103 protein-coding genes and 1 tRNA gene (2 of these 104 cut by a window edge) are annotated in these 112,635 nt (G+C 61.5%); 45 read left to right on the top strand and 59 right to left on the bottom strand.

What is annotated here, in order from left to right; translation table 11 throughout:
- The 3 genes from AC0GNR_RS02630 to AC0GNR_RS02620 form a co-directional block, all read right to left on the bottom strand.
- Positions 1–872, bottom strand: partial view of a bile acid:sodium symporter family protein gene (locus AC0GNR_RS02630; protein ID WP_472899454.1) — the 5' portion only. 40 nt of this gene lie to the left of the window's left edge; the window shows 872 of its 912 coding nt (coding positions 1–872); the start codon lies at positions 870–872; the stop codon falls past the left edge of the window.
- Positions 873–907: 35 nt separating this feature from the next.
- Positions 908–2,656, bottom strand: a complete 1,749-nt coding sequence (locus tag AC0GNR_RS02625; protein ID WP_472899453.1) for an AMP-binding protein — start codon at positions 2,654–2,656, stop codon at positions 908–910.
- 381 nt (positions 2,657–3,037) lie between these two features.
- Positions 3,038–4,705: a 4-hydroxyphenylacetate 3-hydroxylase family protein gene (locus tag AC0GNR_RS02620; protein WP_472899452.1), complete on the bottom strand. Its 1,668-nt coding sequence runs from the start codon at positions 4,703–4,705 to the stop codon at positions 3,038–3,040.
- A 290-nt stretch (positions 4,706–4,995) separates the two neighbouring features.
- Here AC0GNR_RS02620 and AC0GNR_RS02615 point away from each other — a divergent pair, with 290 nt between their 5' ends.
- Both AC0GNR_RS02615 and AC0GNR_RS02610 read left to right on the top strand, forming a co-directional pair.
- Positions 4,996–6,195: a serine hydrolase domain-containing protein gene (locus tag AC0GNR_RS02615; RefSeq protein ID WP_472899451.1), complete on the top strand. Its 1,200-nt coding sequence runs from the start codon at positions 4,996–4,998 to the stop codon at positions 6,193–6,195.
- Positions 6,196–6,324: 129 nt separating this feature from the next.
- Positions 6,325–7,278 (top strand): chemotaxis protein, encoded by a 954-nt coding sequence (locus AC0GNR_RS02610; RefSeq protein ID WP_472899450.1) that lies wholly within the window; start codon positions 6,325–6,327, stop codon positions 7,276–7,278.
- Between the two features lie 12 nt (positions 7,279–7,290).
- Here AC0GNR_RS02610 and AC0GNR_RS02605 read toward each other — a convergent pair whose 3' ends face one another.
- On the bottom strand, positions 7,291–8,277 hold the full coding sequence (locus AC0GNR_RS02605) for an FG-GAP repeat domain-containing protein (protein WP_472899449.1): 987 nt from the start codon (positions 8,275–8,277) through the stop codon (positions 7,291–7,293).
- A gap of 166 nt (positions 8,278–8,443) precedes the next feature.
- Here AC0GNR_RS02605 and yghU point away from each other — a divergent pair, with 166 nt between their 5' ends.
- Positions 8,444–9,268, top strand: a complete 825-nt coding sequence (yghU, locus tag AC0GNR_RS02600) for a glutathione-dependent disulfide-bond oxidoreductase (RefSeq protein WP_472899448.1) — start codon at positions 8,444–8,446, stop codon at positions 9,266–9,268.
- A gap of 32 nt (positions 9,269–9,300) precedes the next feature.
- Here yghU and AC0GNR_RS02595 read toward each other — a convergent pair whose 3' ends face one another.
- From AC0GNR_RS02595 to AC0GNR_RS02585, 3 genes are all read right to left on the bottom strand, one after another.
- Positions 9,301–10,011, bottom strand: a complete 711-nt coding sequence (locus AC0GNR_RS02595; protein ID WP_472899447.1) for a nucleotidyl transferase AbiEii/AbiGii toxin family protein — start codon at positions 10,009–10,011, stop codon at positions 9,301–9,303.
- The gene (locus tag AC0GNR_RS02590; RefSeq protein ID WP_472899446.1) at positions 10,004–10,519 is read right to left on the bottom strand and encodes a helix-turn-helix domain-containing protein; all 516 of its coding nucleotides are present in this window, start codon (positions 10,517–10,519) and stop codon (positions 10,004–10,006) included. Before AC0GNR_RS02590 ends, AC0GNR_RS02595 begins: the two co-directional genes overlap by 8 nt.
- 97 nt (positions 10,520–10,616) lie before the next feature.
- A complete protein-coding gene (locus tag AC0GNR_RS02585; protein ID WP_472899445.1) occupies positions 10,617–11,024 on the bottom strand; it encodes a phage holin family protein in 408 nt (135 codons plus the stop codon).
- A gap of 174 nt (positions 11,025–11,198) precedes the next feature.
- Between AC0GNR_RS02585 and AC0GNR_RS02580 the strand changes: the two genes are divergently transcribed.
- Positions 11,199–11,693 carry a hypothetical protein gene (locus tag AC0GNR_RS02580; protein ID WP_472899444.1) on the top strand — a complete coding sequence of 165 codons (495 nt, stop codon included), beginning with the start codon at positions 11,199–11,201 and terminating at the stop codon, positions 11,691–11,693.
- A gap of 234 nt (positions 11,694–11,927) precedes the next feature.
- Here AC0GNR_RS02580 and AC0GNR_RS02575 read toward each other — a convergent pair whose 3' ends face one another.
- On the bottom strand, positions 11,928–12,254 hold the full coding sequence (locus AC0GNR_RS02575; protein ID WP_472899443.1) for a nucleotidyltransferase family protein: 327 nt from the start codon (positions 12,252–12,254) through the stop codon (positions 11,928–11,930).
- A gap of 97 nt (positions 12,255–12,351) precedes the next feature.
- On the opposite strand from AC0GNR_RS02575, the gene AC0GNR_RS02570 reads away from it, so the two are divergent.
- The gene (locus AC0GNR_RS02570) at positions 12,352–14,190 is read left to right on the top strand and encodes a 3'-5' exonuclease (RefSeq protein ID WP_472899442.1); all 1,839 of its coding nucleotides are present in this window, start codon (positions 12,352–12,354) and stop codon (positions 14,188–14,190) included.
- Between the two features lie 51 nt (positions 14,191–14,241).
- Here the strand turns inward: AC0GNR_RS02570 and AC0GNR_RS02565 are convergent, their stop codons facing one another.
- The 8 genes from AC0GNR_RS02565 to AC0GNR_RS02530 form a co-directional block, all read right to left on the bottom strand.
- Positions 14,242–14,592: a HepT-like ribonuclease domain-containing protein gene (locus tag AC0GNR_RS02565; protein WP_472899441.1), complete on the bottom strand. Its 351-nt coding sequence runs from the start codon at positions 14,590–14,592 to the stop codon at positions 14,242–14,244.
- Positions 14,592–14,882 carry a nucleotidyltransferase family protein gene (locus AC0GNR_RS02560; RefSeq protein ID WP_472899440.1) on the bottom strand — a complete coding sequence of 97 codons (291 nt, stop codon included), beginning with the start codon at positions 14,880–14,882 and terminating at the stop codon, positions 14,592–14,594. The genes AC0GNR_RS02565 and AC0GNR_RS02560 overlap by 1 nt, the downstream gene beginning before the upstream one ends.
- Positions 14,883–14,971: 89 nt before the next feature.
- Positions 14,972–15,259, bottom strand: coding sequence for a hypothetical protein (locus AC0GNR_RS02555; RefSeq protein WP_472899439.1), 288 nt, complete (start codon positions 15,257–15,259; stop codon positions 14,972–14,974).
- Positions 15,237–15,881 carry a nucleotidyltransferase domain-containing protein gene (locus tag AC0GNR_RS02550; RefSeq protein ID WP_472899438.1) on the bottom strand — a complete coding sequence of 215 codons (645 nt, stop codon included), beginning with the start codon at positions 15,879–15,881 and terminating at the stop codon, positions 15,237–15,239. Before AC0GNR_RS02550 ends, AC0GNR_RS02555 begins: the two co-directional genes overlap by 23 nt.
- Before the next feature lie 466 nt (positions 15,882–16,347).
- Positions 16,348–17,517 carry an HNH endonuclease family protein gene (locus tag AC0GNR_RS02545; RefSeq protein ID WP_472899437.1) on the bottom strand — a complete coding sequence of 390 codons (1,170 nt, stop codon included), beginning with the start codon at positions 17,515–17,517 and terminating at the stop codon, positions 16,348–16,350.
- A gap of 8 nt (positions 17,518–17,525) precedes the next feature.
- Positions 17,526–18,284 carry an adenine-specific methyltransferase EcoRI family protein gene (locus AC0GNR_RS02540; RefSeq protein WP_472899436.1) on the bottom strand — a complete coding sequence of 253 codons (759 nt, stop codon included), beginning with the start codon at positions 18,282–18,284 and terminating at the stop codon, positions 17,526–17,528.
- A complete protein-coding gene (locus AC0GNR_RS02535) occupies positions 18,272–18,703 on the bottom strand; it encodes an adenine-specific methyltransferase EcoRI family protein (RefSeq protein ID WP_472899435.1) in 432 nt (143 codons plus the stop codon). The genes AC0GNR_RS02540 and AC0GNR_RS02535 overlap by 13 nt, the downstream gene beginning before the upstream one ends.
- Before the next feature lie 112 nt (positions 18,704–18,815).
- Positions 18,816–20,666, bottom strand: coding sequence for a glutamine--tRNA ligase/YqeY domain fusion protein (locus tag AC0GNR_RS02530; protein ID WP_472899434.1), 1,851 nt, complete (start codon positions 20,664–20,666; stop codon positions 18,816–18,818).
- A 305-nt stretch (positions 20,667–20,971) separates the two neighbouring features.
- On the opposite strand from AC0GNR_RS02530, the gene AC0GNR_RS02525 reads away from it, so the two are divergent.
- The gene (locus AC0GNR_RS02525) at positions 20,972–22,243 is read left to right on the top strand and encodes a DUF2157 domain-containing protein (RefSeq protein ID WP_472899433.1); all 1,272 of its coding nucleotides are present in this window, start codon (positions 20,972–20,974) and stop codon (positions 22,241–22,243) included.
- Between the two features lie 495 nt (positions 22,244–22,738).
- Here AC0GNR_RS02525 and AC0GNR_RS02520 read toward each other — a convergent pair whose 3' ends face one another.
- Together AC0GNR_RS02520 and AC0GNR_RS02515 are read right to left on the bottom strand one after the other, a co-directional pair.
- Complete coding sequence (locus AC0GNR_RS02520) at positions 22,739–24,580, bottom strand: choice-of-anchor I family protein (protein ID WP_472899622.1); 1,842 nt, start codon at positions 24,578–24,580, stop codon at positions 22,739–22,741.
- A gap of 192 nt (positions 24,581–24,772) precedes the next feature.
- A complete protein-coding gene (locus tag AC0GNR_RS02515) occupies positions 24,773–25,405 on the bottom strand; it encodes a DUF924 family protein (protein ID WP_472899432.1) in 633 nt (210 codons plus the stop codon).
- Between the two features lie 166 nt (positions 25,406–25,571).
- Here AC0GNR_RS02515 and AC0GNR_RS02510 point away from each other — a divergent pair, with 166 nt between their 5' ends.
- The gene (locus AC0GNR_RS02510; protein ID WP_472899431.1) at positions 25,572–26,039 is read left to right on the top strand and encodes a hypothetical protein; all 468 of its coding nucleotides are present in this window, start codon (positions 25,572–25,574) and stop codon (positions 26,037–26,039) included.
- Between the two features lie 198 nt (positions 26,040–26,237).
- Here the strand turns inward: AC0GNR_RS02510 and yjjJ are convergent, their stop codons facing one another.
- The 7 genes from yjjJ to AC0GNR_RS02475 all read right to left on the bottom strand — a co-directional run bounded on the left by yjjJ (position 26,238) and on the right by AC0GNR_RS02475 (position 31,331).
- Positions 26,238–27,560: a type II toxin-antitoxin system HipA family toxin YjjJ gene (gene yjjJ / locus AC0GNR_RS02505; protein WP_472899430.1), complete on the bottom strand. Its 1,323-nt coding sequence runs from the start codon at positions 27,558–27,560 to the stop codon at positions 26,238–26,240.
- Positions 27,561–27,651: 91 nt separating this feature from the next.
- Positions 27,652–28,467 (bottom strand): LytR/AlgR family response regulator transcription factor, encoded by an 816-nt coding sequence (locus AC0GNR_RS02500; protein ID WP_472899429.1) that lies wholly within the window; start codon positions 28,465–28,467, stop codon positions 27,652–27,654.
- A 13-nt stretch (positions 28,468–28,480) separates the two neighbouring features.
- Complete coding sequence (locus tag AC0GNR_RS02495; protein ID WP_472899428.1) at positions 28,481–29,140, bottom strand: DUF2238 domain-containing protein; 660 nt, start codon at positions 29,138–29,140, stop codon at positions 28,481–28,483.
- Positions 29,137–30,237, bottom strand: coding sequence for a sensor histidine kinase (locus AC0GNR_RS02490; protein WP_472899427.1), 1,101 nt, complete (start codon positions 30,235–30,237; stop codon positions 29,137–29,139). Before AC0GNR_RS02490 ends, AC0GNR_RS02495 begins: the two co-directional genes overlap by 4 nt.
- A gap of 90 nt (positions 30,238–30,327) precedes the next feature.
- Entirely contained in the window at positions 30,328–30,642 is a 315-nt protein-coding gene (locus AC0GNR_RS02485; protein WP_472899426.1) for a 2TM domain-containing protein, read from the bottom strand.
- Between the two features lie 45 nt (positions 30,643–30,687).
- Positions 30,688–31,101 (bottom strand): DUF2306 domain-containing protein, encoded by a 414-nt coding sequence (locus AC0GNR_RS02480; RefSeq protein WP_472899425.1) that lies wholly within the window; start codon positions 31,099–31,101, stop codon positions 30,688–30,690.
- A 53-nt stretch (positions 31,102–31,154) separates the two neighbouring features.
- The gene (locus tag AC0GNR_RS02475) at positions 31,155–31,331 is read right to left on the bottom strand and encodes a hypothetical protein (RefSeq protein ID WP_472899424.1); all 177 of its coding nucleotides are present in this window, start codon (positions 31,329–31,331) and stop codon (positions 31,155–31,157) included.
- Here AC0GNR_RS02475 and AC0GNR_RS02470 point away from each other — a divergent pair.
- The 3 genes from AC0GNR_RS02470 to AC0GNR_RS02460 all read left to right on the top strand — a co-directional run bounded on the left by AC0GNR_RS02470 (position 31,330) and on the right by AC0GNR_RS02460 (position 34,158).
- Positions 31,330–31,908, top strand: a complete 579-nt coding sequence (locus AC0GNR_RS02470) for a DUF1439 domain-containing protein (RefSeq protein ID WP_472899423.1) — start codon at positions 31,330–31,332, stop codon at positions 31,906–31,908. The genes AC0GNR_RS02475 and AC0GNR_RS02470 overlap by 2 nt on opposite strands.
- Before the next feature lie 110 nt (positions 31,909–32,018).
- Positions 32,019–32,849, top strand: a complete 831-nt coding sequence (locus tag AC0GNR_RS02465; RefSeq protein ID WP_472899422.1) for an undecaprenyl-diphosphate phosphatase — start codon at positions 32,019–32,021, stop codon at positions 32,847–32,849.
- A 19-nt stretch (positions 32,850–32,868) separates the two neighbouring features.
- Positions 32,869–34,158 carry an MFS transporter gene (locus AC0GNR_RS02460; RefSeq protein WP_472899421.1) on the top strand — a complete coding sequence of 430 codons (1,290 nt, stop codon included), beginning with the start codon at positions 32,869–32,871 and terminating at the stop codon, positions 34,156–34,158.
- Positions 34,159–34,175: 17 nt separating this feature from the next.
- On the opposite strand, the gene AC0GNR_RS02455 is transcribed toward AC0GNR_RS02460, so the two are convergent.
- The 6 genes from AC0GNR_RS02455 to mutS all read right to left on the bottom strand — a co-directional run bounded on the left by AC0GNR_RS02455 (position 34,176) and on the right by mutS (position 41,608).
- Positions 34,176–36,116 (bottom strand): PAS domain S-box protein, encoded by a 1,941-nt coding sequence (locus AC0GNR_RS02455; RefSeq protein WP_472899420.1) that lies wholly within the window; start codon positions 36,114–36,116, stop codon positions 34,176–34,178.
- An 84-nt stretch (positions 36,117–36,200) separates the two neighbouring features.
- Positions 36,201–37,055 carry an alpha/beta hydrolase gene (locus AC0GNR_RS02450; protein ID WP_472899419.1) on the bottom strand — a complete coding sequence of 285 codons (855 nt, stop codon included), beginning with the start codon at positions 37,053–37,055 and terminating at the stop codon, positions 36,201–36,203.
- 127 nt (positions 37,056–37,182) lie between these two features.
- Positions 37,183–38,010, bottom strand: coding sequence for a proteasome-type protease (locus AC0GNR_RS02445; protein ID WP_472899418.1), 828 nt, complete (start codon positions 38,008–38,010; stop codon positions 37,183–37,185).
- A gap of 99 nt (positions 38,011–38,109) precedes the next feature.
- Positions 38,110–38,397, bottom strand: coding sequence for a hypothetical protein (locus AC0GNR_RS02440; RefSeq protein ID WP_472899417.1), 288 nt, complete (start codon positions 38,395–38,397; stop codon positions 38,110–38,112).
- A gap of 20 nt (positions 38,398–38,417) precedes the next feature.
- Positions 38,418–38,999 carry a histidine phosphatase family protein gene (locus tag AC0GNR_RS02435; protein ID WP_472899416.1) on the bottom strand — a complete coding sequence of 194 codons (582 nt, stop codon included), beginning with the start codon at positions 38,997–38,999 and terminating at the stop codon, positions 38,418–38,420.
- Positions 38,996–41,608, bottom strand: coding sequence for a DNA mismatch repair protein MutS (gene mutS, locus AC0GNR_RS02430; protein ID WP_472899415.1), 2,613 nt, complete (start codon positions 41,606–41,608; stop codon positions 38,996–38,998). Before mutS ends, AC0GNR_RS02435 begins: the two co-directional genes overlap by 4 nt.
- A 451-nt stretch (positions 41,609–42,059) precedes the next feature.
- Here mutS and AC0GNR_RS02425 point away from each other — a divergent pair, with 451 nt between their 5' ends.
- A complete protein-coding gene (locus AC0GNR_RS02425; protein ID WP_472899414.1) occupies positions 42,060–43,562 on the top strand; it encodes a tyrosine-type recombinase/integrase in 1,503 nt (500 codons plus the stop codon).
- Positions 43,563–43,601: 39 nt separating this feature from the next.
- Positions 43,602–44,237: a hypothetical protein gene (locus tag AC0GNR_RS02420; protein WP_472899413.1), complete on the top strand. Its 636-nt coding sequence runs from the start codon at positions 43,602–43,604 to the stop codon at positions 44,235–44,237.
- A 116-nt stretch (positions 44,238–44,353) separates the two neighbouring features.
- Here AC0GNR_RS02420 and AC0GNR_RS02415 read toward each other — a convergent pair whose 3' ends face one another.
- Positions 44,354–45,160 carry a hypothetical protein gene (locus tag AC0GNR_RS02415; protein WP_472899412.1) on the bottom strand — a complete coding sequence of 269 codons (807 nt, stop codon included), beginning with the start codon at positions 45,158–45,160 and terminating at the stop codon, positions 44,354–44,356.
- A 79-nt stretch (positions 45,161–45,239) separates the two neighbouring features.
- Entirely contained in the window at positions 45,240–46,301 is a 1,062-nt protein-coding gene (locus AC0GNR_RS02410; protein WP_472899411.1) for a site-specific integrase, read from the bottom strand.
- Positions 46,302–46,896: 595 nt separating this feature from the next.
- Between AC0GNR_RS02410 and AC0GNR_RS02405 the strand changes: the two genes are divergently transcribed.
- A complete protein-coding gene (locus AC0GNR_RS02405) occupies positions 46,897–47,475 on the top strand; it encodes a pilin (protein ID WP_472899410.1) in 579 nt (192 codons plus the stop codon).
- Positions 47,476–47,606: 131 nt separating this feature from the next.
- Here the strand turns inward: AC0GNR_RS02405 and AC0GNR_RS02400 are convergent, their stop codons facing one another.
- The 4 genes from AC0GNR_RS02400 to AC0GNR_RS02385 form a co-directional block, all read right to left on the bottom strand.
- A complete protein-coding gene (locus AC0GNR_RS02400) occupies positions 47,607–47,975 on the bottom strand; it encodes an H-NS histone family protein (protein ID WP_472899409.1) in 369 nt (122 codons plus the stop codon).
- A gap of 164 nt (positions 47,976–48,139) precedes the next feature.
- The gene (locus AC0GNR_RS02395; protein ID WP_472899408.1) at positions 48,140–50,638 is read right to left on the bottom strand and encodes an Hsp70 family protein; all 2,499 of its coding nucleotides are present in this window, start codon (positions 50,636–50,638) and stop codon (positions 48,140–48,142) included.
- On the bottom strand, positions 50,635–51,012 hold the full coding sequence (locus AC0GNR_RS02390; protein ID WP_472899407.1) for a hypothetical protein: 378 nt from the start codon (positions 51,010–51,012) through the stop codon (positions 50,635–50,637). Before AC0GNR_RS02390 ends, AC0GNR_RS02395 begins: the two co-directional genes overlap by 4 nt.
- 3 nt (positions 51,013–51,015) lie before the next feature.
- On the bottom strand, positions 51,016–53,127 hold the full coding sequence (locus AC0GNR_RS02385) for a tetratricopeptide repeat protein (protein WP_472899406.1): 2,112 nt from the start codon (positions 53,125–53,127) through the stop codon (positions 51,016–51,018).
- Between the two features lie 957 nt (positions 53,128–54,084).
- Between AC0GNR_RS02385 and AC0GNR_RS02380 the strand changes: the two genes are divergently transcribed.
- Positions 54,085–57,360, top strand: coding sequence for a PAS domain-containing protein (locus tag AC0GNR_RS02380; RefSeq protein WP_472899405.1), 3,276 nt, complete (start codon positions 54,085–54,087; stop codon positions 57,358–57,360).
- Between the two features lie 35 nt (positions 57,361–57,395).
- Here the strand turns inward: AC0GNR_RS02380 and AC0GNR_RS02375 are convergent, their stop codons facing one another.
- On the bottom strand, positions 57,396–58,346 hold the full coding sequence (locus tag AC0GNR_RS02375; RefSeq protein ID WP_472899404.1) for an inositol monophosphatase family protein: 951 nt from the start codon (positions 58,344–58,346) through the stop codon (positions 57,396–57,398).
- Positions 58,347–58,576: 230 nt separating this feature from the next.
- Between AC0GNR_RS02375 and AC0GNR_RS02370 the strand changes: the two genes are divergently transcribed.
- Entirely contained in the window at positions 58,577–59,338 is a 762-nt protein-coding gene (locus tag AC0GNR_RS02370) for an RNA methyltransferase (RefSeq protein ID WP_472899403.1), read from the top strand.
- A 9-nt stretch (positions 59,339–59,347) separates the two neighbouring features.
- On the top strand, positions 59,348–60,118 hold the full coding sequence (gene cysE, locus AC0GNR_RS02365; protein ID WP_472899402.1) for a serine O-acetyltransferase: 771 nt from the start codon (positions 59,348–59,350) through the stop codon (positions 60,116–60,118).
- Between the two features lie 292 nt (positions 60,119–60,410).
- On the opposite strand, the gene AC0GNR_RS02360 is transcribed toward cysE, so the two are convergent.
- The 4 genes from AC0GNR_RS02360 to yjgA are packed head-to-tail and all read right to left on the bottom strand — an operon-like array spanning position 60,411 to position 63,226.
- Positions 60,411–60,887, bottom strand: coding sequence for an FKBP-type peptidyl-prolyl cis-trans isomerase (locus AC0GNR_RS02360; RefSeq protein WP_472899401.1), 477 nt, complete (start codon positions 60,885–60,887; stop codon positions 60,411–60,413).
- Positions 60,888–60,908: 21 nt separating this feature from the next.
- Positions 60,909–61,901 carry a hypothetical protein gene (locus AC0GNR_RS02355; protein ID WP_472899400.1) on the bottom strand — a complete coding sequence of 331 codons (993 nt, stop codon included), beginning with the start codon at positions 61,899–61,901 and terminating at the stop codon, positions 60,909–60,911.
- A 60-nt stretch (positions 61,902–61,961) separates the two neighbouring features.
- The gene (gene mog, locus AC0GNR_RS02350) at positions 61,962–62,561 is read right to left on the bottom strand and encodes a molybdopterin adenylyltransferase (RefSeq protein ID WP_472899399.1); all 600 of its coding nucleotides are present in this window, start codon (positions 62,559–62,561) and stop codon (positions 61,962–61,964) included.
- A complete protein-coding gene (gene yjgA / locus AC0GNR_RS02345) occupies positions 62,558–63,226 on the bottom strand; it encodes a ribosome biogenesis factor YjgA (protein WP_472899398.1) in 669 nt (222 codons plus the stop codon). The genes mog and yjgA overlap by 4 nt, the downstream gene beginning before the upstream one ends.
- Positions 63,227–63,336: 110 nt before the next feature.
- On the opposite strand from yjgA, the gene pmbA reads away from it, so the two are divergent.
- Both pmbA and AC0GNR_RS02335 read left to right on the top strand, forming a co-directional pair.
- The gene (gene pmbA, locus AC0GNR_RS02340; RefSeq protein ID WP_472899397.1) at positions 63,337–64,803 is read left to right on the top strand and encodes a metalloprotease PmbA; all 1,467 of its coding nucleotides are present in this window, start codon (positions 63,337–63,339) and stop codon (positions 64,801–64,803) included.
- A gap of 22 nt (positions 64,804–64,825) precedes the next feature.
- The gene (locus AC0GNR_RS02335; RefSeq protein ID WP_472899396.1) at positions 64,826–65,710 is read left to right on the top strand and encodes an EamA family transporter; all 885 of its coding nucleotides are present in this window, start codon (positions 64,826–64,828) and stop codon (positions 65,708–65,710) included.
- Positions 65,711–65,727: 17 nt separating this feature from the next.
- Here the strand turns inward: AC0GNR_RS02335 and AC0GNR_RS02330 are convergent, their stop codons facing one another.
- The 12 genes from AC0GNR_RS02330 to AC0GNR_RS02275 form a co-directional block, all read right to left on the bottom strand.
- A complete protein-coding gene (locus AC0GNR_RS02330; RefSeq protein ID WP_472899395.1) occupies positions 65,728–66,189 on the bottom strand; it encodes a GatB/YqeY domain-containing protein in 462 nt (153 codons plus the stop codon).
- Positions 66,190–66,316: 127 nt separating this feature from the next.
- On the bottom strand, positions 66,317–66,529 hold the full coding sequence (gene rpsU / locus AC0GNR_RS02325; RefSeq protein ID WP_011484193.1) for a 30S ribosomal protein S21: 213 nt from the start codon (positions 66,527–66,529) through the stop codon (positions 66,317–66,319).
- A 150-nt stretch (positions 66,530–66,679) separates the two neighbouring features.
- The gene (locus AC0GNR_RS02320; RefSeq protein ID WP_472899394.1) at positions 66,680–67,897 is read right to left on the bottom strand and encodes a BaiN/RdsA family NAD(P)/FAD-dependent oxidoreductase; all 1,218 of its coding nucleotides are present in this window, start codon (positions 67,895–67,897) and stop codon (positions 66,680–66,682) included.
- 40 nt (positions 67,898–67,937) lie between these two features.
- Entirely contained in the window at positions 67,938–68,759 is an 822-nt protein-coding gene (cobA, locus tag AC0GNR_RS02315) for a uroporphyrinogen-III C-methyltransferase (protein ID WP_472899393.1), read from the bottom strand.
- Positions 68,760–68,761: 2 nt separating this feature from the next.
- Positions 68,762–69,718, bottom strand: coding sequence for a DNA-binding protein YbiB (ybiB, locus tag AC0GNR_RS02310; RefSeq protein ID WP_472899392.1), 957 nt, complete (start codon positions 69,716–69,718; stop codon positions 68,762–68,764).
- A 57-nt stretch (positions 69,719–69,775) separates the two neighbouring features.
- Positions 69,776–72,670 carry a nitrate reductase gene (locus tag AC0GNR_RS02305; RefSeq protein ID WP_472899621.1) on the bottom strand — a complete coding sequence of 965 codons (2,895 nt, stop codon included), beginning with the start codon at positions 72,668–72,670 and terminating at the stop codon, positions 69,776–69,778.
- A gap of 82 nt (positions 72,671–72,752) precedes the next feature.
- Entirely contained in the window at positions 72,753–73,160 is a 408-nt protein-coding gene (gene nirD / locus AC0GNR_RS02300) for a nitrite reductase small subunit NirD (RefSeq protein WP_472899391.1), read from the bottom strand.
- Positions 73,157–75,667 (bottom strand): nitrite reductase large subunit NirB, encoded by a 2,511-nt coding sequence (gene nirB / locus AC0GNR_RS02295; RefSeq protein ID WP_472899390.1) that lies wholly within the window; start codon positions 75,665–75,667, stop codon positions 73,157–73,159. The genes nirD and nirB overlap by 4 nt, the downstream gene beginning before the upstream one ends.
- A gap of 10 nt (positions 75,668–75,677) precedes the next feature.
- A complete protein-coding gene (locus AC0GNR_RS02290) occupies positions 75,678–76,481 on the bottom strand; it encodes an ABC transporter ATP-binding protein (RefSeq protein WP_472899389.1) in 804 nt (267 codons plus the stop codon).
- A gap of 149 nt (positions 76,482–76,630) precedes the next feature.
- Positions 76,631–77,539, bottom strand: coding sequence for a nitrate ABC transporter permease (ntrB, locus tag AC0GNR_RS02285; protein WP_472899388.1), 909 nt, complete (start codon positions 77,537–77,539; stop codon positions 76,631–76,633).
- A gap of 122 nt (positions 77,540–77,661) precedes the next feature.
- Entirely contained in the window at positions 77,662–78,864 is a 1,203-nt protein-coding gene (locus AC0GNR_RS02280; RefSeq protein WP_472899620.1) for a CmpA/NrtA family ABC transporter substrate-binding protein, read from the bottom strand.
- Positions 78,865–79,313: 449 nt separating this feature from the next.
- The gene (locus AC0GNR_RS02275; RefSeq protein ID WP_472899387.1) at positions 79,314–80,609 is read right to left on the bottom strand and encodes a nitrate- and nitrite sensing domain-containing protein; all 1,296 of its coding nucleotides are present in this window, start codon (positions 80,607–80,609) and stop codon (positions 79,314–79,316) included.
- Between the two features lie 108 nt (positions 80,610–80,717).
- Between AC0GNR_RS02275 and tsaD the strand changes: the two genes are divergently transcribed.
- The 26 genes from tsaD to AC0GNR_RS02145 all read left to right on the top strand — a co-directional run bounded on the left by tsaD (position 80,718) and on the right by AC0GNR_RS02145 (position 106,089).
- Complete coding sequence (gene tsaD / locus AC0GNR_RS02270; RefSeq protein WP_472899386.1) at positions 80,718–81,821, top strand: tRNA (adenosine(37)-N6)-threonylcarbamoyltransferase complex transferase subunit TsaD; 1,104 nt, start codon at positions 80,718–80,720, stop codon at positions 81,819–81,821.
- A 218-nt stretch (positions 81,822–82,039) separates the two neighbouring features.
- Positions 82,040–83,353 carry a branched-chain amino acid ABC transporter substrate-binding protein gene (locus AC0GNR_RS02265; protein ID WP_472899385.1) on the top strand — a complete coding sequence of 438 codons (1,314 nt, stop codon included), beginning with the start codon at positions 82,040–82,042 and terminating at the stop codon, positions 83,351–83,353.
- Positions 83,354–83,396: 43 nt separating this feature from the next.
- Positions 83,397–84,605 (top strand): pyridoxal phosphate-dependent aminotransferase, encoded by a 1,209-nt coding sequence (locus tag AC0GNR_RS02260; protein WP_472899384.1) that lies wholly within the window; start codon positions 83,397–83,399, stop codon positions 84,603–84,605.
- A 113-nt stretch (positions 84,606–84,718) separates the two neighbouring features.
- Positions 84,719–84,985: a 30S ribosomal protein S15 gene (gene rpsO, locus AC0GNR_RS02255; protein ID WP_472899383.1), complete on the top strand. Its 267-nt coding sequence runs from the start codon at positions 84,719–84,721 to the stop codon at positions 84,983–84,985.
- A gap of 265 nt (positions 84,986–85,250) precedes the next feature.
- Positions 85,251–87,380: a polyribonucleotide nucleotidyltransferase gene (pnp, locus tag AC0GNR_RS02250; RefSeq protein ID WP_472899382.1), complete on the top strand. Its 2,130-nt coding sequence runs from the start codon at positions 85,251–85,253 to the stop codon at positions 87,378–87,380.
- A gap of 17 nt (positions 87,381–87,397) precedes the next feature.
- The gene (locus AC0GNR_RS02245; RefSeq protein WP_472899381.1) at positions 87,398–88,387 is read left to right on the top strand and encodes an NAD(P)H-quinone oxidoreductase; all 990 of its coding nucleotides are present in this window, start codon (positions 87,398–87,400) and stop codon (positions 88,385–88,387) included.
- A 33-nt stretch (positions 88,388–88,420) separates the two neighbouring features.
- Complete coding sequence (gene tpiA, locus AC0GNR_RS02240; protein WP_472899380.1) at positions 88,421–89,167, top strand: triose-phosphate isomerase; 747 nt, start codon at positions 88,421–88,423, stop codon at positions 89,165–89,167.
- A 36-nt stretch (positions 89,168–89,203) separates the two neighbouring features.
- The gene (gene secG, locus AC0GNR_RS02235; protein WP_472899379.1) at positions 89,204–89,608 is read left to right on the top strand and encodes a preprotein translocase subunit SecG; all 405 of its coding nucleotides are present in this window, start codon (positions 89,204–89,206) and stop codon (positions 89,606–89,608) included.
- Between the two features lie 170 nt (positions 89,609–89,778).
- A tRNA-Leu gene (locus AC0GNR_RS02230) sits at positions 89,779–89,863 on the top strand.
- A gap of 48 nt (positions 89,864–89,911) precedes the next feature.
- Positions 89,912–90,271 carry an NADH-quinone oxidoreductase subunit A gene (locus AC0GNR_RS02225; RefSeq protein WP_439114644.1) on the top strand — a complete coding sequence of 120 codons (360 nt, stop codon included), beginning with the start codon at positions 89,912–89,914 and terminating at the stop codon, positions 90,269–90,271.
- 36 nt (positions 90,272–90,307) lie between these two features.
- On the top strand, positions 90,308–90,787 hold the full coding sequence (locus tag AC0GNR_RS02220; protein ID WP_068175390.1) for a NuoB/complex I 20 kDa subunit family protein: 480 nt from the start codon (positions 90,308–90,310) through the stop codon (positions 90,785–90,787).
- A gap of 44 nt (positions 90,788–90,831) precedes the next feature.
- Entirely contained in the window at positions 90,832–91,452 is a 621-nt protein-coding gene (locus AC0GNR_RS02215) for an NADH-quinone oxidoreductase subunit C (RefSeq protein ID WP_472899378.1), read from the top strand.
- A 23-nt stretch (positions 91,453–91,475) separates the two neighbouring features.
- Positions 91,476–92,729, top strand: coding sequence for an NADH-quinone oxidoreductase subunit D (locus AC0GNR_RS02210; RefSeq protein WP_472899377.1), 1,254 nt, complete (start codon positions 91,476–91,478; stop codon positions 92,727–92,729).
- Complete coding sequence (nuoE, locus tag AC0GNR_RS02205; RefSeq protein WP_472899376.1) at positions 92,726–93,247, top strand: NADH-quinone oxidoreductase subunit NuoE; 522 nt, start codon at positions 92,726–92,728, stop codon at positions 93,245–93,247. The genes AC0GNR_RS02210 and nuoE overlap by 4 nt, the downstream gene beginning before the upstream one ends.
- Before the next feature lies 1 nt (position 93,248).
- Positions 93,249–94,625 carry an NADH-quinone oxidoreductase subunit NuoF gene (nuoF, locus tag AC0GNR_RS02200; protein WP_472899375.1) on the top strand — a complete coding sequence of 459 codons (1,377 nt, stop codon included), beginning with the start codon at positions 93,249–93,251 and terminating at the stop codon, positions 94,623–94,625.
- A 14-nt stretch (positions 94,626–94,639) separates the two neighbouring features.
- Positions 94,640–96,775 (top strand): NADH-quinone oxidoreductase subunit NuoG, encoded by a 2,136-nt coding sequence (nuoG, locus tag AC0GNR_RS02195; RefSeq protein ID WP_472899374.1) that lies wholly within the window; start codon positions 94,640–94,642, stop codon positions 96,773–96,775.
- Complete coding sequence (nuoH, locus tag AC0GNR_RS02190; RefSeq protein WP_304825461.1) at positions 96,772–97,854, top strand: NADH-quinone oxidoreductase subunit NuoH; 1,083 nt, start codon at positions 96,772–96,774, stop codon at positions 97,852–97,854. The genes nuoG and nuoH overlap by 4 nt, the downstream gene beginning before the upstream one ends.
- 15 nt (positions 97,855–97,869) lie before the next feature.
- Positions 97,870–98,403 (top strand): NADH-quinone oxidoreductase subunit NuoI, encoded by a 534-nt coding sequence (gene nuoI, locus AC0GNR_RS02185; protein ID WP_472899373.1) that lies wholly within the window; start codon positions 97,870–97,872, stop codon positions 98,401–98,403.
- A 33-nt stretch (positions 98,404–98,436) separates the two neighbouring features.
- The gene (locus tag AC0GNR_RS02180; protein WP_472899372.1) at positions 98,437–99,093 is read left to right on the top strand and encodes an NADH-quinone oxidoreductase subunit J; all 657 of its coding nucleotides are present in this window, start codon (positions 98,437–98,439) and stop codon (positions 99,091–99,093) included.
- A complete protein-coding gene (nuoK, locus tag AC0GNR_RS02175; RefSeq protein WP_322304288.1) occupies positions 99,090–99,407 on the top strand; it encodes an NADH-quinone oxidoreductase subunit NuoK in 318 nt (105 codons plus the stop codon). Before AC0GNR_RS02180 ends, nuoK begins: the two co-directional genes overlap by 4 nt.
- 27 nt (positions 99,408–99,434) lie before the next feature.
- Positions 99,435–101,465, top strand: coding sequence for an NADH-quinone oxidoreductase subunit L (gene nuoL, locus AC0GNR_RS02170; RefSeq protein ID WP_472899371.1), 2,031 nt, complete (start codon positions 99,435–99,437; stop codon positions 101,463–101,465).
- A 13-nt stretch (positions 101,466–101,478) separates the two neighbouring features.
- A complete protein-coding gene (locus AC0GNR_RS02165) occupies positions 101,479–102,954 on the top strand; it encodes an NADH-quinone oxidoreductase subunit M (protein ID WP_472899370.1) in 1,476 nt (491 codons plus the stop codon).
- A 36-nt stretch (positions 102,955–102,990) separates the two neighbouring features.
- On the top strand, positions 102,991–104,487 hold the full coding sequence (gene nuoN, locus AC0GNR_RS02160) for an NADH-quinone oxidoreductase subunit NuoN (RefSeq protein WP_472899369.1): 1,497 nt from the start codon (positions 102,991–102,993) through the stop codon (positions 104,485–104,487).
- A 74-nt stretch (positions 104,488–104,561) separates the two neighbouring features.
- Entirely contained in the window at positions 104,562–104,864 is a 303-nt protein-coding gene (locus tag AC0GNR_RS02155) for a DUF2818 family protein (protein WP_472899368.1), read from the top strand.
- Positions 104,865–104,968: 104 nt separating this feature from the next.
- On the top strand, positions 104,969–105,604 hold the full coding sequence (locus AC0GNR_RS02150) for an NUDIX domain-containing protein (protein WP_472899367.1): 636 nt from the start codon (positions 104,969–104,971) through the stop codon (positions 105,602–105,604).
- Entirely contained in the window at positions 105,601–106,089 is a 489-nt protein-coding gene (locus AC0GNR_RS02145; RefSeq protein ID WP_472899366.1) for a DUF1178 family protein, read from the top strand. Before AC0GNR_RS02150 ends, AC0GNR_RS02145 begins: the two co-directional genes overlap by 4 nt.
- Before the next feature lie 61 nt (positions 106,090–106,150).
- On the opposite strand, the gene AC0GNR_RS02140 is transcribed toward AC0GNR_RS02145, so the two are convergent.
- The 3 genes from AC0GNR_RS02140 to AC0GNR_RS02130 all read right to left on the bottom strand — a co-directional run bounded on the left by AC0GNR_RS02140 (position 106,151) and on the right by AC0GNR_RS02130 (position 109,786).
- Positions 106,151–107,479 carry a Glu/Leu/Phe/Val family dehydrogenase gene (locus tag AC0GNR_RS02140; RefSeq protein ID WP_472899365.1) on the bottom strand — a complete coding sequence of 443 codons (1,329 nt, stop codon included), beginning with the start codon at positions 107,477–107,479 and terminating at the stop codon, positions 106,151–106,153.
- Positions 107,480–107,642: 163 nt separating this feature from the next.
- Complete coding sequence (locus AC0GNR_RS02135; protein ID WP_472899364.1) at positions 107,643–109,430, bottom strand: ABC transporter transmembrane domain-containing protein; 1,788 nt, start codon at positions 109,428–109,430, stop codon at positions 107,643–107,645.
- Positions 109,431–109,492: 62 nt separating this feature from the next.
- Positions 109,493–109,786: a hypothetical protein gene (locus tag AC0GNR_RS02130; protein WP_472899363.1), complete on the bottom strand. Its 294-nt coding sequence runs from the start codon at positions 109,784–109,786 to the stop codon at positions 109,493–109,495.
- 248 nt (positions 109,787–110,034) lie between these two features.
- Here AC0GNR_RS02130 and msrA point away from each other — a divergent pair, with 248 nt between their 5' ends.
- Positions 110,035–110,592 (top strand): peptide-methionine (S)-S-oxide reductase MsrA, encoded by a 558-nt coding sequence (gene msrA / locus AC0GNR_RS02125; protein WP_472899362.1) that lies wholly within the window; start codon positions 110,035–110,037, stop codon positions 110,590–110,592.
- 32 nt (positions 110,593–110,624) lie between these two features.
- Here the strand turns inward: msrA and AC0GNR_RS02120 are convergent, their stop codons facing one another.
- Both AC0GNR_RS02120 and AC0GNR_RS02115 read right to left on the bottom strand, forming a co-directional pair.
- Positions 110,625–111,497 (bottom strand): MipA/OmpV family protein, encoded by an 873-nt coding sequence (locus tag AC0GNR_RS02120; protein ID WP_472899361.1) that lies wholly within the window; start codon positions 111,495–111,497, stop codon positions 110,625–110,627.
- A 21-nt stretch (positions 111,498–111,518) separates the two neighbouring features.
- A protein-coding gene (locus AC0GNR_RS02115) for a lipocalin-like domain-containing protein (protein WP_472899360.1) crosses the window boundary here: on the bottom strand, positions 111,519–112,635 show its 3' portion. Its footprint extends 74 nt past the window's final position; only the last 1,117 of its 1,191 coding nucleotides appear in the window; its start codon lies beyond the right edge, outside the window; its stop codon occupies positions 111,519–111,521.

Raw genomic sequence — 112,635 nt, 5'->3', positions numbered from 1 at the left:
GCCAGTGCCTCGCGCACGCTCATGCGGCGGAAGAACACCGTCACGATGCTGGAGGTGATCACGATGAAGAGCGAGTACAGCACCGGAATCAGCAGCACCTCTTGCTGCATGGGGCCGGTAAAAGTCAGCGTCACGATCAGCACCGCCAGCGGGCCGTTCTGAATGCCCGTCTCCATCGCGATCGTGCGGCTGCGGTTCGGGTCCTGTTTGAGCAGGCGGGCCAGCCCGTAGCCCAAGCCCATGCCGAAAATGCCCAGCCCAATGGCCGCGAAGAACACGTACCAGGGCGTGATGGCCAGCAGCGTGTGGTTGCGCGGAATCCAGGTGAACACCAGGAACAGAATCACCGCCACGCCCAGCATGCCGCCCAGCAGTTCGATGGTGGCCCCGATGTTGGGGTTGAGCTTGCGCAGCACCATGCCGATGACGGTGGGTACCAGCAGCACAAACAGCACCTGCGCCACGTTGCCCGCCGGGATTTTGAAGTCGCCGCTCAGCCCGGCCAGTTGCGAGTAAAACTCCAGCAGCGCCGGCACCATGCCCAGGGCCACCAGCGACGACACCGACGTCATCATGATGGAGAGCGCCAGCACCGCCTTGCTGAAGTAGGTGAAGATGTTGGACGTGGTGCCGCCCGGCATGCAGGCCATCAGAATCAGGCCCACCGTGAGGCCCGGCGACAGGTCCAGCGCCTGCGCCAGCAAAAAGCCCAGCAGCGGCATGATGCCGTACTGGCACAGCAGACCCACCAGCACGCCTTTGGGCTTGCGAAAGGCGATGCGGAAGTCGCGCCAGGTGAGCGACGCGCCCATGCCGAGCATGATGACGATCATCATGATGCCCAGCAGCTTGGTCTCGAATTCGGAGATCATGTTGAAGTTCTCTCTTTAGGGTGAAGGGGTGGCGCTCAACCGCGGTTCAGTTCTTTGGTCACATCCTGGCGCAGGTCTTTGCGCAGCACCTTGCCAATGGGGCTCTTGGGCAGGTCGTCGCGCACCACCACCAGCCGGGGCACCTTGTAGGCGGCCAGGTGCTGCTTGCAGTGGGCGATCACGTCGGCCGGCATCACCTCTTTGGTGTGCTCGGGGTTTTGCACCACATAGGCCCGCACCGATTCGCCCGTCTTGTCATCGGGCACGCCAATCACCGCCACTTCCAGCACGTGGTCCATGTCAGCGATCACGTCCTCCACCTCGTTGGGGTACACGTTGAAACCCGACACCAGAATCATGTCCTTCTTGCGGTCCACGATGCGCATGAAACCGGTCTCGTCCATCACCGCCACGTCGCCGGTGGCAAACCAGCCGTCGTTCATCACCTGGGCGGTTTCTTCTTCGGCGTTCCAGTAACCCTGCATCACCTGCGGGCCGCGCACCCAGATCTCACCGGGCGTGCCGGGGGCCACGTCTTGTCCGTCGTCGTTTACCAGGCGCACGTCGGTGCCCGGCGCCGGAATGCCGATGCTGCCGTCGCGCGGCGTGCCGGTGAGCGGGTTGAAGCTCACCACCGGTGCGGTTTCGGTCAGCCCGTAGCCCTCGGCGATCGGGGTTTGGGTCAGCTCGCGCCAGCGCTGCGCCACGGCCGTGTGCAGCGCCGTGCCGCCCGAAATCGAGGCCTTCAGCGTTTTGGGCGGAAAGGCCACAAACCACTCTTCGTTCAGCAGGCCGTTGAAGAGTGTGTTGACGCCCGTCATCCAGGTGATGGGGAAGTTTTCCATGGCCCGCTGCAGGCTCTGCACCGGCCGCGGGTTGGGTATCAGCACGTTGTGTCCGCCAATGGCCAGGAAGCCCAGCAGGTTGGTTGTGAACGCGAAAATGTGGTAAAGCGGCAGGGCCGTGAGCACACACTCTTGCCCCGGTGCCATGTGGCTCTGGCCCATGGCGCGGGTCTGCTGGATGTTGCTCAGCAGGTTGCCGTGCGTCAGCATGGCGCCCTTGCTCACGCCGGTGGTGCCACCGGTGTATTGCAGCAAGGCCAGGTCGTTGCGGCCCACGTCTTTCCAATAGGTGCGCGCGGGTGTTTTGGCCAGCGTGGCGCGGCCCTGGGCCAGCGCGTCTTTCAGCCGCACATGCGGCACCGACACCGGCGGCAACACGCGGTTCCAGTAGCGCTGCACGCCCCGCACAATGGCGCCCGGAACGGCAGGGAAAAACTCCGACACCGCCGCCAGCACCACCTGTTTGATGCCGGTTTTGGCCAGCACGCCCGGCAGCTTGTCGGCAAACATGTCCACCATCACCAGCACCTGCGCGCCGGCGTTGTTGAACTGGTGCACCATTTCCGTTTCGGTGTAGAGCGGGTTGGTGTTCACCAGCACGCAGCCGGCCTTGAACACGCCCAGCGCCGCCACCGGGTAGCCCAGGCTGTTGGGCAGCTGCACCGCCACTCGCGCGCCGGCCTCCAGCTTCAGCACTCCCCGCAAGTAGCCAGCAAAGGCATCAGACGCTTCGTCCACCTGCGCAAAGCTCAGCCGGCCGTTCATGCCGTTGGGCACCACGCAGCTGAAAGCGGCCTTCATCTGGCTTTGCGTTTGCCACTTCTTGCAGCTCTCAAAGGCCAGCTCGGCCAGGTTGCTGTAGGGCAGTTGTTCCAGTTCCTGGGCAATGCCCACTTGCTGGTACGACGCATGCCAGGGGCTCGCAGTGGAATCGGTCATGGGCGGTTCCGAAAAGAGTTGAATAAAAGAACGGTCGTTCGATTTTTGCTGCGCCGATCTTAGTCGTTCAGGCGCGTGTTTCTTGGGGCCCACAGCCCGATTCGTGTTGGGGTATACCCTCAGAAGCGCTTGGCCGCCCGGGCGCTGTTGTGGCAGCCGCTCCCGCGCCTGAAACCCAGGCCTGCGGCAGGCCTGTGCTTGTTGTAGATCCGGTCCAGTGAAGTCTGAAAGTCCGTTCGGGTTGAGCTTGTCGAAACCTTACTCAGACATGGCACCAGCCCTTCGACAGGCTCAGGGCGAACGGTTGATACTTGATAGGGCCGAATCAACAGCCAGCTTGCGCTGCGGTGTGCTGGCTCGCGGGCCATGTTGCGGCCCGGGTCAACCGCCTTGTCGCGACGGCAGCGTGTCCAGCACCGTGGGCAGGTCAACCATCACCGGTTGGCCCGGCACCGTGCAGCCGGTGTCGCAGCATTTGCCGGGCTGCCGGTTTTTGGTGATGGCGCGCGTCGGGTCGTGCGGCGCGGCGGCGGGGCTGCCGTCGGCGGCAATGCCGCGTTCCAGCAAGCGTTCCACCAGCTCCACCTTGCTGCCCACCGGGTAGTTGCGCCATATCTCTTGCTTCATGGCCGCCGGCGAGCCACCGCCGTGCAGGCTGATCACGCTGTACCAGCCGCCCTGGTAGCCCGCGGTCAGGTCTTCAATGAAGCGTGCGGTTTGTATCCGCTGCTCATACGGCACATCGGGGTTGGCGCGCAGCACTTCGCTGAGCTTGGCGCCGGTTTCGGGGTTGTGGTCTTCGTCCGGGCCGGGCAGGGTGACGATGAGGCCCCCGCTCACGTAATGCGCAATGCGGTGCATGTCGTAAATTTTCGTGGCCAGCAGCAGCTTGCCAATGTTGGCAAACACCGGGTCGGGCATGAAAACTGGGCAGTGCGCGTCCGCCTTGCCATACACGCTGGCCGCCACCCCGCAGGCATAAAAGCCCTCGGTGATGGTGATCAGCTCCACCATCTGTTCGCGCAGGTGGGTTTCCTGCCCGGGGTCAAAGCCATTGGCTTCGCACATCAGTGCGCCCGCGCCAATCAGCAGGTCGCCAAAGCCGGCGCGCGCGCCGATGCAGGTCTGGCGGTGGTGGGTGGCGTAGCTGTAGGTCAGGTGCCCCGAGTGCTCCCATTCGCCGGCAAAAAACACGCTGTCCCACGGCACAAACACCCGGTCAAACAGGCACACCCCCGTGCTCTGGCCGTACTTGCGGCTGAACAGCGCGTCGCCGTGCTCCAGTTTTTCGCCAGGGCGCCCCGCCGGGCGTGCCACGATGGTCAGGCCCGGCGCGTCTATGGGCACCGCGCAGCAGACCGCAAAGTCGGCGTCTTCCTGGCCCATGTTGCGGCAAGGCATCACCAGCAGTTCGTGCATGTAGGGCGCGCCGGTCACGATGGCTTTGGTGCCGCTGATGACGATGCCGCGCACGCCGTTGTGCACCGCGTTGCGCTCGACCACATGCACATAGCTGTCCACGTTGGCCTGCTCGTGCGGGCGGCGGCTGCGGTCGCCTTTGGCGTCGGTCATGGCCACACCCAGGGTCAGGTCCTGGTCCTGAATGCGGTGCAGGTAGTTCAGAAAGCGCGCGGTGTGCTCGGTGGTGCCGCGTGCGTCGTCAATGCGCGCGCTCACCTGCGCGATCGCATTCACCGCGTCGTGCGTCAGGTAGCGCTGGGCGCATCCCGTTTCCTGGCAGATCAGGCGCACGGCCTCCAGCTTGTTGAGCAGGTCGCCGCTGCTGGTGTTCAAGTGGCTGAGCCGGTTGACGGTGCGGCCGCTGGTGTGCTGAACCGCCGTCATCAGCGGGGCATACGCCGGCTTCAGGGCGAAGTCGTAGGTGAGGGCCACGGCATTGATGCCGGGCTGAAACGCGCGCTCGTCCGCCACACTGTCCACCCGGCGCCCGTCCACGAAAACCCGGGGTTGGTAGCGGCGCAGCGACTCCCGGTAGTCTTGCCCGCTCATGAGCGTGGGGGTGTCGGGTGTGTCGGGTGTGGCGTTCATGGTTCGGGCCTCGCGTGGTGGGGGGCGTGGTTTCAAAAACAGGTGCGTCAGCCATTGGAGCACCATTCAAATGGGCTTGCACCCACGTGAGCGACAACCCAGGCGGTGCGTCACCCGTACTCCACCGGCCACCCCGAAAGCCCGCCCGGCGTTCGCGGTATCTTCAGTGTGCAGCGCTGCGAAAAAGCGATACTGGCGCCCGTTGCCCGGTGTTTCGCCGCGTAAGTTGCTCAATTTTCAGCACCGCCCGCAGCCGCCAACCTGCACCCACTTTGCCCAGGAAAACCACCATGAAGTTCAAGAACGTGGCCCTCGTCGGGCTTGTCGCCGTTGCCGCCGCTGGCACCGCAGGCTGGCTGAGCCTGGACAAAGAAACCCGAGGTTTCCTGGCCGCGTTCCCCACCAACCGCGACCTGCTGTTCTGGAGCACGTCGCAGCGCGATGCGGCGTTTCGTGCCCTGGACCGCTTGCCCTTTTTGGCCAAACACCGCGCCGTGCCCGCCGGCACCACGCCGTCCCCGTTGCCACCCGGCCCGCCGCTCGCGCTGCCGCTGGACGTGGACGCCTACATGCAAGGCCAGCGCAGCGCCGCGCTCATGGTGTTGCACAACGGCCAGGTGCGGCTGGAGCGCTATGGGCTCGACTTTGACAGCCAGGGCCGATGGACCAGTTTTTCCGTGGCCAAGTCCTTCACCTCGACCCTGCTGGGTGCGGCCGTGCGCGACGGCCACATCAAAAGCATGGACGACAAGGTCAGCGACTACATCGCCGAAATGAAGGGCTCGGCCTACGACGACGTCAGCATCCGCCAGCTGCTCACCATGACATCGGGCGTGGCCTGGAACGAAGACTACGACGACCCGAACTCGGACGTGGCCCAGTTCAACAACCACAAGCCCGACGACGGTGTGGACGCCGTGGTGAGCTACCTGCGCAAGCTGCCGCGCGCCGTGCCGGCCGGCACCCGCTGGCTTTACAGCACCGGTGAAACCAATCTGGTGGGCGTGCTGGTGTCGCGGGCCACCCAGAAACCCTTGTCGAGCTATTTGTCCGAAAAAATCTGGGTGCCCATTGGCATGGAGCAGCAAGCCACCTGGATTCTCAGCAAAACCGGGCAAGAAATCAGCGGCTGCTGCCTGCAAGCCGCCACGCGCGACTTTGCCCGCTTCGGGCAGTTCATCTTGAATGGCGCGGTGGTCAACGGCCAGCCCACCGTGCCCGACGGCTGGCTGCAAGAAGCCACCACCGCCCGCACCGGCATAGGCCAGCCCGGGCGCGGCTACGGCTACCAGTGGTGGACCTACGACGACGGCAGCTTTGCCGCCCGTGGCATCTTCGGCCAGGGCATTTTTGTGGACCCCGCGCGCCAGCTGGTGATTGCGTCCAACGCCAACTGGGCCAACAACGCCACCGACCCGGCGGCCAGCGCCGCACGCGAAGCGTTTTACGTGGCGGTGCAGCAGGCCGTGGACGCCGAGGCCAAGCAGTAGCACCCCGCAGCGCAGCGCAACGCGTGCGCTTAACGCGGCATTTGCGGGGTTTTTCGGCGGCTTTTGTGCGCTTGGCCGCAGAGCCATGGCCCGTACCCTGTGGGGATCACCCCAATGGAGCAAGGCCACATGAGCACCCCGCTGCACGACGCTGACGAGCGCACCAATCTCACGGGCAACAACAAGTTTGAACTGCTGTTGTTTCGCCTGGGCGAGGCGCCGGGCACCGACCGGCGCGAGCTGTTCGGCATCAACGTTTTCAAGGTGCGTGAAATCCTGGTCATGCCCACCATCACCGCCATGGCCAATGCGCCGGCCCATGTGCTCGGGGTGGCCAACATTCGCGGGCAAATCATCCCCGTGATCGACCTGCCCGCCGTGGTGGGCTGTGTGCCCAAACGCGGCCTCACCATTTTGATGGTGACCGAATTTGCCCGCACCACCCAGGCCTTCGCGGTGGAAGAGGTGGACGAAATCGTGCGGCTGGAATGGAGCAACGTGCTGGCTTCAGAAGGCAACGGCGGCAACCTCGTCACCAGCATTGCCAAGCTCGACGGCGACGCCGAAAAAAGCCGCCTGGCCCAGGTGCTGGACGTGGAGCAAATCTTGCGCAACGTGATGCCGCCGCCCAAGGAAGACATCACGCCCAAGTCGGTGGGCGCGGCCGTGAGCCTGCCCGAAGGCGCCATCATCCTGGCCGCAGACGACTCCCCCGTGGCGCGCATGATGATCGAACAAGGCCTGAACGCCATGGGCACGCCCTACGTCATGACCAAGACCGGCAAGGAAGCCTGGGAGCGCCTGCAGGCCATTGAAACCGAGGCCCGCGCCGAAGGCAAAACCGCGCAAGACAAAGTGGCGCTGGTGCTGACCGACCTGGAAATGCCAGAAATGGACGGCTTCACGCTCACCCGAAACATCAAGCAAGACCAGCGCTTCAAGTCGATCCCGGTGGTGATCCATTCGTCGCTCACCGGCACCGCCAACGAAGCCCACGTGAGCTCGGTAGGGGCCGACGGCTACGTGGCCAAATTTGTGGCCGCCGAACTCGCCGCCACCATCCGGCAAGTGCTGCGGCACTGACCGGAAGCGCGCCTAGTGCGACAGCGTCACCCGCAGTGAGCGCCCGTCGGCCAGAGTGGCGCAGGCGCCTTGGGGCAGGGGCGTGAGCCGCTCTACCACTGCGGGCAGCGGCTTCAGGTCGGCCAGTTCGGTCCATTGGCCGGGGGCGTCCCAGCGCAGCGCGTGCAGGGCACGGCGCGTCATGTCGGGCAGCACCAGCGTGGGCCGCTGGCCCGGCTGCTGCACGATCACCGCCAAGTCTTGTTCCAGCGCGCCCATGCGGTGGTTTGACACATCAAGTGCGCGGGCAAATGGCACCAGCGCCGGCGGCCGGTAGTGCAGCAGCTGCAGCACACCGCCAATGTGCGGTGTGACCACGCTGGCCAGGTCCAGCTGGCCGTCGCCATCAAAGTCGGCCACCCCCACCGGGTTGAGCCAGCGAAAGGTGGAGCCCGCAAAAGGACCGCGGGCGCGCTCCACCAGGCGGGGGCCTTCGGGGCCGTGGTCCACACCCAGCACCACCAGCGCGGCACCGCGCAGGGTGTCGGCCTCAATCAACACCATTTCCTCGCGCCCGTCGCGGTCCAGGTCAACAATGCGCGGCACCCGGTCTTCAAACACCCGGTTCAGCGGCAGCACCAGCGCCACCGTGTCCCAGCCGCCCGCGCGGGTCTTCACCAGCGCGTGCACGCTGCCCGCGTGCACCGGCGAGCCCAGCGCGTCGTGCGGGTAGCGCCGGGTAGGGGAGCCCAGCCAGGCCCACGCCAGGTCGTGCCGCCCGGTCACCGCCTGGCTGTCGGGCAGGCGCCTATGGGCTGCGGCCGGCAAAGGCTGCAGCGGCTGGGCGTTGTGCTGCACAGGGCTGCAAGTGTGCGTTTGCGGGGTCACCGTGAGGCCCATGGCCTGTGCAGCGGGCGTGTGCAAGCCCAGGCTGGCCACCAGGGTGGTCAGCGCGGTCAGTGAGGTGAGTGCGGCCAGCGAGCGAGCGCGGGCGGGGCGGGGTCGGGGTGCAAAGGGCATGGCGGTCAGTCGTGTGGGGCTGCGGTTCCTTACAACAGCGGCGGCCCCCGGCGCTGCAAACATTGGCTCAGCGGCTTACGATGCAGGGCCGCGGGCAGCGCCGCCCCTGTTGGCGCCGCTTCCTCCTCTTTTTCCTGGCTGCCATCAGCCCAACCCAACCTACCCCATGAGCGAAAAAACCCCTTACACACCACCCGCCGTCTGGACCTGGGACCAGGCCAGCGGTGGCAAATTTGCCAACATCAACCGCCCCATTGCCGGCCCCACGCAAGACAAAGACCTGCCCGTGGGCCAGCACCCGCTGCAGCTGTATTCCATGGCCACGCCCAACGGCGTGAAGGTCACCGTGATGCTGGAAGAGCTGCTGGCCCTGGGCCACAGCGGAGCCGAATACGACGCCTGGCTCATCAAAATCAGCGACGGCGACCAGTTCACCAGCGGCTTTGTGGAAGTCAACCCCAACTCCAAAATCCCGGCCCTGCTCGACCGCAGCACCGAGCCACCCACGCGCGTGTTCGAGTCCGGTGCCATCCTGCTCTACCTGGCCGAAAAGTTTGGCGCCTTGCTGCCCAAAGCCCACGGGCCGCGCACCGAAGCGCTCAACTGGCTGTTCTGGCAAATGGGTTCTGCGCCTTACCTCGGCGGCGGCTTCGGGCACTTTTACGCCTACGCCCCTGAGAAGTTTGAATACCCCATCAACCGCTTCGCCATGGAAGTCAAGCGCCAGCTCGACGTGCTCGACCGCCACCTGGCCACCCACACCTACATGGCCGGCGACGAATACAGCATTGCCGACATTGCCATCTACCCCTGGTACGGCGGGCTGGTAGAAGGCAAGTTGTACGAGGCCGGCAAATTTTTGTCGGTGCACGAATACAGCCACGTGCAACGCTGGGCCGCAGCTATTGGCGAGCGCCCGCCCGTGCAGCGCGGGCGCCGCATCAACCGCGTGTGGGGCGACGAAGCGGGGCAGGTACCCGAGCGGCACTGAGGCGGTGCCCGTACCCGGTCCAGCTCAGTCCTTCAGGCTGGCGGCAACAGCTTGCGCAGTGAACGGATCTTTTGCCAGAGCACGGCCTTGGGCATGTTCATCGCCATGGCTTGCATGCACCGCTCCTGCCATCCTGGCCGTTCTTGCATACGGTTGATGGCTTTGGCCAGATCGCGCGCCACGGCGGTTCCGTAAGCTTGCTCGGCTTTGGCTAGAGCCTTGCGAAGCAGGGGCAAGCTCAGGTTCATCATCGCCAAGTCGATCACGTCTCGGCTGAACACGCCGTCGTCCGCCTGCCGGTCTGAGTTGGCCAATAGTTTCGACGCTGCCAAGTCGAGCGGCGTGAGCGTACTGATGCCGCACACAACATCGTCTTTGCCCGGCGCCTCCAACACCATGCGCGCCTCACGAACAATTTCGAACTTGATCGCCTGCCCGTCCATTTGCACCGCAGTCCGCAGGCCGTATTGATCGGCGCGCACCTCCCGCACCATGGTCAGCGGCGGCGTTCCCTCTCGAACCAACGCGTTGAGCCCTTCGGCGCCTGTTAGCCACTGGCGCAGCTCCCGGTAGCCGGTGGCGTCTGACACCAAAAAGTCGATGTTTATCGATTCCCGGTACTCGCCACAGCGCAGGGCAATGCAGGTGCCGCCGCCAAACAGGCAGCCGTGCTGCCGCAGCGTATCGCCGTTCAGCGCGCCCAGCACATGAGCAATGCGTTGGTGGTGCGGGCGCTCAAACATGGCGCTCCTCCATCGCCAAAGTGCCGTCACCCAGACCGGCGTCCAAAGCCCGCAGCAGCGCCTGTTCGGCGGGCGACATAGCGGCGGTGTCCAGATGCCGCGCATTGCGCTCGTAAATGCTCAAAGCCTCCAGGGGCGAAATTGTGTCGGTGCCATGCACCTGCCACGCCAGGGCCTTCAACTGCGGGTAGTCAGCCAAGCGCACGCGCACCGGTATCCATTCAGCCGGATCGGGTGGGCTAACGCGTTCGGCAGCGGGTTCGGTTCCTTCAGCGTTGCGCGCCAGCAGTGTCATGCCCAACGCCGCCATGGCATGGGCCCAAGCGCCGCCAGCCACCGAAGGCTCACCCTTTTCTATGCGGTGCAGCGTGACCCGCGACATGCCCGCCGCTTCGGCCGCCGCCGTGCTGCTGACCCGCAGCGCCTTGCGGCGCGCGCGCAGTTGCCGGCCCAAGGCTTGTAGCTGGGTTGTGCCTGGGTCCAGTTCGGGTGATGTTTCGGCTTTCATATGTTTCTCATAGTGATCAAAGTATTTAATTTGTCAAGTATGAGAAGCACTTATAACCCATAGGCCCCTGCACCGCCGCAGCTGTTTGCGCCGCCCGTTAAAGCCACATGCGCCCTGGCGCAGGGCTGGTCTCTATCTTGTATTCGGGCGACCCGCCCAACACAAAAGCGCCCAGCACCAGGCTCAGCAGCGCAATGAACATGCTGGCCCACAGCGCCGTCCAGAAACCGTCCACCTTGAAGCCGCTCACCAGCTTTGCCACCAGCATCAGCATCAGCGCGTTGATCACCAGCAAAAACAGGCCAAAGGTGACCAGCGTCAGCGGCAGCGTCAGCACCACCAGCAGCGGGCGCACCACCGCATTGGCCAGGCCCAGCAGCAGGGCAGACACCACCAGCGCGCCCGTGCTGCCAAAGCGAATGCCCTTGAACAAGTGGCTGGCCAGCCACAGAGAAAAAGAAGTGATCGCCCAGTGCAGCAAAAAAGGCATGAGGTTGGAAAGCATCGGTGCAGAGCGTTGGGTCAAAGGGGGTTGTGCAAAGGGGCTTTGGCCACCGGCCCCGGGCAGCGCTTTCAGCAGCGTTGGGGCCAAAAGGCCAAGCCCGGTGTCCTGGGGCGGCATTTGGTTTTCAAGCCCTGCAAAGCGCCCGGTGTGGGCGGTTGCGGCACACTTGGCAGCATGAAAAAAGTTATTGCCGTCTTGGTGCTGGTCAGTATGGCATGGGGTGCATCGGCGCAAAACCTGTGGCGCGACGCGCCCATGCAGGCCAGCCCGGCCCAAATTCGCGCCCTTATGCCCGAAGCCCGCGAAACGTCAGCCGCCCAGCGCGCGGCAGACCCCAGCGCCTTGCTTGAAATTCCCAGCACACCCATTGCCGACGAAACCTTCAGCGCCACCTACCACTTCGAGTCCGAGCGCCTGCAGCGCATCCACCTGCGCGCCCAGCCCGCCACCCCCGCGCGCGCCCAAGCCCTGCTGAAAACTTTGCAAGCCTCGCTGCGCACCAGCTACGGCCTGCCCGTCAGCACCCCCTCGCGCCCGGTTGCAAAGCTGGGTTCGGTTGACCTGCTGTGGTCCTTCCGGCGCATGACGGTGCAATTGGCCATGCTCGACGGCAAAACGGTGGAGCTCATCTACAGCGCCAACCTGCCGCCCCAGCGGTTGAGCCTTTGAGCGAAGGGCGCTGCAGTGCGCCGGTGAATGGGTGCTTCCTTTCAGAGAGGCTTTGCTTATAGATCAGGCCCAGTGAAGTCTAAAGTCCGTTCGGGTTGAGCTTGTCGAAACCTTCCTCAGACATGGCACGAGCCCTTCGACAGGCTCAGGGCGAACGGTTGATACTTCATAGGGCCGAATCAATAAAGCCTCGACGTGCTTTGATCTAGGCCCTGAAAAGCCGGGGAGCGGGAGTCAATTGGACTCTGACCCCGAACACCCATACACAGGCTCCCGGTGGCGGTTGATGCTGGCCAGCACGTAGGGGTTGCGCACCGCACCGGGCTCCACCAGATCCACGCCCCGGCCCAGCAACTGTTCCAGCTCGGCCTTGGCGCTGTAGAAGCTGTGCGGGTCAGGCTGCGCACCCGCTGCAAACTCCACCAGAAAGTCGGCGTCGCTGCTCTCGGGCACAAAGTCGTCACCCCGCGCAGCTGAGCCAAACACCTCCAGCCTGCGGATGCCGTAGCGCAGGCAGATGGCGGCGATGGACGCGCGGTGTTGAGCGATGGCGGGGTGCATGCCTGCGGGTGTACCGATGGAGCCGTTTGGCAGGTATGCCCGAGCGTGGGACGTATTTGCGTGCACCATGTCGCCCAGGGAAGCAAACAGAAACAACATGGCCACACTGATACCAGCGATAGGGAGCTGCGTCGCGCGCATGACTTCGGGCGAGCGCCGCACCGCCGAGCGGCTTGAGCAAAAGCTCGACGACGACTACCTGCTCTGGTACGACGTGGCGGTGGGCCCCCGCCATCAGCACCCAGACTTTGTTGTCATGCACCCGCGCCGAGGCATCCTGATTTTGGAGGTCAAAGACTTCCGGCTCTCCACCCTCATCCAGGCCAACAAGCAAACCTGGGACATTCACGCCGAAGCCGGCCCCAAAACCATTCCCAACCCGCTGGAGCAGGCCAGGCAGTACGCCCACCAGGTGGTGAACGCGCTGGAGCGCGACCCGCAACTGGTGCAGCCCGAAGGCCGTCACCAAGGCAAGCTGGCCTTTCCTTGGAGCTACGGCGTGGTGCTGCCCAACATCACCCGCGCGCAGTTTGACAAAGCCGAACTCCACAACGCCATAGAGCCGCACCGCGTGGTGTGCCAAGACGAAATGCTGGAGGCGGTGGAGCCCGAGGCATTGCAAAGCCGGCTGTGGGACATGTTCCCTTTCATGCTGGGTGGCGTCATGTCGCTGCCGCAAATGGACCGCGTGCGCTGGATCATGTTTCCTGAAGTGCGGGTGGCCGTGCCCGGCACCGGTGACCTGTTTGACGCCACCGACGCCGACGCCGACCTGCCCAGCATCATGCGGGTGATGGACATACAGCAAGAGCAGCTGGCGCGCAGCCTGGGCGACGGGCACCGCGTCATCCACGGTGTGGCCGGCTCGGGCAAAACCATGCTGCTGGCCTACCGCGCCGAGCACCTGGCCAAGGCCCACACGGCGGCCAGCAAACCCATCCTCATGCTTTGCTACAACGAGCCGCTGGCCAAGCAGCTCGCCCATGTGATGGCCGCCAAAGGCATTGCCGACCGCGTTCACGCCGTGCACTTTCACAAATGGTGCCGCGACCAGCTCAAGGCCTTTGGCCAGACCCTGCCCGCCAACAACCAGTCGGTCACCGACAAGATGGCCGACATGGTGCAGCGCGTCATCATCGGCGTGGACCGCAAACAGATCCCCAGCGGGCAATACCAGGCCGTGCTCATCGACGAAGGCCACGACTTCGCGCCCGAGTGGCTCAAGCTGGCCGTGCAAATGGTCGATCCCGCCACCAACAGCCTGCTGGTGTTGTATGACGACGCGCAAAGCATTTACGAGCGCAGCAAAACCCACGAAGGCGGCAAACCTTTCAGCTTCAAGAGCGTGGGCATACAGGCGCAGGGGCGCACCACCATCCTCAAGATCAACTACCGCAACACGCGGCAAATTTTGCAGACCGCCAGCCTGGTGGCCGCTGATCTGCTGACCGCCGAAGACAAAGACGAAGACGGCGTGCCCATGCTCAAGCCCGTGAGCTGCGGGCGCGACGGCGAAGCGCCGCTCATCATCCGCCTGCCCACCCTGCGCGCCGAAGCCACACACATCGTTGAACTGCTCTGCGCGGCCCACAAAGAAGGCCACGCCTGGGGCGACATGGCCATGCTCTGCCGCCACCACCAAGACATGTACCTCTGCGCCAACGTGTTGAACCGGCGCGGGTTGCCCTACCAGGTGCGCGACAAGGCAGGCCAGTTCGACCCGGCCGCCGACACCATCAAGGTGCTGACCCTGCACGCCAGCAAAGGGCTGGAATTCCCGGTGGTGGCGCTGGTGGGCGCGGGCCACATGCCCGCCCCGGGTGAAGACGAGCGCGAGGAAGCCAAGCTGTTTTACGTGGGCGCCACGCGGGCCACGCAGCGGCTGATCATTGGGATGGGTGGGGACGGGCGGTTCGGGCAGCGGTTGGCTGCCTGAACGGGCGTTCTTGCAGAACCGCTCGCACCGCGCAGGAACGGGCGAGGCATTTCACGGTGTCAGCGTCGCCAGCTGGGCTTTCAGTCCCGGCAGGTCAGAGGTGACGGTTGCCCAGACGATATCCAGGTCCACCTTGAAGTAGCCATGTGCCAGCGCATTGCGCATTTCATACGCAAAGCCCCATGGCATCGCGGAATGGGCCTGAGCAAATGCTGGGTCGTTCTTGACCACGTTGTTGCAGGCCTCGCCAATGATCTCCAGGTTGCGGATCACAGCATCCTGCGTTTTTCGGTCTGCCTTGAAGCCTGCAGCGTCCATGCCCACTGTGTAGCTCTGGATGTTGTCAATCGCCTGCGCCAGGTGTTGGAGGTAGTCCGCCGTGCGCAGTGGGTGCTGGCGCATCACAGCCTCACCGCCTCGCGCAACACCTGATCACGAAAGCTGTCCGGCAGACCATTGGGGGTCAACACGTCGACCTCCATACCCAGCAGTGCCTTCAGCTCGTAGCGGATCGCGCCAATGTCCAGCAGCGTGGTCGAAGGCGTAGGGTCCACCAGCACATCCAGATCGCTGCCCTCAACATCGTCGCCATGAACCGCCGAGCCGAAGACGCTCACACCAGCCACGCGGTGGCGCAAGGCAATCTCTCGGATCTGCGAGCGATGAAGATGGAGGGCTTGTGATGGGCGCATGAGGCCGAGTGTAGCGATTGGGCGCCGCCTTCGGTGCCGGGCGAAGCCCGCCGATCGCCTGGCGTTGGTTGGCTGTGTCTCCGTCCGACTCAGCATCTCTGGGGTGAAAATTGGAATCTGACCCCAATAATCTGAAAGACGATGTAGCGGTTGCTGGCCCGGTAGCCCTTGGCGCGCAGCGCTGCCAAACACAGGGCGTGGGCCGCGTTGTAGGCCAGGTCAAAGCGGCTTTCCAGCGCCAGCGTGGTGTTACTGGCGTCTGCCAAGCGGGCACGGCCGGTGCGCAGCAAGCCGTCTGTTTCTGCCGCGTCGGGCGGCTCTGGTTTGAGCGAGCCGCCTGGGCGGCTCAGGTTGTCAAGTGGGTTGGTTGGGCTCATGTGGCGCGGGTTCCTCCTGGCCGATCAGCCATATCTTTGGCTGTTGCATCACGCGGTTGATGAATGCATTGTCGCCCTGCATGCGGGCGCGGAAATCGGCGGTGGTGTACAGCGCCGGGTTGATGGCGCGGCCCAGTGTCTGGCTGGCGCCCTCCAGCGCCGCGAACACATCGCCATAGCCCAGCGTGTCGCTCACCACCAGCAGGTCCACGTCGCTCGCTGCCGTGTCTTGCTGCTTGGCGATGGACCCAAACACAAAGGCTTGCGCAATCTGCGGCGCCAAGGGTGCCAGCGCAGCGCGCAGCACATCGGCCAGCCCCATCGTTTTCAGCACCAGCCCGCGCAGCTCGGCAAACACCGGCGACGCAGCGTTGGCCTGAAAGTGCTTCTGGTTGCCCTGCTTGCGCACCGTGAGCAGGCCCGCACCAGCCAGGTCGGCCAGCTCGCGCTGCACTGCGCCCGCGCCCGACTGCGCCAGCCCAATCACCTCGTTGGTGTAGAAGCTGCGGTCTGGCGCGCCAAACAGCACGGCCAGCACGCGCTGGCGCACCTTGGAGAAGAGGGCGTCAGCGATGCCCGAGTGAGATGTCGTGTTGATCGTACCCATATTGGGTTCGATCATACCCTTTTTGGGTTTATTCGGGAGTGGACATCCGCTAGGCAGCTTGCAGCGCCCGTGCCAAGGCCTGGCTCACGCGCACCGCGGGTGTTGGCTGCGATTGCAAATTGGAATCTGACCCCCGATAGTCTGACCCCCGATAGTCCTGGAGGTGCTTCGGCGCAGGCCCTGAATGGAACGGGTGAGGGAGTCAATCGGAATCTGACCCCAAAAGTTTAGGCATTGCCTTTTGCCTCCCACTCACTGCAATGGCAAAAGGCAAGACCTGACCCCGATGCACGCGAGCAGCAGTTGTGCACGGGGCTTTTTGGCGGGTGACTTCGGCTTAAAGCCGAATCCCGGTGCTTCGCTGCGGCATCGGAGGCCAAATGCAGATGCCTCGCTTAGGGGCAAAAGGCAAGACCTGACCCCGATGCTTTGACCCCGATGCTTGTAGCAAAAAGCAAGACCCTACCCCGATGCTTGGCTGCTATCGATTTCCCTTGGCGCGGTTATGGGATTTGCAGAGCATCTGACAGTTGTTTGTACCTGTTGCGCCACCCTTGCTCCATGCCTCAACATGATCAGCATCCATTTCGGCAACAGCCCAAATTTTACTTTTATTTGCATCATGCCCCATTGTGCAATGTGGGCAGTTCGATTCTTTCTTTAACTTGGCTTTGTCGGTTTGCACTTTGTAGACAGACTTTTTAACTGCCTCATCGAAGACGCGAACTTCCAATAATTTAGTATCTTTTCCGCCACCCAAGATAAACTCAAAAATTCCTTTGCGGCTTTTTACGTATGGATCACCGTAGAGTTCTTCAACTCTCTTCCAAACTTGTGCCGAGTTATAGCGGGTACTTTTGTATGTTTCGTATAGGCGCCCCCACTCAAGCCCACGCATCTCGGTTTCAACTCCTTGAAATACCGTTGAAACCCAGTCAATAACACTGGTGAAGTAATTCTTCAACTCTGTGATGTTTTTATCAAGACGATGGCGGGCCATGTAATCGCCAATGTTTCCCTTGCTTACCCAGTCAATCGCGCATTCGAGTATTTCTTGGCGATTGGCGCTGCCTTTTATGTAAGCACTCCATTTTTGAATGTTGGCATTTTGGCTGTTGCTGAACTCTTCTTTAGCGAGTGTCACAAATGGTCCTGAATAGACCGCGTTAAGAAGTTCTTGGTCAGTGAGCGGAACGCCAGCTATGTTGATAGTCTTAAACCACTCTTTAATTTCGCTCTCACTTCCTTCGCACTCATAAATCAACAATTTTGTCGCCAAGATTTTTTCTCTTTTGTCTTGGGCTATTCCGTTAAAATACTGCTCCATGCCATTGCCATCCTTGATGGCAAATTTGTCTGTGACGAAGCGGCCAATGCTGGTAATTCGCTGTTGCCCGTCCAATACTTCAAGATGATCTTCTGTAATTTTGTTGAAATAAATAAGACCAAGCGGATAGCCTTTTAATAAAGACTCTACCACTGCAGCCTCTCGACGCCCACCTTCGCCTGCATAAATGTAGTTGCGCTGATACTCGGGCTGAATAGTGAGTTTACCGGCAAGTCCGAACAGCCCTTTTCCCTCTAGCTCATTGTAGATAAAGTCATCACAAATATCTTTTACAGTGATTTCAGTTTTCAACGTGGTTTTCATTCCGTCCCCTATATCTTCTTAATAAATATTCTCTTGTAAGCCATTCTGGCCATACCATCTTCGTAATATCCAGCTGTTGGATTGCCTTCCTTGTATGCCCCTGTTCCACCATCTCGATAATAGTCTTCAACAAATTTTTGTGTTAAGCCTGCTGTTTTTTTGAATCGATCCTCGATAAGGCCGTTGTCGCTTGTGCCTAAGATTTCAAACTGCTCTGGACAGTATTTGTCCAAATAACTTATTGGCACCCCCATTACCCCAATATAGTCATTCGGAATGGCATCTGTGAAAGGTACTTCGATGGCGTCGTAGTTGTCATATTCAATGTAAGATGATTTGCCTTTAATTTCTTTATGTTTGCTGAAGCGGAGATTGTCGGCCATTGTCATGAGTGGTAGTGGTTGATGACGGCGTCCGTGATCAATGTTAGTAAACCAACAACAGTTTCTAAACTTAACCAATCCGGTTTCGGCGCTGTAGACACCCTCTCCATATTCACTTGCCGAAGGGGATTTGAAGTACGCATTTCCAGCGCTAAAGCCATTCCCGAGCCACATTTTATTGCCCTTGATTGAAGGGAAGATTTCTTTGTATGTTATTGCATTCATGCTTCCAATAATTACAAATTGTTTATTATATTGGAATAACTGGCTAACATATTCTCGAAATAAACTGAAAGGCGGGTTGGTTACCACGATATCCGATTGCTTCAAAAGTTCGACGCACTCTGTGCTGCGAAAATCTCCTTCACCATCTAGGGGGGGCATTCATTTTCGTTGTTTGCCTTCAGTTGTTCAGCTATGTCGGAAAGATTGAATTCGCCATCGCTATCGACATCAAGTACTTTATTTATGATGAATTTGTTTGCCGTTACCTTTGGCCTGCCTTTGGGATTAAGTTTAACTTTTTCATCGTCTATTAGATTAAGCTGGGTATTTGCTATCGGTGACGGTTTGTAGCTGGTAGTAATTAATTTTTTGAGACCAAGCTTTTTGAAATTCAAAACGAAATAGCGAAAAAAGTTGCTCTCATAGGGGTCATCGCAGTTGCAGTAAACGACTTTCCCATTAAAAACTTTGGTGTTGTATTCCAAATAAGCTTCCATTTCGCGCTGAATGTCTGCGTACTGAGTATAGAACTCATCATTCTTTGCCTTTTTGGCACTTGTTAAGTTTTTATTTGCCATGTGCTATTTTTGGATTTTATTTGTTGCTTTGTGACCGATGACGCGTGAAATTCTTAAGTGTGCATTTATCCAGGGGTTCGCGGCTCAATGGCGTGCGATTTGTTGTCGTGAGCTACTTCCCCCAACTATCCTTCAGCCCCGTCATCCGGTTAAACACCGGCTTAACTCCCGCCACATGGTCCACCCGATCCGCCACAAAGTAGCCAAACCGCTCGAATTGGAATTTCTGGTCCGGCAACGCTGCAGCCAGTGAGGGCTCCACGTATGCCGTCACTACCTTCAGGCTGTTCGGGTTCAGCGCTTCAATGAAGTCTTTCCCCCCCGCATCCGGGTTGGGGTCGCTGAACAGGCGGTCGTACAGGCGCACTTCGGCTTGCACGCCATCAGCCGCGCCCACCCAGGTGATGGCGGCTTTGGCTTTCACGCTGTCGGCGCCGGGGGTGCCGCTCTTGGTGCCGGGGATCACTTTGGCGTGCACTTCGATCACGGTGCCCGCTGCGTCGCGGGTGCAGTCGGTGCATTCGATGACGTAGCCGCCTTTCAAGCGCACCACGTTGCCTGGGAACAAGCGCTTGTAGCCCTTGGGCGGCACTTCTTCAAAGTCTTCGCGCTCAATCCACACGTGTTTGCCGATCTTGAACACGCGGTCGGGTGGTGGGGTTTGACCTTCGGGCACGGCGCTGTGGGGCAGGGCGGGCTGGGTGCAGTCTTCAAGGTAATCGTCAGCGCCAAAGGCCTCGGCCCAGTTAGTCAGCACCAACTTGACTGGGTCGAGGACGGCCATGCCGCGGTGGGCCTTGTTTTCCAGGTCTTCGCGCAAGCAGCCCTCGAGCGTGCTGTAGTCGATCCAGCTGTCGCTCTTGGTGACGCCGATGCGTTCGGCAAAGAGCTGGATGCTTTCGGGCGTGTAGCCGCGGCGGCGCAGGCCGACTATTGTGGGCATGCGCGGGTCGTCCCAGCCGCTGACTTTGTGGTCGTACACGAGCTGCGCGAGCTTGCGCTTGCTGGTGATGACGTAGGTGAGGTTGAGGCGGGCAAATTCGTATTGGCGGGGCGCGGGCGCGGCCAGCAGCTTGCCTTCAATCAGGCGCTCCATCAGCCAATCGTAAAACGGGCGCTGGTCTTCAAACTCCAGCGTGCAGATGCTGTGGGTGATTTGCTCCAGCGCGTCCTCAATGGGGTGCGCAAAGGTGTACATGGGGTAAATGCACCATTTGTCGCCGGTGTTGTGGTGCGTGGCGCGGCGTATGCGGTAGATGGCCGGGTCGCGCAGGTTGATGTTGGGCGAGGCCATGTCGATCTTGGCGCGCAGCACCATGCTGCCGTCTTCGTGCGCGCCGTCGCGCATTTCGCGAAAGCGGGCCAGGTTTTCTTCCGGGGTGCGGCTGCGAAAGGGGCTGTCCACGCCGGGTTTGCCAAAGTCACCGCGGTTGGCGCGCATTTGCTCGGCGGTTTGTTCGTCCACATAGGCGTGGCCGGCTTGCACCAAGTATTCGGCCGCGCGGTACATGAAGTCAAAGTAGTCGCTGGCCTGAAACAGGTGGCTTTGGCCGTTGGCTTCCCAGCCAAAGCCGAGCCACTGCACCGCGTCCAGGATGGAGTTGACGTATTCGGTGTCTTCCTTCTCGGGGTTGGTGTCGTCAAAGCGCATGTGGCACACGCCGCCGTAGTCGCGCGCCAGGCCAAAGTTGAGGCAGATGCTCTTGGCGTGGCCCACGTGCAGGTAGCCGTTGGGCTCGGGCGGGAAGCGGGTGCGAATTTTGGCCGGGTCCAGCGGGCCGGCGGCGTGGTGGGCGGCGTCGCCCGGGGTGCCGGCCCAGTGGCGGCTGGCGTAGGTGCCTTGTTCCAGGTCTTTTTCAATGATCTGGCGCAGAAAGTTGCTCACTTTGTGCTCGCCGGCCGCTTCGCTGGCGGGGGCTGCGGGGTGGTTTTTGGGGGCGTTTGGGGTGGTGTTCGAACTCATTCAAGCATTCTAGGGCCGCAAGCTGTGGCGCCCTTGCCGCGCACCCTTGGCGGCGCTGGGGTGGCGCGGGCCGCTGCGCCGTGACTTGCTTGGCCCGCTGGCGCACCACCCGACGAGGGGCGGGGCGCGGGGTTTGAGCGGCGGGGTGTTTCAAGTATCTTTAAACCCGCTTCCAGCGGCGGCGGCAGGGCATGGGAGGTGCCTTGCAGACGCGTGCCTGGGCACGGGCCGCAGCGGCCCCAGGCACCACAAAAGCCCGCCAAGCCACACAAAAAACAAGCCACAGCACAAGAAAGCGCCGCACGATGAACAAGGACAACCCGGACACGATTTCCATGGAGCCGTCGACCCGCTGGGAAGAAACCCACGCGGAAGACGTGTTTTTGCCTTCGGTGCGGGTGCAGCTGGGCTGGCACGACATAGAGGCCGCGGTGGAGGCGGGGGCCATCGTGCCTTCAGAGGCGCATGCGCTGTGGGCCGAATGGGCCATGCCCGGCAGCCGCACGCGCGTGGCGGCGGGCGCCCCGCTGGTGCCCGACGTGGACTTTGAGCCCACGGTGGCCGAGTCGCTGTGGGCGGCACAGGCCGCGCAGGCTGCACGCGGGGCCCGGGCGCCGGTGGCCAGCGGGCCGCGCTTTTCGTTCACCAACACGCTGTATTACTTTGGCGGCATGCTGGCCATTGGCGCCATGACGCTGTTTATGACGCTGGGCTGGGAGCTGTTTGGCGCCTGGGGTGTGCTGGCGCTGGCGCTGGGCTACCTGGTGGGCGCGCTGCTGGTGGCGGGCAACCTGATGAAGAAAGGCCTGCACACGCCGGCCGGCATTTTGGCCACGCTGGCGGTGTGCCTGGTGCCACTGGCGGTGTGGGCGCTGCAAAAAGCCCTGGGCGCCTGGCCTGACACCGGCGCCGACAGCTACCGCGACTACCACCGCTACGTGCACTGGCGCTGGGTCACCCTGGAGCTGGCCACGCTGGCCGCTGCCGTGGTGATGCTGTGGCGCTACAAGCTGCCGTTCATGGTGATGCCGGTGGCCGTGACGCTTTGGTACATGAGCATGGACGTGGCCCGCTTTTTGATGCAGGCCAACGGCTTTGACTGGCAGTTTCGGCTGGACGTTTCGCTGGTGTTTGGCCTGGCCACCTGCGCCGTGGCGGTTTGGGTAGACCTGCGCACGCGCCGCGCCACGCTGCCCGAAGACCGGCAAGACTTTGCGTTTTGGCTCTACCTGTTTGGCGCCATCATGTTTTGGGCAGGCCTGAGCATGCAAAACAGCGACTCCGAGGTGAACAAGTTCATTTACGCGCTGATCAACGTGGGCCTGGTGTTTTTGGGCGCGGCCATTGGGCGGCGCGTGTTCACGGTGCTGGGCGCGCTGGGTGTGGCGGGCTACCTGGGGTATTTGTCTTACCGGGTGTTTGAAGACAGCCTGCTGTTTCCGTTTGCCCTCACGCTGCTGGGCCTGGCGGTGGTGGGGCTGGGCATTTGGTGGCAAAAGCACGAAGCCGCCCTGCACGCCCGGCTGGCCAGTTGGCTACCAGCGGCTTTGCGGCCACTGGCCAACAGCTACCGATAACTTACGCCCGTCTTGAGCGCCCCGTTCGTCCTGAGCGCTCCGTTCGTCTTGAGCGCCCCGTTCGTCCTGAGCCCTCCGTTCGTCCTGAGCGCTCCGTTCGTTCTGAGCGCCCCGTTCGTCCTGAGCTTGTCGAAGGAATCACCACCGTGGCGGCGGGGCTTCGACAGGCTCAGCCCGAACGGAAATGTGCCCAAACTGCGTGGACGCCCGTGGCGGCGGGGCTTCGACAGGCTCAGCCCGAACGGAAATGTGCCTAATCTGGGTGGAAGCCCGTGGCGGCGGGGCTTCGACAGGCTCAGCCGGAACGAAAAAGTGCCCAATCTGCGTGGACGCCCGTGGCGGCGGGGCTTCGACAGGCTCAGCCCGAACGGAAATGTGCCCAATCTGCGTGGATGCCCGTGGCGGCGGGGCTTCGACAGGCTCAGCCCGAACGGAAATGTGCCCAATCTGCGTGGACGCAATGGTGCGCGGGCGAAGGCCCGCGCTACCCACTCATCAATACGTCAGGTTGAGCTGCATCACCGCAGTGGTGCCGCTCACTTCGTTGCCCACAATCAGCAATGGCTTGCCGTTGGGTGACTGGGCGGCGGGCACAAACACCAGGCCTTCGGGGCCCAGGTCGCCAATGGCGGCGAGCCGGCCCGCGGTGGCTTCGTCTTCAGGGTCGTTCAGCCATTCGTCGCGGGTGTTCAGGTAGTCCACGCGGGTGGGCGCGGCGGGGTTGGTGATGTCGTACACCAGCACGCCGCCCATGCGCTCCAGGCCAATGAAGGCAAAGGTTTTGCTGCCAATGGTGCCCACGGCCACGCCTTCGGGCTCGGGGCCTTTGGCGTCGCTGCGGCTGTCTTTGGCGTTGCCTTCGTTGTGGCCGCTGTTGAAGAAGTCGGCACACGGAATGTTGCGGGTGGTGCCGAGCCTGCAGTCGGCACTGGCCAGAAACTTTTCAATTTCAGCGCCCGAGTCCCACACCAGTGCGCCGTCTTCACCCCAAATGCTGAACGAGCGGGCGCCGTAGCTGTAGAGCTTGTCGTACATCAGGCGGTCGCCGGTGGGGTCTTCCACGCCAGCATCGGTGAACTTCTTGGGCGAGCCGTCGGGGTTGGTCTGGTAGCCCATGGTCCAGGTGATGTTCAGGCGGCCCAGTTGGGCGTCGTCGCGGCAGCCGAGGGGGTTACCGTCAATCGCTCCGCAGTAGCTAAATGTGGCGGGGTTCAGCAGGGCGCCTGCTGCCAGGGCGTTGAGCTGTGGGGGCAGGTCGCCGCCGGCGCGGCCGGCCCAGCCGTTGCGGTTGATCAGGTGCTTGACGCGGAACTCTTCCACAAAGCCTTTGGTCGCGTCGCCGGCCCAGTAGGCATCGTTATCTTCGCCCCAGGCGCGCGCGTCGCCTTCGTTGGCGGTCACCAGGTAGGTCTTGCCGCCCACGGTGTACGACGCCATGGCATCGGGCTGGTACATGCCGTACACGCCCGGCCAGGTTTTGATGTTGATGGTGGAGCCATCGCGGTCTGACACGTCCAGCTCGTTGCCCGCCACGCCGTAGTTTTTTAAGCCCAGCGGCAAGATGTCGGTCACGGTGGCGGTGGCAATGTCCACCTTGGCCAGGGCGTTGTTCTCTTGCAGAGTTACCCAGGCGGTGAGGCCGTCGGCTGACAGGGCAATGTATTCGGGCTCAAGGTCTTGCGAAGCCGAAGCGCCCGGGCCATACAGGCGGACGCCTTGGGCGCGCAGGGCAGCTTCTTGGCCGGTGAAGGCGCCAAAGCCGGCGGTGCGCACCACCAGGCGGGCGGGGTTGCTGATGTCGATGATGCTGATGCTGCCCTCGGGATCAATCTGGTAGTCGTCGCTGGGTTCGCCTTCGTTGGCGGTGAGCACGGTTTTACCGTCGGGCGTGAAGACGATCATGTCGGGCAGCGCGCCCACGGTGGCCGAGCCCAGCAGGGTCAGGTCGCTGGCGCGGTAAAGCGCCATGCGGCCAGGGTCGGTTTTCACAGGCGCCTGAATGGCCACGGCCACCATGCCGTTGAACACGGCCACGCTGTTGATGGACGAACCCGCCAGCACGGCACTGGCGTTGAGCTGGCTGATGAAGGCGGGCTTGGTGGGGTCGCTCAGGTCGATCACGTCAATGGCGCCGGCCTGGGCGTTGACCACAAACAGGCGCTTGCTGGCCGCGTCGAAAGCCGGAATTTCGGCGGCGCTCACTTCGTACAGGCCCGACTGGTAGCTGCCAATTTTTTCCAGCGTCAGGCCAGCGGGCGTGGCTTCCACCACAGGGGCGGGCGGCGTGGGCGCGGCGGGCTCGTCGCTGCCACCACAGGCGGCGAGCACGGCCACCATGGCGAGCGAAGCGGCAAAGCGGTGCGCTGGCAGTCGGGCTTGGGATGGGGCTTTCGCGCGGGCGGGGAGGGTCTTCATGGCGTGCTTTTGTGGTTAAAAGCACGGTTGTAAAGACGGCGCGTGACCGCCGGGTGACGGCTTGGTGACGCCTGCATGACGTGGCCCTTGCGGGGCCAGGCATGGCACGCGGCGTTACTGCCCGAAGCGCGGGCCGGTTTTCAGAAACTCGGTTTCAGCGGGCGTGTTTTCGCGGCCGAGCGCGGCGTTGCGGTAAGGGAAGCGACCGTATTGCGCCACGATGTCGCGGTGCTGCTGCGCAAAGCGCAGGTTGCTGGCCAGGGCTTCGCGGCGTTCGGGGGTGGCGGTGTTGAGCAGGTGGGTGAAGCGCGCCACGCATTCGTCTTGCAGGGCCAGGTCTTCGGCGTGCATGAGCGGCATGTAAAGAAACACGCGGCCCACGCGGGGGAGCAGGGTGTTTTGCCCCATGGTGAGGGTTTGCAGCACCAGTTGCTGGGCGCGCGGGTCGCCGGCAAAGGCGCGGGCCTGGCCTCGGTACACATTGCGGGTGAACTGGTCGAGCACGATGATGAGCGCGAGCCGGCTGTTGACGGTGGCTTCCCAGTCGGCGAGGCCACCGATCAGCGCTTCGTCTACCAAGGCGCCAAAGCGGTGGCGTATTTGCTCGTCTTGTGTGGCGCCGCCGCCAAACCACAGGGAGCTGTGGTCGGTGCTGGGCCAGTCGTACAGCAGGCCGTCACCCAGCCAGAAGCTGAGCACGTCTTGTGCGGTGGGGTTGGTGGGGCTGTGGGGGGCGTTGTTGCTCATGGCGTGACCTTGGTGTGCACCGGTTGGGTGCTGGGCAGCAGATGCCAGGGGCACGGAGCCTGTTACGTCTGGCAACGACTTTGACTGTGCGTGCGGTACAGGTTACAGCGATTTTTTCTGTAATGCACCTACAAGGCGTCAACAGCTTTGCAACCAGGAGCAACCCATGAAAACCTTGTCTTTGAATACGTATTGGAAACGCACCTCGGCCGTGGCCCGTGGGCTGACCTTGGCTACCCTGGCGGCGGGCGCATGGGCGCTGTCGGCGGGCCTCACGCAGGCGCATGCCAGCGATGTGTATTGGTCGGTGGGCATTCAGCAGCCGGGTGTGTCGGTGGGCGTGTCCAATGCGCCGCCGGTGGTGGTGCACCAGTACCCGGGTGTGCGGCACCGCCCGGTGGTGGTTTACCAGCAGCCGGTGGTGGTGCACCAGCCTTACCCGTATGTGCGCCCGGTGGTGGTGGCACCGCAGCCGGTGTATTACCAGAGCTATGGCCACGCCCAGCGCTGGGATGACCGCCGCGACCGCCACCACAAAAAATGGCACAAGCGCCATGACCGGCACGATCGCTACGACCGGGATGACCGCTACGACCGGGGTGACGACGACCGACGCGGCCACGGCCGGCGCTGATGCTGGTGTGCGGTTTTGCGGGCGCTGCCCGGAGCAGTCGGAATGCCCCTCACCCCAGCCCTCTCCCGCAAGCGGGAGAGGGGGCAAGTCACGCACGGCACACAGTTGTTGATCCCAGTCGGTTTTCTTGCTTCCACTCCCTCTCCCGCTTGCGGGAGAGGGCCGGGGTGAGGGTTCTTCGGCCCGCTTCCGCCCGCGTCAGCCCAGCCTTTGAACCGTGTCGTGGTTGGCCTGCGCCAAGGCGCGAAACCCGTTTGAAATGCGCGCGTCGGCCGCAGCGGCTTGCCAGAAGCGCAGCGCCAGGGCGCGGGCTTGTGGCCATTCGGCCAGGGTGTTGGCGGTGGGCTGCAGGGCGCGTTCACCAAACTCACGCGGCACCAGCTCGCCGTTGATGGGCGCGTAGAGCATGGGCAGCATGTCGTAGGTGGGTGACAGGCGCCAGTCGTCGTTGTCCAGCAGCAGCGAAATGTTGCCGTAGTGGCGGTCGGTGTTGGCAATGAGCACGCCGTAGGCTTCCAGCAGGCGCAGGTGGCTGGCGTCTTGCTCGGTGAGCAGGCGGCGCTGGGCCATGCGCCTTGCGGTGGCGGCCCAGTCGTCCATCTGGCCCACGTATTCCGAGTCGTACACCAAGAGCGACACCATGCCGATGCGGCCCGCCGTGGTGCGGTCAAAGCGCTGGGCTTCCAGAAACACACGGCCACCGGCTAGGACGATGCGGGTGTGCGCCGCCGGCAAGCCGGCTTGCGCGAGCGTGTGCAGGGCCAGGTGCTCGCACACCAGCAGGTCGCGCAGGCGCTGGTCGGCCGGGGCGCTGCCGGCGGGTGAAAACTTCACAATCACCGGTTGCTCACCAAGCACGGTACAAAACTTGGGCTGCTCGCCGCCAGCTGACGAGCCGGGTAGCGTGCCTTGCATGGCCTGCTCGGCCAGCGCGGGGTATTCCAACTCGGGGTGGCTCACGCGCACCGTGCGCTGCGCCAGCGTGTGCAGGCGCTCCAGCGCGGGCTGGCCCACCACCAGGTTGCCGGGCAGGTCGTCACCGGCTTGCACCAGGGCTTTCAACACATCGCCGTCGCTCCAGTAGCGCAGGTCGGGCGGCAGGCGCAGCTGGGGGTGGGCGTGGGCAAAGGTGCGGCCCATGAAGCCCTGGGGGCGCATGTCGTTCAGAAACCAGGGCAGGCCGTCGTGCAGCTGGCTGAGGCCATCGGCTTCGTCCACCCAGAAGCGCCCGCCGGGCAGCGGCACCATGCGTCCAAACGGGCTCACGCGGCCTTGCGCGTCCACCCGCATCATGGGCACTTCGGTGCCCACACCGTCAATGTGGCGCGGCAACAAGTAGCGCTGCGAGCGCGCCGCACCCACCTTGAGCACCTGCCCGCTGCGCACCAGCGGCGCCAGCGCCCGCGACACCGTGGGCTGGCTCACGCCCAGGCGGGCCTGCAGCTCGGCGCTGGTGGCCACACCGCCAAGCTGGCGCAGGGCGTCCAGGGCGGGCGTTTCAGTTGGGGCGGGGTGGCTCATTGAATGGAAATATGAATAGATATTTATTCATCATATTTCATTCTTTAAACGGGTGTATTTTGGCCAGCTTTTGAATGGAAAAAATACACAGTTACATGGCTTTGAAGCGCTGCGCGTAGAGCCGGCTCACGGCCTGGGTTTCGCTGCGCCCGCGCAGGCTCAGGTGCAGTTGGCCGGCTTCGTTGCGCGTGACGGTGTGGATGGCGCTGGCCCGCACCACGGTGCCGCGGTGAATCTGCCAGAACACGCGGTCGTCCAGCTGGGGCAGCAGGTCTTTGAGCGGGGTGCGTATCAGCAGCTCTTCGGCCGCGGTGAGCACGCGCACGTATTTGTCGGCGGCTTCAAACACCAGCACCTCGTCCACCGGCACCAGGCGCAGGGCGTTGCCGACGCTGGCCTGGATCACGCGCAGCGGCTCGCTGGGCTGGGCAGGTGGCTGGGGGGCGAGCAGGGCGCGCAGCTGGCTCAGCGTGTGTTCCAGCGGATTGCCTGCGGTGGCCGTGCTGCGCTGGGCCAGCAGCTGCTGCACGCGCTGCACGGTGCGCGCCAGGCGCTCGGGCATCACGGGTTTTAAAAGGTAGTCCACCGCTTGCGCTTCAAAGGCTTGCACGGCGTATTGGTCGTAGGCGGTCACAAACACGGTGGCGGGAAACGGCGCGGCGCCGGTGCCTTGCGACCAGGCATCGGCCAGTTCGGCAGCGGCTTCCAGGCCGCTCAGGCCGGGCATGCGGATGTCGAGAAACAGCACGTCGGGCCGGCGCTGCAAGGCTTCGCGCACGGCGCTGGCGCCGTCGCCCACCACGGCGCACACCTGCAGCGCAGGCCAGGCGCGGGCCAGCTCGGCCTGCAGCGCGGCCGCCAGCAGGGGTTCGTCTTCGGCAATCAGGGCGGTGGCTGGGTGGGGCATGGTTGCGGGGGTTTCAGGGCCGGGCGGCGGGTTGCCAGTCGGGCCCGGCCAGCGGCAGGCGCTGGCGCAGGGTTTGGTAGGCGAGGGTGATGGCATTGCCCAGCACGGCCAGCGCCATGTCTTTGTGGGCGTCCCACACGTCGCCCTGGGTGCCCAGGTAGGCGGCACCCAGCTCGGGCGCTACCACCAGGGCGGTGGCCCATTCCACCAGCTCGTAAACCATGGCGTGCAAGCCCATGAAACTGGCCGACAGCACGCACATCCACACCGCGCTGCGCACCCGCACCACGCGCCCCAGCAGCTCGTTGAACACGGGTGTGAGCAGCAGGCCATAAGCCAGGTGGACGAAGCGGTCAAAGTGGTTGCGCTCCCAGCCAAAGAGCGCGTTGAACGTGTGCCCGGTGACAGCCTGCCACCAGCGGTCGTAAGGCACTTCGGCGTAGGTGTAGTGGGTGCCCAGCGAATGCAGGCAAAAGAACAGAAAAATGCCCAGGCAGGCGCCGTCGCTGAAGCGCTGGTGGCGCCAGGCCCACAGCAAGGTGGGCAGCGCCAGAAAAACCAGGATGTTTTCGATCAGCCAGTCTGACGGGTACAGCGGGTTGATGGCGCAGGCGACCCACACCGGCACATACAGTGCCAGCAGGGTTTTGGGCAGCCAGGGGCGTTGGGTCATGCGGGTGGCAAGTGGGGTTGGGGCGGTGTTTGCAGGGGCATGCGCACGGTGGCGGTGGTGCCGTTGCCTGGGCTGGATTGCAGCGCGCAAGAGGCCCGCCCCGGGTAGGCCGTGGCCAGGCGCTGGCGCACTTGCGAGAGGCCAAACCCTGCGGTGGGCTCACCGTCAAAACCCATGCCGGTGTCGCTCACGTCCAGCACCAGTTGGCCGCCGGCTGCATGGGCCACCACGCTGAGGGTGCCGCCTTCCAGGCTGGGTTCGAGCCCGTGGCGTATGGCGTTTTCCACCAGAGGTTGCAGCAGCAGCGGCGCTACCGGGTGGTGTTGCAGGTGCTCGGGTAGATGCAGGCGGGTGCGCAGGCGCGGCCCCATGCGCACGGCCATGAGTTCCAGGTAGTCGTGCAGGCGGGCAAATTCGTGGGCCAGGGTGTGCTCGGTGCTGTGGGCGTGGGTGCGCGAGGCCCGCAACGTGGCGCGCAGGTAGTCGTTGAGGCGGTCGAGCATGGTCAGTGCGCGTGGCGGGTCGGTGGCGATGAGCGCCCGCAAATTGGCCAGCGTGTTGAACAGCATGTGCGGTTCCAGCTGGCTTTCCAGCAGGCGCAACTGCGCTTCGGTGGCCTCGTGTTGCAGCGCCAGGGCTTTTTCGCGCTGGTAGAAATAAAACAAAAAGCCCAGGCTGATGCCCAGGGCGCCAAGCCACACGCCCCAGAACCGCTGCGGTGCCTGCACCAGCAGCGCCCAGGTGGACTGGCCCACATAAAGATCGCCCGCGGTGATGCCCAGGACGTAGCCCAGCACGATGCCGACCACCAGCCAGGCCAGGCTGCGCGTGTTGAGCGCCCAGTAGTGCGGCGGCTCGGTGCGCAGCCAGCGGTGCAGGGCAATGCGCAGGGGGTCGGTGAAAAACCAGATGCAGAGGCTGATGGCGTAGCTGTAGACCAGCGAGGCCAGCAGCGGATGCGCCCGCGATGCCGTGAGCCACTGCACCAGAGCGATGACCAGCGCGACACCACAAACGATGAGCCCGCGCTGGCGCAGACCGGGCAGACTCGGTGGCGGCAGCCAGCGCAGCAGGGCCGAAGCTCGGAGATCGGTCATGGAGGACGGTGGGTGGGTCAAGGCCCTTGGGCCCATGGGGCATTTTGGCACGCGCTGTTTCGGCCCAGGGCGGGGCCCGGCCGGGATCGATCAGGCGTTGCCTGTGTTGTGGGGGGTGGCTTGCTGGCTGCGCAGGTGCTCGCGCTCTCGCTCCACCAAGCGCTCGCGCAGCGCAGGGCCGGGACCCAAGCCCAGCGCGCCCATGCCGTGCATCAGCAGGCCAAAGCCCCAGCCGGCAGTGGGCCAGAGCGACCAGACCTTGCCCTGCGAAAAGGCCAGCAAATTCAGCCCGGTGATGACCACGGCGTAGACCAGCGCGTGGGTGTAGAAGCCCAGCTTGGCCTTGGCGCGTCGGCGGGCCAGGTGCTCGAGTTCGGGCGAAAGGGGTGGGGTGTTCAGGTTCATGGCGGGTGCTTTCTGGGCAGGTCAACGGTGGTGGTCAAAACAGATTCAGAGCAGGCCCAGCCACTGACCCCAGACCAGCTGGCCCAGGCTGCGGCTGGGCAGCAGGGTGAAGGCACCCGCAACGAGGCAACCGCCCACATACAGGCCCAGCATGTTTTTGCGGTGGCCGGCGATGTTGCCGCGCAGCAGGTACCGAAAAGCCAGAAACAAGCTGCCCAGCGTGAAAGGCACCAGGAGGTGAATGGGGGTGTAGCCGGCGATGTTGGGCAAGCGGAAGTCGCGAATGAACAGGGCCGACAAGGCGGTGACCAGCATGAGCGTGACCCACGCGTAGCCCGCGGCGCGGTGCAGGCGGGGGCGCTGGGCGTGGCTGCGGCGCGCCCACAGGGCCACGGGCCCAACGACCAGCGCGGCCAGCGCGGCGCTGAGGTGGATGGCGATGACGGGCGTGAAGGACATGGGGCGGCTTTGCTGTGGGGTGTGCCCGCACTGTGCCGCGCCCGTGGTGGCGTTCACAGCGGTTTGCGACGGATCGACGCCAGCGGGCGCGAAATGCCGGCCGGGTGGCGCGAAAGGCGCTGCGTTGTTGCAAGTTTGTTGCTGGCCTGGCCGGGCTTTACCTGCCGCTTACCTGCTGCAAGCGCGCTGCCACCCCGCGCAGCGGTTTGCATTTCTACAATGGCTTGCATGAACACACCGAAACCACGCGGCCTGCGCTGGCTGGCCTTGATGCTGCTGGCCTGGGGGCTGGCCGGCTGTGCTTTGCTGCAGCCGGGGCCACGCAGCCTGCACCTGTCTGAGGCCAAGCTCGCGGCCATGATCGGGGACCAGTTTCCCTTCAACAGCCGCTACCTGGAGCTGTTTGACGTGGTGCTGGAGCGGCCCCAGGTGCGCCTGATGCCGGCCGAAAACCGCATTGGCACGGCCATGGGGTACCGCATTGGCGCTTCGCTGCTGGGCCTGCGGCCTACCCAGGGCACGCTGGACCTGAGCTACAGCCTGCGCTACGAGCCCGCCGACCAGACGGTGCGCCTGACCCAGGTGCGGGTGGAGCGCTTTGACGTGCCGGGCGTGGCCCCGGCCTACGCCACTCGCGTGAACCGGCTGGGCGCGGTGCTGGCCGAAGAACTGCTGCGCGACTTTGTGATCCACCGCCTGAAGCCCGAAGACCTGCGGGCCGCCCAGGGCTGGGGCTACGAGCCGGGTGCGCTGCAGGTGGTGCCCGATGGTTTGCGCTTGCAGCTGGACCCCGTGGCGCGGCGCTGACGCGCAGCCCCCGGCATACGCGGTGGCGCGGGGTACGATCACGGTCTTTGTGCCTGGCCAGTGGTTGGCTGGCCCTCACTTTGCGAACCGCCCGCTGCGGCGAATGATTCATGGATTTTGCGTTGTTGATCAAGGCCGCCATCATGGGCGTGGTGGAAGGCCTGACCGAGTTTTTACCCATTTCTTCCACCGGCCACCTCATTTTGGCGGCGGCGCTGCTGGACATGCCGGGTGAAAAAATCAAGCTGTTTGAGGTGGTGATCCAGACCGGCGCGATCATGGCCATCGTTTCGCTGTACGCGGCCAAGCTGTGGGAAACGCTGGTGGGCTTGCCCACCCAGCGGCAGGCGCAGCGCTTTACCCTGAACGTCTTGGTGGGGTTTTTCCCTGCGGCGCTGGCGGGTGTGCTGTTCATCGACTTCATCAAGGGCGTGCTGTTCAACCCGGTGGTGGTGGCGTTGGGCTTCATCGTGGGCGGCTTCGTCATTCTTTGGGCCGAATACCTGCAAAAGCGCGGCGCCCAGGTGCACATTGACGACGTGGACAACGTGCGCTGGCAAGACGCCCTGAAGGTGGGACTGGTGCAGTGCACCGCGCTGGTGCCGGGCGTGAGCCGCTCGGGCGCCACCATCATTGGCGCCATGCTGCTGGGCTTCAACCGCAAGGCCGCCACCGAGTTCAGCTTTTTCCTGGCCATTCCCATGCTGTTTGGCGCAGCGGCTTACGACATTTACAAAAACCGCGACCTGCTGAGCGCGGCAGACATTCCGCTGTTTGCCGTGGGGCTGGTGGTGTCGTGGTTGTCGGCCTGGGTGTGTGTGAAGTGGCTGCTGCGCTTTGTGGGCAACCACACTTTTGTCCCGTTTGCCTGGTACCGCATCGCCTTTGGGGGCCTGATTTTGTTGACCGCCTCCCTGGGTTGGGTGGACTGGGTCGCCTGAGCATGCACAAGGCCCCACCATGAGCGCCGCAACCGGCATGGGCCCGCTGGTGTGGCGGCTGTCCACCTTGCTCAGCGGCGTGGGGTTGTTGGTGGTCGGGGTGGGGCTGCTGTTTTCGGTGCTCGGTTTGCGCGCCGGGGTGGCCGAGTTTTCCAGCATCACGCTGGGGCTGGTCACGTCGGCTTATTTCGTTGGCTTTGTGGTGGGCACCTATGTGTGCCCGGCGGTGATTCGCCGGGTCGGCCACATCCGCGCTTTTGCGGCCATGGCTTCGCTGGCCTCCACCATGCCCATTCTTCACGCCCTCTGGGTGGACCCCTGGTTTTGGGGCGTGCTGCGGCTGGTGACCGGCATGTGCCTGGTGGGCTTGTACATCGTGGTGGAAAGCTGGCTCAACGCGCTCGCGCCCAGCGAGCACCGGGGCAAGCTGTTTGCGGTGTACATGTCGGTCAACTTTGTGGCGCTGGCGGTGGGCCAGTGGCTGATTCTGGTGGGCGACCGCCTGGGGTTTGTGCCGTTTGCGCTGGTGTCGGTGATGTTTTCGTTTGCCCTCTTGCCCATCACCATGACACCGGTGGACGAGCCCGAGCCGGTGCAGGCCCCGCGCCTGAGCCTGCGCAAACTGTACGAAGCCTCGCCCATGGGCATGGCGGCGGCGCTGGCTTCGGGCCTGATCACCGGGGCCTTCTACGGCATGGGCGCGCTGTTTGCCAAGGGCGTGGGGTTTTCCGATGCCGGCGTGGCCTCGTTTCTAGCGGCGGCCATTTTGGGCGGCGCCCTGTTTCAGTGGCCGGTGGGTCACTACTCAGACAGCCACGACCGCCGCCTGGTGCTGGCCTGGGTCTGTGTGCTGGGCGCGGGCGTGTCGGGGGCGGCTTATGTGCTGTCGCAGTTTTCGGGCGACGCGTTGATTCCGTTGGCGCTGCTGTTTGGCGGCCTCATGTTTGCCATTTATGGTCTGGCGGTGGCCCACGTCAACGACGTGATCGACTCCACGCGGCTGGTGGAATTTGCCGGCGGCCTGTTGCTGATTCACGGCGTGGGCGCAGCCATTGGCCCCACGCTGGCGGGCGTGGTCATGGATGGTTTTGGCCCCGCCAGCCTGATGCTGTACTTTGCGGCCGTGCTGGGTGTGCTGGCGGTGTACACGCTGTACCGCCTGCGCGCCGCGGCCGCCGTGCCGGCCGAAGACAAAGCGCAGTTTGTGGTCATGGGCGGCGGCTCGCAGGCGGTGCTGCAGATGGACCCGCGCAGCCTGAGCGAGCCCGGCACCGGGGCCGACGCGCCCAACGGCCATCCGCCCCGCTGAAGCACCGGCCAGCGCGCTCAGCCGCGCAGTGGTACCGCCGGTTCGGGCGGCAACGTAAAGCAAAACGTGGCGCCCTCGCCCGGTGCCGAATGGGCCAGCAGCTCGCCACCATGGCGCTGCACAATGCGCCGCGCGGTGGCCAGGCCAATGCCCAGACCGCTGAATTCGTGCGGCATGTGCAGGCGCTGAAAGGGCTGAAACAGTTTGCCCGCGCGGGCCATGTCAAAGCCTGCGCCGTTGTCGCTGACGCAAAAGTGGGGCTGCCCGCCGTGCTCCCGGGCGAACACGCGGATCTGCGCCTGTGGTTCGTTGGCGGTGTATTTCCAGGCGTTGTGCAGCAGGTTTTGCAGCAGCGCTTCCATCAGCGCCGGGTCGGCCTGTGCCCGCAGCTCGGGCTCTACCGACCATTCCACCTGGCGCTCGGGTTGGTCGTGCGCCAGCTCTTCCAGCAGCCGCGTGGCCATGGCGCTCAGGTTGACCGGCTGGCGCTGCATGTCGCCACGGGCAAATTTGGACAGGTGCAGCAGGCCGTCGATCAGCTCGCCCATTTTTTTGCTGGCCGCCATGATGCGCTGCAGGTGCTGGCGGCTGTTGGCATCCAGGCTGGGTGCGTCTTCTTGCAGGGCCTGGGCAAAACCGTTGATGATGCGCAGCGGCGAACGCAGGTCGTGCGCCACCGCATACGAATAGCTTTCCAGTTCGTCGTAAGCGCCTTTGAGCGCCTCGGTGCGGGCCTGGATGCGCTGTTCCAGCGAGGCGTTGAGCTGCTGAATTTCCAGCTCTGCGCGCTTGCGTCCTGTCACGTCGTGGGTGACGCCCAGCGCCCGTACCGCGCGGCCTTGCGCGTCGCGCTCAAATTCGGCCTGCACCGAAAACCAGCGCACATTCCCGTTGAGCACCACGCGGTATTCGTGGTCGTACACGCTCAGGCCCTTGACCGCCTGGGTCCAATGCTCAAGCATGCGGGCCTGGTCATCGGGGTGGGTCACAGCCATCAGGTCGGCACCGGAAAAATCCGCAAATGGCAGGCCCAGCAAGGCATGCGAGCCCGAGAGCGTGGTGAAGTGTTTTTGTGCCACGTCGGCCTGCCAGGTGGCCATGCCGGCCATTTTTTGCGTTTTGAGCAGCAGCGTTTCACTGGTTCGCAAGGCCGTTTCGGTCCTTTTGCGCAGGCTGATGTCTTGCACCACGGCGATCAGGTAGTCGGGCGCGCCGTCGGCGGTGCGGATCAGCGACAGCGTGAGGTGCACCCACACGGTGTGGCCCTGTTTGTGGATGTAGCGCTTCTCGAAGCTGTAGTGTGTGATTTCACCCGCCAGGGTGCGCTCCAGCAGTTCCATGTCGATCCCCAGATCGTCAGGATGGGTGAAGTCACGAAAGTGCATGCGCAGCACCTCGTCGTGCGTGTAGCCCACCAGGTCGCAATAGGTCTGGTTGATGCGGATCCAGCGGCCATCCAGGTGGCTGTGCGCCATGCCGGTGGCGCTGTGTTCAAAGGTGTCCTTGAGCTGCTGGTTGCTCAGTTGGCTGCGTTGGGTGGCTGCGCGCAGCGCGAGGTTTTGCCGCTGCATCAGGGCGATAGATCCCACCACCACCAGCTGGGTGAGCAGGTGCCACAGATTGAGCCAGAAGGCCTCTGAGGGGTCGGTAATCGCCAGGGAAAAATACGGTTCAACCAGCAAAAAGTTGACCAGCAGCATGCCCAGCAAGGTGCTGACCATGCCCGCCCCGAAACCGCCGTACAAGGCGGCCAGGGCCGCCGCAAGCGACAGGGTGACGAAGCGCCCGCCCGATTCGGCCGGCGCTAGCTCCACCCGCAGCCAAGTAGCCAGCAGCGTGATGACCACCGCCACCGTGTAGCGTTTCCAGATGCTTTGGGTCTCTGGCTGCCACGTCAGCAAGCGCTGCCACCCGCTGGGTGCCGAGCGGGAGCCCGGGGGCGTGGTGTGGGGTGTCATGGCCTGGGGGCTGCTGAGGGTGAAGCTAATTTTTAAGTTTATACCCCTCAGACTTCACCCGATAGGCCACAAAAAAGCCCTGTTTCAAAGGCCAGGTTGGGGCTTTGCCATGGCGTGCAGCAGCTTTTCAATGCCCGCAGCGGTTTCCTGTGGCTTTTCCATGGGAAACAGGTGGCTGCCTTCGATCATGATTTGGCGTTCTGGATGGTTTTTTCCCACGAGCCGATGCGTCATGGTCATACCGACCTGCTTCATTTCTTGCGATTGAGTGCCACCCATGAAGGCAATGGGGCATTGCAGCGGGTGGCGCCGCAGCAGGCGGTCCAGGTTGTGGGGCAGGGTGTTGTAGATCGCGGTTTCGATGTCGCGGTCAAAGCTGAGCACCCGCTGGCGGCTGGTGCCGTGGGTGGCGTCGTGTGTGCCGTGGGCAATGTAGTCGCGCAGCACCTGCGGGTCCCAGCGGGCAAAGGCCTTTTTGCTGGCAAAGTGTTCAAAGGCGGCGGTGGCGTCGGGCCAGCTGTTGCGCCGGCGCCGGCTCACCTTGCCGGGCGACACCGAGCCCACGAGCTGGGTGCGCTTGACGAGTTCCAGCGTGCGCGCACGCCAGCCGCCCAGCACGGGCGAATCGATCAGCAGCACGCCTTTGACCGGGTAGCCACCGAGCTGCGGGTGGCGCGCGGCGCACATCACGCTCAAAAACCCGCCCAGCGAGTGGCCCACCAGCCAGGCGCCCTGACCGTGGCGCTCCACTTCAGGGGCTGCAAAGTCGGCCAGTTGCTGCACCAGGTGGGGCCAGTTGCTGGTGACCGGGTAGCGCGGGTCGTGGCCAAACTTGTCCACCGCACGCACCGCAAACCCGCGCGCGCGCAGCGACTTGAACAGCACCCCGTAGGTGCTGGCCGGGAAGCTGTTGGCGTGGGAGAAAACAATTAAAGACATGCGGGGAGGGTCCTCAAAATGGATCGCTCCGCTGCAACGGAACGAACCCAGGACACCGCCGGGCCGGCTCTGCCGGACGGCCAGTGTCGCCCCCTGGCAGGGGGTGACGCCGAAGGCGGCGCGGGGGTCAGATCAGCTTCTCTTTGGCGTTGGTGATCTTTTTCAGCGGCTGGCTGCGCGGGCTGCCGCACAGCAAGGGCACTTCGGTGTGGGCGCCGTCCCAGGTGGGGTGCTCGATGCTGTCAAACACCTCGCGCAGTTTCTGGCCCCAGGTGTTGTGCACCATGCGGAAGTAGGGGTTGTTGTCGTCGATGCAGGTGATCTTGTCCGAGGCCAGGCGGTCCACTTCGTACACCGCCAGGTCCAGCGGCAGCCCCACCGACAGGTTGGACTTCAGCGTGGAGTCCATCGACACCAGCACGCACTTGGCCGCTTCGTTCAGCGGCGTGTCGGGCGTGATCACGCGGTCGAGCACCGGTTTGCCGTATTTGGACTCGCCGATCTGGAAAAACGGGGTTTCCGAAGTGGCTTCGATGAAGTTGCCGGCCGAATACACCTGAAACAGGCGCATGCCTTCGCCCGCGATCTGCCCGCCAAAGATGATGGAAACGTTGAAGTCCACCCCGGCGCGTTGCAGCGACTCGCCATCGCGCTCAAACACATGGCGCACCGCCGCGCCCAGCACGCGGGCGGCGTCGAACATGCTTTTGGCGTTCCAGATCGTGATCGGGTCACCGCCTTCGGGGTTGTCCAGTTGCTCCACCTGAAGAATCTCGCGGATCGACTGCGAGATGCTCAGGTTGCCCGCTGAGAGCAGGCACATGAAGCGGTCACCCGGTTTTTCATACACGATCATTTTGCGGAAGGTGCTGATCTGGTCTAGGCCCGCATTGGTGCGGGAGTCGGAGAGGAACACCAATCCGGCGTTGAGTTTGACGGCGACGCAATAAGTCATTTGGGGAGCGTTTTCGAGCCAGGCGGGCTGGCACAGGGTAGAACAACGGAACCTGTGAGTTTATCCACCTGTCCGATGACGCCACCGCGAACCCCAGGCTCAGAACCGCTTGCAGGGCGTTCCCGAAAAGCTCTCCCGAGCCCCTGCTACGTCCGGCAGTGCCTTGATTTTTTCCATCAGAGCCTTGGCGGTGTCTCGCGGCGTGTTTGACGCGAAAATGATTTCCACATATCCCCGACTGTTGATGAAGCGGTAGGCGGTGAATTCGTCGGCCTCTTCGGTAAACAGCAACACGGTGAGTGCCTTTTCGGCTTGCATCGACCGGTCTTGTGCCTCGGCAAGGGTTGTTAGTGCCAACAATCCTGCCAGTACAAAGCGTCGTTTCATGTCCTTCTCCCTGTTTGTTCTTAAAAATCAGCTGGATTGAACAACCGCAAAATGCCCAGCACATTCAGACCACCGCTGTCGTCCGACTGAGTTACCACCACTTGACCGTAGTCGGGTTGCTCGCCAGTCAATGCATCGATGTTGGGGTGGTGGGTCAGCAACAGCAATGGAGTCGTTCCCCGGTGTTTTTTGATCCAGCCTTCGGCTGCATCCATGAACTCGTTCATACGCCCACCACCACCGGAAAAAGATTCGCGCAGGGCTGGGTCTAAAGTGGCTTTGCCAAACGCGAGCATGGCGGTGTCGCGCATCCTGCACATGGCCGAGGCGACGATGTTGAGCTTGTCCGCACCCACACCTTGGGCCTTGAATGCCTCGCCAAATACGACCGCTTGTTTACGGCCTTTTGGGGTCAGCATCACCTCGCCCTGGCAGTTGCCGGTGGGGTCGAAATGGGTACCACGGCCCCGCTCCACATCCATGTGACGGCCCACCAACACCACGTTGGGTTGTGTTTTGATGATTTCCCACAACTTCGGGTCGGCTTTTACGGGAAGAACGCCTGTACAGGCCAACAGGCAAGTCAAAACCCAGTGTTTCATGTGTTTGTGATCTTCTTGAGTCGATAAACCAATTCGAGCGCATCGCGTGCACTGATCGTATCGGGATTAACCCGCGCCAGTTCCGCCTCCACTGCACTGGGTTCTGCTTCGGGCGTCAGGGGTGGGGAGGTAAATAAATCGACTTGTTGCTGAGCGTTGACGCTCTGCGCTTCCAGCGCGGCCAGCGCGTGGCGCGCGTGTTGCACCACGCTGGCAGGCACGCCAGCCAGGCGGGCCACCTGAATGCCGTAGCTGCGGCTGGCCGGGCCGGGCTCGATCTGGTGCAAAAAAACAATGCCGCCCTTGCCGCTGCTTTCCACGGCGCTCACATGCACGTTCACCGCCGCATGGTGGCTGGCGGGGAATTCGGTGAGCTCGAAATAGTGGGTGGCAAACAAGGTGAAGGCACGCGCTTTGTCGTGCAGGTGGGTGGCAATACCGCCGGCCAGGGCGAGGCCGTCAAAGGTGGAGGTGCCGCGGCCAATTTCGTCCATCAGCACGAGGCTGCTGGGGGTCGCTGCGTGCAATATCTGTGCCGCTTCGGTCATTTCGACCATGAAGGTGGACTGCGCGTTGGCCAGGTCGTCGGCTGCGCCAATGCGGGTGTGGATGGCGTCAATGGGCCCCAGGCGGCAGCTGGTGGCCGGCACGTAGCTGCCCACGCTGGCCAGCAGCACGATCACCGCCACCTGGCGCATGTAGGTGCTTTTGCCGCCCATGTTGGGGCCGGTGATGATTTGCATGCGCTGCTTGGGGCCCATCACCGTGTCGTTGGCAATGAAGCTGCCGCCACTGGTTTCGTTCAGCCGCGCTTCCACCACCGGGTGGCGCCCGCCGCGTATGTCAATGCAGGGCTCGGGCACATACTGCGGCTCGGTCCAGCCCAGCGTGAGCGAGCGCTCGGTCAGCGCGCACAGCGCGTCGAGCGCGGCCATGGCGCGGGCCAGCTGGCTCAGCGGCTGCACGAAGCTTTGCAATTGGTCCAGCAGCTGGTCGTACAGCCACTTTTCACGGGCCAGCGCGCGGTCTTGCGCGCTGAGGGCTTTGTCTTCAAACGCCTTCAGCTCGGGTGTGATGAAACGTTCGGCGTTTTTCAGTGTCTGGCGGCGGCGGTAGTCGTCGGGCACCTTGTCCACCTGGCCCTGCGTGACTTCAATGTAGAAGCCGTGCACGCGGTTGAACTGCACCCGCAGGTTGGCAATGCCGGTGCGGGCGCGCTCGCGGGCTTCCAGCTCAATCAGGAAGCCGTCGCAGTTGTTTTGTATGCCGCGCAGCTCGTCCAGGTCGGCGTCAAAGCCGTCGTTGATCACGCCACCGTCGCGCACCAGCGCTGCCGGCTCGGACAGCAGGGCGGCGCGCAGCAGGCCGGCGCAGCCTTCGGGCGGCTGCAACTGGGCGGCTATCTGGCCCAGCAAGCCGCTGGGTGTGCCCAGCTGTTGCGCGAGTTGCTGGGCGCGCTCCAACGTCTGGCCCAGGCCCACCAGCTCGCGCGGGCGCACCTGGCGCAGCGCGGTGCGGGCGGTGATGCGCTCCACATCGGTCGCGCCTTTGAGCGCCTGGCGCAGGCTTTGCCACAGCCCGCCGCGCAGGCTACCTATGGCGTGCAGGCGGGCGCGGGCGGGGGTGCGATCGCGCGGGGGCTCCAGCAGCCAGCTGCGCAGCTGGCGGCTGCCCATGCCGGTGCAGCACACGTCGAGCAGCGAAAACAGCGTGGGGCTGGTTTCGCCGCGCAGGGTCTGGGTCAGTTCCAGGTTGCGCCGGGTGTTTTGCGGCAGGTCGATCAGTTCATCGGTGCGCGCCACCTTGAGGCTCTTCACATGGGTGAGCGCGCGGCCTTGCGTGTGTTCGGCGTAATTCAGCAGTGCGGCGGCGGCGGCGTGGGCGTCGGGCAGGTCTTGCGCGTCCCATGCGGCCAGGCTGGCGGCCTGCAGTTGTTCCAGCAGCTTGCGCTCGCCCAGGGTTGCGTCAAACGCCCAGGCTGGGCGTACCACCGCCACCAGCCGGGTGCCGGCCGCGCTGGGCTGGCTGGCCAGGGTTTGCAGGTTTTTCTCAAAGGCGGGCGACACCTCGGCGCTGTACAGCAGCTCACCCGGCCCCACACGGGCGATCCAGTCGGGCAGGGCATCGGTGCTGCACTGCGCCAGAAACACAATGCCCTGGGTGACCGACATCCAGGCCAGCCCACAACCGGTGCGGGCGCCGGGGTGCACGGCCATCAGCAAGGCTTCGCTTTTGTCGGACAGCAGCTCCGTGTCGGTCAGGGTGCCTGGCGTCACCACCCGCACCACCTTGCGCTCCACCGGGCCTTTGGCCGTGGCCACGTCGCCCACCTGCTCGCACAGCGCCACCGACTCGCCCAGCTTGATCAGCCGGGCGAGGTAGGTGTCCAGCGAATGAAACGGCACGCCGGCCATGACCACCGGCTCGCCCGCCGACTGCCCGCGCTGGGTGAGCGTGATATCGAGCAGCCGCGCCGCTTTTTCCGCGTCACCGAAAAACAGCTCGTAAAAATCGCCCATGCGGTAGAACACCAGCGTGTTGGGGTATCCGGCCTTGATGGCCAGATACTGCGCCATCATAGGGGTGTGGTTTTCAAGCCCCAGTGCCATGACGTGCTCTAAGCTATTTTCCATATAAATCAACTACTTGTACGCTTACGAATGAGCTCATGTGGGTGCACTTGGGTGCTTTTGAGCGCATGTGAGAGCACATTTTTGTAGCCTGCGTGTAGCATGATTGCCCCCAATGGCAGACAATACAAGTCACTGGGCTACATATCTTGTAAGTGCTTGATTTTATTGTGTAGCTCGGTGTTTTAGTGGGTTGTAGCCTAGTGGCAAACGTGCAGTGGTTGCCGAGGTCCGAGGGGATGTGCTGGTGCTGGGCTACACACCGCAGGAGCGTGCGGTACGCGTGCCCACAGCCGAACTTGGAGGCGCTGGGGTGACGCCTAACGCGAGGAGCCCATAGACGTGTCTTGACCACAGCCGCAGGCTGGACGAGCGTCAATACAGCCGATGGCTGTGTGAGCGCTGACTTTGACTGAATAGGAGAGAGCCGATGCATACCGAGCTGACCTTGAACCTGGTGCGCCTTGACCTGCAATTTGACACGCGCCCCAGACTGGACGCCCAAGGGACCATTGTCACCGATGCCAAGGGCAAGATCGTCTTTGAGCCCAATGAGCGCCGTGAGCCCTATATCGTCTTTGATACCAGTCGGGATGCTCCCCGAGGTTTTGGCATCAAAGTGGGTGCCACGGGCAAAAGCTTTTTGATCCAAGTGCGTGATGGCAAGCGGGTCATCAAAAGCAAAATCGGCAGCGTGCGTGATTTTCAAAGTCTAAAAGAAGCCTATGAAAAGGGCTTTGAGTTTTTAAAAACCATCAAAGACACGGGCAGAAATCCCAACGCGATAGAACGGGAAAAAGAATATCAAGACCTCACACTTGGTGAGATTTTCGAGCAGTACATCAAGCACCTAAAAACCCGTGCCAAGCCCGCGACCGAAAACTCGATCAACACACTCGAAAAGGGCATCCAGCGCCTAAGCGATTGGCACAACCGCCGTGTGAGTGAACTTACGAGCGACGAGATCAAAGAAAAGTTTTTAGCCATGAAGGCTAAAACGCCCACAGCCGCTGAACAAACCATGCGCTGGGCTTCTGCTGCGATCAAATACAAAATCAAGCTGCTGCTACTGGAAGCTTCTAAAAAAGGGGTAGTGCCGCATCTTGTGGTCAACCCCTTTGACATCCTTCAAATTGAAAAGATGTATCGAGGACGCGAAGAGTTGGAGCGTGCCTACAAAGAATACAACCGCCGCAACCCCATATCCAGTGAGCAGCTAGGAGCGTTTATTAATACGCTTTGGGATAAGCGTCCCTATAAGCACACGGCTACCGATTACCTGCTGTGTGGACTGCTGTGGGGATGCCGTAAAAGCGAGCATCGGGTGTTGCAATGGAAAGAGCTGGTGCCTAAAAAAGAGCTGGCAACCACTTCATGGGTGGACCTGAAAGAAAAGAAGATATTTTTCTACAAGACCAAAAACGGCTCTGACCATGAGCTACCGCTTGCCCCCATGGCTTTAAATCTGTTGCAGATGCGTCAAGAGCAGCTTGCCGAAGAATTTGAAAACACGCCATCCTTCAAAGGGCACACCCCTATTCGTCAAAAATTTGTTTTCCCGGCTCAAAACAAAACCTCAAAAACAGGCTGCTACACAGACCCCACCGAAATGCTTGCTTCCGTCATGCGGGACGCAGGTATTGAAAAGGTCACGCCTCACGATTTACGGCGCTCTTTTGGACGCGTAGCCGAAAGCCTCAATATCAGCACCACCATAATTTCCAATCTTTTAAATCACGGTGCGGGCAGTGTCACCAGACGCTATACCGAAGCCGAGTGGAAGCGTCTGAGCGAAACGATGGAGCGTATTGAGCAAACAATTCTTTCCTACGCTCCAAGGGTCTATAACGCTCTTCGTCCCTTATCGGCTCCACCACTGCCCGATGATGACTGGGTAGCTAAACCCTACCGAAAAAGCAAAACCGCCGTATAGTGTCTGATATCAGTTGCAGCCCCATACCGAGTACATATCATGGATGAGACCTTTGCACCAGGCATCGCCGCCATCTCGGACGACTGGATCAAGTATTTGCCTACCGAGCTTCAAGAGAGCTTTGCCAAGGCACAGGTGAGAAGTCGCCTTAATGCTTTGGATGACGACACGCCCATAACGCAAGACTTAGCCAGCGTGTATTTGGATGTGTCGGACGCCACCCTTAAAAGAATGCGTGCTAGTGGCAAAGGACCGCAATACGTTCAAGGCATCAGCGAAGAGGGCACTAAGAGCCGCAATCAAAAGGTGCTTTATACCGTGGGTAGCCTTAAAGACTGGATTGCCAAAAACCGCACCGATTCCACAGGTCATGCAGCTATCCGCCGTGGACTAATGTTCCAATCCATCTCCGATCTGCTGATTCCAGAGCCTTGGTGGGAAAAAGATGGAAATATTCTTGGGCATGCACTTTCTACCAGTTTTGATCAAATCAAATTTGACGAAGTCAGTATTTGCTGGACTGGTGTTCTACTTGCATTGAAAAGAAATTGGTTAAATTCAGAGCGTTCGAAATTTAGCTCTATCGTTCGGAATTTGTTGAGTCAAGAAATTTTACAGATTCAAGCTATGGATGAGGCTAGCCATTTGGAGCAGCGTTTGAGCCAAAAAGGGTGAGCGTGTTTGGAGGATGTGAGTGTATAGGTGGTGGTGTGGACAGAATAATTCATACACCTGACGCACCTACTATGCCTCCGCGATGTCGACGTGATCACGGCTCCGTGAGGTCTCCGTTAAATCTCAAATGTGGCAAGTGTACTTTTTTGTTTTCCGTCTGCACTGACGGCTGCAAGTTCAATAGACCATGTGCTAGTTTTGAGTCGTGCAATAAGTAACGTGGAGCCTGTGGGCTCTTTTTTTACGGCTGTGTGTACCGTAAGGCTGGGCAGAGAAACATACTCGATTTGAGTGTTTTCCCGTTTGCCATTGATTTGAAGAACGGAGATTTGGCAGACAGAAACACCCTCTGAAATCGCGACCGATTTAGGCAATACCAGAGCAGCAACCACCAACGTTGGTTTTACTTGGAATGCACCGCCACTTAGGCTATCGAGCCACTGACGTATTGGAATGCCCGCTGAAGGTTCGTGTGAACGCTCATGTGCCGCCTTGGGCTCTACCAGGTCGGAGCTTAGCGCTCTGAGTATTTCCAGAAGCAAAGTGCTGATCGCGGTCAGGTCCTGATTGGTCGATGCTTCAAACCGATCCAGGCGCTCTTCCAGACCAGCCACCACTTGATGATCTGACCATGGGGTGTCGGCGGCAACGCTACTATTTGGGGCTTGCTTCCCTATGGTGTCGATGAGGTGATACAGCGCTTCGGTGGGAAGAGCAGGTAGGCGGTTGATCTTGGCGTAATGCCACAGGGCGTGGGCTCTCTGGGGATTAAGCCACACCGCGACTTTTGAGCTGTACCAGTTAGCTTCATTTTCCCACCGCTGTTTAGACGGCGTGTAGCTATTAGGACCTTTCTTTTTTCTTCCACTGAGCTTTGAACTGTTCGGTTCACTGTCACTATCCTCTTTGATGTTGCTGTTCATCTAATCCTCCCATGTATGCTTTTTTATTATTCCTTCTGTGATGAAAAACGCCCACCGTTCGGTGGGCGTCTGTGGCGAGTTATTTTTTGGGTTTCGCATTAAAGCGCTCCACCAGCTCTTCACCTCTAAGATTGGCATAGCGATTGAGCATGTCTAAACTGCTGTGCCCGACGATTTTCATAATCTCAAAAACAGAAAGTTGTCTGCGGAAAAGAACCATACGACTTATGCCTTCATGTCTAAGATCATGAAAGCGAAAATTCTCTAAACCTATGGTCTCGGTGAAGTACTTAAAAGTGCCCGCACATCCGTCTTTAGTTTTAAACCAGTGAAAAATTCGAGCGTCTTCAGTTGAGGCGTGTGCTTTGAGGATTTTCAAACAAGCCAGCGCTTTGTAGCTTATTGGAACAGAGCGCGCTTTTCTGGTTTTACAGTGTTTGGCTGGAATACGCCAGACGCCTGCATCAAGATCAATCTCCTCCCATTTGGCGTAGAGCATCTCTTGAAGTCTCGCGGCTGTTTCGATGGCAAAGGTAAGAAGCAACTGCCATACAAACCCGTTTTTGGCTTGGTGCATTCTGGCTCTCAGGCGCTTTTCCTCTTCCCGTGAAAGTCGTCGTTCACGCTTCACATCCCATCCGCCAGGAAGAAGGGACGTTTTGAATGGATGATTGGATATATCGACTTCCATCTCATCTGCATACCATTTGTAGACTTTTGCCATCGACGAGAAATGCCTAGCAATAGTGCCTGCCTTGAATGTGCTTTTGATATGAGTCTGCTCTTTTAGCATTTTGACGATGTATTCTTTAAGATGTTTTTTGCTGATCTCTCCAATGGTGATGCTTCCAAAGTGCTTTATGACGGTTCTTAGCTGCATGGATACCTTGCTCGTTGAGTCAACCTCTTTTCTGTAAAGTTCAATGACGTCTATGAATTTGGAATTCATAAACGCCTTTGTATCGCCTTTCCCACGATTGGCGACGTTTCTGCGGACTCTCAACTCCTCCTTATTGGCATATTTGAGAGCCTCGTCATACGTAAGAAACGTTTTGTTGATGGTCTTGTGACCTTTTACCCGTATCTGGACAAGCCAGGTATCAGAATTTTCTTTGGTCGTGCGTTTGGTTATTGAAGCCATATTTTTTCCTCCTTTAAATAGATATAGGCGCTCAACTTTCTGTTTTGGACAATGAATCTATGAACGGTATGTGTTCGTGCTGCAGTAAATAATGCAACTTTTTTGATATCAGACGCCTGCAAAAACGAAAAGCCACCAGGGGCTCCCTATGAGAATGCATAAGGACTCTGGTGGCTTTCAAACTATCGCCTTGCTACCAACAATGCAACGGCAAACGTATAATTTCTGGTTTAACGGTTCATCTTTTCTATTTTTCTCCTGTTTTCAATCTCAAAAGTCCGCATCAAGCGGCTTTTTTATTGCCTAAAACGTCTGATATCAGGCTTAAAAGCGTCTGATATAAGTCAGTGCAACATGAGTGCAACTGGATTTCGAACATTTATTCGTGAAAAAGTGCTGCAATTTTTGCGCAATTTCTATTTAAGATTACAGATGAGCGGTCGTTGTTTTTCTTGCAAAACGATATACAAATTGTATCGTTATTAATTAGCAAGATGCACCGCAAAAACAACGCGCAGTTGCTCCCTTGTCGATTTTGATTCGGTTGATGCTTCCCGTGCGAAACTAAAAAATAAAAACAAAACAGGAGATAAATATGAAATTTTTACAAAAAGGCTTTACCTTGATTGAATTAATGATTGTTATTGCAATCATCGGTATTTTAGCAGCGGTTGCCCTTCCGGCATATAATAATTACACAGATAAGGCGCGCTATTCTGAAATGGTGATGGCTGTTGCACCTATGAAGACCGCACTGTCAGTGTGTGCTCAGCAAGGCGAATGCGTATACGATGACGCAGGTGTAAAAAAATGGAACCCAGAAGGGGATACGGTTGATCAATTGGCTGTATATAACGAAGACACAAACGGAGATGGAGTACGAAATTCTGATGACACAATGTCTTCGGCTGTGACAATCCCTTTGCCGACTGCAAGTGGTAAGGTTGTTCAGAGTGCATACGACTCAACAGGTGCTCTTGATACAACTAAATGGACTGTGTCCGGTCACGACAGTGACACGCTTCAAGTTACCGGCATTCCAATCGCGGCAGGTAGTATCTCATCTGGCGATACTATTATTTTTAATGCCAGATTAAACACTGACGCCACTGTGCAATTTGCAATTGCACCAGAGTCTGGATGCAAAACCCACAAGGGTGGAGCAATTTGCTGATTTCCTACTTGTAGATTTGAAATGGGAGCCAAGTCGCTCCCATTTTTTAATTTTGAAGGGATAGAGGATAAATTTTAGTGGTCGATAAAAAAGCCCCTTATGGGGCTTTGAAATCTACGTTTGTTGCGGTATCAAACTCTGAATTTTTCGATGTCACCACCAGCATCAAGAATCGTTTGAACCCAAGTGGGTTTACGTCCACGACCACCGCCCCACGTCTCCCCATTAGGACCACGGTACTTCACTTCGGTAGGCTCTTTGGCTTTGCTTGCCTTAGCGATTTTTTCACCCATGCTCACAGGAGCCGCTTGGGATTCGCCAGAGAGCACGGCAACCGAGAAAAGCTGGCTGGGTTTGAGTCCAAGTTCTTTAATCTTCGCCTTGATGGCTTTGATCTCATCGGCAAGCAGTGCTTCACGGACCGATCTTGCCTTGGCTTCAAGCTCCGCGATTTGGGCTTGAATTTTTTGGTACTGGTCGTAGCTCGCTTTTTCAGTCATGCTCTGAACTCCAAGAGGTTGTAACTGTGCGTTTTTAGCGCACCTTGTCACAAGTGTCTATAAGTTTTTGAGGTGCCCCGGAAGGCGCTACAGAAAACAAGACACTTGGTCGTGGTGCCCAGCTTGTCTGATCCCAACAAGCGCTGAAACTATGTTCCGCTGATTTAGACCAAACCAGTAAACATGCGCCGATCTTGCTCGTTCATTTGTTCGGCTGGCACCAGGTCCCACATCCGACCAACGATCATCCGAAGCTCCTCCCAATCTTCCTTGGCAATTGCACGTTTACCACTTTCAGCGAGTTGAGTGGCTTGGATTTGATCGTTCATCGATGGTCGTTTTTCATTTAGATGACTAAACATGCCTTTGAGGAAGTCTGGTGTTCTAAACAAAATCGCCCATTGAATGGATTTAAGATTAGCAGTTTCAGACTGAATCTTTTCAGGGTTGTTGGAGTTAATAAATGTCTGCTCACGTGCAAAAACATCTTTTAATTGATTGCGTTCACGATCATTTCCTGACTCGTTGACTAACTGAGCAACATCAGACTTTGCTTCTTGATATTCTTTTCTGGCTTGATCTAATCGCTTACCAGAAGTGAGCTCATACATTTCTCGCGCTAGCTCGCGCTTCTTGTCTTCGAGCTGATATTTCTTATCGGTTACATCGTCATCAGACAACTCAGCAACCTCACCCATAAGATTCTGAACACCTGCAAGTGTCTTTTCAAGCCCAGTCACCACCTCTCTTTGTCCGCTCTCTTTGGCATCTGAAATCTCAGCTTGAAGCTTCTCTTCTAATTGAAGTGTCTCAGTTGCCAAAATAGGCGTAGAAACCGATCGGCTCTTTGGATTAAAAACCTGAGAAAACTCTTGGTCCGTACCGTTCAAATAAGCACTAACTGTCAAGTCACGCGACTCAGACATTGAGATTTTTAAGTCTACCTCCGTCCCTTTGATAAGGTCGCGAGTAATTTGTTTGCCCGTGATTAGCAACATTCCTAGTGGCTTATTGGTAGATGAGTGGCGGTTGGCTGGACCCTCTACCACAAAAATCCGCAGCTCGTCGTTTGATCCCTTGACGATCGTGCGCCCCAGCTCTTGGGTCTTTTTAGTTTGAGCAGGCAAAACTACGTTTTTGTTGAACAGGGTGATTAAGCGCGTGTCGTTCGCTGCAACGTCGTCAACCACGAGGCAAATATCGTCAGGCAGCATTTGACCTGCAACGCTATAGCGACCTTGTGCAATCTGTATATGCCCAGCATCAATAGGGACAGCCGAGCCCTGTGCGTCGAAAATTTTGAAAGTGAAAATGTTGTAAGCACCTTCACGCAGCGGTAAATCCTCAGTTACCCGTGTACCGAGATTTTTCAGACCTGTGTCAAACGAGCCGTCTTCTGCCACGATTCGATACTGCATCCCTGCTGTATTGCCTTCGATTTTGGCAGTAAACGGCTCTTCTAGTTCTTGGGATGTCTTGTTGTACGCGGTGCGGATTTTTAGCGGTGAGTTTGATGTTTTTGGCTTATCTGTTCCTGCACTAGATTTTTCTTTTGTACCAGCGAAATAGGCAGCCCCCACGGCAATAGCATTGGTGGGGTCGATGCTTGTGTTTACAGCAATACCCATGACCTCTTGAACACGTTTGCGTACATAAGGTATATACGTCGAGCCGCCCACCATGAGAATGAATTTCAAATCTGAGGGCTGCAATGAATTACGTGTCAGTATCTTTTTGATCATGTCAATGGTCCCTTCGACCATATCCTTGACCACTGCCTCAAAATCACTTCGTGTGATGGTGATGATGCTATCAATGGTATTGCCTTCGTCGTCTTCTACGCTGATCGTGCCCAGATCAATTTCGGTAGAAGTCTTAGCCGACAGGTCCACCTTCGCTTCTTCAGCTTTGGTCAGTAGGGTGTACCACAACTGGTTGTAGCGCCCACTTTGACTCTTCATCTGATTTAGAAGATCGTCAAACTTACCCCGCCTCATAAGCTCAGGAACAACAAGCTTTTCAATCATCAGGGCATCAAAGTCTGTTCCACCAAGGTAGTTGTCTCCTTCGTGGTCCATCACGGTTAGCTCGCCTTCCACAATCTTGACAAGTGCGGCATCAAATGTTCCGCCGCCTAGATCGTAAACCAGCCATTGACTATTTTTAAGGTCAATGCTCTTTTCCTTATTTGCGTAAGCTAGGCTTGCTGCGATAGGTTCTTGCAGGAGGATGACATTTTTAAATCCAGCTTGTGCTCCCGCCTCTTTGGTTGCATTGCTTTGTAGGGTGTCAAACGATGCGGGAATTGTGATGACAGCCGAATCTAGCTCTTCACCTGTTTGAACAAAGTTTTTTAGTTCTTTAAGTACATACGAAGAGAGCTCCACGGGAGTCTTTGATGTTCCCAACGATTTTATTTGAAAGCTCTCAGACGTACCCATTTTGCGCTTGAAACGACTGACCACACTTTTGGCATCACGTAGCAAATACGCCCGCGCCTGGTCACCTATGAGTGTGCGGTCATTTCTAAATCCAACAATTGAGGGCAGGGATTCTTTGAAACCACTTGGATTTTTAAAGACCTCAACGTGCCCTTTGTCAAACTTTGCAATCAGTGAGTTAGAGGTCCCAAGGTCAATGCCAAAGTTGATGGTATTGCTCATTTCTGATCTCCTTTTTGCTCGTTTGAAATACTATCTTCTTTGGATTTGACCACGACGATCCCTTTTTGAATCACGCGTGAAAAAGTCTGATCGCCTGCCCGAATGATCGGCTTGACTACTTCGATAACGACAAGGTTTTCAGTTCCTTCACCAGAGATGGAGGCTTCTAAATCTGTGCGCGTCTCACTGAAACTTTGCCCCATAGGGTCTTCATAAAATACGCGCTCGCCTGCAAATGCATCTTTAATACGCTCCACGTTGCGAGCTATCCCTGCGCTGTCACCGTGCAGGGCTAGCTTGCGCTCAATCTCGTATAGATGATTTAGCGTAAGAGACACGTACTTAGGTAACTCAATGTGGTGTGGCGAAGACATAGTTCAGCTATCTTTCTTCTTTGCAAGAATATGTAGGATGAAGGCGTTATCCGTTGTTTCCAGAGGGAGCGTAACGGTTGCTTTGCGATTTTGGGTATTGGTCAACACCACAGAGCCGTTTTCAATCGACGAATGTAGCGTGTCCCATGTGCACAGTTCACGTTTATTGTTAAACCATCCGCTAATCTCGAAAATAATGCCAGACTGTGAAACTTCCAAGCCCCCCACGCGTGTGTTGCCCTCTGTTTTAAGACGCGTTTTGAAGTTTTCGATGATTGTATCCATCAAATAATGGAACATGGCATCAATCAATTTGGACCAGAGCTTCTTTTGCTCTTCAAAGTCATCTGTTGTTGACCAATTGATGTCTATCTCAGTTCCAAATTTATCTTTGAATGCAACCCTGTGACGTATTGTTCTGGGGCTGTTGCTTGTCACGGTCAGACCCCATCGTGTTGCGATGATGTCCTCTGGGTTGATTTTTTTATTATCAAATTGAACACCAGATTTTGTGATCGATGCGCTTCTTTGACCAAAGGTCAATCTTGCTTCATGTTTTTTTTCTTCTGCAATCATTTCGTTGATTGCCGTCTCGTCTTCACTCAACTGATGTGCCAGTGCCGGCGATTTTGAAGCCGAAACCTTGCTCAGTGCCAATATTTTTTTGACGCCTTCTGCATCATCGGTCTGCCTTAGGTAGCGCACTGCAAGCGCTCTAAGTGCATGCCAAACCTTCGCGTGAGTTTCGTGAAATTCTGCTGGCAGGTGTGGCAATATTAGGTTTAAGGCGCCTTTATTAAACGCGCGCTCAATATCTGACATCGAGAAACGTAGTGTCTCGGCATCTTTTGCTAGTTTTTCGAGCGGTGCGCACAAACGGTCAAGCGCGCGTCTGGCACTTTCAAAGCAACGCTCTATATCTCGTGCCAGGACCCAGCGGCGCCCATCGAGTAAACATTTAACGGCGTCTACATCTCCCTGGTCGATTGCCTTGCCTAGAACAATATTGTATTGACTAGCAAACTTAGGGCTGATGTATTCGATTAGCGAATCGGATTGGTTGTAGTGAAGCTGTATCTCATCTGGACACTCATCTATAAGAAAGTGTTCTAGATTTCCTCGTGTCAGAAAATCACACAGTGCTTTATTCTCATAAATGGCTCTATGTGTGTCCCAAACATCAAATTCACTCAATGGTTCACAGATGGTCATTGCTGTTGACTTATCTATGACCAGACCCGGCACCCAAGAGATTTTTCCTTCTTCGAGCTCAATCTCTTGAAAAAGCGCTTTTTTGGCTTTTTGTAGATTTTTTGGCTCATCTAAAACGTCGTAAACATCATCGATGTTTAACAGCGTAAAGGGGTTAATATAGTGCTGGTACCAGTCTTCTTCTTTGAGGTATGGCTGTCCTTTCGCCATAACCCGTGTACGCAGTGGTAACAGCCTTTTTTCAAGGTTTGCAACGACTTTTTGAGTGCGCTCCTCGCTTCCACGTATTTGTATTGATTTTCTTAGTGCATCAAGTGCATCTAGATCACGTCCAATATTCTCGTAAACAATGGATAGATTAAAATAGGCGCTGCCCTGCGACTGGTTTTCTTTTGTATATGCTTCATACTGAACGGCGGCTTCTAAAAATTCTCGCTTTTTGGTTAGTACAAAGCCTAGATCAAAGTGTTCATCGTCGGTGAGTGTTGTCACTGCTTGAAGGCGTCTGAGGGCGTCTAGTTTCAGTTCAACATCGCCGTTCTTGTCGCGCTCACCAAGTGCTACGATTAAGAATCGTAGGCTACGAACATGTTCAGCGTCTTGTTGTAAAGCTTCTTGGTACAGTTCAATAGCTTTATCTATTTGAGCGGTTTTTTTGTATGCATACCCTAGCTCACACAAGCCGATGGCAAAGTGTGGAGCAAGGTCCGCCACCTTTTCTAAGGCTTTGATCGATGCGGCAATACCATCTTTATCTTGAAGAGTAAGGGCTAGCTGCCACCACGCGTTAGCGTTGTCTGGATCAATAGTCGTGGCTTTTCTTGCCACGAGTATTGACTCTTCTAAGCGTCCTTCATTTCGAAGATTTTTCGCGCGCTGGTTGTATTCTTCAACGTCTTCCATCTTGGTGGGTCTAGGCGTTGAATGTTTAAAGATCGCTGCGCTTTGCAGTGCCAACCCGCTGGGTGTCTGGTGTGCTGCTCCGTGAATAGGTGACGGTTATTTCAGGCATGCTGTACCTATCACCATCGTCTATAACATCAAAATATTGAGTGGTACTGACCTGTTGTGAGTCTGGTGTTGAAAACGCGTAAAAATAGCGCCCAGGGCATACGTTGCGAAATACCACTGTTCCGCTTGTGTTGACGCTATTGGTTGCAGTGATTTGGGAGCCAGGTCGTACCCCCTTTCGTAACTCAATATTTATGACGCCGCGATAGTTTGAGGACCTTATGTTTAAGGTTGCTTCTGAGGGGCATGCATATGCTGTCCCCAAAAATACTGTGCTAAAACAAAGAGTAGCTGCGACTGCCTTTGATAGAAGCTTCATTTTGGAAGATGGGTGAGTGGGATTGAATTCGGTTCAACGCGGTGAAGAGTGACCAGACAATGCTTGATAGAACCAAAGGTTGGGCTTTTCGGCGTTGGGCTGTGTATGCAGGCGGAGCACAGCCTGTGTAGGACTCTGCTAGTTCTAATATTAGCCCAACATCTTGTTTCTTTCACACCCCTGTCTGTGGGGGGGGCGAGTGCTATTGAGCGGTGCCTTGCTCCTAGGGCGCTTGGTGTAGCCCCGGTGTAGCTCGGTGTACTTTTTGAACGTGTAGCCCGACACGTTTTCGTGCGCTTTGCCTATGAGAGCTGGGCTACACGTTGCGTCACCCCAACATATTGCTGCATCATGGGGGTGTGTTTGTCCAGCGGGGCGTTCAAGGCGGGCTCGTCGTACGGTTTCAGATCAACCGGAGACTGTAGCAGTTCGGGTTCTCCCCTATGCCAGGCCCTTGCAGCACAATCGTGCATCGTTTTGCATACGTCAACGGCCTATCACGCATGCCTCTCAACCCGATTCCTGACCCTTTGACCGACGATCGCGGTGGCGACAGCAGCTTGCCTTTTGAGGCCCTGTTCATGGCCTCACCGCTGGCAGCGAGTGTCAGCCGTTTGCGCGACGGACGCCTGGTTGCCGTCAACGATGCGTGGCTGGCGCTGACGGGGCTGACGCGCGAAGCCGCCCTTGGGCGCACCACGGTGGAGCTCGGGCATTGGCCGGACGAAGCAGCCCGCCAAGCCTATGTGAACGACATGAAGGGCGACCAGCACGAAACCCTGTGGCTATGTGAAGGGGTGGCGCACCATGCGCGCCTGCACAGCCAGGTGCTGCGTGTGTTGCCCGAGCCTTTGCTGCTGGTGTACCTGACCGAGGCCACCACCGAAGTGGCCGCCGAGCGAGCGCGCCAGCAGACCGAGCAGGCGCTGCGCGACGCCAACCTGGCTTTGCAGCAGCGCGTGGAACTGCATGAGGCGGTGGAGCGAGTCGCCACGGTGGGGCACTGGACCAACGCCGCGAGCGAGCTCGATGTGATGTGGTCTGCTGGCTTGTACGACATTACCGGTCTGAATCCACGGGATCTGATCAAACGCGTTGAGGGACGCAGCGGTATCCACCCCGACGACAAACCCGCCTGGTTGGCCGCGCGCGCGGCCTGCGACGGGCGTGAGGTGGTGTTTCGCTGGCAACGCCCAGATGGCCAGCAGCGCTGGTTTCGCACCCGCATCAGCCGCACGGCCGTGGCGGGCAACCCGCAGACCGATTTTGGCGTGGTGCAGGACATCACCGCCGAGCGCGAAGCCGCGCAGGCGCTGGACGCACAGTTGCAGTTCATTCGGAACATTGCAGCGCGGGTGCCTGGCCTGATGTACCAGGCGCGGTTACAGCCCGACGGCCGCAGCGCCATTGCTTACGTGAACGAGGCCGCGCGCGACATGCTGGAAGTGGAGCCCGAGGCCCTGCGCAGCGACGCCCGGTTGCTGTTTGCCCGCGTACACCCCGACGATTTGCCGGGTGTGCTGGCGGCGTTGCAGCAATCGGCCCAGCGGCTGGTGCCGTGGCGGCAGGTCTACCGTGTGCAGCTGCCGGTGAAGGGGCTGCGTTATTACAGCGTGGAGGCGGTGCCCACCCGAGAGGCCGATGGCGCGATTTTGTGGCACGGTTTCACCACCGACGTGACCGAAGCGCGCGAGGCCGCGCAGGCTTACGACCGTCAGCACCGCATGCTCGAAGTGGTGCGCACCGCGCAAGCCGCTTTCATTGAAGCCGACGACAAGCGGCAAGCTTTTGAGGGCTTGCTGGACGCCCTGCTGTCGGTGACGGGCAGCGAGTACGGGTTTGTGGGCGAGGTGCTGCACGATCTGCACGGGCAGCCTTACCTGAAAACCCACGCCATCACCAACATCGCCTGGGACGAGGCGACACGTCGCCAGTACGCCCGCCAGCACGCCCGCCAGCAAGACGGTGGCATGGAATTCCACAACCTGAAGACGCTGTTTGGCCGCGTGCTGGTCACGGCAGAGCCCTTGATATCGAACGCGCCCAACGACGATGCGCGGGCGGGGGGCTTGCCCAAGGGCCACCCGGGCATGTCGGCTTTTTTGGGTGTGCCCATTGTCAGTGGCGGGCGGCTGGTGGCCATGGTGGGGCTGGCCAACCAGCCCGGCGGCTACACCGAAGCCGACATTGAGTTTCTGCAGCCCCTGCTGGGCACGGTGCGCCAGCTGGTGATGGCCTGGCGCGGGCACGCCGAGCGCAAACGCACCCGCAGCCAGCTGGAGGCCACCAGCGCGCTGCTGGCTGAAAAAAGCGCGGCAGTGCAGGTCACGTTTGACAGCATCAGCCAGGGCCTGGCCATGGTGGACGCCGAGGGGCGCTACGCTTTTTACAACCAGCGCATGCTGGAACTGCTGAACTTGCCCCCTGCGCTGATGGCGGGGCGGCCAAGCCACGAGGAGGTGGTGCGTTTCCAGATGGAGCGGGGCGATTTTGGGGACAAGCTGTCGTTGCTGGACCCTTCGCTGCACCGTTACGTGGGCATGGAGCCCGAAGTGACGCCACCCGACGCCTACGTGCGGCGCACGTCGGACGGGCGGATGCTGGAGATCATGACCCGCCTGTTGCCCGGTGGGGGCATGGTGCGCACCTATGCCGACGTCACCTCGTACCTGGAGACCCAGGAGGCCCTGCGCGACGAGCGCCAGCGGCTGGCCTGGGTGCTGGAGGCCACGCGGCCGGGCATCTGGGAAACCAATGTGGCCACCGGCGAGATGGTGATCAACGACCGCTGGGCCGAAATGCTGGGCTACACCGTGGACGAGCTGATGCCCACCACGTTTCAAACCTGGCGCCGGCTGGTGCACCCGCAAGACCTGGAGCGTGCCGAGCGGATACTGCAGCGCCACTGGGACGGCGAGCTGGACTACCACGAATGCGATGTGCGCATGCGCCACCGGGCAGGCCACTGGGTCTGGATCAACGACCGGGGCCGCGTGCACCAACGCGACGCCCAGGGGCGGGTGTTGTTCATGTCGGGCACCCACCTGGACATCAGCGAGCGGGTGGCCGCGCAAGAGCAGGTGCGTGCCCTGAATGCCACGCTGGAACGGCGGGTGGCTGAGCGCACCGCCGAGCTGGAGCGGTCCATGAAAGACATGGAGGCCATTTCGTATTCGATTGCCCACGACCTGCGGGCGCCGCTGCGTTCGGTCAACGGCTTTGCTGCCCTGATCGCCGAAGACGAAGGTGTGGGCCTGAGCCCCAGTGGGCGGGAGATGTTTGAGCGGATCGCCCGCTCGTCGCGCAACATGGGCCAGATGATCACCGACATGCTGGAGTTGCTGCGCGTGGTGCGGGTGGAGCTGGAGGCGGTGCCGGTGAACATGCACGCACTGGCGCAGGCGGCGGTGGAGGCGTTGGGCACCAGCGCCGAGCAGGCGAGGATTGATGTGCAGCCACTGCCGCAGGCCCTGGGTGACGCCACGCTGCTGCGCCAGGTGCTGATCAACCTGATGGACAACGCGCTGAAATACTCGCGCGGGGAAGCGCAACCGATGCTGGTGCTCGGTTTCGACACCGAGAAACGGGCTTACTTTTTGCGCGACAACGGCATGGGCTTTGACATGGCCCGGGCAGGCAAGCTGTTTGGCCTGTTTCAGCGGCTGCACGTGGGCAGCGATGTGCCGGGCACCGGCGTTGGGCTGGCGATTGTGGCGCGCATTGTGGAGCGCCACAGCGGCCGCATCTGGGCCGAGTCAGCGCCCGGTGCCGGCGCCACGTTTTGGTGGACCTTGCCTCAGTCATGAGGCTGGGCGCGCAGCGGCCCCTTGATCACAGCGCGTTAAAAAGGCGCTGCGTCGTCCTTGGCTGGCGCATCAGCCGCTGGCGATGCGTCGGCGGCGGCGTCCGCTGCGGGGGCTACGTCAGCTTCCACGGCTGGCTTGCCCAACGTCTGGCGCAGCGCGGCTTTGTCGCCAGCGCTGGCGAACTTGCTGTACTTGGACGTGATGCCCACCAGCTGGCCGTAAATCTTGGGGTTGGCGGCCATGCATTCCTTTTGCTCCAGGAAGTTGGACTCGCCGGTGAAGTTGCCCACCAGGCCACCCGCCTCGGTCACGAGCAGCGCGCCGGCAGCCACATCCCACGGCGACAGACCCATTTCAAAAAAACCGTCGGTGAAACCGGCCGCCACGTAGGCCAGGTCGAGCGCGGCCGAGCCGGGGCGGCGCACGCCAGCGCACTTGGGCATCACGTCGCCCAGCATTTGCAGGTAGGTCTGAAAAGCGTCGCCCGGACGGAACGGGAAGCCGGTGGACAACAGGCAGTCGCGCATGGCGATGCGCTTGGCCACGCGGATGCGGCGGTCGTTCATGTAAGCGCCGCGCCCTTTGGTGGCGCAAAACAGGTCGTTGCGGCTCGGGTCGTAAATCACGGCCTGTTCCAGCTTGTTGCCCACCATGAGCGCAATGCTCACGCAGTACACCGGGAAGCCGTGGATGAAGTTGGTGGTGCCGTCCAGCGGGTCGATGATCCAGACGTGGTCTGCACCGCCGTGCTTGCCCGGGCGCTGGCCCGACTCTTCGGCCCAGATGGCGTGGTCGGGGTAAGCGGTCAGCAGGGTGTCGATGATCGCGGCTTCGGCCGCGTGATCCACTTCGGTCACAAAGTCGTTGGTCTGTTTGGCAGAGACCCGGACCGACTCCACGTCCAGCGCAGCGCGGTTGATGATGGTACCGGCGGTACGAGCGGCCTTGATGGCCACGTTGAGCATGGGGTGGAGTGTGGACGACATAACTTGTAAACCTTTGCGCGGCCGCAGAGCGGCTCGCGTGACAGTGGAAGAGCGGGAAAGCAAAGCCCCAGGCGATACGGGGCAGCGACAATACGAGATTTTACCGTTTCAACACAACACCCCTCTGGAGCAAGCCAGCTCCGCCCAGCACACACCGCAGAACTGGCTTTGCCAGGCTGCTGGTGTGGCCCCCATGGGGGGTGGCGCGAAGCGGCGCGGGGGGAAACCATATGCACTCTCGATTTGTTCTGATTCAAACCAGCCACGCCGGCAACGTGGGCGGGGTTGCCCGCGCCATGAAGGTGATGGGTTTTGACGACCTGGTGCTGGTGGCACCGCGCTGGGCCAATGTGCTGCGGCGCGAAGAAACCATTCAGCGCGCCAGTGGCGCCAACGATGTGCTGGCCAAGGCGCGCATTGTGGACACGCTGGACGAAGCGCTGGACGGCATGGACCACCTGTGCGCCACCGCCATGACGCCACGCGACTTTGGCCCGCCCACCCGCACCCCGCGCGAGCACTTTGCAGGCTTGCTGGGCCAGACGCCAGCGACGGCTTCTTCTGCGCCGGTGAGCCCCCCTGGCGGTGTGGCTTTTTTGTTTGGCTCCGAGCGCTTTGGCATGCGCAACGAAGACGTGTACCGCTGCCACGCGTGCCTGAGCATCCCCACCGACCCAAACTTTGGTTCGCTCAACCTGGCTGCAGCGGTGCAGTTGATTGCCTACGACTGGCGCCAGGCCCTGGGTGGCTTTGCCTTGCCGCCGGCTGCGCCCGCGCGGCCTGTGGCCGATGCCCATGCGCTCGCCGGCATGCTTACCCACCTGGAGCAGGCTTTGGTGGCGGTCGACTTTCTGGACCCCGCTGCACCCAAAAAGCTCATGCCGCGCCTGAACCAGTTGTTCAACCGCGCTGCACCCACCGACGAAGAAATCCACATCCTGCGTGGTGTGGCCAAGGCCATGCTGCAAATGGCTGAGAAGGCAAAGCGCTAGACTGACCGCATGTTTTCCCGTATCCGCTCTGACATTCAATGCGTTCTTGAACGCGACCCCGCCGCCCGCAGCACCTGGGAGGTGATCACCTGCTACCCGGGCTTGCACGCGGTGTGGCTGCACCGCCCGGCCCACTGGTGCTGGACGCACGGCCTGAAATGGCCAGGCCGCTTCGTTTCACATGTGGCGCGCTGGCTCACCGGCATTGAAATTCACCCCGGCGCCAAGGTGGGCGAGCGGGTGTTTTTTGACCACGCCATGGGCGTGGTGGTGGGCGAAACGGCCGAAATCGGCGACGGCTGCACCATTTACCAGGGCGTGACGCTGGGCGGCACGTCGCTTTACAAGGGCACCAAGCGCCACCCTACGCTGGGCAAAAATGTGGTGGTGAGCGCGGGCGCCAAGGTGCTGGGCGGCTTTGAAGTGGGCGACGGCGCCAAGATCGGCAGCAACGCGGTGGTGATCAAGCCCGTGCCGCCGGGCGCCACGGCGGTGGGCATTCCGGCGCGCATCATTCCCAGCAAATCCGGTGAAAGTGCCGACGTGACCGAAGTGGCGCCGAAGTTTCAGGCCTACGGCATCACGCAGGAAGACGACCCGCTGTCCCAGGCCATGCGTGGCCTGATCGACAGCGCCGCCGGGCAAGAGCACCAGATTGCGCTGCTGTGGCAGGCGATCGAGACGCTTTCAAAGCAGCAAAAAGGCGACTGCGTGCCGGCCGACGCCGCGCGCGATGAGTGCTTTGAGGCCGAGAAACTGAACCAGTTGGTGGGGAAGTAAGCTTCCCCTCGCTCTTGCCGTGTGGGTCTGTGAACCCAAGCGCCGGCTGGCCGACTCCGCTCATGTCCCCCGGTTTGGGCTGCGCCCAAACCTCCTCCTTCACTGCGCTGCGCCGTCCACCCGGCGCTTCGGTTCATGTGGCTGCACTTGTGCCGGCTGAGGTTGGGCGTTCCAGATGCGCGAGCTCTTACCGGAGCGGAGTGTATTCACCCAGAACACCGCGGAACTGGCTTCGCCAGGCCGCTGGTGTTGCCCCCTGGGGGTGACGCGCGAAGCGCGGCGCGGGGGTGGCTCAATGGTGATGCCCGTGGGCACCGTGCGCGTGGCCATGCGCCACTTCTTCGGCGCTGGCGGGCTGCACATCCACCACTTTCACCGCAAAGCGCAGCACCTTGCCTGCCAGCGGGTGGTTGCCGTCCAGCAGCACGGTGTCGCCTTTGATCTTCATCACGGTGAACACCTGCTCGCGGCCTTGGTCGTCCACGCCTTGCAGCTGGCCGCCCACTTTCACGCCGGGGGGGAACTCGCTTTTGGGAATGCTCGTGGCCAGGCTTTCGTCGCGCACGCCAAAGGCGTCTTCAGGCTGCAGTTCCAGCGTGGCGGCAAAGCCTTTTTCCTGGCCTTCCAGCGCTTTTTCAATGCCGGGCAGCGTGTTGTTGTAGCCGCCGTGCAGGTAGGCGCGGGGTTCCTTGCCGTCTTCCAGCAGCTTGCCCTGGGCGTCGGTGGCCCGGAAGGTGATGGTGACAACGGTGTCTTTGGTGATTTTCATGGGGTTCACTCCGGTTGGTGGTCAGACGATGCTGGCGAGATGGCGAGGCAGAGACTGAAGGCTCACGAAGGTGAGGTCGTACATGGCTGTGAGACTGCTGGCCTGCTCATCGGTGATGTCGGTGGAGCAAATCACGAAGCGGCTGCGCTCAATGCCCAGGCGTTTGCGCAGGCGCTGGTATTTGTCAATGTCGCGTCGGAACTCACCTGATTTGCATTCGATGCAGATCGGTGACTGGCCGGCAGGAAGCGCCACCACATCCAGTTCGTGCATATCCTCGTTGGGAAACAGCACTTTCACGCTTCGCCCACACGAAAAAGCCAATTTGCGCTGCTGCAAAACTTCCAGCAGCTCCAGCAGGGCATACCACTCCAGCCAGGCGCCTTCAAAGAATTGGCGCACCTTGGGTGCGGACTGCAGCGTGAGTCGCACCACCTTTTCAACCTTCTGGTAGTGGTAGCGGGAGAACAGTGTGTGGCTGTACAGCTGGCGACACAGCGTAGTGAGCTCCTGCACCTCCTTCTGGGCCATGCCGGTGAGGTCGATGTTCAGCCCGGTGTGGCTCTTGCGGTAGGCATAGGCCACGCGCTGGATCAGCTCGCCGAACAGGTCGTAACGGTGCCCGAGTTGCTGTGCGGCCTCATCGAAGTAGCCGCTGGTGTCCACGTTGCTGTGGTCGAACTGAGCCTCGATCTGGCGCGTCTTGAGCCACTGCTCAATCGGCGCGTGCTGAGCCGCCGTGGCCAAGTCTTTGTTGCTGGCGTTGTCGGCACCTTGGTTGAGAGAGGCCTCTTCTGTCGCTGTCGCCGGTTCGCCGTCGTTGTTCGGTTGCTCTTCGGTCTTGAGTACTTTGATTTCACGCACGGCTGCCGCGTAGCGTTCAATCAACTTACGAACATAGAACGCGGTGTCGAACACGGAGCAGGGGGTCTGGCAGGCTGCGCAGGGCACTTGGGTGCCGGCCACGGGCGATTCACTGACGTGGCCGCACTGGTTGCAGCGGTAAACGGGCATACAAACTTCCCTGAATTTTTGAAGATGTGGCAGACCGTCTCGGCGGTCCTGGCGCGTTATTCAGCGGGCTGGGCGCACAGCCGACTTCGGGCGAAAGCCTTTGCAGACTTCGTCGTTCGTTTCCAGGTACGGGCCGCCAATCAGGTCGATGCAATACGGCACGGCGGCAAAGATGCCGTTCACCTTCTGCGTGCCATCTGCGTTTTTCAGGCCTTCCAGCGTTTCGGCAATCGCCTTGGGCTGGCCGGGCAGGTTGATGATCAGGCTGCGGTCACGGACCACCGCGACCTGGCGCGACAGGATGGCGGTGGGAACAAACGTGAGGCTGATCTGGCGCATCTGCTCGCCAAAGCCGGGCATTTCCTTGTGGGCCACGGCCAGCGTGGCTTCGGGCGTCACGTCGCGCAGCGCGGGCCCGGTGCCGCCGGTGGTGAGCACCAGCGAGCAGCCCGCGTCCACCAACTCGATCAGCGTGGCGCTGATGCGGTCCACTTCGTCGGGGATCAGGCGCGGCTCGAAGCTGATGGGGTTTTTCAGCGCGCGCGTGAGCCAGTCTTGCAGCGCGGGCAGGCCCTTGTCTTCGTACACGCCGGTGCTGGCGCGGTCGCTGATGGACACGATGCCGATGCGCACCGGATCGGGTTGCTGTGCGTCGCTCATGGCTGTTCGTCTTCCTCGGGGGCGCCGTCGTCTTCGGCGCTGTCACTGGCGTTCTGGCGCGTCAGCACCGCTTTGACCAGCTGGAAAATCTCGCGGTAGGCCTTGCCGTGGCGCACCGCTTCGCCCGGCTGTTCCTGTGCCTGCGGGGCTTGGGCGTCTTTGCGCGCCTGGCGAATCAGCGCGCGCAGTTGCTGCACGTCGGCTTCGGTGTCCAGTTGCAGCCAGCGGGTCAGCGCGTCGTCGTCGGCAATCAGCTGGTCGCGCCACTGCTCGGCCTGGTGCAGCGACAGCGTGCCTTTGGCCGAACCTTTGTTTTGCTCGTCCAGCGCGGCTTCCACGGCGGCGAGGGTGTCTTGCGGCAGGCCGCGCATGAGCTTGCCGATGAACTGCATCTGGCGGCGGCGGCCTTCAAAGTTGGTGATGCGCTTGGCCTCGGCCACCGCGTCCACCAGCTTTTCCGACAGGTCGAGCCGCTTCATCAGGTCGGCGCGCAGCGTCAGCAGGCTTTCGCCCAGTTCCTGCAGCCGGTCGCTGTATTTTTTCAGGTCGGTCTTGCTCATGTCGACCGAGCCCTTGAGCTCGCGCTTGAGCTCAAGGTCCAATTCGCTGCCGATGGCGACGAACTGGCCACGGACGAAATAGCCTTTGGTGGGTTTGCGGGACATGAATTCCTGGGTGCTTGGTGGGTCAGGCTGGGAGCGCTGACCCCAACTGAATGAGGCTTCTGCGCGGTGCGCAGCAGCCGGTAGGGGCGGCAAGTATCATAGCCGTCGACATGAAAAAAGCATCGAACACCCCGCCACGCGCTCGCGCGACCCATTCTGCAACCGCATCCAGCCCAGCCGCAGCGCCCGCCAGTGCGCGCGCGCCGTTGGCGGGCTTTCAGTACGCCCGCAGCCAGTTTGAAGAGCTGGTGGACCTGGCGCTGTCCCACGCCAAACACTTGGGCGCCGCCGATGCGGCCGCCGAAGTGTCCGAGGGCGCCGGGTTGAGCGTGTCGGTGCGCAAGGGCGAGCTGGAAAACGTTGAGCGCAACCGCGACAAGTCGCTGGGCGTGACCGTGTACCTGGGCCAAAAACGCGGCAATGCTTCCACTTCTGACTTTTCCGCCGACGCCATTCGCCAGACGGTGCAGGCGGCTTTTGACATTGCCCGTTTCACCGCCGAAGACCCGGTGGCCGGCTTGCCCGATGCCGACGATGTGGCCGACACCTACCCCGATCTGGATCTGTTTCACCCCTGGGCCATCAGCTCGGCCGAAGCCGCGCAGCTGGCCCTGGCCTGTGAAGCGGCGGCTTTCGCCACCAGCAAAAAGATCAACAACAGCGAAGGCGCGGGCGTGTCGGCCCAGCAGTCGCATTTTTTCAGCGCCCACATGCGTGGCGGCGAGCGCGGAAAGCCCGGCATTTTCAGTGGCGGCTACGCCAGCTCGCGCCACAGCCTGTCGGTGGCGCCCATTGCTGGCAAGGGCGCCAACATGCAGCGCGATTTCTGGTACAGCTCGATGCGCTCGCCCGAAGAACTGGCCAGCCCGCAAGCCATTGGCCGCTACGCCGCCGAACGCACGCTGGCCCGCCTAAATGGCCGCAAGATTGCCACCACCGAATGCCCGGTGTTGTTTGAATCGCCCCTGGCCGCTGGCCTGCTGGGTGCTTATGTGCAAGCCACCAGCGGCGGTGCGCTGTACCGTAAGACCACGTTTCTGGGCGAAAGTCTGGGCAAGCGTGTGCTGTCCAAACACCTCGATATTCTGGAAGACCCGCACATCATCAACGGCAAAGGCAGCTCGCCGTTTGACGACGAGGGCGTGCGCACACAGGCGCGCAAAGTGCTGGTGGGCGGACGCGTGCAGGGTTACTTTTTGTCCACCTACTCGGCGCGCAAGCTGGGCATGCGCACCACCGGCAACGCGGGCGGCTCGCACAACCTCACGCTCACCAGCCGCCTCACCCAACCCGGCGACGACCTGAAGGCGATGATCCAGAAACTGGGCCGCGGCCTGCTGGTGACCGAGCTGATGGGGCAGGGCGTGAACTACGTGACCGGGGACTATTCCCGTGGCGCGTCGGGCTACTGGGTGGAAAACGGCGAAATCGCTTACCCGGTGCACGAAATCACCATCGCCGGCAACCTCAAAGACATGTTCAAAGGCATTGAAGCCGTGGGCGCCGACGCCTACAACTACGGCGCCAAAACCGTGGGCTCGATCCTGGTCAACCGCATGAAAATTGCCGGCAGCTGACCCCGGCCACCCGCTGTAAACCATGCGACCGGAGGCCCTGGCCCTGTTGGCTGCGGGCTGTTGGGCGGTCTCCAGCCTTTTTTCTGCGCCCCCCGCGCAGCGCCTGGGCGCTTTCGCGTTCAGCCGCTGGCGCATGCTGTTTGCATCGCTGCTGTTGTGGGCGCTGGCGCTGTCCAGTGGTGGCTGGAGCACGCTCGACGCTTCGGCCGTGGGCCTGTTGGCACTCTCGGGTCTGATCGGCATCTTTGTTGGCGACACCGCGCTGTTTGCCTGCATGAACCGCCTGGGGCCGCGCCGCTCCGGCGTGTTGTTTGCCTGCCATGCGCTGTTTTCCGGGGTGCTGGCCTGGGCCTGGCTGGGCGAGGTGCTGTGGGGCTGGGCGCTGCTGGGCAGCCTGCTGCTGGTGGGCGGGGTGATGCTGGCCATTGTGTGGGGCAAGCGCAGCGATGAATCACACCACTGGGAGCAAACGCGTGGCCGCCTGGTGGTGGGCGTGGGCCTGGGGCTGCTGGCGGCGCTGTGTCAGTCGGTGGCCACGCTCATGCTCAAGCCGCTCATGAGCACGGGCATTGACGCGGTGGCTGCGTCAGCGGTGCGCATGACGCTGGCGCTGGCGGCCCACGGCGTGTTGTGGTTGCTGTGGCGTGGCGCCCGCGCACAGGCGCCCGTGCGTTGGACCGATGCGTGGCTGACCTTCTTGAGTGCGGCCGTGGCCATGGCGCTGGGCATGACGCTGATTTTGAAAGCCATGCACCTGGGCCAGGCGGGCCTGGTGGCCGTGCTGTCTTCGGTCACGCCCATTTTGATTTTGCCGCTGCTGTGGCTGGTGTACCGCCGCCGCCCGGCCATGGGCGCCTGGTGGGGGGCGGCACTGGCGGTGCTGGGCACCGCGCTGATACTTCGCTGACCCCGTCAGCGGGTGGTTCAGCCTGCCAGCGCCGTTTTCACGGCGGCCGATACGGCGCCCATGTCGGCTTTGCCCGCCAGCTGCGCCTTCACAGTGCCCATCACCTTGCCCATGTCGCCAGGGCCTGCCGGGCGGCCCAGCTCGGTGCTCAGCGCCGACACGATGGCTTTCACCTCGGCCAGCACTTCGTCGGCCGACAGGCGCGCGGGCAGGTAGGCCTGCAACACCTTCATTTCAGCGGTTTCCTTGTCGGCCAGGTCCATGCGCTCGGCTTTGGTGAAGGCCTCAATGCTGTCCTTGCGCTGCTTGATGAGCTTATCCACGATGGCGACCACCAGGGCGTCGTCCAGCTCCACCCGCTCGTCCACTTCTTTTTGCTTCATCGCTGCGGTCAGCAGGCGGATGGTGCCCAGGCGCTCGCTGTCTTTGGCGCGCATGGCGGCTTTCATGTCTTCGGTGATGCGTTCTTTGAGGCTCATGGTGGGGCTCCGGGGTGCGGTGAAAGAAGTGAAGCAAAGGGGAAGCAAAAAACAAAAAAGCCCGCTCGAGCGTCCTCTGGCGGGCTTTTTTGGTGGCTGCCGGGTTGCCCCGGGCAGCACAGCCATTTCAGTACAGCTTTTTGGGCAGCTGCATGGCGCGAATGCGCTTGTAGTTGCGCTTGACGGCTGCGGCCTTCTTGCGCTTGCGCTCGGCGGTGGGCTTCTCGTAAAACTCGCGGGCGCGCAGGTCTGTCAGCAGGCCGAGTTTTTCGATGGTGCGTTTGAAGCGGCGCAGAGCGACGTCAAAGGGTTCGTTGTCTTTTACGCGGATAGTCGTCATTGAAGAAAAAATTCCAGAATGCGCAAAAAGAGGATGACCGGGAGATCGGGCCCAGCCGTCATTTCTGCAAAGTTCCCCGACTGTTAACTAGTATGGGCCGACGGGGGTTTGCCAGCAAAGCCTTGGATTATAACGCTATCCCGCAAGCGCTCAAGTCGGGCTTTTGGGGAGTGCCTGTCCGCAGGCGTGGGCGCTGGCCCAGGCCCACTGGAAGTTGTAACCGCCGAGCCACCCGGTCACGTCCATCACCTCGCCAATGAAATACAGCCCGGGTTGTTTGGATTCCATGGTTTGGGACGACAGGTCGCGCGTGTCCACGCCGCCGAGCGTGACCTCGGCTTTTTTGTAACCTTCGGTGCCGGTGGGCGTCAGCTCCCAGCGCGCCAGGCGTTCGGTCAGGCGGGTCAGGGCTTTGTCGGTGGCGTCGCACACGGGGCGCTGCCAGTCGGCGTCTTGCGCCACCCAGGCGTCGGCCAGGCGGCTGGGCACCAGGGTGGCCAGTTCATTGGCGATCAGCTTGCGCGATGTGGCTTTGGCGCGCGCCAGCGCGGCGGGCAGGTCCATCTCGGGCGCCAGGTTCAGGCGAATGGGTGTGCCTTCGCGCCAGTAGCTTGAAATTTGCAGCACGGCGGGGCCTGAGAGCCCGCGGTGGGTGAACAGCAGGTCTTCGGTGAAGCTGGCCCGGTCTTTCTTGGTACCGGTTTCCATGGTCACAGGCAGAGAAAGCCCCGCCAGCGGGACATAGGCTGCCCAGGCTTCGCCGTCAAAGGTGAGGGGCACGAGCCCGGGGCGTGTTTCAACCAGGCGCAGGCCAAACTGTTTGGCCACCCGGTAGCCGAAGTCGGTGGCGCCGATCTTCGGAATGGAAAGACCGCCGGTGGCGATCACCACAGACCGGCTGGTCACGGTGGCGCGCTCGGTGTCGATCTGGTAGCTGCCATCGCCCGCCACGCGCAGGGCTTTGACGGCGCAGGGCTGCCAGCGCTGCACGCCGCCGGCTTCGCACTCGCGCAGCAGCATCTGGATCAGGTCGTCGGCCGAGCGGTCACAAAACAGCTGGCCTTTGTGCTTTTCATGAAAGGGCACCTGGTGGCGCTGCATGAGCGCAACGAAGTCGGCCGGGGTGTAGCGCGACAGCGCCGAGCGGCAGAAATTGGGGTTCTGGCTGATGAAGTGCTTGTGGGGCGCGTGCGGGTCGAGGTCGCGGTTGGTGAAGTTGGCCCGGCCACCGCCCGAAATGCGGATTTTTTCGGCCACCTTGTCGCTGTGGTCCAGCACCAGCACCTTCAAGCCGCGCTGGCCCGCCACACCCGCACAAAACAGCCCGGCGGCACCGGCGCCCACAATCACCACGTCAAAATTTTCCATGGGCCGCAGTGTATGCGGGCCGCCGGTGGATGGCGGCGGCTCAGGCGGCGCGGTAGCGTGCTTCCAGCGCGTGGGCGTTGTTTAGTGGTTGGCCCATGGCGGCCACGCCGCTCACCACGTCGCCCAACACGATCACGGCCGGGCTGCCCAGCTGCTCGCGGGCGATGGTTGCGTGCAGCGCGCCCAGGGTGGTGATGGCGTGGCGCTGCTGGGGCAAGCTGGCGTGCTGGATGATGGCCAGCGGTGTGCTGGCGCTCAATCCGGTGAGCAGGTCGGCCTGGATCTGCGCGGCGCTGGACACGCCCATGTAAATCACCAGGGTGAGCTTGGCGTCCCGGGCGGTGGCGGCCAGGGCTTGCCAGTCGGTGCCGGTGTCGCCCGGCTTGGCGTGGCCGGTGATGAACACCACGCCGTGGGCGTGATCGCGGTGGGTGAGCGGGGCGCCCAGCGACGTGAGGCCAGCGAGGCCGGCGGTGATGCCGTTGAGCACCTGCACCTCAATGCCGGCCGCGCGCAGGTGCTCCACCTCTTCGCCACCGCGGCCAAAAATGAACGGGTCGCCGCCCTTGAGGCGCACCACCACCTCGCCTTCGCGGGCGGCCATGATCATGAGTTTTTCAATGAAGGCCTGCGGCGTGCTTTTGCAGCCGCCGCGCTTGCCCACGTGCACCACGCGTGCTTTGGGCGAGGCATGGGCCAGCACGCCGTCGCTCACGAGGTCGTCCACCAGCAGCACCGTGGCGGCGCTGATGGCGCGGGCGGCCTTGATGGTGAGCAGTTCCGGGTCGCCCGGCCCGGCGCCCACCAAGGTGACGGTGCCGGGGTTGAACGGGGTGACAGCGGTGTGGACGGTGGCGGGCATGTTCATGGTGGGCTGACCGCTGGAACGGCGGTTGTCTCATTGGTTTGTGTGGTGGGCTGGCGCTGCACTTCACGCAAGATGTGTTCCACCTGCAATGCAATCGGCGTGGGCACCGGTCGCGAGCCTTCCAGCACCGAGCGGATGTACGCCGCCGTGCTGGCCGCATCCACGTCGCGCGGCAGCTCGGGCAGGCTGGCCAGCGGGCCGTCTTGCGCGGCTTGCAGCAGGTGGCGCTGGCCGTCGCGGAAGGCTTCCATTTGCGGTGTGCGCCGGGCATCGGCCACCGGCTCGCCTTCGGTGCCGCGCAGCAGCAGCGCGTGCGCACCGGTGAGTGCAAAGGTCTCGGCCATGGAAACCGCGTATTCGGGGTGGGTGTAGCTGCCCACCACCAGCGCGCGGCCTTCGCAAGGGTTCATGAGCTTGACCAGGCTGTGCGCCGGGTTGCGCAGGCCGACTGCGCGGCGCACGTCCAGCAGGCGCTTGAGGCCGGGCAGCAGCACCTCGGTGGGCACCACAGCCAGCGCGCCCGCGCCGAGCGGGCCAACGCTGTGCGCCGCCGCAATGCCCAGCGCCGCCAACACGGCTTCGCTGGTGGCGCGCCGGTCTTCGGTGGCCGTGCCGTGCACCAGCACCGGCACGCCGTGGCGCGCCAGCAGCAGGGCCAGCAGCGGCGTGAGCACCGGCAGCTTGCGTGCACCGTTGTAGCTCGGCAGCACCACGGTGGTGAGCCCGTTGTCGGGCAGGCGCTGCAGGCGCTGGTGCGTGGCGTCCAGGAAGCCGGCCATCTCTTCGGCGGTTTCGCCTTTGATGCGCATGGCCAGGCAAAAGCCGCCCACTTCGAGGTCGGTCACCGTGCCGTCGAGCACCTGGCCGAACAGGTCGGCGGCTTGCTCGCGCGTGAGCGAACGCGCGCCGTCTTTGCCGCGGCCGATGACTTTGATGTACTGGCTGATTCCCATGGTGGGCGATTGTCGGGTAAGCCTGATGACTTCGGGTTATATGCAGATTTCAGCGTTTCAGCTGGCCTCTGCCGCCTGTTCCACCCGCGGCTGCGCGCGCACCAGGCGGCGCAACTCCGGCAGGCACGAGCCGCAGTTGGTGCCGCATTGCAGCTGGCCTTGCAAGCTGCCCAGGCGCTCGTCTTCGGTGCCTTCGCAGCGCTGCAGCTGTTCCTGTATGGCGTCTTCGTTGACGTTGAAACAGGTGCACACCTGGCGGCTCTTGGCCGTGACGGCAATGGGCGCTTGGGCACCGGGCATCAGGATCAGGCGGCCATAGGCACCCGCGGGCCGCGCGTCTTCCAGCAACGGTTTGATCCAGACTTCGGCCCGGGTGTCGCCAGCCAGCACAAAGCCTTCCAGCGTGCTGGTGTCGCCCTGTTTCAACAGCCGCGCCGTGCGGCGCTGTCCCAGGCGGCGGTCTGCGTAGCGCAGCGCGTCGGGCGTATTCAGGCCCAGCAGGGCTTCGATACGTTCAATGAGTCCCGCTTCGGGAGCTTCGTGTGCGGCGGCGCGAAACAGCACGCCGGTGCGTTCGCGCCCAAACGGCACACACGATGCAAAAGGAAACTGCGCCATCAACGCGCGCAAGCCTTCGCGGGCGTTCAGGGCCTGTTCGCCGGGCAGCCAGGCCATGCCCAGCAGCGTCCAGGGCAGTTCGGCCTTGAGCACTTTCACGGCGGCGTGTTTGAGCTCGGGCTGCTTGGATGTGGGGCAATAAGCCGAGGTGGTGAGGGCGTTGACCCCCGCCAAGGGCTCGCCGGTGCTGCTGACGCCGCTGAGGTATTCCGCGCCCCAGTGCATGGCCATGAACGCTTGCGACAAACCGAGCTCGCTGCTGGCCTGCACCGGCACCAAAATGGAGCCGCGCTTGCTGGTGACATGCACCAGATCGCCCGCCTTGAGGCCGCGCCGCGCCATGTCTTGCGGGTGCAGTTGCACCACCGGCTCGGCCACATGGCCAAACAGGCGGCCCAGCGTGCCGGTGCGTGTCATGCCGTGCCACTGGTCGCGCAGGCGCCCGGTGGTGAGCGAAAACGGGTAGCGCGATTCGCGCGGCTCGGCCAGCGGCTGCCAGGGCAGGGCAGCGAAGCGGGCTTTGCCGTCTGGGGTGGGGAAGACGCCGTCTTCGTACAGCCGGGTCTTCCCCACCGTTTCGCCTTCGCGCAGCGGCCATTGCTGCGGGCCTTGCTGCTCCAGCACCTGCCAGGAGAGGCCGGTGATGTCGAGGTCGCGGCCGCGGGTGGACTCGCGGTGTTCGAGCCAGATGGCTTCGGGGGTGTTGTAGGGGAAGAGGGTCTTCTCCGGCTGCTCCACAAATGGGGTCAGAGCCGAATTTCGCTGGAGGTTGTTGGCGGCCTCGGGCGCTGTTGTCCTGAATTCGGATCTGACCCCATTCGCTCCACCGTTGGCTTTCTCCAGTCGCTGCGCAAAGTCCACCACGATTTGCCAGTCGTGCCGCGCTTCGCCCGGCGCGGGCACGGCCGCCCGCACGCGGCTGATGCGGCGTTCGCTGTTGGTCACGGTGCCTTCTTTTTCGCCCCAGGTGGTGGCGGGTAGCAGCAGGTCGGCCCAGTCGCAGGTGGACGCGGTGGCATAGGCCTCTTGCACCACCACAAACTCGGCGCGCTCCAGCGCGCGGCGCACGGTGGCCTGGTCGGGCATGGACTGCGCCGGGTTGGTGCAGGCAATCCACAGCGCCTTGATCTCGCCGTCGGCGGCGGCCTGGAACATTTCCACCGCGGTCTTCCCGGGCTTTTCTGGAACCGAAGGCACGCCCCACAGCGCGGCCACTTCGGCGCGGTGCGCGGGGTCGGCCAGGTCGCGGTGGGCGCTCAGCAGGTTGGCCAGACCGCCCACTTCGCGCCCGCCCATGGCGTTGGGCTGGCCGGTCAGGCTGAACGGGCCGGCGCCGGGCTTGCCGATCTGGCCGGTGGCCAGGTGCAGGTTGATCAGTGTGGCGTTTTTCGCGGTGCCGCTGCTGCTTTGGTTCAGCCCTTGGCAATACAGGCTGAGCGTGGCGTGCGAGGTGGCAAACCCCTGGCCGTCAAGGCCAGCAAACCATTTGGCGGCGGTGAACAGGTCTTCCTTTTTCAGGCCACACACGTCGGCCACGCGCTCGGGTGTGCAGTCGCGCACCAGCGCTTTGAGCGCTTCAAAACCTGTTGTGTGGGCCGCAATGTAGTCGGGCTTCACCCAACCTTCCCACAGCATGATGTGCAGCAAACCGTGGAACAGCATCACGTCGCTGCCGGGCTGCAAGGGCAGGTACAGGTCGGCCAAGCCAGCGGTGTCGGTGCGACGCGGGTCGGCCACGATCACCTTCATGGCCGGGTTCTTTTTCTTGGCCTCTTCGATGCGGCGAAACAGCACCGGGTGCGCAAAGGCCGCGTTGCTGCCGACGATGAACAGGCAGGTGGCGTGGTTCACATCGTCGTAGCAGGCCGGCGGCGCGTCGGCGCCCAGCGTCAGCTTGTAGCCCGCGACCGCGCTGCTCATGCACAGGCGCGAATTGGTGTCGACGTTGTTGGTGCCGACCAGACCCTTGGCCAGTTTGTTGAAGACATAGTAGTCCTCGGTCAGCAGCTGGCCACTGATGTAAAAGCCCACGGCGTCGGGACCGTGGTTGGCGATGGTGGTCGCAAAGCGGTTGGCGGCCAGGTCCAGCGCGGCGTCCCAGCCCAGCGGTGTGGGAGGCGCTTTGCGTGTGAGCCGCTGCATCGGTTGCAACAGCCTGGTCTGCCGGGTCACGGCGGGCGTGGCCGTGAGGTGCAACGTGGTGCCCTTGGTGCACAGCTTGCCGAAGTTCGCCGGGTGATCTGGGTCGCCGCGCACGCCGGTGATCTGGTGGCCTTCGGTTTCGATGAGCACGCCACAGCCAACGCCGCAATACGGGCAGGTGGAGCGTGTGATGGCTTTGACCCCCTCTCCCCCTGGGAGAGGGTGGGGGTGAGGGCCGCTTCCGGCGTGCGATACCATGGGGACAGCCTTCACCCTAGCCCTCTCCCAGGGGGAGAGGGGACAAGACACGGCGCAAGGGGCCGGCGACGGGGCGCACCAGATCGGTGGCCTGGGTGGCCAGCTCGCTGGCGTCCAGAAACACCTGGCCGTCCTCTACCTTCACGCTGAACTTGGGCGTGCAGCCTTCGTCCGGCGCGGCGGCCTGGCCGGTGCACAGGCCAATGGTCCAGTTGTGCAGCGGGCAAGCCACGCTGGTGCCAAACACGATGCCTTGCGACAGCGGGCCGCCCTTGTGCGGGCAGCGGTCGAGCAGTGCGAAGACTTCGTTCTGGTCGTTGCGGAACACGGCCACGTCCAGGCCCTGTTCGCGCGCGACGCGGCGCGAGCCGAGCACGGGGATGTCTTCCACGCGGCAGATGTATGTCCAGGGGTTGTGGCTCATGCGGCGCTCCCTTCGGTGGTGGCCTGAACGGCTTTGATGGGAATGAACTGGCGCGTGTCTACCGCCGCTTCCTGGAAGTCAAACCACGGATCGGGCTCGCCGTCCAGCGCAAACTGCAGGCGCTCCCACAGCGCCTTGCGGCCTTCGGCGTCGTCCAGAATTTTCTTTTTCACGTAGTCCAAACCCACGCGGTTGATGTAGTGCACCGTGCGCTCCAGGTACCAACCCTCGGTGCGGTACAGCTCCATGAACGCGCCGGTGTACTCCATCACTTCTTCGGCGGTCTTGAGCTTGGCAAAGAAGTGGGCCACCTCGGTCTTGATGCCACCGTTGCCGCCCACATACATTTCCCAGCCACTGTCCACACCGATGATGCCCACGTCCTTGATGCCGCTCTCTGCACAGTTGCGCGGGCAGCCGCTCACCGCAAACTTCACCTTGTGCGGCGCGTACATGCGCCACATCGCGCGCTCCAGGTCCTTGCCCATCTGGGTGCTGTCTTGCGTGCCCATGCGGCACCACTCGCTGCCCACGCAGGTCTTCACCGTGCGCAATGCCTTGGCGTAGGCGTGGCCGCTGGGCATGCCAATGTCTTTCCACACCGCTTGCAGGTCTTCTTTTTTCACGCCCAGCAAGTCAATGCGCTGGCCACCGGTCACCTTCACCGTCGGGATGTTGTACTTGTCCACCGCGTCGGCGATGCGGCGCAGCTCGTCGGCCGTGGTCTCGCCGCCCCACATGCGCGGAATCACGCTGTAGGTGCCGTCCTTCTGGATGTTGGCGTGCGAGCGCTCGTTGATGTAGCGGCTCTGCGGGTCGTCTTTGGCTTCCTTGGGCCAGGTGCTGATCAGGTAGTAGTTGACGGCCGGGCGGCAGCTGGGGCAGCCGTTGGGTGTCTTCCAGCCCAGGTGCGAAAACACCTGGGCCGTGGTCAGCAGTTTGCTGCCGTCGGCCAGCGGCGTGCGAATGGCTTCGCGCACCGCTTCGTGGCCGTGCTCGGTGCAGCCGCACATGGCTTTGAGCTTGGGCGTGGCCGAATAGTCACCGCCGGCGGTGAACATCAAAATTTGTTCGACCAGGCCGGTGCACGAACCACACGACGCGCTGGCCTTGGTGTTCTTGCGCACCTCTTCCAGCGTGAACAGCCCTTTGTCTTTGATGGCCTTGCAGATCGCGCCTTTGGTCACGCCGTTGCAGCCGCACACCTCGTCCGTGTCGGCCATTGCGGCGGCTTTGCTGTGGCCCTGGTGTCCGGTGTCGCCAATGTTCGACTCGCCAAACATCAGCTTGTCGCGGATGTCGCTGACCTTGCGGCCTTCTCGCAGCAGCTTGAAGTACCAGCTGCCGTCCACCGTGTCGCCATACAGGCAGGCGCCCACCAGCTTGTCGTCTTGAATCACCAGCTTTTTGTAAACCCCGCTGGCCGGGTCGCTCATCACGATCTCTTCGGTGTGGTCGCCGCCCATGAAGTTACCGGCGCTGAACAGATCGATGCCGGTGACCTTGAGCTTGGTGGACGTGAGTGAGCCGGTGTAGCGGCCAATGCCGAACTCGGCCAGGTGCGTGGCCAGCACCTTGCCCTGCTCAAACAGCGGTGCCACCAGGCCGTAGGCAATGCCGCGGTGCGCCGCGCATTCGCCCACCGCGTAAATACGCGGGTCGGTCACGGTTTGCAGCGTGTCGCTGACCACAATGCCCTTGTTTACATGCAGCCGCATGCTTTCGGCCAGCGCCGTGTTGGGGCGAATGCCCACCGCCATCACCACCAGGTCGGCGGCCACTTCGGTGCCATCCTTGAACTTCACGGACTTGACGCGACCGTCCTCGCCGCCCACCAGTTCTTGCGTTTGTGCACCCATCAAAAACCGCATGCCGCGCTCTTCCAGCGAACCCTGCAGCAGCTTGCCCGAAACATCATCCAGCTGGCGTTCCATGAGCCACGGGCCCACATGCACCACGCTCACGCCCATGCCGCGCTTCATCAGGCCGTTGGCCGCTTCCAGGCCCAGCAGGCCGCCGCCAATCACCACCGCGTGCTTGTAGGTGGTGGCCGCATCGATCATGGCCTGGGTGTCGGCAATGTCGCGGTAAGCCAGCACGCCGCCCAAGTCTTTGCCCGGTATGGGCAGCATGAACGGGTTGGAGCCGGTGGCCATGATCAGGCGGTCGTAGCCCGCGCTCACCGCCTCACCCGCCGGGCCCACACCGTGCACCACGCGTTTGACGCGGTCCACCTCGGTCACCTTGCAACCCGCGTGCAGGGTCACGCTGTTGTCGGTGTACCAGGACCAGTCGTTGAGCACGATCTCGTCCAGCGTCTGCTCGCCGGCCAACACGGGTGATAGCAGGATGCGGTTGTAGTTGGGGTGCGGCTCGGCGCCAAACACCGTGATGTCGTAGAGGTCGGGTGCGATCTTCAGCAGTTCTTCCAGTGTGCGCACACCGGCCATGCCGTTGCCCACCATCACCAGCTTCAGTTTCGCTTTGGGGTTCACTCGCATGTCCATGGGGTTCTCCTCAGGCCACTTTTTCCACATGCGCCTGGCGCGTGTAGAGGAAGTCAATGACCGCTTTTCTGTGCTGCAAATACTGTGGATCGTCGGCCAGGGCCACGCGGCTGCGCGGACGCGGCAGGTCCACGCTCAACACCTCGCCAATGGTGGCGGCAGGGCCGTTGGTCATCATCACGATCTTGTCGCTGAGCAGCACCGCTTCGTCCACGTCGTGCGTCACCATCACCACCGTGCTGTGCGTGCGCGCGACGATGTCCAGCAACTCGTCTTGCAACTTGGCGCGGGTGAGGGCGTCGAGCGCGCCAAAGGGTTCGTCCATGAGCAGCACCTTGGGTTCCATCGAAAGGGCGCGGGCAATGCCCACGCGTTGCTTCATGCCGCCCGAGATTTCGCCAGGGCGTTTCTGGGCGGCGGGCATCAGGCCTACCAGGGCCAGCGCGGCTTCGGTGCGGGCTTTTAGCAGGGCTTTGTTTTCGGTGGCGGCAAACACGCGCTCCACGGCCAGGTACACGTTCTCAAAACACGTGAGCCAGGGCAACAGCGAATGGTTCTGGAACACCACCGCGCGCTCGGGGCCGGGGCCGGCGATCTCGCGGTCGGCGCACAGCAGCACGCCCTGGGTGGGTGTGGTCAGCCCGGCAATCAGGTTGAGCAAAGTGGACTTGCCGCAGCCCGAGTGCCCAATGAGCGCCACGAACTCACCCTTGGCCACCGACAGGTTGATGTCGCGCAGGGCGGGGAAGTTGCCCTTCTTGGTCTTGAAGGTCTGTTCGACCTGCTGGATGTCGATGTAGCGGTTCTCTTGCATGTGAATCTCCAAACCGTTCGCCCTGAGCCTGTCGAAGGGCAGCGAACGCAAGCGATGTGTGAGGGCTTCGACAAGCTCAGCCCGAACGGGATTGCGTGGTCCGATCGTCCTGAGCCTGTCGAAGGGCAAGCCCAGCCCGAACGGACCCCTCAGCTCTTCACTTCCTCAAACGTGAACAGGGTGGCGATCTTGATGAGCGCGAATTCGAGCAGCAGGCCCACGATGCCGATGACGAAAATCGCGATGATGATGCTGGACACATTGAGGTTGTTCCACTCGTCCCAGACCCAGAAGCCAATGCCCACGCCGCCGGTCAGCATCTCGGCCGCCACGATCACCAGCCAGGCCGTGCCCACGGCCAGGCGCACGCCGGTCAGCAGGTAGGGCAGCACGGCGGGAAACAAAATCTTGGTGAAGATCTTCCACTCGCTCAGGTTGAGCACGCGGGCCACGTTCATGTAGTCCTGCGGCACGCGCTGCACGCCTACGGCGGTGTTGATGATCATGGGCCAGATGGAGCAGATGAAAATGGTCCAGATGGCGGCCGGGTCGGCACCCTTGAACACCAGCAGGCCAATGGGCAGCCAGGCCAGCGGCGACACCGGGCGCAGCAGGCTGATGAGCGGGTTGAACATGCGGCTCAGGAACTCGAAGCGGCCGATGGCGAAGCCGGCGGGAATGCCGACCGCTGCCGCCAGACCGAAGCCGATGGCCACGCGCTGCAGCGAGGCCAACACGTTCCAGCCCACGCCCTGATCGTTCGGACCGTTGCTGTAGAACGGGTCGGAAAACACCTGCACCGCCTGGGTCCAGGTTTCCAAAGGCTTCGGAATACCGCTGTTGCCCGTGCTGGCGATCAGTTGCCACAGCAACACCAGGCAGGCCAGTCCCATCACCGGTGGCAGCACCGCCATCCACAGGCCCCGAAAGTCGCGTGCGATTTTGCGGGGGGTGGGTGCGGGGGTGCTGGTCATGGCTTTGACGGAGGCAGAAGCGTTGGAGTCGGCGGCCGGTGCAAGCGGCGCCTCCAGCGGAGAGTGAAAAACAGCGGCAACCATGGTGGATGTCCTTTCAGTGCAACGAGCGAAATGCTTTCAACCCAAGATCTCAGCGGAACCGGCTTTGTCGGGCCGCCAGCGATGTCCCCCTGAGGGGGCGTGCGAAGTGCAGAGGGTGTGGGTCAGGCCTTGATGGCGAACCCATCGGCGTACTTCGCGGGGTCTTTGCCGTCCCACACCACACCGTCCATCAGCTTGCTGCTGCGCATCGGGTCCTTGGGCACGCTGATGCCCATGGCGCTGGCGACCGACTTGTACAGATCGATCTGGTTGATCTGCTTGGCGATGCCGAGGTAGTCGGGGTGGCTCTTGATCAGGCCCCAGCGCTTGTGCTGCGTGAGGAACCACATGCCGTCGGACAGGTAGGGGAAGTTGACCTTGCCGTCGTTGAAGAACTTCATGTGGTTCGGGTCGTCCCAGGTCTTGCCCATGCCGTTCTGGTAACGGCCCAGGATGCGCTGGTTGATCGCGTCCACACCGGTGTTGATGTACGACTTCTGAGCCACGGTCTCAGCCATCTTCATCTTGTTCTGCAGGCCGGCGTCGATCCAGCGGCTGGCTTCGAGCACGGCCATCATCACGGCGCGCGTGGTGTTGGGGTACTTCTTGGTGAACTCGGCCGTGGTGCCCAGCACCTTCTCGGGGTGGTCGCGCCAGATGTCCTGTGTGGTGTTGGCGGTCACGCCCACGCCGTCCATGATTGCGCGGTGGTTCCAGGGCTCGCCGACGCAGAAGCCGTCCATGTTGCCGATGCGCATGTTGGCCACCATCTGCGGCGGTGGCACCGTGATCAGGCGCGCGCCCGAGAGCGGGTTGATGCCCGCGGCGGCCAGCCAGTAGTGCATCCACATGGCGTGCGTGCCGGTGGGGAAGGTGCCGGCGAAGGTGTAGTCGCGCTTGTTGGCGGCCATGTATTTGGCCAGCGACGGGCCGTCCACCGCGCCCTTGTCGGCCAGTGCTTTCGAGAGCGTGATGGCCTGGCCGTTGTTGTTCAGGCTCATGAGCACGGCCATGTCTTTCTTGGGGCCGGCGGTGCCCATGTGCACGCCGTAGACCAGGCCGTACAGCACGTGGGCAAAGTCAAGCTCGCCATTGACCAGTTTGTCGCGCACACCGGCCCAGCTGGCTTCCTTGCTCGGCACGATCTTCACGCCGTACTTCTTGTCAAAGCCCAGTACCGAAGCCATCACCACGCTGGCGCAATCGGTCAGCGGGATGAAGCCGATCTTGACCTCGGTCTTTTCCGGAGCATCGGAGCCCGCAGCCCACACCCCGCTGTGGCCCAGGGTGGAGAAGAAGGTGGCCGTGGCAGCCCCCTTTTTCATGAAGTCGCGGCGCGAGGCAGCGTCGGTCTTGCGGGTTGCGCTGTCTGCGGCTGGTGTGGTGGTGTGTGCGCTCATGTCCAACTCCTTGCTGATGAAAAAACGGTGACCCAAACAAAACGGCGCCCATCGCCTGACCCGCGGTGAGCGAGTCGGTGATGGACGCCGTTGTCCAATGTCTGGGGAGACTTCGGGGTTCACGCCGCCGTTGGCGCAAACTCCTTTGCTTGGTTTAAAGCAGGGACCATGCCAGGCCTAGGGTTACCACGGGGTGTCATGGTGCTTCGCCTTGATTTCATTCACGAAAATGCCGCTGTCACGGCATGCCCTGGCCGGCGCAGCGGTCAATGGTCAGCTTTTTTGGGCTGGCAGAGCGGCCTCATTTTGGTGCGTGGTGCGCGGCAGGCACGGTCTTTGTGCGCTGCAGCATGGCTTGCAGCGTGCGCGCTCTGTCAGCGGTGCCGCTCCGGCAACACTTCGGCCATGGCCAGCACCGCTTCGGCCACTTCAATGAGTCGGCGGTTCTGGTTCATGGCCATTTGGCGCATGGTTTTGTGCGCCTCCTCTTCGCTCAGCTGACGGTGCGCCATCAGCAGACCCTTGGCGCGCTCCACCAGCTTGCGTTCGTTCAGGCTGGCGCGCACGGTGTCGAGCTCGTCGCCCATGCTTTGCAAGCGCCGGGCCTGCTCTTGCACCAGCTCCAGAATCGAGCGTTCCAGGTGCAGCCCATAGCCTTGCGGCGGCGCAAGCCCGGCGGCCCCCGCGTTGTTGCTCAGGCCCACGGTGCTCCCCGCTGGTTGCGTGTCTTTGAAGAACGACAGCGCGTCCGATTCGCGGGGCGCTGAGGTGCTCAGGGCCGTGAAGTTTGCCAGGTCGCGGTGGGCTGCGCCAATCTTGTCTTTGCACACGCGCAACAGCTCTTGGGCCAGCTGGTCTTCCACCAGCTTCATGCGGTCCATGCGCTGGCTGCAGCAGTCAAACCAGGCCTGGCTCTGTTTTGCGTCCAGCGCTGCGCCATGTGTTGCTGTGCACAACACGCGTCGCATGCGCTCCAGCTCCGCCAGCGTGGCGCTGGGCTGGTTTTGTGTCCACAACGCACCCAGCGCGGTGCTGGAAAAGTCGGCGAACACCTGCAGGCAGCGCTCTTGCGAATCGATCAGGTGCAGCAATCGCTGCTGCTCGCTGGTGTCAGCACGCCCGCTGGCGTACAGCGCTGAGCCGGCTGCGCGCTCTTGCCCGGCAAACTCCTTGCCCTGCATGAAATTGAAGCGGGCCACCAGCAGGCGGGAAATCTCCGGGTCGGTTGCGCTGTCGGCCGCTTCAAACACCACTGCCAGCAGCCCGGCAATCAGCCGCACATAGGCTTCGGTGGCTTGGCGGGCCGCCCAGGCCTGGCTTTCAATCTGTGCCCGCAGGCCGGGCAGGGCGTCCAGCCCGTGCAGCACATAGGCGATGCGGCTGAACAGCCGCGCGCCATTGCCCACCGAGGCTGATTCGGTGTCCAGGCTGTCAAAGCAGGCGCGCAGGTCGCTTTCAAGGCCCTGGCATTCGCCGATCTGCACCTGGCGCTCGGGCGCAAACCGGGCGCCGTTCGAGCCCAGGTACAGGTTGGACAGCCCACGCTCGCGCTGCAGCCCGTGCACCAGCCGCCCGGTCACGTTCACCAGCGCGCTGGTGAGCGCCAGCGCCTGCAGCTCAGCGATTTCGCAGCGTTTGGCTGCGACGAGAAAATTCAAACCAGATTTCATGAAGTGCACGGGATGTTGGGGACGCTGTATGCAACAAACATGCCGCCTTGGGTGGGGCGGTGAGGGCGGGTACCCACCTGCGACGGTGCCGCCCCGTACACTCCGGGCATGCTGATTTTGGGAATCGAATCGTCTTGTGACGAAACCGGCGTGGCCCTGGTGGACGCCAGCGGCACCGGCACGCCCCGGCTGCTGGGCCATGCCCTGCACAGCCAGATTGACATGCACCAGGCCTACGGCGGCGTGGTGCCCGAACTGGCCAGCCGCGACCACATACGGCGCGTGCTGCCTTTGACCGACGCCGTGTTGGCGCAGGCCGGGCTGCCGCTGTCGGCCGTGGACGCGGTGGGCTACACCCGCGGGCCGGGCCTGGCGGGCGCTTTGCTGGTGGGTTCGGGCGTGGCCTGTGCCCTGGGCTTTGCCCTGGGCAAGCCGGTGCTGGGCGTGCACCACTTGGAAGGGCATTTGTTGTCGCCGTTTCTCAGCGCCGACCCGCCTGAGTTTCCGTTTGTGGCGCTGCTGGTGTCGGGCGGCCACACCCAGCTGATGCGGGTGGACGGCGTGGGGCGCTACGAACTGTTGGGCGAAACCATCGACGATGCCGCCGGCGAGGCGTTTGACAAGTCGGCCAAGCTGCTCGGCCTGGGTTACCCCGGCGGGCCTGCGCTGTCCAAGCTGGCCGAGCAGGGCGATGCGCTGGCCTACAAGCTGCCGCGCCCGCTGCTGCACAGCGGCGACCTCGATTTTTCGTTTGCCGGCCTGAAAACGGCGGTGTTGACCCAGGTGAAGCGGCTGGCCCACGCCAGCATGGACGGCCCGGCTACCACGCACCTGGCCGACCCGCTGAGCCTGCAGCAGAAGGCCGACGTGGCCGCCTGCGTGCAGGCCGCCATTGTGGAGGTGCTGGTGAAGAAGTCGCTGGCAGCGGTCAAGCTGACCGGCTTGCGCCGGCTGGTCGTGGCGGGCGGTGTGGGCGCCAACGCGCTGCTGCGCGAGCAGCTCAATGCCGCCTGCGCCAAAAGCGGTCTGCGCGTGCACTACCCCGAGCTGCACCTGTGCACCGACAACGGCGCCATGATCGCCCTGGCCGCTGGCCTGCGGGCCCAGGCCGGCCTAGCGTTCACCGGTGACGAGCCGTTTGCCGCCAGCGGCTACCGCTTTGACGTGCGGCCCCGGTGGCCGTTGGCCGAGCTGGCACAAGCCAGCGCCTGATCGGCCTGGCACCCGATTTGCAAGGCTTCGGGCGGCTCATTTCGGCCATGAGCGGCTGACCATCGGCCAGCGAAAACCGGTGGCTGGGCAAAGTTAATTATGAATTACACTGCGCCACCCCGACCCAGCGCGTCACGGGTCTCGCTCCCATTGGGGCATCTGGACCCCGCCTGGGAACTGTGCCGGCCACCCGCCAGCCCACCTTCACCGGAACCCGTATGAAACCCGTTTTGTCATATTCTTCGCGCCGGCGCTGCACCACCTGGGCGCTGGCCATGGCGGCCTGTCTGAGCCTGCCGGTGGCCGCGCAGCCAGCCGTTCAAACCGCTGGCGCATCCCCGATCCGCATCGGCATGATCGAAGGTCTTTCGGGTCCTTTTGCCAACACCGGCGAGGCCGTGTTCCGCAACCTGGTGTGGGCCACCGAGCGCGTGAACGCCCGCGGCGGCGTGAAGCTGCCCGGTGGCAACCGCCCCTTGCAGATCGAGCGCTTTGACAGCAAAGGCCAGACGGAAGAGGCCTTGTCAGCCCTGCGTTCCGCCATCGACCGCAACATCACCATCGTCACCCAGGGCAACAGCTCTGCGGCGGCGTCGGGCCTGATCGATGCCTTGAACAAGCACAACGAACGCGACCCGTCGCGCCGGGTGGTGTTTCTCAACTACTCGGCGGTTGACCCGGTGCTGACCAACGAGAAGTGCAGCTACTGGCATTTCCGGTTTGACGCCCACGCCGACATGCGCATGACCGCGCTCATGAGCGTGCTGCGTGAAGACGCAGCGCTGAAAAACATCTACCTGATCGGTCAGGACTACAGCTTTGGTCAGGCGGTGCTGCGCGAAGCGCGCAACCAGCTGGCGGCCAAGCGGCCCGACGTGAAAATTGTGGGCGACGAACTGCACCCCATGGCGCGGGTGAAAGACTTTTTGCCCTATGCCAACAAAATCAAGGCCAGCGGCGCCCAGGCCGTGCTCACCGGCAACTGGGGCAACGACCTGACGCTGCTGGTGAAAGCCGCTCGCGAAGTGGGTTTTGAAGGCACGTTTTACACCTTCTATGGCAACGCGCTGGGTGCGCCTGCGGCCATTGGCGATGCGGGTATCGGCAAAGTGGTGGCCGTGGCCGACTGGTTCCCCAACGTGGCCACGCGCGAGTCGGAAGCCTTCTACCAAGCCTTCCGCCAGCGTTTTCCCAAGCCCGAAGAGGACTATGTGCACATGCGCATGCAGCTCATGATCGAGTCGCTGGCGCAGGCCATTGAGCGCGCGGGCGCCGATGGCAGCCCGATCAACGCCGCCAACATCGCCGCCCAGCTCGAAAAAGCCGACGTCACCTTTGCCGGCCAGCGCGCCCGCATGCGCGCCGCCGACCACCAGTTTCAGCAGCCGCTGACGGTGGCGGTCATGGACCGCCAGGGCGCGCCCGGTGTGAGGTTCGATGTCGAAGGCTCGGGCTATGGTTTTCGTGTCATCCGCAGCATCAGCCCCCAGCAAGCCGAGCAGCCACACAGCTGTAACATGGTTCGACCATGACCCTCCCGCCGTCCGGAAGGGTCTCGAACAAAGGAAATGACTGATGCGTCAAGTGGTTGAGAACCTGGAAGAGTCGCGCATCCGCGAAGTGGCCAACGAAGGTCTGGGCCGCCCGGACGTGCTCAAGTTCTGGTTCGGCGAAAGCGACGAGGTCACGCCGGCTTTCATCCGCGAAGCGGCCATTGCCTCGCTGCAGCTGGGCGAGACCTTTTACGCCCACAACCTGGGGCTGCCCGAGTTGCGCCAGGCGATTGCGGTCTACACCCATGGTCTGCATCCTGGGCGCGGCGTCGACCATTGGTTTGACCGCATCGCCGTCACCTCGGGCGGCGTCAATGGCCTCATGCTGGCGTCACAGGCGCTGGTGGAGGCGGGTGACGAGGTGGTGGTGGTCACGCCCGCCTGGCCCAACCTGGTGGCGCAGCCGCAAATCATGAGCGCGCGGGTCAAAACCGTGTCGTTGACCGTGGCCGACGCCGGCGACAACGCGGGCGCCTGGGTGCTCGACATGACTGCCCTGCTGGCGGCCATCACCCCGGCCACGCGTTTGCTGATCGTGAACGCGCCCAACAACCCGACCGGCTGGACGCTCAGCCGCGACGAGCAGGCCGCCATCCTGGCGCACTGCCGCCGCACCGGCACCTGGGTGCTGGCGGACGAAGTTTATGAGCGGCTGTATTACGCCGCTGACAGCGCCAATGGCGCCGCGCCCAGCTTTCTGGATGTAGCCGAACCGGACGACCGCCTGATCGTTGCCCACAGTTTTTCCAAGAGCTTCCTCATGACCGGTTGGCGCCTGGGCTGGCTGGTGTTGCCGCCCGCGCTGACGCACGCCGTGGGCAAGCTGATTGAGTTCAACACCTCGTGCGCCCCGGTGTTCACCCAGCGCGCTGCCGTGGTGGCGCTGCAGCGCGGTGACGACGTGACACCCGCGCTGGTGGCCCACCTGCAAACCTGCCGCGACACCCTGGTGCCGCTGTTGCAAGCCATACCCGGCGTCACGCTGGCCATGCCGAAAGGCGGCATGTACGCTTTCTTTCGACTGGAAGGCCAGCCCGACTGCCTGGATGTGGCGAAGCGGTTGGTGCGCGAGGCCGGCCTGGGCCTGGCGCCGGGCAGCGCTTTTGGCCCTGAAGCGGCGGGCTGGCTGCGGTGGTGTTTTGCCAGCCGCGACCCGCAGCGCCTCGTGCAGGGCGTCGAGCGTTTGCAGGCCTGGCTGCGAGACCAGCGTTCAAAAGCGACTGGGCTATAATTGTCGGTTGCTGTCTGGTTAGACGGCAACTCACGCCCGTTGCGGCGGTCAGGCCTGGCGTTCCGTGCGCTGGCAGGCTGCGACGGGACGCATGTCACCCCAAGGAATTCAACATGATCGAAAAAACCATCAAAGCCGCCGTTGTTGCGGACAACGCCCGCGCCGCCAACGACACCGGTAGCCCGGAAGTGCAGGTCGCTATTTTGACCGCCCGCATCAACGAGCTGACCCCCCACTTCAAGACCCACGCCAAAGACCACCACGGTCGCCGTGGTCTGCTGCGCATGGTGAGCCGCCGCCGCAAGCTGCTGGACTACCTGAAGTCCAAAGACGCTCAGCGCTATATCGCCCTGATCGCCAAGCTGGGCCTGCGCAAGTAATTTTGAGTACGGCATGACACGCAAAACGCCTGAGTTGGTTCGCTGGCTCGGGCGTTTTTTGTTTGTCAGCCACGTTTTTTGATTCCGGAGCAGCAACAACAGAGCGAAGCTGTGTCATTCCAAAGGTGTTGATGGCCGCGCCCGTGCGGTGTTCAGCGGCTCTGGAATGGCATCGTGTTCTGGGTTGTGTTTCCGGGTTTTGTGCAGATGGTCTGCACGCCATGCCGCCCGCCAGTTCTGCTGGGTGGCCCATAGGAGAAAACCCATGAGCATGTTCAATAAAGTCACCAAGACCTTCCAGTGGGGCCAGCACACGGTCACCATGGAAACCGGCGAAATCGCCCGCCAGGCCACTGGCGCTGTGGTTGTCAACATCGACGACACCGTGGTGCTCGCCACCGTGGTCGCCAAGACCGATGCCAAGGCCGGTCAAGACTTCTTCCCGCTGACGGTGGACTACACCGAAAAGTCGTACGCCGCCGGCAAGATCCCCGGCAGCTTCTTCAAGCGCGAAGGCCGCCCCAGCGAACTCGAAACGCTGACCTGCCGCCTGATCGACCGCCCCATCCGCCCCCTGTTTCCTGAAGGCTTCTACAACGAAGTCCAGGTCATCGTGCACGTGGTCAGCCTGAACCCCGAAGTGCAGGCCGACATCGCGGCCATGATCGCCACGTCCGCAGCCCTGTCGGTGTCCGGTATCCCGTTCAACGGCCCCATTGGTGCAGCCCGCGTGGGTTACATCAACGGCCAGTACGTGCTCAACCCGGGTCAGACCCAGTTGAAAGACAGCCAGCTTGACCTGGTGGTCGCTGGTACGCAAGGCGCCGTGCTGATGGTGGAATCAGAAGCCGATCAGCTGTCCGAAGAGATCATGCTCGGCGCCGTGGTGTTTGGTCACGAGCAGGGCAATATCGCCATTGCCGCCATCAACGAGTTGGTGCGCGACGCTGGCAAGCCGGTCTGGGACTGGCGAGCGCCTGCCAAAGACGAAGCCCTGATCGCCAAGATCGACGGCCTGGCCAAGGCCAAACTCGAAGCCGCCTACCAGATTCGCAACAAGCAGGCCCGCACCCAGGCCTGCCGCACGGCTTATGCCGACGTCATGGCGAGCCTGAAAGCCGAAGGCGTGGCCTTTGACGGCGTGGCGATTGAAGCTTTGTTGTTTGAGATCGAAGCCAAGATCGTGCGCGGCCAAATTCTGGCTGGCGAGCCCCGCATCGACGGCCGCGATACCCGCACTGTGCGCGCCATCGAAATCCGCAACAGCGTGCTGCCCCGCACCCACGGCTCGTCGCTGTTCACCCGCGGTGAAACCCAGGCGCTGGTCGTGGCCACGCTCGGTACCGACCGCGACGCTCAGCGCATTGACGCACTGGCTGGCGAGTTCGAAGACCGCTTCATGCTGCACTACAACATGCCTCCCTTCGCCACTGGTGAAGCTGGCCGCTTTGGTACGCCCAAGCGCCGCGAAATCGGCCACGGCCGCCTGGCCAAGCGTGCGCTGATCGCCGCGCTGCCCAGCAAAGAAGACTTCCCTTACACGATGCGCCTGGTCTCGGAAATCACCGAGTCCAATGGTTCCTCGTCGATGGCTTCGGTCTGCGGCGGCTGCCTGGCGCTGATGGACGCTGGTGTGCCCATGAAGGCCCATGTGGCCGGTATCGCCATGGGTCTGATCAAGGACGGCAACCGTTTCGCCGTGCTGACCGACATCCTGGGTGACGAAGACCACCTGGGCGACATGGACTTCAAGGTTGCTGGCACCACCAACGGCATCTCGGCGCTGCAGATGGACATCAAGATCCAGGGCATCACCAAGGAAATCATGCAGGTTGCGCTGGCTCAGGCCAAAGAAGCCCGCATGCACATTCTGGGCAAGATGCAGGAAGCCATGGGCGAAGCCAAGACCGAAGTGTCCAACTTCGCGCCCAAGCTGTTCACCATGAAGATCAACCCCGAGAAGATCCGTGACGTGATCGGCAAAGGCGGCTCGGTGATCCGTGCGCTGACCGAAGAGACTGGCACCCAGATCAACATCGACGAAGACGGCACCATCACCATCGCATCGACCGACAGCGCCAAGGCTGATGAAGCCAAGCGCCGTATTCAGCAGATCACCGCCGAAGTCGAAATCGGCAAGGTCTACGAAGGCCCGGTCACCAAGATCCTGGACTTCGGTGCGCTGATCAACTTGCTGCCCGGCAAAGACGGTCTGCTGCACATCAGCCAGATCGCCCACGAGCGCGTTGAGCGCGTGACCGACTACCTGAGCGAAGGTCAGATCGTCAAAGTCAAGGTGCTGGAGACCGACGAAAAAGGCCGCGTCAAGCTGTCCATGAAAGCGCTGATCGACCGCAACAGCGGCGACCAGGGTCAGCAGCAACAGCAGCAATAAGACGGGGTTTTCTGGCCATGCAAGCGGTTGAAATCAGCGCCTACGGCGCACCCGACGTGTTGCGGTTGACCGAACGCCCCATGCCCGTAGCGGGCGAGGGCGAGGTGCTCATTCGTGTGAGCGCGTCGGGTGTGAACCGGCCTGATGTGCTGCAGCGAACCGGTAACTACCCGGTACCACCCGGCGCCTCTGACATTCCCGGCCTTGAAGTGGCGGGTGTCATCGAGTCGGGTGACGCGGCCGCCATGGCGGCTGTGGGTCTTGCTGTGGGCGACCGGGTGTGTGCGCTGGTGGCTGGCGGTGGCTATGCGCAGTTTTGCGTGGCCCCCGTCGGGCAGTGCCTTCCGGTGCCTGAAGGCCTGGACGATGTGGCTGCGGCCACCTTGCCCGAGACTTTCTTCACCGTCTGGAGCAACGTTTTTGACCGCGCGCGACTGCAGCCTGGTGAAACCCTGTTGATCCAGGGTGGTACCAGTGGTATCGGCGTGACCGCCATCCAGATGGCCAAGGCCCTGGGTGCGCGGGTGATCACCACCGCAGGCAGCGACGACAAGTGCGCCGCATGTCTGGCGCTGGGTGCCGACCACGCGATCAACTACAAAACACAAGACTTCGTGGCTGCTGTGGCTGAGCTCACCGGAGGTCAGGGCGTCCATGTGATTCTGGACATGGTGGCGGGATCCTATGTGGCTCGTGAGCTGGACTGCCTGGCCGAAGATGGCCGTTTGGTCATCATCGCGGTGCAGGGTGGCGTCAAGGCCGAGATCAATGCCGGCATGGTGTTGCGCCGGCGGTTGACCATTACCGGCTCGACCTTGCGTCCACGCACGGTCGCTTTCAAGACCGCCATCGCCCAGAGTCTGCGCACCACCGTCTGGCCGCTGTTGGCCAGTGGTCGCATCAAACCGGTCATCTACCGCGTGTTCAACGCGGGTGAGGCTGCATCGGCGCACACGCTGATGGAGTCCAACCAACACATCGGCAAGCTGGTCTTGACATGGTCCTGATCGCTGGCTGAACGCCGTGCTCGAGAGAAAGCTATGAAAAAACTCATCGCAGGTAACTGGAAAATGAACGGCTCACTGGCTGCCAACGAGGCGCTGGTCAAAGCCATGCTCGAAGGTCTGCAAGGCACCGAGCCCGCGGCAGACATGGCCTTGTGTGCGCCTGCACCCTACCTGGCGCAGCTGCAAGCCCTGCTCAAGGACAGCGCGATCGCTTGGGGCGCTCAAGACGTTTCCGCGCACGAGCAGGGCGCCTACACCGGTGAGGTCAGCGCCGCCATGTTGCGCGATTTCGCCTGCCGTTACGCGATCGTGGGTCACTCAGAGCGCCGCCAATACCATGGTGAAACGGACGCCACGGTGGCCACCAAGGCGCAACGTGCGCTGGCACTCGGCATCACGCCCATCGTGTGTGTGGGTGAAACCCTGGCCGAGCGCGAAGCCGGGCAAACCGAATCGGTGGTCAAGCGCCAGTTGGCTGCTGTGATACATGCTGTGGCGCATTGCACCAGTGAAATTGTGGTGGCCTACGAACCCGTGTGGGCCATCGGGACCGGCCAAACCGCTACGCCAGAAATGGCACAGCAAGTGCATGCCGTGTTGCGTGCCCAACTCTCGGCCGCTACACAGCACCCCGAGCGGGTGCACATCTTGTATGGCGGCAGCATGAATGCGGCCAATGCGGCCAGTCTGCTGGCGCAACCAGACATTGATGGCGGTCTGATTGGTGGTGCCTCGCTCAAGGCGGCCGACTTTTTGCAGATCGTGGCGGCTGCGCACTAAGCGCATCTGACCAATTACCTATTTCCGGAGAAAAAAATGAATGTTTTGTTGACCATCCTTCTTGCGGTGCAGCTTCTTTCCGCACTCGGCATGATTGGCCTGATCTTGATGCAGCACGGCAAAGGCGCCGACGCTGGCGCAGCCTTCGGTGGCGGTGCTGGTTCGGCCAGTCTGTTTGGCGCCTCTGGTGGTGCCAACTTCCTGTCACGTACCACCGCCGTGCTGGCCGGCGTGTTCCTCACCTGCACACTCGGTTTGGCGTATTTTGGCAACCTGCGCGAAGCGCCCGCGTCGGGCAGCGTGCTCGAAGGCTCGGTGCTGCCAGCCGACGTACCCGCCGCTGCACAAATTCCGGGCCAGGCCACGGGTCAAGTGCCCGCGCCGGCTGTGGTGGACACGCAACCTACGGGCACCGGTGCGGCACAAATTCCAGCCAAGTAAGCTGCATGAATCCTGCATGTGGTGGGTATTGAATTCGGCTGGCCTTTGCAGTCTTGAATTGCAGTGAAAATCCACCGCACGCCCTGAAAAATGGGGTTGTTTCAGGGTAAACTCTAACGGTTGTCGACAAGGTTCACACAGTCCCTCGTGAGCCCGACAATGCAGACCTAGCCGACGTGGTGAAATTGGTAGACACGCTATCTTGAGGGGGTAGTGGCGAAAGCTGTGCGAGTTCGAGTCTCGCCGTCGGCACCAATCTTTGGACAACATGGCCCATGCGCCATGTCAGCGGAACTTACCAAGATGAGTCTCGAGCAATACCTTCCCGTACTCTTGTTCATTTTGGTGGGTGTTGCGGTCGGGATCATTCCGCAGGTTCTGGGTTACATACTCGGCCCCAACCGCCCCGACGCGGAAAAAAATTCTCCCTACGAATGCGGCTTTGAGGCGTTTGAAGACGCTCGAATGAAGTTTGACGTGCGCTACTACTTGGTGGCTATTCTGTTCATTTTGTTCGATCTTGAAATTGCATTTTTGATTCCTTGGGCTGTGGCCTTCTCGGACATTGGTCTGACGGGCTTTCTGGCTGGGGTGGTTTTTCTGGCTATTCTGACCGTGGGCTTTGCTTACGAGTGGAAAAAAGGCGCGCTAGATTGGGAATGAGTATGCAATCCTCACGCGCAAACACCGGAGCTGTTCATGATTGAAGGCGTATTCAAAGAGGGTTTCGTCACCACCAGTTATGACTCGGTGGTGAACTGGGCCAAGACAGGTTCGCTGTGGCCGATGACGTTTGGCTTGGCCTGTTGTGCGGTTGAAATGATGCATGCAGCCACGGCCCGTTACGATCTTGGTCGATTTGGTGCCGAAGTGTTTCGCGCCAGCCCGCGCCAGTCAGATCTGATGATTGTGGCGGGTACGCTGTGCAACAAAATGGCGCCGGCTCTGCGCAAGGTCTACGATCAGATGGCTGAGCCGCGTTGGGTGTTGTCCATGGGTTCTTGCGCCAACGGTGGCGGGTATTACCACTACAGCTACTCGGTGGTTCGTGGTTGTGACCGCATCGTGCCTGTGGATGTGTATGTGCCGGGCTGTCCGCCTACGGCAGAAGCTTTGCTTTACGGGATCATCCAGTTGCAGCAAAAAATTCGGCGCACCAACACCATTGCGCGGGCCTGAGTGCCTGTTGTGATCTATCCGGTTCGAGCCCAGAAAGTCTTTTCATGAGCGATACACACGCGCCCTACGCCACTTCGCCTGAGGCGGTTCAAGCTTCTCTTGCTGCTTTGCTGGGTGACCGTGCCGAGTCGATCACGGTAGAGCGTGGTGAAGTGACTCTGACGGTGAGTGCTGCCAGCTATTTCGATGTCATGAAAAGCCTGCGTGACGCGCCTGTTGCGCGTTTCGAGCAGCTGATTGATTTGTGTGGCATGGACTACCAGACCTACGGCGATGGGCGTTGGGAAGGTTTGCGGTTTGCTGCGGTGGTTCACTTGTTGTCGGTCAGTCTCAACCAGCGCTTGCGCGTGCGGGTGTTTTGCCCGCAAGAAGATTTCCCGGTGCTGGCCTCGGTCACGTCGCTGTGGGCCTCTGCCAACTGGTACGAGCGCGAGGCGTTTGATCTGTTTGGCATCGTGTTTGAGGGGCATGACGACCTGCGCCGCATTTTGACCGACTACGGTTTCATTGGCCACCCTTTCCGCAAGGATTTCCCGCTTTCGGGTCATGTGGAAATGCGCTACGACGCCACGCGCCAGCGTGTGGTGTACGAGCCGGTGAGCATCGAGCCGCGAGAGATCACGCCGCGCGTGATCCGTGAAGACAATTACGGCGGGTTGCACTGAGCCGCAGGCGAACCGGAATACCCATGGCTGAAATCAAAAACTACACCCTGAACTTCGGACCGCAGCACCCGGCTGCCCACGGCGTGTTGCGCCTGGTATTGGAGCTCGATGGCGAGGTTGTGCAACGCGCCGACCCGCACATTGGCCTGCTGCACCGTGCAACCGAAAAGCTGGCCGAGAGCAAGACCTTCATCCAGTCGCTGCCCTACATGGATCGCCTGGACTACGTGTCCATGATGTGCAACGAGCACGCTTACTGTCTGGCGATTGAGAAGCTGTTGGGCATTGAAGTGCCTATTCGTGCCCAATACATCCGGGTAATGTTCTCGGAAATCACGCGCCTGATGAACCACCTGATGTGGCTCGGTTCGCATGGCAACGATTGCGGCAGCTCGACCATCCTGATCTACGCTTTTCGTGAGCGCGAAGACCTGTTCGACATGTACGAGGCGGTGTCAGGTGCTCGCATGCACGCGGCTTACTTCCGTCCCGGCGGTGTTTACCGCGATCTACCGGACACCATGCCGCAGTACCGCGTGAGCAAGATCCGCAATGCCAAGGCCATGGCCGAGTTGAACACCAACCGCCAGGGTTCATTGCTCGACTTCATCGACGATTTCACCAAGCGTTTCCCCACCTATCTGGGTGAATACCACACGCTGCTCACCGACAACCGTATCTGGAAACAGCGCACGGTGGGTATTGGTGTGGTGACGCCCGAGCGTGCGTTGAGTCTGGGCATGACCGGCCCCATGCTGCGTGGTTCCGGTATCGCGTGGGATTTGCGCAAGACCCAGCCTTACGATGTCTACGATCAGATGGAGTTCGACATCCCGGTGGGTAAGACGGGTGATTGCTATGACCGTTACCTCGTCCGCATGGAAGAGATGAAGCAGTCGAACCGCATCATCGAGCAATGTGTGAAATGGTTGCGCGCCAACCCTGGCCCCGTGATCACCGACAACCACAAAGTGGCCGCTCCATCGCGTGAATCGATGAAGTCGAACATGGAAGAGTTGATCCACCACTTCAAGTTGTTCACCGAAGGCTTTCATGTTCCCGAGGGCGAGGCCTATGCCGCGGTGGAGCATCCCAAAGGTGAGTTCGGCATTTACCTTGTGAGCGATGGCGCCAACAAGCCCTACCGTTTAAAAATTCGCGCTCCTGGCTTTGCGCATCTGGCCACCATGGACGAGATGGCCCGAGGCCACATGCTTGCAGACGCGGTGGCCATCATTGGCACCATGGACATCGTTTTTGGAGAGATTGACCGATGATCTCCGGCATCAAAACTGTGCAAACGGCATCGCTGCCCGAAGCCACCCTGCAGCGCTTCGCGCGCGAAGTTGCCAAGTACCCTGCTGACCAGGCCCAGTCCGCTGTGATGGCCTGTCTGTCAATCGTGCAACAAGAGCAAGGTCATGTGAGCCTGGAAGCTGAAAAGGCGATCGCGCAATACCTGGGTATGGCGCCGATTGCCGTGCATGAAGTAACCACCTTCTACAACATGTACAACCAGCACCCGGTGGGCAAGTTCAAGCTCAACGTGTGCACCAACCTGCCATGTCAGCTGCGCGATGGCAACAAAGCGCTGAAACACTTGGAGCACAAACTCGGTGTCACCATGGGCGGTACCACACCCGATGGCATGTTCACCTTGCAGCAGAGCGAGTGTCTGGGTGCTTGCGCCGACTCACCTGTGATGCTGGTTAATGACCGCCACATGTGCAGTTTCATGAGCAACGACAAACTCGACCAGCTGATCGACGGCTTGCGGTCGACGGAGGCAAAGTGACATGAACGCCGAGCAAATTTTTTCTCAGTTTCGCGCCACCGGCGTGCAAACGTGTTTTCACGGTCGTCATATCAATCCGCAGATTTACGCAGATTTGAACGGCAGCAACTGGTCGCTCAAAGATTACGAAGCACGGGGTGGCTACCAAGCCTTGCGCAAAATCTTGGGGCAGGACGGTTCGGCACCGAATCCCGACACCGGTGTGGCCGGTTTGACGCAGGACCAGGTGATTGCAACGCTGAAAGAGTCGGCGTTGCGTGGACGTGGCGGCGCAGGATTCCCGACCGGCCTGAAGTGGAGCTTCATGCCGCGCCAGTTCCCGGGCCAAAAATACCTGGTTTGCAATTCGGACGAGGGCGAGCCTGGCACCTGCAAAGACCGCGACATCCTGATGTACAACCCGCACATCGTGATCGAGGGTATGGCGATTGCCGCCTTCGCCATGGGTATCAGCGTGGGTTACAACTACATTCACGGCGAAATTTTTGAAGCCTACGACCGCTTCGAAGCAGCGTTGGAAGAGGCCCGTGCTGCAGGCTTGTTGGGTAACAACATCATGGGCAGCAACTTCAGCTTCCAGCTGCATGCGTTCCATGGCTTTGGTGCCTACATTTGCGGTGAGGAAACTGCGCTGCTTGAATCCCTTGAAGGCAAAAAAGGCCAGCCACGTTTCAAGCCTCCATTTCCAGCCAGCTTTGGCTTGTATGGCAAGCCCACCACGATCAACAACACCGAAACCTTTGCGGCTGTTCCTTGGATCATCCGCAACGGTGGTCAGGCCTATCTGGAATGTGGCAAGCCCAACAACGGTGGGACCAAGATTTTCTCCGTCAGTGGTGACGTGGAGAGCCCGGGTAACTTTGAGGTTCCCATGGGGACGCCGTTTTCCAAGCTGCTGGAACTTGCCGGTGGCGTGCGCAAAGGGCGCAAGCTCAAAGCGGTGATTCCTGGCGGTTCTTCGTCGCCCGTGTTGCCTGCGTCGATCATGATGGAATGCACGATGGACTACGACTCGATTTCCAAAGCCGGCTCGATGCTGGGCTCTGGTGCCGTGATCGTGATGGACGATAGCCGATGCATGGTCGAATCCCTCAAGCGCTTGTCTTACTTCTACATGCACGAAAGCTGTGGCCAGTGCACACCTTGCCGCGAAGGCACGGGTTGGCTCTGGCGCTTGGTGGACCGCATTGAGCGCGGCGAAGGCAAGCCGGCTGACATGGCTTTGCTGGACAACGTGGCAGAGAACATCATGGGGCGCACCATTTGCGCCCTGGGCGACGCAGCGGCGATGCCGGTGCGCGCCATGATCAAACACTTCCGGCCTGAGTTCGAGCACTACATCGAACACAAGACCCGCATGGCCACGGCCAACGTCTGAAAAAGAAGTCGCACATGGTTGAAATTGAACTCGACGGCAAAAAGGTGGAAGTGCCCCCGGGCAGCATGGTGATGCATGCTGCCGAGAAGGCAGGTACCTACATTCCCCATTTCTGCTACCACAAGAAACTGTCCATTGCGGCCAACTGCCGTATGTGTCTGGTGGATGTGGAGAAGGCACCCAAACCCATGCCCGCCTGCGCCACGCCGGTGACCATGGGCATGATCGTGCGCACCAAGAGCGACAAGGCGATCAAGGCCCAGCAGTCGGTGATGGAGTTTCTGCTCATCAACCATCCGTTGGACTGCCCGATTTGCGACCAGGGCGGTGAATGCCAGTTGCAGGATCTGGCCGTGGGTTACGGCGCTGGAGCCTCGCGTTACGAAGAAGAAAAACGCGTGGTGTTCCACAAGGACGTCGGTCCGTTGGTTTCGATGCAGGAAATGAGCCGCTGCATCCATTGCACCCGCTGCGTTCGCTTCGGACAGGAAATCGCCGGTGTCATGGAGTTGGGCATGTCGCACCGAGGCGAGCACGCCGAGATCGAGGCCTTTGTGGGCAACACGGTCGACTCCGAGTTATCCGGCAACATGATCGACATCTGCCCGGTGGGCGCGCTTACTAGCAAACCGTTTCGTTACAGCGCCCGCACCTGGGAACTCTCGCGCCGCAAGAGCGTGAGTCCGCACGATTCAACCGGTGCCAACCTGATTGTTCAGGTGAAAAACCACAAGGTCATGCGTGTGGTGCCGCTGGAAAACGAAGCCGTCAACGAATGCTGGATCGCCGACCGCGACCGTTTCTCTTACGAGGCCGTCAACAGCGAAGAACGGTTGACCGCACCCATGCTCAAGCAGGGCGGCGAGTGGAAAACGGTGGACTGGCAGACGGCGCTGGAATACGTAGCCAACGGCCTGAAGCAGGTCAAGACCGAACACGGCGCTGGCACCATCGGTCTGCTGGCCAGTCCGCACAGCACGGTTGAAGAACTCGCGTTGGCTGGTGCCTTGGTGCGCGGTCTCGGTAGCCAAAACATGGATGCGCGTTTGCGCAGCGCCGATTTCACCAACACCGCGCCGGTTGGTGCTGCGCGCTGGTTGGGTCAATCCATCGCATCGCTGTCTTCGCTTCAGCGTGTGCTGGTGGTGGGGTCCCATCTGCGCAAAGACCATCCGCTGTTTGCACAGCGTATCCGTCAAGCTGCTCGAAAAGGCTGCCAGGTCAACGTGCTGGACGCCGTGTCGCAAGACTGGGCGATGGCCGTCAAAAACACCATGCTGGCTGAAACCGCTTCGTGGGTCTCGGCTCTGGCAAGCATTGCCGCTGCAGTGGCCCAAGAAACGGGTGCTGCGGCACCAGCGGCCGCCGAGGTGAGCGACGCTGCTCGTGCTGTCGCCAAATCGCTCTTGGGTGGTGAGCAAAAAGCCATTCTGCTAGGCAACGCAGCGGCACACCATGAAAAAGCCAGCAGCTTGCTGGCACTGGCCAACTGGATTGGGCAGCAGACGGGTGCGACCGTGGGTTATCTCACCGAGGCAGCCAACACCGTTGGCGCACAGCTTGTGGGCGCTACACCTGGTCAAGGCGGTCTTCATGCGGCTCAAATGCTGGGCGGCGCCCTCAAGGCGGTGGTGCTTCTGAACACCGAACCTGCCCACGACAGCGCTGCAGGTTCCTCCGGTCTCGCTCACGCTGACATGGTGGTCACGCTCAGCCCTTTCAAGTCGAACATGGACGTGAGCGATGTGTTGCTGCCCATCGCGCCCTTCACCGAAACGTCGGGCTCTTTTGTCAACGCCGAAGGTCGTCTGCAGAGTTTCCACGCGGTGGTGCGTCCGCTGGGTGAAACCCGCCCAGCTTGGAAGGTGCTCCGCGTGCTGGGCAACTTGCTCGGCTTGGCCGGATTTGACGCCGACTCTTCGCAAGCCGTGTTGGCAAATGCACTGCCCGGTGTGGTTGCCGGAAGCACCGTGGACGCCACGCGTCTGTCCAACACCTGTTCAGTGAGTATCGACCTCGCTCCAGCCGGTGCCCAGCCTTGTGTGGCTTCCATTTGCCAGCTCGATGGGCTGGTTCGGCGTGCCACCTCGTTGCAGCTCACGAGCGACGCACGCGCGGCAAGCGTGCAGACGGAAGGAGTCCACGCATGATCGACGCCATGTACAACGGCGGTATGGGCTTGATTGCTGCCTCGTGGTGGACCACGGCGGCTTGGCCTGTGCTCTGGATTTTGATCAAGATTGTGGCCGTGCTCGCACCTCTCATGGGCGCTGTGGCTTACCTCACCTTGTGGGAGCGCAAGTTGTTGGGTTTTATCCAGGTTCGCCTGGGCCCTAACCGGGTCGGTCCATTTGGCCTGTTGCAGCCCATCGCCGACGCGATCAAACTCCTGACCAAGGAAATCATCAGCCCCAGCGCGGCCAGCAGCGGTCTGTTTCGTCTGGGTCCCATCATGGCCATCATGCCGGCGCTCGCCGCTTGGGTCGCGGTGCCGTTTGGTCCCGATGCGATCCTCGCCAACGTCAATGCGGGCTTGCTCGTCATTCTGGCCATCACGTCCATCGAGGTTTACGGCGTGATCATCGCCGGCTGGGCATCCAACTCCAAATACGCCTTTCTCGGCGCCTTGCGTGCCTCGGCACAAATGGTGAGCTATGAAATCGCCATTGGCTTCTGCTTCCTGGTGGTCGTGATGACCGCCGGCAGCCTGCACCTGGGTGAGATCGTGGCTTCACAAAGCCGCGGTATGGCCGCAGACATGGGCCTCAATTTCCTGTCCTGGAACTGGTTGCCTCTGTTGCCCATTTTCTTTGTCTATCTGATCTCTGGCGTGGCCGAGACCAACCGTCACCCGTTTGACGTCGTGGAGGGCGAAGCAGAGATCGTTGCTGGTCACATGGTCGAGTACTCGGGCATGGGTTTCGCCATCTTCTTCCTGGCCGAATACGCCAGCATGTGGTTGATCTCCATCCTGGCTGTGCTGATGTTCCTCGGCGGCTGGCTGCCCCCTATTGACAGCGCGCTGTTCAATTGGATCCCGGGCTGGATCTGGCTGGGTCTGAAGACCTTCCTCGTGGTGTCGATGTTCATCTGGATCCGAGCCACTTTCCCTCGCTTCCGTTACGACCAGATCATGCGTCTGGGCTGGAAGATTTTCATTCCTGTCACGCTCATCTACCTGCTGCTGGTCGGCGCGTTGATGCAGACGTCTTGGAATATCTGGAAATAAGCAGGGCGAATGACCATGTCTACCACCACCGCCTCCGTTGCCACGACCGTTGCCGTCGCGCCGTTTTCCTTTCGCGACTTTTTTAAAAGCTTTTTGCTGGTTGAATTGTTCAAAGGCATGGCGCTGACCGGACGCTATGCATTCCGTCGCAAAGTCACGGTGCAGTTCCCTGAAGAAAAAACGCCCATCTCGCCACGGTTCCGTGGGCTCCATGCCCAGCGCCGGTACGAGAACGGTGAAGAGCGCTGTATTGCCTGCAAGTTGTGTGAAGCGGTATGCCCCGCCATGGCGATCACCATCGAATCCGATGCACGGGAAGACGGTTCGCGCCGCACGACGCGCTACGACATCGATTTGACGAAGTGCATTTTTTGCGGCTTTTGCGAAGAAGCTTGCCCTGTGGATGCGATTGTGGAAACCCACATTTTTGAATATCACGGCGAAAAACGCGGTGACCTGTATTTCACCAAGGACATGCTGTTGGCCGTAGGAGACCGTTACGAAACCGAAATCGCTGCAGCCAAAGCAGCCGACGCTCCTTACCGCTGACCCTGGGCTGACCCAAGAACGAAGAACCATTCCATGGACTACCAGACCGGCTTTTTTTACCTGTTCGCGGCACTGCTGCTGTTTGCAGGCTTCCGCGTGATCACCGCGCGCAATCCTGTGCACGCTGTGCTTTTCTTGATGCTCGCCTTTTCGCAGGCCGCTGCGTTGTGGTTGCTGCTGAAAGCCGAGTTTTTGGGCATCACATTGGTGTTGGTCTACCTCGGCGCGGTGATGGTGTTGTTCCTGTTTGTCGTGATGATGCTCGATATCAACATGGAAGGCGTGCGTAAGGGTTTTTGGAAACACTTCCCCTTAGCGGCTTTCTTGGGTGCGTTGGTGGCGGCCGAACTCATTGCCGTGCAGTGGGCAGGTTTCCCAGCCATGTCCATGAGCCCGGATGCACCCGGCACCGGTGTGAATGCCCCGGACTACGCCAATACCAAAGAGTTGGGCCTGCTGCTGTACACCGAATACCTGTATCCCATTGAAGTCGCAGCCGTGATCTTGCTGGTGGCCATGATCGCCGCCATTGCTCTGACGCTGCGCCAGCGCAAAGACAGCAAGGCCATCAACCCTGGGTTGCAGGTGCATGTTCGGGCGAGCGACCGCCTGGTTGTGCTGCCGATGGCCGCAACCCAAAAATCACCGCCTGCTGCCGAGGCCGCTGCCACCGAAGAGGGCAAAGTATGACGCTCACTACGCTGACCCTGGGTCACTTCCTCACCGTTGGTGCGATTCTGTTCACGCTGTCGGTGGTCGGGATTTTCCTGAACCGAAAAAACCTCATCGTGCTGCTGATGGCCATCGAACTGATGCTGTTGGCTGTCAACATGAACTTTGTGGCGTTTTCCCATTTTCTGGGTGACCTGCATGGACAGGTTTTCGTGTTCTTTATCTTGACGGTGGCCGCTGCCGAATCGGCAATTGGCCTGGCCATTCTGATGCTGCTGTTCCGCAACAAGTCGTCCATCAGCGTCGAAGAACTCAACACCCTCAAGGGTTAAGCCCGTACCCCAAGAGGCAAGAACACCATGAGCACCACCCTTTCTGCAAGCACACTCCTGGCCGTCCCACTGGCTCCGCTGGTGGGTGCAGCCCTCGCGGGTATTTTGGGCACAACTTTCGGCGGCAACGTCATTGGACGCCGCACCTCGCACACCCTCACCATTTTGGGTGTGCTGGTCGCTTTTATCCTGTCCGCCATGACGCTCAAGAGCGTGGCCGTTGACGGTGCAAGGTTCAACGAAACCATCTACGAATGGATGGTGGTCGGTGGTCTGAAAATGGAAATCGGCTTCATGGTCGATGGGCTGACCGCCATGATGATGGTCGTGGTCACGTTTGTTTCGCTCATGGTGCACCTCTACACCATTGGCTACATGGAAGAAGACGCCGGCTACAACCGTTTCTTTGCCTATATCTCGCTGTTCACCTTCTCCATGCTGATGCTGGTGATGAGCAACAACCTGCTGCAGCTGTTCTTCGGCTGGGAAGCTGTGGGTCTGGTGTCCTATCTGCTGATTGGCTTTTGGTACAACAAACCCACCGCGATTTTCGCCAACATGAAGGCTTTTCTGGTCAACCGCGTGGGTGACTTCGGTTTCATTTTGGGTATTGGCCTGATCGTGGCCTATACCGGTAGCTTGAACTACACCGAAATCTTCGCCAAAGCACCAGAGCTGGGTACGCTGGGCTTCCCAGGGACCGACTGGTTGCTGGTGACCGTCATTTGCATTTGCCTGTTCATTGGTGCGATGGGCAAGTCTGCTCAATTCCCTTTGCATGTGTGGTTGCCCGATTCGATGGAAGGCCCTACGCCTATTTCGGCGCTGATCCACGCAGCCACCATGGTGACGGCCGGCATTTTCATGGTGTCGCGCATGTCGCCGCTGTTCGAGATGTCGGACACAGCGCTTAATTTCATCATGGTGATCGGTGCCATCACGGCGCTGTTCATGGGCTTTCTCGGCATCATTCAAAACGACATCAAGCGGGTGGTGGCCTACTCCACGCTGTCGCAGTTGGGTTACATGACGGTGGCCCTGGGCGCTTCGGCCTATTCGGTGGCGGTTTTCCACCTGATGACGCACGCGTTTTTCAAAGCCTTGCTGTTCCTGGCGGCCGGCTCGGTCATCATGGGCTTGCACCACAACCAGGACATTCGCTGGATGGGCGCGGTGCGCAAGTACATGCCCATCACCTGGATCACCTCCTTGCTGGGCACGCTGGCCCTGATCGGCACGCCGCTGTTCTCGGGTTTCTACTCCAAGGACAGCATCATCGAAGCGGTGCACTTCAGCAACCTGCCAGCCTCGGGCTTCGCCTACTTCGCGGTGCTGGCCGGCGTGTTCGTGACGTCCTTCTATTCGTTTCGCTTGTATTTTCTGGTGTTCCACGGCCAGGAACGTTACGACCAAAACCCCGATGCACACCACGGGCATGACGATCACCACGATGACCATGGGCACCACGGCGACGGCAAACCGCACGAATCTCCTTGGGTGGTGACGGTGCCACTGATCTTGCTGGCCATCCCCTCGGTGGTGATTGGTTACATGACGATCGAGCCCATGTTGTTCGGTGACTTCCTCAAGGACGCCATCACCATCAACAGCGAAGCCCACCCGGCCATGGCCAAATTTGCTGAGATCTTCCATGGCCCCCTGGCCATGGTGAGCCACGCGCTTTACACGCCGCCGCTTTACCTGGCGCTGGGCGGGGCTGTCACGGCTTGGTACATGTACCTGATCAACCCCGCCGTGCCCGCCGCCATTGGCCGTGCGCTCACGCCCATCGTCACCCTGTTGGAAAACAAGTATTACCTCGACTGGTTCAATGAAAACGTGTTGGCCAAGGGTGCACGTGGCTTGGGCATTGGCCTGTGGAAGGGTGGCGACCGCGTGTTGATTGAGGGTGGGGTGGTCAATGCCAGCTGGAAGCTGGTGGGTTGGGTGTCATCGCTGGTGCGTCAGGCCCAGACGGGGTATCTGTACCACTACGCGCTGGTAATGATCGTGGGCGTGTTGCTGTTCATGACGTATTTCGTGTGGCTCGCCAAATAAGAGGAAGAACAAGATGGGTTTGCTGAGCCTTGCGATCTGGACGCCGATTTTCTTTGGCGTTGTGCTGCTGGCCTTTGGCCGGGATGATCAGGCACATGTGGTGCGTTGGATAGCCCTGGTGGGTGCGTTGGTGTCCCTGGCTGTGACGATTCCGCTGTACAGCGGCTTCGAGTTGGGCACGGCGGCCATGCAGTTTGTCGAAAAGAGCGCCTGGATCGAGCGCTTCAACGTGCACTACCACCTGGGCGTGGACGGTATCTCACTCTGGCTGGTGTTGTTGACGGCGTTCATCAACGTGGTGGTGGTGGTGGCGAGCTGGGATTCGATTACCCGCCGCGTAAACCAGTACATGGGCGCGTTCCTGATTCTGTCGGGTTTGATGATCGGTGTGTTCAGCGCGCAAGACGCGATGCTGTTCTACGTATTCTTTGAAGCCACCTTGATTCCGATGTATCTGATCATCGGCATCTGGGGTGGACCCAACAAAATCTACGCTGCGTTTAAGTTCTTCCTGTACACGCTCATGGGCTCGTTGCTCATGCTGGTGGCGCTCATTTACCTGTACACCCAGTCGGGTGGCAGCTTTGCGCTGGCAGACTGGTACAAGTTGCCTTTGAGCGGTACAGCCCAAACGCTGCTGTTCTTCGCCTTCTTCGCCGCCTTTGCTGTCAAGGTGCCCATGTGGCCGGTGCACACCTGGTTGCCAGACGTTCACGTTGAAGCGCCTACGGGTGGTTCTGCCGTGCTGGCCGCCATCATGCTAAAGCTGGGTGCTTACGGCTTTTTGCGTTTTTCGCTGCCGATCCTGCCGGACGCTTCGCAAGAATGGGCTTGGCTCATGATTGCGCTGTCGCTCGTGGCGGTGGTGTATGTGGGCCTGGTGGCCATGGTGCAGCAAGACATGAAGAAGCTGGTGGCCTATTCGTCGGTGGCTCACATGGGCTTCGTGACGCTGGGCTTCTTTGTGTTCAGCGACCTCGGTGTGTCGGGTGCGATCGTCCAGATGATTGCGCATGGCTTTGTGTCGGCCGCCATGTTCCTGGCCATTGGTGTGCTGTACGACCGCGTGCATTCGCGGGAAATTGCCGACTACGGTGGTGTGGTCAACACCATGCCCAATTTTTCCGCCTTTGCTTTGCTGTTCGTGATGGCCAATTGCGGCTTGCCTGGCACCGCTGGTTTTGTGGGCGAGTGGATGGTCATCTTGGCCGCAGTCAAATTCAACTTCTGGGTAGGCGCTGCAGCCGCCACTGCACTGATCTTTGGTGCAGCCTATTCTTTGTGGATGTTCAAACGCGTCTACCTCGGACCTGTGGGCAACGACAACGTAAAGGGTTTGACCGACCTCAACCCCCGCGAATTCCTGGTGATGGCGGCGCTGGCGATTGCCGTGCTGTTCATGGGCGTGTATCCCAAGCCCTTCACCGATGTGATGGACGCCTCGGTCGCCGATTTGCTGCGCCACGTTGCCATCTCCAAACTGAACTGATTCCGTGACCGGCCAAAAATACAAGAGAGCGCTTACATGATTGACAACCTCAGCTGGGTCACGGCTTACCCTGAAATCCTGTTGCTGGTGATGGCTTGCGTGATTGCGCTGCTGGACCTCGGCGTCAAGTCGCCGCTGCGTGGCGCCACCTATGTGCTCACCTTGCTCACCCTGGGCGTGGTGGCATTGCTGCAGGGCTATTACGCCAGTTCGGGCGAAACCATCATGGGCTGGGGCGGCATGATCGTCAGCGACCCCATGGGCAACTGGCTCAAGTGTTTTGCCGCGCTCGCCATGATGGTGACCCTGGTTTACGGCCGTGCTTATGCGGGTGCGCGCGACATGCTGCGCGGCGGCGAGTTGTTCACCCTGGGCTTGTTTGCGCTGCTGGGCATGTTCGTCATGATCTCGGGCCACAATTTCCTGGTGATTTACCTGGGTCTGGAACTGCTCACGCTCTCCAGCTACGCCTTGGTCGCTCTGCGTCGCGACGACGTGCAAGCCACTGAAGCGGCCATGAAGTATTTCGTGCTGGGCGCGCTGGCCAGCGGCTTCCTCTTGTATGGCATGTCGATGGTTTACGGTGCCACGGGGTCGCTGGATCTGGCCGAGGTGATGAAAGCCATTGCGGGTGGCGAGGCAACCCTCAAGGGCTCTGCACAGGTGCTGACCCTGGGCCTGGTGTTCCTGGTGGCCGGCCTGGCGTTCAAGCTGGGTGTGGTTCCCTTCCACATGTGGGTGCCTGACGTGTACCACGGCGCTCCCACCGCCGTCACCCTCATGATTGGTGGCGCGCCCAAGCTGGCGGCGTTTGCCATTGTGGTGCGTCTGCTGGTTGAAGGCTTGCAGCCGCTGGCGTTCGACTGGCAGCAAATGCTGGCGGTGTTGTCGGTCATGTCTTTGCTGGTGGGCAACTTTGCGGCCATTGCACAAACCAACCTCAAGCGCATGCTGGCGTTTTCCACTATCGCACAGATGGGTTTCATGCTGCTGGGTTTGCTGGCGGGCGTGGTGCAGGGCGATGCCAGCAACATGGCCAACGCCTATGGTTCGTCCATGTTCTATGTGGTCACTTACGTGTTGACCACCCTGGGTACGTTCGGCGTGATCCTGTTGCTCTCGCGCAGCGGGTTCGAGTCTGAAAACATCAGCGATCTGGCCGGCCTCAACCAGCGCAGCCCGCTGTACGCCGGTGTGATGGCCGTGTGCATGTTCTCGCTCGCCGGTGTGCCCCCGTTGGTGGGTTTCTACGCCAAGCTTTCGGTGCTGCAGGCCCTGCTGGCTTCCAGTGATTCGTTCTACATCGGCCTGGCGGTGTTTGCTGTGCTGATGTCGCTGGTTGGCGCGTTTTACTACCTGCGCCTGGTCAAGGTGATGTATTTCGATGCACCCACGCAAACGGCCGAGATCGTTGCCGACGCCGACGTTCGTTCGGTGCTCACCCTCAACGGCGCGTTGGTGCTGGTGCTCGGCATCGTCCCGGGCGGCCTGATGGCGCTCTGCGCCCAGGCGGTATCCTCTCTGTTCGTTTAACCGGGGCATACCCGCCCGTGCGGGCGGGTGTCTCTGGTTGAACTTCCGGCGCTTCCCCGGCTCACACTGCCCCTATGACCCACACCTTTTCTGTCTGGCTGGTGTTGATCGCCGCCCTGATCGCTGCCAATCTGCCCTTCGTCAACAACCGCTGGCTGGCGGTGATTCCGCGCGAGGAAACCAAGACCCTTTGGTTGCGCTTGGGTGAGCTGTTTGTCTTCTACTTCCTGGTGGGTGGAATCGGTTTGGCGCTGGAGCAATCGGCCGGGCAAATCTATCCCCAGGGCTGGGAGTTTTATGCCACCACGGGCGCCCTGTTTTTGACCCTGGCCTTCCCGGGCTTCGTGTACCGCTACCTGTTCAAGCGCCGTGGCTGACAGTCCGTGGCGGCTGACGTGATGGGCTGTGTGTTGCTGCACGCTGCGCTGCTCTGTGTCGGGTGTGTGGTTTGATCTACGGCCCCGATGCAACGGTAACTTCCATGTCCGAAGCACCTGCAGCCGTTGATGCGCACCTGCGCGAGAGCCTGGTGTCCCGCACCGAGTTGTTGCAGGGGCATTTCCTGCACGTCGTGCGCGATACGGTCCGCCTGCCGTCCGGGCACGAAGCCACCCGCGAATTTGTGCTGCACCCGGGTGCCGTGATGGTGATCGCCTTGCTGGACGACGGGCAAGTGGTGCTGGAGCGCCAGTTTCGCCACCCCATGCAACAGGTGATGGTGGAGTTTCCCGCTGGCAAACTCGATGCCGGCGAGCCCAGCCTGGTGTGTGCGCAGCGCGAACTGCGGGAAGAAACCGGCTACACCGCCCGTGAATGGGCCTTTGCGGGCCGCTTGGCCCCCACCATCGCTTATTCCAATGAAGTCATCGACATTTGGTTTGCCCGTGGCCTGAGCGTGGGTGAGCGCCATCTGGACGACGGCGAGTTTCTTGACGTGTTCAGCGCTACGCCTGCCGAGTTGCAGACCTGGTGCCGCAGTGGCGAGGTGATCGACTGCAAGACCTTGGTGGGCGCTTTGTGGCTCCAAAACGTGCTGCGCGGTGATTGGGTGCTGGACTGGGGCCCTGACACGTCGGCGGCTGTGGGCACTGCGTCTGCCGGATCATTCGCGCCATGAAGGTCCTCAACCTGCAATGCGGCCAACAACACGACTTTGAAGGATGGTTCGGGTCTGAAGACGATTACGCCAACCAGCTGGAGCGTGGTTTGCTGAACTGCCCCTTGTGTGGGAATGTGCAGATTCAGAAAATGCTGAGCGCGCCCCGTTTGAACCTGCGCAGCAGCCACGAAAACCGCACCCCTGCAGACGGTGGTGGTACGGTCGATGAGACCACGCAGCCCAGCAGTGTCGAGCTGGGGCGTACCGCGCCGGGCTCGCCGTTGCAGGGGCAGTTGCTCAAGGCCATGCGGCAGGTTTTGGCCAACACCGAAGATGTAGGCGACCGTTTTGCCGATCAGGCCCGCGCCATGCACCATGGCGACATGGACCAGCGCAACATCCGAGGGCGAACCACGCCCGAGGTGGCGATGGAACTGTTGGACGAGGGTATCGAGGTGCTGCCCCTGCCGACCCTGCCGGCCTTGAAAGAGACCTTGCAGTAGGGCGCTGATGGCCCATTGAAAAAGCCCCGCGTGCGGGGCTTTTTGCTGGAGCGAACAGTGCTCAGGGGTACAAACCACGCAGATCGCGCGCATGCAAGATGCGTTTGCAAGCCACGATGAAGGTGGCCGTACGCAGGCTCACCTTGTTGGCGTCGGCCACCTGCCACACGGCGGCAAAGGCGTCTTGCATGATCTTCACCAGCCGGGCATTGATCTCGTCTTCGCTCCAGAAGAAGCTGGAAAAGTCTTGCACCCATTCAAAGTAGCTCACCGTCACACCACCGGCGTTGGCGATCACGTCGGGCAGCACCAGAATGCCACGGTCGTGGAGGATGTCGTCTGCCTGCGGCGTGGTTGGGCCGTTGGCGCCTTCAATCACCATCTTGGCCTGGATGCGGCCCGCGTTGGCTTCGGTGATCTGCTGCTCCAGGGCGGCAGGAATCAAAATGTCGCACGGCACACCCCAGAAGGCGTCATCGGCCATCACCTCGGCCTGCTCAAAACCCGCCACCGAGCCGTTGCGGGCCACGTGTGCCAGCAGTGCGGGCACATCCAGCCCGGCTTCGCGGTAAATGGTGCCGCCATGGTCTTGCACCGCCACCACCTTGGAGCCCGCTTTGGCAAACAGCTTGCCAGCCACACCGCCCACGTTTCCAAAACCTTGTATGGCCACGCGCGCCGTGCTGATGTCCATGCCCGTGTGTTTGGCGGCCTCAACGCCCACGGTGAACACGCCGCGCCCCGTGGCTTCGCGCCGCCCGAGCGAGCCGCCCAGGTCCACCGGCTTGCCGGTGACCACGCCGGTGGCGGTGGACCCCTCGTTCATCGAATAGGTGTCCATCATCCAAGCCATGATTTGCTCGTTGGTGTTCACATCGGGCGCGGGAATGTCTTTGGTCGGGCCAATGATGATGCCGATTTCGCTGGTGTAGCGGCGCGTCACCCGCTCCAGTTCGCCTATGGTGAGCTGGCGCGGGTCCAAGCGGATGCCGCCTTTGGCACCGCCGTAGGGCACATTGACCGCAGCGTTCTTGATCGACATCCAGGCCGAGAGCGCCATCACTTCCGAGAGCGTCACGTTCTGGTGAAAGCGCACGCCGCCTTTGCCCGGCCCACGGCTGGTGTTGTGCTGCACTCGGTAGCCCTCAAAGTGGGCCACCGAGCCGTCGTCCAGGTGGATCGGCACGTCCACGATCAGCGTGCGCTTGGGCCGCTTGAGCGTGTCCACCCAGCGCGCCAGGTTGCCCAGGTAGGGCGTGACGCGGTCCACCTGTTGCAGGTAAATGCCCCACGGGCCGAGATTGTGCGGGTCGAGGTACGAGGGCAGGGCGTTGGTGAAGGCGGCCGGGCTGTTGGCCGCGGCGCCTGCGGGGTGCGGTGCTTGTGACATGTTGCGGAGTTTCCTTGTGGGTTGCGCCGGCCCGGTTCTGTGGGCCTGCGCTCGCCACTGTACGGAGCCGCCAGGAGCCTGTCCAAGGCCGAGTTTTCTTGTATCTATGCGTTCAGTGCATAAGACTGGGTGCTGCTTGGGTCTTCACAGACGCGAGAAGGGCTCAGGCGTTGAACTGCAAGGCCGCTAACCCCGCGTAAACGCCCCCGCGGGCCACCAGCTCAGCGTGGGTGCCTTGTTCCACCAGTTGGCCGTGCTCCAGCACCACGATGTGGTCGGCCTTTTGCACCGTGGCCAGGCGGTGGGCAATCACCAGCGTGGTGCGGTCGCGCATGGCCGACTCCAGCGCGGCTTGCACCATACGTTCGCTTTGTGCGTCCAGCGCGCTGGTGGCTTCGTCCAGCAACAACAGTGGCGGGTTTTTCAGCAGAGCGCGGGCAATGGCGATGCGCTGGCGCTGGCCACCTGACAGGCGCACGCCGCGCTCGCCCAGAAAGGTGTTGTAGCCCTCGGGCAATTGCACAATGAACTCGTCGGCAAACGCGGCCACAGCAGCGGCGTGTACCTCGGCGTCGCTGGCGCCGGGTTGGCCGTAGCGGATGTTTTCCAGCGCGCTGGTGGAGAAGATCACCGGGTCTTGCGGCACGATGCCGACCCGTTCGCGCAGCGCGTGCAGGCTGAGCTGGTTGATGGGCACGCCGTCCAGCTCAATGCGGCCTTGCTGCGGATCGTAAAAGCGCAGCACAAGGCCAAACACCGTGCTCTTGCCGGCACCGCTGGCGCCCACCAGGGCCACCGTTTGCCCAGGCTGCACGTTCAGGCTGAAGTCGGACAACGCGGCCTGGTTCGGCCGTGAAGGGTAGTTGAAACCCAGTTTGTGAAACACCAGCGTGCTGCCGCCAGCGGGCGCCGGGGTGTCCAGCGGCTGCGCGGGCGACTGCACCGGTGACTCGCTGGCCAGCAGCTCCATCAGCCGCTCGCTGGCGCCCGCGGCGCGCAGCAGGTCGCCATACACCTCGCCCAGCACGGCCACCGCGCCGGCCAGGATGATGATGTACACCACCGTTTGCCCCAGATGGCCCGCGCTGATTTCGCCGGCGATCACGGCCTGTGTGCCTTGGTACAGGCCCCACAGCAGCAGCGCGGCGGTGCTGATGATGATGAAGGCCACCAGGCCCGAGCGGGCGCGGCTGCGCCGCACGGCGGTCCTGAAGGCAAATTCGGTGGCGGTCGCAAAGCGCTGCGCTTCGCGGTTTTCTGCGGTGTAGCTCTGCACGATGGGAATGGCGTTGAGCACCTCGGCCGCGATGGCGCTGGAGTCGGCCACCCGGTCCTGGCTGGCGCGCGAGAGCTTGCGCACCCGTCGGCCAAACCACATGCTGGGCAGCACCACCAGCAGCAAGATCAGCAGCACCTGCGTCATCACGTAGGGGTTGGTCCACACCAGCATGATCAGCGCACCCGCCCCCATGAACGCATTGCGCAGCCCCATGGACAGCGACGAGCCCACCACCGTTTGCACCAGCGTTGTGTCGGTGGTGAGGCGGCTCAGCACTTCACCGGTCTGGGTGGTTTCAAAAAACTGGGGGCTTTGGCGCAGCACATGGCTGTAGACCGCGTTGCGCAGGTCGGCGGTGACGCGTTCGCCCAGCCAGCTCACCAGGTAAAACCGCGCCGCCGAAAACAGACCCAGCGCCACGGCCACGCCGAACAGTTGCAGAAAATGACCGCGCAGCCCCATGGCCTGTTCGCTGCGCTCGGCCGACACCAGCCCACCGTCAATCAGGTGGCGCAGCGCCACGGGAAACAGCAGCGTGGCCGCTGCGGCCCCAATGAGAAACAACACCGCGAGCCCGATTTGCAATCGGTAGGGCCGCATGAAAGGCAGCAGGCCGCTGAGAGAGGTGGGGGTGGTGGCCTTGGGCCGTTCGTTCGATGGGGGTGCGCTCATGCCTTGAGTGTGCCGGGTTTGTTTGGCCTTGGCCCGGTGGGGGGCCGCACGGGCGGGCGTGGTCAGTCCTGCAGGGCGGCGTATTGACTGGTGATGCGGCCGTGGGCTTCTTCCAGCTGGACGATGAGTCCGTCTACATCGTCCAGAAATGCTTCACGGCTGGCTTGCGGGCTGTCCGTGACCAAGGCTGTGGCGTGTTCGGCCAACGCATCTTCGCCGGCCGCCCTGGCCCAGCGCCGCACTTCGCAGTAGGCCAGCAGTGCCAGCCGGCCCAGGTCGTTGTTGCGGCGGGCGTAGTGCAGCTCCCCGAGGAGGTCCTCAAGTCCGAGCTGAATGGGCGCAGTGCGTGTGTTCATGTTGCAGTGCAGCATTATCCTTCATTCTGACGCGAAACTGACGAATTGGTGGCCTGCGAACGCCACACACCGGGCTCGGGCTTGCCCGCGGGCGTGTGCCCTGAGGCCCGACCTGGTAGACACTGACCACCAAATGGCTCGCTGCGGGCTGAAACAAGGATGTCGAGATGATGAAGCGTGACGTAGGGAGAAGGCCGGGCATCTGGGCTGTAGATTGGGCCGTTTTCAATGCTCTTCGGACGGTTTCTGTGGCGCTGCTGCTGTCGGCCAGCGCGGTTGCTGCGCAGGCCGCCACCGCCACGGCGGTGTTTGCCGGGGGCTGCTTCTGGTGCATTGAGGCGGACTTTGAAAAGCTGGCTGGCGTGGTGGCGGTGGAGTCGGGCTACACGGCCGGAAAAACCACCAACCCCAGCTACGAAACTGTGAGCCGCGGCCACACCGGGCACACCGAAGCGGTGCGCGTGACCTACGACCCTGCCCGTGTGAGCTACCCGCAGCTGGTGGCGTATTTCTGGCGCCACATCGACCCCACTGTGAAAGACCGCCAGTTTTGCGACCTGGGGGACCAGTACCGCAGCGGAATTTATTGGGGCAACGAAGCCGAGCGCCTGGCGGTCCTGGCCAGCCGCGACGTCTTGGTGAAATCAGGCCGTTTCAAGACCATTCACACCGAGCTCGCCCCTGCCAGCGTGTTTTATCTGGCCGAGGAATACCACCAGGACTACTACAAGAAAAACACGGTGCGCTACAACTACTACCGCCTGTCTTGCGGGCGCGATGCGCGGGTGAAACAGCTCTGGAAGTGATGGCTGGCGCGTTGTTGTGGCCGTGGCTGCGCTCAGTCAACCGCGGTGCTGCTGCTGCGCCAGGGTGTCCAGACCACGCCGGCGCCCATGGCGAGGTTGCTGCGGTCGCGCAGCAGCGGGCTGCCCGTGTTGGCCGCGCCGTGCAGCGACATGAGCCGTGCCGTCACAAACCAAGACACATCGCGCTGCGGGCGGTGGCTTAGCGTGAGCGCCGCTTCGGTGCCCAGGTAGCCGGCGCGGGCGTTGTAGGCGGGCCGGTTCAGCGTGGCTTCGCTCGGGTTGACTTGGTAAAAATACGTGTGCAGCGAACGGCTGGCCCAGGTGGGTTGCAGTGAAAAACTCAGGCTGGCAGGTGTGCCGGCTACTTGCCGCAGGCGCCAGCGCAGTTCGGGGTCGAAGCTGAAGCCGCGCCCGTCAATTTGCTGGAAGTCGGTGGACATGAGCGCGCGCAGCTTGAGGTGCAGCGTGGGCTGGCCGGGCCACGTCCGCAAGCCCTTGTAGACCGCTTGCGGGCCTACGCCAAACAGGTAGTCCAGGGCCGGCATGCCCTCTCGCAAGGCGTTGTTGCGGGCGTTGAAGGCGCCGGTGGCGCTCAGATCCAGTTCCCAGTCGGGCGTCCTGGCGAGGCGCCCCCGGATGCTGCCGCCGTCAATGCGCAGCACCGGCCCGCGGTAGGTGAACACCGGCAGCACCGCGCCACGCGTGCGGTAGCGGTCAGCACCGGGGTAGTCCGGCACGTAGCCAGCGCCCACTGCCAAGCCAGCTTCCCACAGCGGCAGGCCGGCTGGCGCGGCTGCTGGTTCTATGTTGCTGGGCGGCGTCTGGGGGTCCGCAGGCTCGGTGGCCCATGCGCCCAGGCTGGCGGTTCCCGCCACCATCAACGTGTAAAAAGTGTGTGGTTTCATGGGCAAATTATGGGGCTCGCGTTACAACACCAGGCGCTGGGCGTAGCCCGTCATTTCCAGGTAGCCCCGGCCCACCGGCTGACCCTGCGCGTCAAACAGGTCGGACAGGCCTTCCCAGTACACCGTGCCGGTGCTCTGGCTGCTGTCGAGTTCCTGGGGGTCGATCACGGCTTTGACGGTGTAGACCGCTGCGCCGGGTGTGCTGACGCGCCATTCCACCGGGTAGCGGGCGCGGGTGCGCGGGCTGGTCCAGAAGCGCAGGGGCGTGAAGGCCACGGCGTCTGGCGCAAACGGCCTGGCTTGCGGGCTTTGCGCTGCGCGAAATGAGCCACCAGCCCAGACCGGGCTGCCATCGGCGCGGCGCAACCGAAAGGCGGTGAGGCTGTCGCCCTTGAACAGGTTCATGCCAATCCAGTCCCAGCCCACGGCCTCGGGGTGCAGCAGGGCTTCGCTCCATTCGTGGTCCAGCCAGGCGGTGCCCTGCACCTGAAAGCGCTGCCCGCCCAGGCTGAGCTGCCCCTGCACGGCCAGCTGGGGCTGTGTGACGTAAAAGCTGGCCTGCGCCGGGTCGGGTCCTTTGCGGGAAAAGCCGTTGTCGCCCTGCAGCAGCAGCGGCTGCGTGGGCGCGGCGCTGATGTCAATGCCCAGGGTGTCGCCGCTGATGCGGGTGGTGTAGGCACCACTCGGCTGGCGCTGGATGGCCCAGTCGCGCAGCTGCACATGGGTGTCTTGCGCACTGGCAAACACGCCGCGCCCGCTGGGCAGGCCGGGGGCGGGCGGCTCGCCGTTCCAGCGGGCAATGCGCTGGTCGTGCCACAGCTTGCCGGCTTGCACGTCGGTGATGGCGGCGTGGGCAAACAGCAGTTGGCGGGCCGCCAGCCGCCCGGGCAGGGTTTGGGTGCCGTCCACCCGGCTGCGGAAAAACGTGACCTGAAAACCAAACGCCCGACCCGCTGCGTCTTGCGCGTGGCCGGTGAGGTACCACCACTCGGTGCGGGTGTCGTTGTGGGTCCCGTGGTCGCGCGCAAACACCAGCGGGCGGGGTTGCAACACCCGGGCAGGCTCTGCTGGTTCCGCCCGGGAGGGTGCAGCGGCCTGGGCTTGAGCAAACCAGGGCGCCACCAGCAGGCCGCCTGCG

Source organism: Hydrogenophaga sp. LT287, from assembly GCF_055702805.1.
This window is presented reverse-complemented; position numbering and strand designations above follow the sequence as displayed.

Bases quoted from the DNA above. Each gene is read 5' to 3' on its own strand.
- AC0GNR_RS02290 (WP_472899389.1), bottom strand. From the start codon at position 76,481: ATGCAAGAGAACCGCTACATCGACATCCAGCAGGTCGAACAGACCTTC.
- AC0GNR_RS02225 (WP_439114644.1), top strand. From the start codon at position 89,912: ATGAGTCTCGAGCAATACCTTCCCGTACTCTTGTTCATTTTGGTGGGT.
- nirD (WP_472899391.1), bottom strand. From the start codon at position 73,160: ATGAGCCACAACCCCTGGACATACATCTGCCGCGTGGAAGACATCCCC.
- nirB (WP_472899390.1), bottom strand. From the start codon at position 75,667: ATGGACATGCGAGTGAACCCCAAAGCGAAACTGAAGCTGGTGATGGTG.
- AC0GNR_RS02370 (WP_472899403.1), top strand. From the start codon at position 58,577: ATGCACTCTCGATTTGTTCTGATTCAAACCAGCCACGCCGGCAACGTG.
- rpsU (WP_011484193.1), bottom strand. From the start codon at position 66,529: ATGACGACTATCCGCGTAAAAGACAACGAACCCTTTGACGTCGCTCTG.
- AC0GNR_RS02620 (WP_472899452.1), bottom strand. From the start codon at position 4,705: ATGAACGCCACACCCGACACACCCGACACCCCCACGCTCATGAGCGGG.
- AC0GNR_RS02550 (WP_472899438.1), bottom strand. From the start codon at position 15,881: ATGATCGAACCCAATATGGGTACGATCAACACGACATCTCACTCGGGC.
- AC0GNR_RS02625 (WP_472899453.1), bottom strand. From the start codon at position 2,656: ATGACCGATTCCACTGCGAGCCCCTGGCATGCGTCGTACCAGCAAGTG.
- AC0GNR_RS02570 (WP_472899442.1), top strand. From the start codon at position 12,352: ATGGCCACACTGATACCAGCGATAGGGAGCTGCGTCGCGCGCATGACT.
- AC0GNR_RS02375 (WP_472899404.1), bottom strand. From the start codon at position 58,346: ATGTCGTCCACACTCCACCCCATGCTCAACGTGGCCATCAAGGCCGCT.
- AC0GNR_RS02385 (WP_472899406.1), bottom strand. From the start codon at position 53,127: ATGGAAGACGTTGAAGAATACAACCAGCGCGCGAAAAATCTTCGAAAT.
- AC0GNR_RS02220 (WP_068175390.1), top strand. From the start codon at position 90,308: ATGATTGAAGGCGTATTCAAAGAGGGTTTCGTCACCACCAGTTATGAC.
- AC0GNR_RS02450 (WP_472899419.1), bottom strand. From the start codon at position 37,055: ATGTCTTTAATTGTTTTCTCCCACGCCAACAGCTTCCCGGCCAGCACC.
- AC0GNR_RS02180 (WP_472899372.1), top strand. From the start codon at position 98,437: ATGGACTACCAGACCGGCTTTTTTTACCTGTTCGCGGCACTGCTGCTG.
- nuoG (WP_472899374.1), top strand. From the start codon at position 94,640: ATGGTTGAAATTGAACTCGACGGCAAAAAGGTGGAAGTGCCCCCGGGC.
- cobA (WP_472899393.1), bottom strand. From the start codon at position 68,759: ATGCCCGCCACCGTCCACACCGCTGTCACCCCGTTCAACCCCGGCACC.
- AC0GNR_RS02360 (WP_472899401.1), bottom strand. From the start codon at position 60,887: ATGAAAATCACCAAAGACACCGTTGTCACCATCACCTTCCGGGCCACC.
- nuoH (WP_304825461.1), top strand. From the start codon at position 96,772: ATGATCGACGCCATGTACAACGGCGGTATGGGCTTGATTGCTGCCTCG.
- nuoN (WP_472899369.1), top strand. From the start codon at position 102,991: ATGATTGACAACCTCAGCTGGGTCACGGCTTACCCTGAAATCCTGTTG.
- yjjJ (WP_472899430.1), bottom strand. From the start codon at position 27,560: ATGAGCCACCCCGCCCCAACTGAAACGCCCGCCCTGGACGCCCTGCGC.
- pnp (WP_472899382.1), top strand. From the start codon at position 85,251: ATGAGCATGTTCAATAAAGTCACCAAGACCTTCCAGTGGGGCCAGCAC.
- AC0GNR_RS02155 (WP_472899368.1), top strand. From the start codon at position 104,562: ATGACCCACACCTTTTCTGTCTGGCTGGTGTTGATCGCCGCCCTGATC.
- AC0GNR_RS02545 (WP_472899437.1), bottom strand. From the start codon at position 17,517: ATGAAAACCACGTTGAAAACTGAAATCACTGTAAAAGATATTTGTGAT.
- AC0GNR_RS02495 (WP_472899428.1), bottom strand. From the start codon at position 29,140: ATGACCCAACGCCCCTGGCTGCCCAAAACCCTGCTGGCACTGTATGTG.
- AC0GNR_RS02485 (WP_472899426.1), bottom strand. From the start codon at position 30,642: ATGAACCTGAACACCCCACCCCTTTCGCCCGAACTCGAGCACCTGGCC.
- AC0GNR_RS02260 (WP_472899384.1), top strand. From the start codon at position 83,397: ATGCGTCAAGTGGTTGAGAACCTGGAAGAGTCGCGCATCCGCGAAGTG.
- AC0GNR_RS02390 (WP_472899407.1), bottom strand. From the start codon at position 51,012: ATGTCTTCGCCACACCACATTGAGTTACCTAAGTACGTGTCTCTTACG.
- AC0GNR_RS02275 (WP_472899387.1), bottom strand. From the start codon at position 80,609: ATGAAATCTGGTTTGAATTTTCTCGTCGCAGCCAAACGCTGCGAAATC.
- AC0GNR_RS02420 (WP_472899413.1), top strand. From the start codon at position 43,602: ATGGATGAGACCTTTGCACCAGGCATCGCCGCCATCTCGGACGACTGG.
- tsaD (WP_472899386.1), top strand. From the start codon at position 80,718: ATGCTGATTTTGGGAATCGAATCGTCTTGTGACGAAACCGGCGTGGCC.
- AC0GNR_RS02455 (WP_472899420.1), bottom strand. From the start codon at position 36,116: ATGACACCCCACACCACGCCCCCGGGCTCCCGCTCGGCACCCAGCGGG.
- AC0GNR_RS02280 (WP_472899620.1), bottom strand. From the start codon at position 78,864: ATGAAAAAGGGGGCTGCCACGGCCACCTTCTTCTCCACCCTGGGCCAC.
- AC0GNR_RS02580 (WP_472899444.1), top strand. From the start codon at position 11,199: ATGAAAAAAGTTATTGCCGTCTTGGTGCTGGTCAGTATGGCATGGGGT.
- AC0GNR_RS02565 (WP_472899441.1), bottom strand. From the start codon at position 14,592: ATGCGCCAGCACCCACTGCGCACGGCGGACTACCTCCAACACCTGGCG.
- AC0GNR_RS02435 (WP_472899416.1), bottom strand. From the start codon at position 38,999: ATGAAACACTGGGTTTTGACTTGCCTGTTGGCCTGTACAGGCGTTCTT.
- AC0GNR_RS02135 (WP_472899364.1), bottom strand. From the start codon at position 109,430: ATGAGCGCACCCCCATCGAACGAACGGCCCAAGGCCACCACCCCCACC.
- rpsO (WP_472899383.1), top strand. From the start codon at position 84,719: ATGATCGAAAAAACCATCAAAGCCGCCGTTGTTGCGGACAACGCCCGC.
- AC0GNR_RS02615 (WP_472899451.1), top strand. From the start codon at position 4,996: ATGAAGTTCAAGAACGTGGCCCTCGTCGGGCTTGTCGCCGTTGCCGCC.
- AC0GNR_RS02490 (WP_472899427.1), bottom strand. From the start codon at position 30,237: ATGACCGATCTCCGAGCTTCGGCCCTGCTGCGCTGGCTGCCGCCACCG.
- AC0GNR_RS02330 (WP_472899395.1), bottom strand. From the start codon at position 66,189: ATGAGCCTCAAAGAACGCATCACCGAAGACATGAAAGCCGCCATGCGC.
- yghU (WP_472899448.1), top strand. From the start codon at position 8,444: ATGAGCGAAAAAACCCCTTACACACCACCCGCCGTCTGGACCTGGGAC.
- AC0GNR_RS02535 (WP_472899435.1), bottom strand. From the start codon at position 18,703: ATGGCAAATAAAAACTTAACAAGTGCCAAAAAGGCAAAGAATGATGAG.
- AC0GNR_RS02470 (WP_472899423.1), top strand. From the start codon at position 31,330: ATGAACACACCGAAACCACGCGGCCTGCGCTGGCTGGCCTTGATGCTG.
- nuoK (WP_322304288.1), top strand. From the start codon at position 99,090: ATGACGCTCACTACGCTGACCCTGGGTCACTTCCTCACCGTTGGTGCG.
- AC0GNR_RS02530 (WP_472899434.1), bottom strand. From the start codon at position 20,666: ATGAGTTCGAACACCACCCCAAACGCCCCCAAAAACCACCCCGCAGCC.
- AC0GNR_RS02460 (WP_472899421.1), top strand. From the start codon at position 32,869: ATGAGCGCCGCAACCGGCATGGGCCCGCTGGTGTGGCGGCTGTCCACC.
- AC0GNR_RS02520 (WP_472899622.1), bottom strand. From the start codon at position 24,580: ATGGTGGCCGTGCTCGCCGCCTGTGGTGGCAGCGACGAGCCCGCCGCG.
- yjgA (WP_472899398.1), bottom strand. From the start codon at position 63,226: ATGTCCCGCAAACCCACCAAAGGCTATTTCGTCCGTGGCCAGTTCGTC.
- mog (WP_472899399.1), bottom strand. From the start codon at position 62,561: ATGAGCGACGCACAGCAACCCGATCCGGTGCGCATCGGCATCGTGTCC.
- AC0GNR_RS02415 (WP_472899412.1), bottom strand. From the start codon at position 45,160: ATGAACAGCAACATCAAAGAGGATAGTGACAGTGAACCGAACAGTTCA.
- AC0GNR_RS02555 (WP_472899439.1), bottom strand. From the start codon at position 15,259: ATGAGCCCAACCAACCCACTTGACAACCTGAGCCGCCCAGGCGGCTCG.
- nuoE (WP_472899376.1), top strand. From the start codon at position 92,726: ATGATCTCCGGCATCAAAACTGTGCAAACGGCATCGCTGCCCGAAGCC.
- ntrB (WP_472899388.1), bottom strand. From the start codon at position 77,539: ATGGTTGCCGCTGTTTTTCACTCTCCGCTGGAGGCGCCGCTTGCACCG.
- AC0GNR_RS02165 (WP_472899370.1), top strand. From the start codon at position 101,479: ATGGGTTTGCTGAGCCTTGCGATCTGGACGCCGATTTTCTTTGGCGTT.
- AC0GNR_RS02575 (WP_472899443.1), bottom strand. From the start codon at position 12,254: ATGCACCCCGCCATCGCTCAACACCGCGCGTCCATCGCCGCCATCTGC.
- AC0GNR_RS02610 (WP_472899450.1), top strand. From the start codon at position 6,325: ATGAGCACCCCGCTGCACGACGCTGACGAGCGCACCAATCTCACGGGC.
- AC0GNR_RS02215 (WP_472899378.1), top strand. From the start codon at position 90,832: ATGAGCGATACACACGCGCCCTACGCCACTTCGCCTGAGGCGGTTCAA.
- AC0GNR_RS02265 (WP_472899385.1), top strand. From the start codon at position 82,040: ATGAAACCCGTTTTGTCATATTCTTCGCGCCGGCGCTGCACCACCTGG.
- AC0GNR_RS02500 (WP_472899429.1), bottom strand. From the start codon at position 28,467: ATGCCCCACCCAGCCACCGCCCTGATTGCCGAAGACGAACCCCTGCTG.
- pmbA (WP_472899397.1), top strand. From the start codon at position 63,337: ATGAAAAAAGCATCGAACACCCCGCCACGCGCTCGCGCGACCCATTCT.
- AC0GNR_RS02395 (WP_472899408.1), bottom strand. From the start codon at position 50,638: ATGAGCAATACCATCAACTTTGGCATTGACCTTGGGACCTCTAACTCA.
- ybiB (WP_472899392.1), bottom strand. From the start codon at position 69,718: ATGGGAATCAGCCAGTACATCAAAGTCATCGGCCGCGGCAAAGACGGC.
- AC0GNR_RS02150 (WP_472899367.1), top strand. From the start codon at position 104,969: ATGTCCGAAGCACCTGCAGCCGTTGATGCGCACCTGCGCGAGAGCCTG.
- AC0GNR_RS02510 (WP_472899431.1), top strand. From the start codon at position 25,572: ATGAAAACCTTGTCTTTGAATACGTATTGGAAACGCACCTCGGCCGTG.
- AC0GNR_RS02145 (WP_472899366.1), top strand. From the start codon at position 105,601: ATGAAGGTCCTCAACCTGCAATGCGGCCAACAACACGACTTTGAAGGA.
- AC0GNR_RS02525 (WP_472899433.1), top strand. From the start codon at position 20,972: ATGAACAAGGACAACCCGGACACGATTTCCATGGAGCCGTCGACCCGC.
- AC0GNR_RS02445 (WP_472899418.1), bottom strand. From the start codon at position 38,010: ATGACTTATTGCGTCGCCGTCAAACTCAACGCCGGATTGGTGTTCCTC.
- AC0GNR_RS02120 (WP_472899361.1), bottom strand. From the start codon at position 111,497: ATGAAACCACACACTTTTTACACGTTGATGGTGGCGGGAACCGCCAGC.
- AC0GNR_RS02355 (WP_472899400.1), bottom strand. From the start codon at position 61,901: ATGCCCGTTTACCGCTGCAACCAGTGCGGCCACGTCAGTGAATCGCCC.
- nuoF (WP_472899375.1), top strand. From the start codon at position 93,249: ATGAACGCCGAGCAAATTTTTTCTCAGTTTCGCGCCACCGGCGTGCAA.
- AC0GNR_RS02605 (WP_472899449.1), bottom strand. From the start codon at position 8,277: ATGCCCTTTGCACCCCGACCCCGCCCCGCCCGCGCTCGCTCGCTGGCC.
- cysE (WP_472899402.1), top strand. From the start codon at position 59,348: ATGTTTTCCCGTATCCGCTCTGACATTCAATGCGTTCTTGAACGCGAC.
- tpiA (WP_472899380.1), top strand. From the start codon at position 88,421: ATGAAAAAACTCATCGCAGGTAACTGGAAAATGAACGGCTCACTGGCT.
- AC0GNR_RS02425 (WP_472899414.1), top strand. From the start codon at position 42,060: ATGCATACCGAGCTGACCTTGAACCTGGTGCGCCTTGACCTGCAATTT.
- AC0GNR_RS02560 (WP_472899440.1), bottom strand. From the start codon at position 14,882: ATGCGCCCATCACAAGCCCTCCATCTTCATCGCTCGCAGATCCGAGAG.
- AC0GNR_RS02590 (WP_472899446.1), bottom strand. From the start codon at position 10,519: ATGAAAGCCGAAACATCACCCGAACTGGACCCAGGCACAACCCAGCTA.
- AC0GNR_RS02540 (WP_472899436.1), bottom strand. From the start codon at position 18,284: ATGCCCCCCCTAGATGGTGAAGGAGATTTTCGCAGCACAGAGTGCGTC.
- AC0GNR_RS02320 (WP_472899394.1), bottom strand. From the start codon at position 67,897: ATGGAAAATTTTGACGTGGTGATTGTGGGCGCCGGTGCCGCCGGGCTG.
- AC0GNR_RS02140 (WP_472899365.1), bottom strand. From the start codon at position 107,479: ATGTCACAAGCACCGCACCCCGCAGGCGCCGCGGCCAACAGCCCGGCC.
- nuoI (WP_472899373.1), top strand. From the start codon at position 97,870: ATGTCTACCACCACCGCCTCCGTTGCCACGACCGTTGCCGTCGCGCCG.
- AC0GNR_RS02440 (WP_472899417.1), bottom strand. From the start codon at position 38,397: ATGAAACGACGCTTTGTACTGGCAGGATTGTTGGCACTAACAACCCTT.
- secG (WP_472899379.1), top strand. From the start codon at position 89,204: ATGAATGTTTTGTTGACCATCCTTCTTGCGGTGCAGCTTCTTTCCGCA.
- AC0GNR_RS02400 (WP_472899409.1), bottom strand. From the start codon at position 47,975: ATGACTGAAAAAGCGAGCTACGACCAGTACCAAAAAATTCAAGCCCAA.
- AC0GNR_RS02335 (WP_472899396.1), top strand. From the start codon at position 64,826: ATGCGACCGGAGGCCCTGGCCCTGTTGGCTGCGGGCTGTTGGGCGGTC.
- AC0GNR_RS02585 (WP_472899445.1), bottom strand. From the start codon at position 11,024: ATGCTTTCCAACCTCATGCCTTTTTTGCTGCACTGGGCGATCACTTCT.
- AC0GNR_RS02245 (WP_472899381.1), top strand. From the start codon at position 87,398: ATGCAAGCGGTTGAAATCAGCGCCTACGGCGCACCCGACGTGTTGCGG.
- AC0GNR_RS02410 (WP_472899411.1), bottom strand. From the start codon at position 46,301: ATGGCTTCAATAACCAAACGCACGACCAAAGAAAATTCTGATACCTGG.
- nuoL (WP_472899371.1), top strand. From the start codon at position 99,435: ATGAGCACCACCCTTTCTGCAAGCACACTCCTGGCCGTCCCACTGGCT.
- mutS (WP_472899415.1), bottom strand. From the start codon at position 41,608: ATGGCACTGGGGCTTGAAAACCACACCCCTATGATGGCGCAGTATCTG.
- AC0GNR_RS02465 (WP_472899422.1), top strand. From the start codon at position 32,019: ATGGATTTTGCGTTGTTGATCAAGGCCGCCATCATGGGCGTGGTGGAA.
- AC0GNR_RS02475 (WP_472899424.1), bottom strand. From the start codon at position 31,331: ATGCAAGCCATTGTAGAAATGCAAACCGCTGCGCGGGGTGGCAGCGCG.
- AC0GNR_RS02480 (WP_472899425.1), bottom strand. From the start codon at position 31,101: ATGTCCTTCACGCCCGTCATCGCCATCCACCTCAGCGCCGCGCTGGCC.
- AC0GNR_RS02130 (WP_472899363.1), bottom strand. From the start codon at position 109,786: ATGAACACACGCACTGCGCCCATTCAGCTCGGACTTGAGGACCTCCTC.
- AC0GNR_RS02405 (WP_472899410.1), top strand. From the start codon at position 46,897: ATGAAATTTTTACAAAAAGGCTTTACCTTGATTGAATTAATGATTGTT.
- AC0GNR_RS02210 (WP_472899377.1), top strand. From the start codon at position 91,476: ATGGCTGAAATCAAAAACTACACCCTGAACTTCGGACCGCAGCACCCG.
- AC0GNR_RS02515 (WP_472899432.1), bottom strand. From the start codon at position 25,405: ATGAGCAACAACGCCCCCCACAGCCCCACCAACCCCACCGCACAAGAC.
- AC0GNR_RS02595 (WP_472899447.1), bottom strand. From the start codon at position 10,011: ATGTTTGAGCGCCCGCACCACCAACGCATTGCTCATGTGCTGGGCGCG.